The sequence below is a fragment of the Rubritalea sp. genome (genome assembly GCF_051252225.1).
Lineage (GTDB): Bacteria > Verrucomicrobiota > Verrucomicrobiia > Verrucomicrobiales > Akkermansiaceae > Rubritalea.
Window position 1 is genome coordinate 115,343 of the sequence record NZ_JBPOGE010000005.1, and the last position, 115,343, is coordinate 230,685.

General features: G+C 47.2%; 79 protein-coding genes, 2 tRNA genes and 1 pseudogene (2 of these 82 running past the window's edge). 42 read left to right on the plus strand and 40 right to left on the minus strand.

All coding sequences use genetic code 11. The annotated features are described in order from the left end of the window. Positions 1-369, plus strand: the end of a protein-coding gene (recN, locus tag ACSHX2_RS06940; protein WP_435691909.1) for a DNA repair protein RecN. Its footprint begins 1,275 nt before the window's first position; only the last 369 of its 1,644 coding nucleotides appear in the window; the start codon falls outside the window, past its left edge; the stop codon is at positions 367-369. Here the strand turns inward: recN and ACSHX2_RS06945 are convergent. The 8 genes from ACSHX2_RS06945 to ACSHX2_RS06980 form a co-directional block, all read right to left on the minus strand. Then, positions 366-932 (minus strand): hypothetical protein, encoded by a 567-nt coding sequence (locus ACSHX2_RS06945; protein WP_435691911.1) that lies wholly within the window; start codon positions 930-932, stop codon positions 366-368. The genes recN and ACSHX2_RS06945 overlap by 4 nt on opposite strands. A 60-nt stretch (positions 933-992) precedes the next feature. Then, positions 993-2,456 carry an Asp-tRNA(Asn)/Glu-tRNA(Gln) amidotransferase subunit GatB gene (gene gatB / locus ACSHX2_RS06950; protein ID WP_435691913.1) on the minus strand — a complete coding sequence of 488 codons (1,464 nt, stop codon included), beginning with the start codon at positions 2,454-2,456 and terminating at the stop codon, positions 993-995. 72 nt (positions 2,457-2,528) lie between these two features. Next, the gene (locus tag ACSHX2_RS06955) at positions 2,529-3,335 is read right to left on the minus strand and encodes a hypothetical protein (protein WP_435691915.1); all 807 of its coding nucleotides are present in this window, start codon (positions 3,333-3,335) and stop codon (positions 2,529-2,531) included. A gap of 58 nt (positions 3,336-3,393) precedes the next feature. Continuing rightward, the gene (locus tag ACSHX2_RS06960) at positions 3,394-4,296 is read right to left on the minus strand and encodes a transporter (RefSeq protein WP_435691916.1); all 903 of its coding nucleotides are present in this window, start codon (positions 4,294-4,296) and stop codon (positions 3,394-3,396) included. A gap of 73 nt (positions 4,297-4,369) precedes the next feature. Beyond that, positions 4,370-5,458: a chorismate synthase gene (aroC, locus tag ACSHX2_RS06965; protein WP_435691918.1), complete on the minus strand. Its 1,089-nt coding sequence runs from the start codon at positions 5,456-5,458 to the stop codon at positions 4,370-4,372. A gap of 79 nt (positions 5,459-5,537) precedes the next feature. After that, entirely contained in the window at positions 5,538-7,364 is a 1,827-nt protein-coding gene (locus ACSHX2_RS06970) for a serine/threonine-protein kinase (protein WP_435691920.1), read from the minus strand. A 5-nt stretch (positions 7,365-7,369) separates the two neighbouring features. Then, positions 7,370-7,957, minus strand: a complete 588-nt coding sequence (locus ACSHX2_RS06975; protein WP_435691922.1) for a sigma-70 family RNA polymerase sigma factor — start codon at positions 7,955-7,957, stop codon at positions 7,370-7,372. 104 nt (positions 7,958-8,061) lie between these two features. Beyond that, entirely contained in the window at positions 8,062-8,868 is an 807-nt protein-coding gene (locus ACSHX2_RS06980; protein ID WP_435691924.1) for a 3-keto-disaccharide hydrolase, read from the minus strand. Positions 8,869-9,207: 339 nt separating this feature from the next. On the opposite strand from ACSHX2_RS06980, the gene ACSHX2_RS06985 reads away from it, so the two are divergent. Further along, positions 9,208-11,211, plus strand: coding sequence for a glycosyltransferase (locus tag ACSHX2_RS06985; protein WP_435691925.1), 2,004 nt, complete (start codon positions 9,208-9,210; stop codon positions 11,209-11,211). Between the two features lie 61 nt (positions 11,212-11,272). Further along, a complete protein-coding gene (fabG, locus tag ACSHX2_RS06990; protein ID WP_435691926.1) occupies positions 11,273-12,019 on the plus strand; it encodes a 3-oxoacyl-[acyl-carrier-protein] reductase in 747 nt (248 codons plus the stop codon). 58 nt (positions 12,020-12,077) lie between these two features. Here fabG and ACSHX2_RS06995 read toward each other — a convergent pair whose 3' ends face one another. The 5 genes from ACSHX2_RS06995 to ACSHX2_RS07015 form a co-directional block, all read right to left on the minus strand. Continuing rightward, complete coding sequence (locus tag ACSHX2_RS06995) at positions 12,078-13,883, minus strand: PhnE/PtxC family ABC transporter permease (RefSeq protein ID WP_435691928.1); 1,806 nt, start codon at positions 13,881-13,883, stop codon at positions 12,078-12,080. After that, the gene (locus tag ACSHX2_RS07000; protein ID WP_435691930.1) at positions 13,876-14,622 is read right to left on the minus strand and encodes a phosphonate ABC transporter ATP-binding protein; all 747 of its coding nucleotides are present in this window, start codon (positions 14,620-14,622) and stop codon (positions 13,876-13,878) included. Before ACSHX2_RS07000 ends, ACSHX2_RS06995 begins: the two co-directional genes overlap by 8 nt. A gap of 55 nt (positions 14,623-14,677) precedes the next feature. Beyond that, on the minus strand, positions 14,678-15,574 hold the full coding sequence (locus tag ACSHX2_RS07005; protein ID WP_435691931.1) for a putative selenate ABC transporter substrate-binding protein: 897 nt from the start codon (positions 15,572-15,574) through the stop codon (positions 14,678-14,680). A 184-nt stretch (positions 15,575-15,758) separates the two neighbouring features. Continuing rightward, positions 15,759-16,190: an exosortase system-associated protein, TIGR04073 family gene (locus ACSHX2_RS07010; RefSeq protein WP_435691932.1), complete on the minus strand. Its 432-nt coding sequence runs from the start codon at positions 16,188-16,190 to the stop codon at positions 15,759-15,761. Positions 16,191-16,281: 91 nt separating this feature from the next. After that, complete coding sequence (locus tag ACSHX2_RS07015; RefSeq protein ID WP_435691933.1) at positions 16,282-18,522, minus strand: protein kinase domain-containing protein; 2,241 nt, start codon at positions 18,520-18,522, stop codon at positions 16,282-16,284. Positions 18,523-18,688: 166 nt separating this feature from the next. Here ACSHX2_RS07015 and ACSHX2_RS07020 point away from each other — a divergent pair, with 166 nt between their 5' ends. The 10 genes from ACSHX2_RS07020 (at position 18,689) to ACSHX2_RS07065 (ending at position 30,283) form a co-directional block, all read left to right on the plus strand. Continuing rightward, positions 18,689-18,868: a CPXCG motif-containing cysteine-rich protein gene (locus ACSHX2_RS07020; RefSeq protein ID WP_435691934.1), complete on the plus strand. Its 180-nt coding sequence runs from the start codon at positions 18,689-18,691 to the stop codon at positions 18,866-18,868. Positions 18,869-18,999: 131 nt separating this feature from the next. Further along, positions 19,000-19,076 (plus strand) — tRNA-Pro (locus ACSHX2_RS07025). Positions 19,077-19,250: 174 nt separating this feature from the next. Continuing rightward, a tRNA-Pro gene (locus ACSHX2_RS07030) sits at positions 19,251-19,327 on the plus strand. 393 nt (positions 19,328-19,720) lie between these two features. Beyond that, a complete protein-coding gene (locus tag ACSHX2_RS07035) occupies positions 19,721-20,029 on the plus strand; it encodes a PEP-CTERM sorting domain-containing protein (protein WP_435691935.1) in 309 nt (102 codons plus the stop codon). Positions 20,030-20,369: 340 nt separating this feature from the next. Continuing rightward, on the plus strand, positions 20,370-22,154 hold the full coding sequence (locus ACSHX2_RS07040; RefSeq protein WP_435691936.1) for an arylsulfatase: 1,785 nt from the start codon (positions 20,370-20,372) through the stop codon (positions 22,152-22,154). Between the two features lie 735 nt (positions 22,155-22,889). After that, entirely contained in the window at positions 22,890-23,633 is a 744-nt protein-coding gene (locus ACSHX2_RS07045; RefSeq protein ID WP_435691937.1) for a PEP-CTERM sorting domain-containing protein, read from the plus strand. A gap of 634 nt (positions 23,634-24,267) precedes the next feature. Then, on the plus strand, positions 24,268-25,827 hold the full coding sequence (locus tag ACSHX2_RS07050; protein ID WP_435691939.1) for a sulfatase-like hydrolase/transferase: 1,560 nt from the start codon (positions 24,268-24,270) through the stop codon (positions 25,825-25,827). 8 nt (positions 25,828-25,835) lie between these two features. After that, positions 25,836-27,317 carry a sulfatase family protein gene (locus ACSHX2_RS07055; protein ID WP_435691941.1) on the plus strand — a complete coding sequence of 494 codons (1,482 nt, stop codon included), beginning with the start codon at positions 25,836-25,838 and terminating at the stop codon, positions 27,315-27,317. 407 nt (positions 27,318-27,724) lie between these two features. Next, a complete protein-coding gene (locus ACSHX2_RS07060) occupies positions 27,725-29,605 on the plus strand; it encodes a sulfatase (protein ID WP_435691943.1) in 1,881 nt (626 codons plus the stop codon). Positions 29,606-30,169: 564 nt separating this feature from the next. Then, positions 30,170-30,283 carry a PEP-CTERM sorting domain-containing protein gene (locus tag ACSHX2_RS07065; protein WP_435691945.1) on the plus strand — a complete coding sequence of 38 codons (114 nt, stop codon included), beginning with the start codon at positions 30,170-30,172 and terminating at the stop codon, positions 30,281-30,283. 158 nt (positions 30,284-30,441) lie between these two features. Here the strand turns inward: ACSHX2_RS07065 and ACSHX2_RS07070 are convergent, their stop codons facing one another. Together ACSHX2_RS07070 and ACSHX2_RS07075 are read right to left on the minus strand one after the other, a co-directional pair. Continuing rightward, complete coding sequence (locus tag ACSHX2_RS07070) at positions 30,442-31,107, minus strand: response regulator (protein ID WP_435691947.1); 666 nt, start codon at positions 31,105-31,107, stop codon at positions 30,442-30,444. 14 nt (positions 31,108-31,121) lie between these two features. Continuing rightward, complete coding sequence (locus tag ACSHX2_RS07075) at positions 31,122-33,095, minus strand: sensor histidine kinase (protein ID WP_435691949.1); 1,974 nt, start codon at positions 33,093-33,095, stop codon at positions 31,122-31,124. Between the two features lie 215 nt (positions 33,096-33,310). Between ACSHX2_RS07075 and ACSHX2_RS07080 the strand changes: the two genes are divergently transcribed. The 5 genes from ACSHX2_RS07080 to ACSHX2_RS07100 all read left to right on the plus strand — a co-directional run bounded on the left by ACSHX2_RS07080 (position 33,311) and on the right by ACSHX2_RS07100 (position 40,590). Then, positions 33,311-34,573, plus strand: coding sequence for a hypothetical protein (locus ACSHX2_RS07080; protein ID WP_435691951.1), 1,263 nt, complete (start codon positions 33,311-33,313; stop codon positions 34,571-34,573). Between the two features lie 40 nt (positions 34,574-34,613). Further along, on the plus strand, positions 34,614-36,473 hold the full coding sequence (locus tag ACSHX2_RS07085) for a sulfatase (protein ID WP_435691952.1): 1,860 nt from the start codon (positions 34,614-34,616) through the stop codon (positions 36,471-36,473). A 205-nt stretch (positions 36,474-36,678) separates the two neighbouring features. Next, positions 36,679-37,380 carry a PEP-CTERM sorting domain-containing protein gene (locus tag ACSHX2_RS07090; RefSeq protein WP_435691954.1) on the plus strand — a complete coding sequence of 234 codons (702 nt, stop codon included), beginning with the start codon at positions 36,679-36,681 and terminating at the stop codon, positions 37,378-37,380. A gap of 233 nt (positions 37,381-37,613) precedes the next feature. Then, positions 37,614-39,095, plus strand: a complete 1,482-nt coding sequence (locus ACSHX2_RS07095; RefSeq protein ID WP_435692082.1) for a sulfatase family protein — start codon at positions 37,614-37,616, stop codon at positions 39,093-39,095. Between the two features lie 4 nt (positions 39,096-39,099). Next, positions 39,100-40,590, plus strand: coding sequence for an arylsulfatase (locus ACSHX2_RS07100; RefSeq protein WP_435691956.1), 1,491 nt, complete (start codon positions 39,100-39,102; stop codon positions 40,588-40,590). 25 nt (positions 40,591-40,615) lie between these two features. Here ACSHX2_RS07100 and ACSHX2_RS07105 read toward each other — a convergent pair whose 3' ends face one another. Together ACSHX2_RS07105 and ACSHX2_RS07110 are read right to left on the minus strand one after the other, a co-directional pair. Further along, positions 40,616-41,275, minus strand: coding sequence for a response regulator (locus tag ACSHX2_RS07105; protein ID WP_435691958.1), 660 nt, complete (start codon positions 41,273-41,275; stop codon positions 40,616-40,618). Then, positions 41,272-43,209: a histidine kinase gene (locus ACSHX2_RS07110; RefSeq protein ID WP_435691960.1), complete on the minus strand. Its 1,938-nt coding sequence runs from the start codon at positions 43,207-43,209 to the stop codon at positions 41,272-41,274. The genes ACSHX2_RS07105 and ACSHX2_RS07110 overlap by 4 nt, the downstream gene beginning before the upstream one ends. 201 nt (positions 43,210-43,410) lie before the next feature. Between ACSHX2_RS07110 and ACSHX2_RS07115 the strand changes: the two genes are divergently transcribed. The 14 genes from ACSHX2_RS07115 to ACSHX2_RS07180 all read left to right on the plus strand — a co-directional run bounded on the left by ACSHX2_RS07115 (position 43,411) and on the right by ACSHX2_RS07180 (position 67,960). Next, a complete protein-coding gene (locus tag ACSHX2_RS07115) occupies positions 43,411-46,218 on the plus strand; it encodes a sulfatase-like hydrolase/transferase (protein ID WP_435691962.1) in 2,808 nt (935 codons plus the stop codon). A 117-nt stretch (positions 46,219-46,335) separates the two neighbouring features. Next, a complete protein-coding gene (locus ACSHX2_RS07120; protein WP_435691964.1) occupies positions 46,336-47,046 on the plus strand; it encodes a PEP-CTERM sorting domain-containing protein in 711 nt (236 codons plus the stop codon). Positions 47,047-47,701: 655 nt separating this feature from the next. Further along, positions 47,702-49,255 carry a sulfatase-like hydrolase/transferase gene (locus tag ACSHX2_RS07125; protein WP_435691966.1) on the plus strand — a complete coding sequence of 518 codons (1,554 nt, stop codon included), beginning with the start codon at positions 47,702-47,704 and terminating at the stop codon, positions 49,253-49,255. Between the two features lie 94 nt (positions 49,256-49,349). Beyond that, positions 49,350-50,933 (plus strand): sulfatase family protein, encoded by a 1,584-nt coding sequence (locus tag ACSHX2_RS07130; protein ID WP_435691968.1) that lies wholly within the window; start codon positions 49,350-49,352, stop codon positions 50,931-50,933. Between the two features lie 33 nt (positions 50,934-50,966). Next, the gene (locus tag ACSHX2_RS07135) at positions 50,967-53,888 is read left to right on the plus strand and encodes a right-handed parallel beta-helix repeat-containing protein (protein WP_435691970.1); all 2,922 of its coding nucleotides are present in this window, start codon (positions 50,967-50,969) and stop codon (positions 53,886-53,888) included. A gap of 21 nt (positions 53,889-53,909) precedes the next feature. Further along, the gene (locus ACSHX2_RS07140; protein WP_435691972.1) at positions 53,910-55,448 is read left to right on the plus strand and encodes a sulfatase-like hydrolase/transferase; all 1,539 of its coding nucleotides are present in this window, start codon (positions 53,910-53,912) and stop codon (positions 55,446-55,448) included. A 61-nt stretch (positions 55,449-55,509) separates the two neighbouring features. Further along, a complete protein-coding gene (locus tag ACSHX2_RS07145) occupies positions 55,510-56,370 on the plus strand; it encodes a hypothetical protein (protein ID WP_435691974.1) in 861 nt (286 codons plus the stop codon). Positions 56,371-56,822: 452 nt separating this feature from the next. Beyond that, a complete protein-coding gene (locus ACSHX2_RS07150) occupies positions 56,823-58,628 on the plus strand; it encodes a sialate O-acetylesterase (RefSeq protein ID WP_435691976.1) in 1,806 nt (601 codons plus the stop codon). 188 nt (positions 58,629-58,816) lie between these two features. Then, positions 58,817-60,382 (plus strand): sialate O-acetylesterase, encoded by a 1,566-nt coding sequence (locus tag ACSHX2_RS07155; RefSeq protein WP_435691978.1) that lies wholly within the window; start codon positions 58,817-58,819, stop codon positions 60,380-60,382. A 335-nt stretch (positions 60,383-60,717) separates the two neighbouring features. Next, positions 60,718-61,443 (plus strand): PEP-CTERM sorting domain-containing protein, encoded by a 726-nt coding sequence (locus ACSHX2_RS07160; protein ID WP_435691980.1) that lies wholly within the window; start codon positions 60,718-60,720, stop codon positions 61,441-61,443. Positions 61,444-61,732: 289 nt separating this feature from the next. Then, complete coding sequence (locus ACSHX2_RS07165) at positions 61,733-64,114, plus strand: right-handed parallel beta-helix repeat-containing protein (RefSeq protein ID WP_435691982.1); 2,382 nt, start codon at positions 61,733-61,735, stop codon at positions 64,112-64,114. A gap of 52 nt (positions 64,115-64,166) precedes the next feature. Continuing rightward, positions 64,167-65,138, plus strand: coding sequence for a prolyl oligopeptidase family serine peptidase (locus ACSHX2_RS07170; RefSeq protein WP_435691983.1), 972 nt, complete (start codon positions 64,167-64,169; stop codon positions 65,136-65,138). 58 nt (positions 65,139-65,196) lie between these two features. Further along, on the plus strand, positions 65,197-66,297 hold the full coding sequence (locus tag ACSHX2_RS07175) for a putative glycoside hydrolase (protein ID WP_435691985.1): 1,101 nt from the start codon (positions 65,197-65,199) through the stop codon (positions 66,295-66,297). Between the two features lie 160 nt (positions 66,298-66,457). Further along, positions 66,458-67,960, plus strand: coding sequence for a sulfatase family protein (locus ACSHX2_RS07180; protein ID WP_435691987.1), 1,503 nt, complete (start codon positions 66,458-66,460; stop codon positions 67,958-67,960). Positions 67,961-67,970: 10 nt separating this feature from the next. Here the strand turns inward: ACSHX2_RS07180 and ACSHX2_RS07185 are convergent, their stop codons facing one another. Both ACSHX2_RS07185 and ACSHX2_RS07190 read right to left on the minus strand, forming a co-directional pair. Further along, on the minus strand, positions 67,971-68,612 hold the full coding sequence (locus ACSHX2_RS07185) for a response regulator (RefSeq protein ID WP_435691989.1): 642 nt from the start codon (positions 68,610-68,612) through the stop codon (positions 67,971-67,973). Further along, positions 68,609-70,672 (minus strand): ATP-binding protein, encoded by a 2,064-nt coding sequence (locus tag ACSHX2_RS07190; RefSeq protein ID WP_435691991.1) that lies wholly within the window; start codon positions 70,670-70,672, stop codon positions 68,609-68,611. Before ACSHX2_RS07190 ends, ACSHX2_RS07185 begins: the two co-directional genes overlap by 4 nt. Positions 70,673-70,962: 290 nt before the next feature. Here ACSHX2_RS07190 and ACSHX2_RS07195 point away from each other — a divergent pair, with 290 nt between their 5' ends. The 5 genes from ACSHX2_RS07195 (at position 70,963) to ACSHX2_RS07215 (ending at position 79,713) form a co-directional block, all read left to right on the plus strand. Further along, positions 70,963-71,688, plus strand: a complete 726-nt coding sequence (locus tag ACSHX2_RS07195) for a PEP-CTERM sorting domain-containing protein (protein WP_435691993.1) — start codon at positions 70,963-70,965, stop codon at positions 71,686-71,688. Between the two features lie 234 nt (positions 71,689-71,922). Next, positions 71,923-72,732 carry an SDR family oxidoreductase gene (locus ACSHX2_RS07200; RefSeq protein ID WP_435691995.1) on the plus strand — a complete coding sequence of 270 codons (810 nt, stop codon included), beginning with the start codon at positions 71,923-71,925 and terminating at the stop codon, positions 72,730-72,732. 225 nt (positions 72,733-72,957) lie between these two features. Beyond that, on the plus strand, positions 72,958-73,899 hold the full coding sequence (locus ACSHX2_RS07205; protein ID WP_435691997.1) for an alpha/beta hydrolase: 942 nt from the start codon (positions 72,958-72,960) through the stop codon (positions 73,897-73,899). 273 nt (positions 73,900-74,172) lie between these two features. Further along, on the plus strand, positions 74,173-76,371 hold the full coding sequence (locus ACSHX2_RS07210; RefSeq protein ID WP_435691999.1) for a DUF7133 domain-containing protein: 2,199 nt from the start codon (positions 74,173-74,175) through the stop codon (positions 76,369-76,371). A 297-nt stretch (positions 76,372-76,668) separates the two neighbouring features. Next, on the plus strand, positions 76,669-79,713 hold the full coding sequence (locus ACSHX2_RS07215; RefSeq protein ID WP_435692001.1) for a LamG domain-containing protein: 3,045 nt from the start codon (positions 76,669-76,671) through the stop codon (positions 79,711-79,713). Here ACSHX2_RS07215 and ACSHX2_RS07220 read toward each other — a convergent pair. The 18 genes and pseudogenes from ACSHX2_RS07220 to ACSHX2_RS07305 all read right to left on the minus strand — a co-directional run bounded on the left by ACSHX2_RS07220 (position 79,694) and on the right by ACSHX2_RS07305 (position 104,907). Beyond that, complete coding sequence (locus ACSHX2_RS07220) at positions 79,694-81,244, minus strand: alkaline phosphatase D family protein (RefSeq protein ID WP_435692003.1); 1,551 nt, start codon at positions 81,242-81,244, stop codon at positions 79,694-79,696. The genes ACSHX2_RS07215 and ACSHX2_RS07220 overlap by 20 nt on opposite strands. 8 nt (positions 81,245-81,252) lie before the next feature. After that, positions 81,253-82,659, minus strand: coding sequence for a sulfatase family protein (locus ACSHX2_RS07225; RefSeq protein ID WP_435692005.1), 1,407 nt, complete (start codon positions 82,657-82,659; stop codon positions 81,253-81,255). Positions 82,660-82,699: 40 nt separating this feature from the next. Further along, the gene (locus ACSHX2_RS07230; protein WP_435692007.1) at positions 82,700-84,010 is read right to left on the minus strand and encodes a DUF1552 domain-containing protein; all 1,311 of its coding nucleotides are present in this window, start codon (positions 84,008-84,010) and stop codon (positions 82,700-82,702) included. 11 nt (positions 84,011-84,021) lie between these two features. After that, the gene (locus ACSHX2_RS07235; protein ID WP_435692008.1) at positions 84,022-86,529 is read right to left on the minus strand and encodes a DUF1588 domain-containing protein; all 2,508 of its coding nucleotides are present in this window, start codon (positions 86,527-86,529) and stop codon (positions 84,022-84,024) included. Between the two features lie 270 nt (positions 86,530-86,799). Then, positions 86,800-88,326: pseudogene (locus ACSHX2_RS07240) on the minus strand (arylsulfatase). Positions 88,327-88,448: 122 nt separating this feature from the next. Next, the gene (locus ACSHX2_RS07245) at positions 88,449-89,198 is read right to left on the minus strand and encodes a PEP-CTERM sorting domain-containing protein (RefSeq protein ID WP_435692010.1); all 750 of its coding nucleotides are present in this window, start codon (positions 89,196-89,198) and stop codon (positions 88,449-88,451) included. A 361-nt stretch (positions 89,199-89,559) separates the two neighbouring features. Continuing rightward, the gene (locus ACSHX2_RS07250; RefSeq protein ID WP_435692012.1) at positions 89,560-90,255 is read right to left on the minus strand and encodes a PEP-CTERM sorting domain-containing protein; all 696 of its coding nucleotides are present in this window, start codon (positions 90,253-90,255) and stop codon (positions 89,560-89,562) included. Between the two features lie 363 nt (positions 90,256-90,618). Then, a complete protein-coding gene (locus ACSHX2_RS07255) occupies positions 90,619-91,299 on the minus strand; it encodes a hypothetical protein (protein WP_435692014.1) in 681 nt (226 codons plus the stop codon). Between the two features lie 390 nt (positions 91,300-91,689). Next, complete coding sequence (locus tag ACSHX2_RS07260) at positions 91,690-93,114, minus strand: glycoside hydrolase family 28 protein (RefSeq protein ID WP_435692016.1); 1,425 nt, start codon at positions 93,112-93,114, stop codon at positions 91,690-91,692. A 24-nt stretch (positions 93,115-93,138) separates the two neighbouring features. After that, entirely contained in the window at positions 93,139-94,650 is a 1,512-nt protein-coding gene (locus ACSHX2_RS07265) for a sialate O-acetylesterase (protein ID WP_435692018.1), read from the minus strand. A gap of 129 nt (positions 94,651-94,779) precedes the next feature. After that, entirely contained in the window at positions 94,780-96,651 is a 1,872-nt protein-coding gene (locus tag ACSHX2_RS07270) for a sulfatase (protein ID WP_435692020.1), read from the minus strand. Between the two features lie 11 nt (positions 96,652-96,662). Beyond that, on the minus strand, positions 96,663-97,619 hold the full coding sequence (locus ACSHX2_RS07275; RefSeq protein ID WP_435692021.1) for a hypothetical protein: 957 nt from the start codon (positions 97,617-97,619) through the stop codon (positions 96,663-96,665). Positions 97,620-97,631: 12 nt separating this feature from the next. Beyond that, positions 97,632-98,333 (minus strand): hypothetical protein, encoded by a 702-nt coding sequence (locus tag ACSHX2_RS07280; RefSeq protein WP_435692023.1) that lies wholly within the window; start codon positions 98,331-98,333, stop codon positions 97,632-97,634. A 175-nt stretch (positions 98,334-98,508) separates the two neighbouring features. Then, on the minus strand, positions 98,509-100,356 hold the full coding sequence (locus ACSHX2_RS07285) for an alpha-L-fucosidase (protein WP_435692025.1): 1,848 nt from the start codon (positions 100,354-100,356) through the stop codon (positions 98,509-98,511). Positions 100,357-100,726: 370 nt separating this feature from the next. Further along, on the minus strand, positions 100,727-101,575 hold the full coding sequence (locus tag ACSHX2_RS07290) for a transglutaminase family protein (protein ID WP_435692027.1): 849 nt from the start codon (positions 101,573-101,575) through the stop codon (positions 100,727-100,729). Between the two features lie 12 nt (positions 101,576-101,587). Then, positions 101,588-102,592 (minus strand): alpha-E domain-containing protein, encoded by a 1,005-nt coding sequence (locus ACSHX2_RS07295; protein ID WP_435692029.1) that lies wholly within the window; start codon positions 102,590-102,592, stop codon positions 101,588-101,590. A 20-nt stretch (positions 102,593-102,612) separates the two neighbouring features. After that, on the minus strand, positions 102,613-104,049 hold the full coding sequence (locus ACSHX2_RS07300) for a circularly permuted type 2 ATP-grasp protein (protein ID WP_435692031.1): 1,437 nt from the start codon (positions 104,047-104,049) through the stop codon (positions 102,613-102,615). A 57-nt stretch (positions 104,050-104,106) separates the two neighbouring features. Continuing rightward, a complete protein-coding gene (locus ACSHX2_RS07305) occupies positions 104,107-104,907 on the minus strand; it encodes a transglutaminase domain-containing protein (protein WP_435692033.1) in 801 nt (266 codons plus the stop codon). A gap of 203 nt (positions 104,908-105,110) precedes the next feature. Here ACSHX2_RS07305 and ACSHX2_RS07310 point away from each other — a divergent pair, with 203 nt between their 5' ends. The 4 genes from ACSHX2_RS07310 to ACSHX2_RS07325 all read left to right on the plus strand — a co-directional run bounded on the left by ACSHX2_RS07310 (position 105,111) and on the right by ACSHX2_RS07325 (position 111,732). Then, positions 105,111-107,675 carry a circularly permuted type 2 ATP-grasp protein gene (locus ACSHX2_RS07310; RefSeq protein ID WP_435692035.1) on the plus strand — a complete coding sequence of 855 codons (2,565 nt, stop codon included), beginning with the start codon at positions 105,111-105,113 and terminating at the stop codon, positions 107,673-107,675. A 181-nt stretch (positions 107,676-107,856) separates the two neighbouring features. After that, complete coding sequence (locus ACSHX2_RS07315; protein WP_435692037.1) at positions 107,857-108,735, plus strand: transglutaminase family protein; 879 nt, start codon at positions 107,857-107,859, stop codon at positions 108,733-108,735. Further along, positions 108,732-109,631: a transglutaminase family protein gene (locus ACSHX2_RS07320; protein ID WP_435692039.1), complete on the plus strand. Its 900-nt coding sequence runs from the start codon at positions 108,732-108,734 to the stop codon at positions 109,629-109,631. The genes ACSHX2_RS07315 and ACSHX2_RS07320 overlap by 4 nt, the downstream gene beginning before the upstream one ends. Beyond that, positions 109,618-111,732: a transglutaminase family protein gene (locus ACSHX2_RS07325; protein WP_435692041.1), complete on the plus strand. Its 2,115-nt coding sequence runs from the start codon at positions 109,618-109,620 to the stop codon at positions 111,730-111,732. Before ACSHX2_RS07320 ends, ACSHX2_RS07325 begins: the two co-directional genes overlap by 14 nt. A gap of 23 nt (positions 111,733-111,755) precedes the next feature. Here the strand turns inward: ACSHX2_RS07325 and ACSHX2_RS07330 are convergent, their stop codons facing one another. From ACSHX2_RS07330 to ACSHX2_RS07340, 3 genes are all read right to left on the minus strand, one after another. After that, positions 111,756-112,577 carry a hypothetical protein gene (locus tag ACSHX2_RS07330; protein WP_435692043.1) on the minus strand — a complete coding sequence of 274 codons (822 nt, stop codon included), beginning with the start codon at positions 112,575-112,577 and terminating at the stop codon, positions 111,756-111,758. Positions 112,578-112,784: 207 nt separating this feature from the next. Then, a complete protein-coding gene (locus tag ACSHX2_RS07335) occupies positions 112,785-114,344 on the minus strand; it encodes a sulfatase family protein (protein WP_435692045.1) in 1,560 nt (519 codons plus the stop codon). 150 nt (positions 114,345-114,494) lie between these two features. After that, positions 114,495-115,049, minus strand: a complete 555-nt coding sequence (locus ACSHX2_RS07340) for a 5-formyltetrahydrofolate cyclo-ligase (RefSeq protein ID WP_435692047.1) — start codon at positions 115,047-115,049, stop codon at positions 114,495-114,497. Between the two features lie 153 nt (positions 115,050-115,202). On the opposite strand from ACSHX2_RS07340, the gene rpsM reads away from it, so the two are divergent. Further along, on the plus strand, positions 115,203-115,343 hold the beginning of the coding sequence (gene rpsM, locus ACSHX2_RS07345; protein ID WP_435692048.1) for a 30S ribosomal protein S13. 228 nt of this gene lie beyond the right edge of the window; 141 of the gene's 369 nt are visible here — the first part of the coding sequence; its start codon is at positions 115,203-115,205; the stop codon falls past the right edge of the window.

Below are 115,343 nucleotides of genomic sequence, written 5' to 3' on the forward strand. Positions count from 1 at the left end.
GTTGCTTCGAGCGGTGAAATTTCACGTGTGATGCTGGCTGTGAAAAGTGCCTTGGCTGAACAAGATGCGACACCGCTGATGGTGTTTGATGAGATTGACGCCAATGTTGGCGGTGAGATTGCGCGTGCAGTGGGAGAGAAAATGGCGGTGCTAGGGCAGAAACATCAAGTTGTCTCTATTACGCATTTCCCTCAAGTTGCTGCTGTGGCCGCTGAGCATTTCGTGGTGGAAAAGCTGGTTGAAGGCGGGCGCACTCGATCCACATTAGTCGCTGTGACTGGAGAACAGCGCATTGCTGAACTAGTAAGAATGTTAGGTGGCGGAGACGGCGTACAAGCGAGAGCGATGGCTGAAAGCTTACTCGTTTAGGAGTCCTTTTCAACTAGCTTAGGCTCAATAGGCGCGTGAGCTAGAGCAGAGAATGCAGAGGAGCTCTGCTGATCTTTAGAAGACTCACTGACTCGGATCGTCCAGCGGTAGAGTTCTTGGTCTTTATAACCTAGATATTCAGCTAAGTCAGAAAGCCCTTGAGAGCACTTAATGGTGATTGTGTTCGTACCGTTGTTGAATTTTCCTTGGCTAAACTGAAGGGTGTGTGGATCTCCAATCACGGTCTGATCTAAATCATTGAGATCCTTATTTTTTCCGAAAAGGGCACGAAGTGAACCTGAAGTACTGTCAGGTTCGAGGGCGATAGTGGCGTATGGGAAAACCTTCTTAGTGATGGGGTCTTCTTGCCAATGAGTTACTATGCTTTCGATACCGGCAAACTTACCGGTAGCGGGTAGATTATCAGCGTAGCTGGCTTCACTAGTAACTTCGTAGGACTTATAGAAGTAGCTAATAAAAAATGAGGCAACAGCGACTAACAGAAGCACAGCTGCCGCCATGGAGATTTTTTCAATTAGGCTGCTAGGAGTTTTTTTTGCCATAGGAGTTATGAGGATAAAGAGAAAAGGCGTGCTACGCGAGCACGCCTTTTAGGATGAATGTTAGAAGCCGAGTTTTGATCGCACGAGGTCAGTGGCCATCTTTGGGTTGGCTTTTCCTTTAGATGCTTTCATTACTTGTCCAGTGAACCAGTTTGCTGCTTTTGCATTGCCTCCTTTGACTTCAGCCACTTTTTCAGGGTTCGCGGCGATGAGTTCATCGACAATCCCTTCAATTTCGGAGTTGTCAGCAGGTTCGAATCCGAGAGCCTTGGCTACATCAGCTGGCTGTTTCTCTGGTTCATCCCAGAGTACAGTGAAGACTTCTTTCGCTTGATTGTTAGAAATGGTTCCTGCTTCGATGAGATCAACCAGTCCGCCGAGTGATTCAGGCTTGAGCGGGTTCTCTTTGATAGTGAGGAAGGTCTCATTGAGTTTTCCTAGGACGGAGTTGATAATCCAGTTGGCAATCTTTTTGCCAAACTTGGAGCCCTTAGCTGCAGCTTCGAAGTAGTCTGCTAGAACCAAGTCACTAGTAAGTACCCCAGCATCGTATTCAGAGACTCCGTAGTCTGCAACGAAACGGTCGCGCTTGTCGTGTGGAAGCTCAGGGACGAAAGGTCTCATTTTTTCAACGAGATCTACTGTGTTCACTGGAAGGAGGTCAGGCTCAGGGAAGTAGCGGTAATCATGGGAATCTTCTTTGATACGCATGACTGATGTCTGACCAGTGCTAGGATCCCAGCGGAGTGTTGCTTGGATTTGCTCAATACCCATATCAAGTTCTTCGATCTGACGGTCGATTTCGTAGTAAATGGAAGAACGTACCGCTGAGATGGAGTTGAGGTTTTTGATCTCTAGCTTGGTGCCGAGTTCGTCTGTGCCTTTTTTGCGAACGGAGATGTTTACATCACAGCGCATTTGACCTTTTTCCATGTCGGCATCGGAAATTTTACCATACTGAAGAATCTGCTGGAGTGACTTGAGGTAAGCATATGCTTCTTCTCCACAGTCGAGATCTGGCTCGGTGACGATCTCCATGAGTGGAGTGCCAGCACGGTTATAGTCGATAGTAGAAGCGTTCGCAAGATGAGTAGATTTAGCCACATCTTCTTCGAGGTGAATGCGGTTCATCTTCACTACTTTACCTGGGTTCGGAATGCTTTTCTGAATATCCTTGTGGTAAGCGAGATCGTAGAGTGGTACGCCGCCGCCGCCGCAGAGAGGGAGGTCGAACTGAGTTAGCTGAAAGTTCTTTGGCATATCCGGATAGAAGTAATTCTTACGGTCCCATTTAGAGATTTCCGGAGTTGTGCAGTTGAGGAGCATGCCCGCGAGAATAGTCTGCTCGATAGCGTGCTTGTTAAGAACTGGAAGAGCACCAGGTAGGCCAAGACAAACTGGGCATACATTGGTGTTAGGTTCGTGACCGTAACCAGCGCGGCAGGAACAGAACATTTTACTCTCCGCCGTGATTTGGCAGTGAACTTCTAGGCCGATAGTGGCGATGTAGTCTTCTCTTGGCATGACTAAATTTGAAATTTATAAGTTAGAAATTGAAATGAGGTGGGTCAGCACCTGTGCTTTGTTGGTGATGGTCTAGCGGAGCTTGAGCGCTTGTTCAATATCGATCTGAGCGATTGCATCATTCAGTTCCGGATCTTCGAGTAAGCTGGTGAACTCTGGATTGGTTAAAATAGCGGAGGTGTCACCGTTTTCAATACTTAGTCGAACTTCTTGTGATTGCAGTAGGTTCTGAATTTTTGGGTGCTGAAGGGTCTCTGCGATGATTGGATCTTGCGAGAGTTGTTTGATCTTATCTGGTGCCACCACTTGCATGATGACGAGCTTAGAAAGGTTTTGGCTCGCGCTTTTGTTGAGGTCGAAAAGTCGAGTGACTTGAATGACTATGGGAGAGTTTACTATGTCGTATTTGAGTTTGGCTAGATCGGGGAGCTCTTCGGGAGCTGCTTCTGTCGCTTGTGCTATCCAGTAGTCGATTTCGGCTCGAGTGCCTTTATCTACGAGTTTATTTAGTCCGAAAAAGCAAAGTACGAAACCCATCGCAAAGCCAGTAAGTAGCCCGGTGATTCCGGAGCCTTTCTTACGCTCCTCTTCATTAGAAAATGGATTTGAGAAAAAGTCCGTAATTGTTTTTAATAACAAAAAGGCGGCTATAGCGGCTGCTAAGGCGCAGGCATATTCCCCATACTCGGGCATCGTAGGCCAGATACCCAAGAGGGCCGGATAGCCAAACTTATAGCCAGCTCCTGCAGCTACCAATGTGCCCAGTAGGCAGAAAAATCCATAGAGCATTTTTAATGCCCCTTTGGCGAAACCAAAGGCTGCAAAGGCAATGACCACAATAAGGATCAAACCTGAGATGCCAATTTCACCAAAATTCATTAAGATGAATGAAATATTAGGCAGCGGTGGGAGTCGATGTTAAAGAGCGGGAAAGTGGCTACCAGACATAAGAAAGTCCAGCAGCTAGGGTGTTACTATCGAAGCTTTTATCGGTCTGTGTGCGGGTGCCCACGTAGGCAATTTTCGCACCAAATTGGCGGGTGAACGAATAACCTGCAGCAAGTGAGAAGGCTAGGTTCTCACCTGCATCGTCTTTGTTGTTGCCATTGATTTCACTTTGTCCACCGATACCATAGCCTATGCTTGAGCTTACCCATACACCTGGTTGGTGAGTGTAAATAACATGAGTCTGGAATGCCCAGAAAGGGTCTTGTTGGAGTTCTGAACCTTGCCAGAAATCGTCGTTGTCAGTATAAATCCAAGCCGATGCAGATGCTTCATAAGTGAATTTCTTGCATTGGTGGGTGATGCCAACTTGAGGGCGAATGGTGAAGCGATTGGAACCTATATTAATGAGCTGATCTTCTGAGTAAGCTCCTGTTGGTAGTTGGAGAATAACTGCCGCTCCGACCATGGTGTCACTTTGGTAAACAGATTTTCGGTATTCCGCGAATGCTTTACCTTTTAGTGGAGGGGCTCCATAGAGAATAGACGAAAAGCGAAGGACTGTGTCAGTCAGGCCTTGTCGATACACGGAAGCCTCTTCGCCTTTGAGGATACCGCGGTACATGCCATCTTGATAGCCTTGGCCGAGTTCGAATCGTGAGGATTTACCTAGGAAATCGAAGGTGCGGATATAGCGTATAGCCACAGTTTGAAGTTCGAGTTCTAGGTCTTCGACCTGCAAGACTGGATCAAGAAAAATGTCTGCCTTTGTATGTGCATAGCCGATACCAGTAATGTTTGTATCAACTGGAAGGTGGCTCCAGCGACGCGGGGTGAGTTCCTGAGCTAAACCCGAGCAAAGACTGAGGAAAAAGAGTAGGGCGCAAAGTTTCATTTTCTCGAGCTGTAAAATAAAACACCCTGCAGAGTTGCCAATGCAGGGTGTTGAAAGTTGTTCTATTAGTTAATTAGACATTACCAGTCTGTGCGCGCTGGCGAAGTAGGTGGTCTACTAAGGTAAGATAAGCCATGGCTTCGACCATTGGTACTGCACGAGGAAGGACACAGGCGTCATGACGGCCACGACCTTTGAGCTCAGTTTCCTTGTGGTCAGTGTCGACTGTTGGCTGCTCGGTCATGATGGTAGCAGTCGGTTTGAAGGCGACTCGGAAGATGATATTTTCACCGTTCGAGATGCCACCCTGGATACCACCAGAGTTATTAGTTTTTGTACGGACTTTGTCGCCTTCCATGTAGAAGTGGTCATTGTGTTCAGCTCCGGTGAGCTGAGTGCCCCCAAAGCCTGAGCCAACTTCAAAGCCTTTAGTAGCAGGGATAGACATCATCGCCTTCGCGAGCTCTGCTTCGAGTTTGTCGAAGACTGGAGCGCCGAGGCCTGCAGGGCAATTACGCACTACGCATTCGACGACTCCGCCGACAGAGTTTCCTTGGCCACGGACTTCCTTGATAAGATCGATCATTGGTTCGACCATTTCAAGGTCAGCAGTGCGAACTATGTTTGACTCTACATCGTCAAACTGGACGGTGTTAGGGTCAACATTAGCTTGGAGATGCTTAATAGATTTTACGTAAGCGATGACTTCGATGCCTGGGCAGATAGAGTCGATGACTTTTTTAGCAACAGCTGCAGCGGCAACGCGTCCAATGGTCTCACGCGCAGATGCACGACCACCACCATGCCACGCGCGAATACCATACTTGGCATCGTAGGTGTAATCCGCATGAGAAGGACGATACTTGTCCTTCATTTCTGTGTATGAAGAAGGACGTTGATCCTGATTACGTACAAGAATTCCGATCGGTGAACCCAGTGTTTTACCTTCGAAAACGCCAGAAAGAATTTCACACACATCACCTTCTTTACGAGGGGTCACGATGTCTGATTGGCCTGGGCGGCGACGGTCGAGTTCCTTTTGAATGTCTTCTTGGGTGATTTCAAGAAGCGGCGGGCAACCGTCTATATTGACGCCGACTCCGACGCCATGAGATTCACCCCATGTAGAAATTTTGAAAATTTGGCCAAGTGTGCTGGACATGCTGGCTTCCTATATGGGTTTGCTGAGAACTGCAAGTGTAAGAAATTTCAAAGAAGCAGAGTTCTTAAGGTTGCGAGGCTTAGCGGTAGTTCACCTTAAAATCTTTGGACATATTTGAACTATAGCTCTGGCTGCGATTATAGAATGAGTTATCGACAGTAAGCGTCCTAATGGGAAGTAGGCTGAGGAGATTGTACTCGTATTTTCGCTGTTGGTTCCAGGTAATCTCAAGAGTGGTATTCAGGTTACCATTACCACTCAGGTTGAGGTTTTGGAGTTTTGGACTATAGATGAAATTAATGGATTTTCGTTTATTGTTCTTCTTAAGGACATGAGCCAACAGTTTAGAAAATTGGTAGGGAGAGAGTGTTTGTGAGCATTGATCTAAGAAATAAATAGGGAGGTTCGCGTATCCCACACCAAGGGAATCATAAATTTCAATACAATCTGATACTCCTAATGGAGTAGGCTTGCCTGCAAATTTCAAAGCCAGCTTGTGTACGGTTTTGTGTTTTTTATTTTCAATCCCTTCTGAATATTTCGCTGCGATGTCGAATTTCTGCAGGACAAATGCTGAGAAGGAGATCCGCATTTGCGTGAGAGGTGTCGGCTTCTTTTCATGCGCTGCAAGGGCTGTTTCGAGAGCTTTCTCAAACTGGAAAGAGCGTAGGTTTAATAAGTTCCCGTCGATGAGGATATCGGCTAGCTCGTTGTTTGTTTCATTGAGTGCGAGCTGTTCTTTTCGATAGCTTTCTAGCGCGTCTTCTGCGATCGACTTTGCGTCTTCAGCCTCTTCTTTCGCTTGTTCAGATTTTAATCGCTGATGCTCCACTTCTGTTAGAGCGACTTGAGTCTTATTTTTTTCGAGAGTGATTTCAGAAATGTAGTAAGTAGTAAAAGCGGTGAGTAGAACGAGCAAGCAGCCAACTACAAGTGAAGGAGTTTTATTACGGCGAATGAATAGCTTAAGTTGAGTGGGAAAAGAGGAAGATTCAGCTTCGAGGGCATAACCACTTTGGAAGTTCTCTATTTCAGTTTTTAGCTCGGCAGCGGATTCATATCTGTTTTTAGGATCAGTATCGAGAGCCTTGCTAAGAACTGTAATTAGCCGCGCAGGAATAGATGGGTGGTCTAAGGTATTAAGCTTATTGCTCTGCGTGTTTTTAAGTAGCTCTTCTGGAGTGCTTCCGTCAACAGGGGCTGAGCCTGTGAGTAAAAAATAAAGCATGGATCCAAGGCCGTAGATATCAGCAGTTGGGTGTTTTTTGTAGTCGGCTAGGGTTTGTTCAGGAGCCATGTATCCAGGCGATCCCTTGATATAACCATGGGTAGTTTGAGCTCGGTTGAGGTCTCCCAATGAATGCTCTGAAATGCTGGAGGAAATCCCCCAGTCACAGAGTTTTATTTGTCTGTATTCCCCCACATTGACATTCTGGGGTTTGAGATCGAGATGAAGAATATCATGTGAGTGGGCATAGGCTACGGCATCACAAAGCTGGCGGAAGATATCGAGACGTTCGAAGAGGGAGTGGGTAGGACCAGTGCAGAGGTATTCTTCTAAATTTCTTCCTGATAGATATTCCATCGTGAACCATGGTTTCCCATCTTTGAGTCCGATGTCGTAAATCCTTATAATGTTAGGATGCTCTAAAGTCGCTGTCGTTTGCACTTCTCTGATGAAGTCAACGGATTGTTCTAGACTGAAGATGTTGTCCTTTATGAGTGCGAGAGCGACGGAGCGAGAGCAATGGCTATCATAAACTTTGTAGACATTTTTGACGGCTCCCTCGGCTATAAACTCCCGGTCAATATAGCGAGTTTCGCTGAGTAAATCGATAGGGGTATCAATGTCGTCATAGAAATCGATAAACTCGCGCGACAATTCGTCTGGGTCGGGATCGTGCATCGGTACTATTCTAGGTCTTGACGAAGTCGGGCAATTTCGATGACGAGGCGCTCCTTAATTCTGCTAACGACTCGGTTGACTGTATTGCGTTTGACTCCAAATCGCTCAGCTAGTTCCTCGCTAGAGGTGCCCTTGAGGGATTCTCTGAAAATTTCGATATTCTGTTCTGCAAACTTTCCTCGTAACGAATCCATCGCTTGAAGAGTAATGAATGCCTTCCACTCCTCTTGCATCAATGCTTCTAGTTCCGGTGAAAGCTCATTGTTAGTGCATCCGTCTTTGGTGAAATAGAGTTCGACTCTCTGTTCCTGTTTCAGCTTAGAAGATAAGTGGTTGTAGGCTGTATTTCGTATCACTAGCCAGAGCCATGAGCGGAATTTCCCTTTAGTCGCATTGTACTCAAAATCGGGCAGTTTTTGCCACAGCTTGAGTAAAACATCTTGTTTCAGATCGTTGAGATCGTGTCGAGGAATGCCAACTTTTACGAGCACGACAGCGATGTAGCTAGCATAGGTCTCGGTAAATGTTTCCCAAGCTTGCTCGTCATTTTGGTCTTTGAGTCGCTGAATCAGAGTATGTCTGGTGGCATCCATGTTTGATTAACTATGTTAGACTATGAATGACGTGCAAGGGAGACAAAAATAGCCCAGATTTATTACGACCTGAGCTATTCAAAATTGGGGTAAAAGTTAACTATCTACTTGGTAGTTGTTGGCTTCGTTTTTTTTGAAGGCTTTTGTTTTTTCTTCTTCTTACCTGTGCTCATATCTGGGTCACCCCATTTTGTGGAGTCTGCAGTAGCTGGAAGTTCTTTGATCTTCACATCTTTGAACTGAGCGAGAAACTTACCACCTTTGTGAGCTTGTAATGCAATAATACCGTTTGCCGGAATCTTAGCATCTGGCTCAGTGTAGTCGTGGGCTAGGATGCCATTGATCCATGTTTTGATGTTCTTGCCATCACAGATGACTTTGTAAGAATTCCATCCATCAAATTGCTTCACGCTTTCTTTGAGTAATTCTTGGTTTTCCGCTGTGACTAGTGGGCCTCTACGGTGTTCGTCCCAGATATTTCCCCAGTAGCCAAGGCCACCGTTTACAAGTTGTTTTGGGTGTGTGGGACCAGCATCGATCTGGTAACCAGTAACGTTTTTACCTTTATGGTGGCTTCGCACCTGGACTCCAGAGTTCTTGAGTAAACCCTCCGGGGCGCCACCATCGATCATTTTGATTTGGAAGGTGAGTTCAAAGTTCTCGTACTCTTTTTCTGAAACCAGCCATGTATTAAATGGCACGTTTTTTTCGAGACTACCGCCTGAGATGGAGCCGTCTTTTACTGACCACCATGGTTGATCCGCGTTAGTGAGAACCCATCCGTCGAGGCTGGAGCCATCAAATATAGGAACGGCACCTTCTGCAGGGCTCATATCTGCGAGTTCAGTTTCTCCTGCGAAGCTTAGCGCTGCGGAGCTAATGAGAGCGGTGATTGTCGTTTTAAAGTTCATTGTTGAATGTAGATTTCTGTTTAATTGAATGAATCTTACTTAGGCTATACCAAAACAATAGAAGATAGGTTACACAATGTGGGTTTTCTATATTGAGTGGTGGATGGGAATAGATGAGGGGTGTCTATCCGTTTAGATACAATTAGTACTACGCGACTAATTGATCATCAAGTTGTTTGCGTTCATCAGTTGGTTCTTGCCGGGCGTGCGGGGGCTTGTCGTTTGATGTGGCGGAGGGGTCTCATTTTCAGGTTACTAAGTGTGTCGAAATAGTTTCAGGTGAGTTCTGTGTGTGGTGAGATAAGTGATTATAAGTGAAAGAGATTTATCCTTTAGCTAATGAGAATTGAATTTGTAACCGACACTTTTCCTCCTGATGTGAACGGTGTCGCGATGACACTAGGGCGCCTCACTCAATGCCTAAAAGATCGAGGACATTACGTCCATGTGATCCATACTGGAGAACAATGTGAATCGGGGCAAACTCTCAAGCAGGCTGTGAGCTTACCTGGTTATAAAGAGGTCCGTGTTGGCTTACCTAGCCCCATCAAGTTACGCAAAAGGTGGAAGCGGAAAAGGCCTGACGCAATCTATGTGGCGACTGAAAGCCCTCTTGGTGTCTCCGCTATTAAAGCAGCACGAGAAATGAATATTCCGGTCGCGGCTGGTTTTCATACAAATTTCCACCAGTATTTTAGTAAGTATAAATTTTCTAACATGGAGAAGCCGGCGATGAGCTATCTCAAGAGTGTGCATTCCAAAGCGAACATGACTATGGCTCCTTCGCATGATGCTGTGGCTATGTTAGAGAAAGAGGGTTTTTCTAATGTGAAGTTGTTAGGTCGCGGAGTTGACGTTGGGTTATTTAGACCTGATGCGCGTTCTTTAGAGTTACGTGAAGAGTGGGGAGCTGAGGGCGATTCTCCTGTAGTAATTATAGTTGGTCGTGTAGCTGCTGAGAAGAATCTCGATTTCACAATGAGCATAGTGGAGGAGATGCGAGTGATCGAACCTAGGTTACAAGCTGTGGTAGTGGGAGATGGCCCTATGCGCGAAACGCTATCACAGAAACATAAGAATGTGCATTTTGTGGGATTAAAGCATGGAGAAGAGTTAGCTGAATGTTATGCATCTGCTGATATCTTAATTTTCCCGTCGGAGACGGAGACTTTTGGCAACGTTTTGTTAGAGGGGATGGCTAGTGGCTTGGTGACGGTGAGTTATAATTACGCAGCATCATCTCTCTATATCCAGGATGAAGAAAATGGACTCCATGCAGAGTTCGGTAATACCGAGGAATTTAGAGCCAAGGCCGTGCAGGCTCTTAGCCATTTGAACAGTCGCAGAATGGCGGAGAATGCAGTCGACTCGATCAAAGAGCAGAGTTGGGATAAAGTGACTTCTGATTTCGAGAGACACTTAGAGGAGATGATTTTGACCAAGCCAGTGACTCAGCGGCGCGTGAATAAGCGTCGTCAGCTAGAATTACGAAGTCTATTTATATCAGACATTCATCTTGGCACTTCTGATAGTAAGGCGAGAGAGGTGGTAGAAGTTCTCAAGGCAGTTAAGTGTGAGCGTATCTATTTGAATGGTGACATCATCGATGGCTGGGCTCTGAGCCGAGGTTCGAAGTGGAAAAAGTCGCATACCAAGGTACTTCGCTGTCTTCTCAAAAAAATGGAAAAAGAGGGGACTGAAGTGATTTACATACGCGGGAACCACGATGACTTTTTAGAGAAAATTCTTCCCTTTGAAATTGGTGGGATAAAAATCGTGAAAGAATGCATCCATGAGTCTGTGGGCGGTGAACGTTACCTTGTGGTTCACGGTGATGGATTTGATAGTGTTTCCACGAATCATAAGTGGATCGCGAATGTCGGTGCAGTGGGGTACGATTTCTTGCTACGAGTGAATCGTTTTTATAACTATTATCGTCGCTGGAGAGGTAAGGATTATTATTCACTGAGTAAGGCGGTGAAGGCGAAGGTGAAATCCGCTGTGAGCTTTGTAGATAGTTATGAAGAAAAACTACAGGAGCTAGCTGTGGTGCGTCGCTGTCACGGCATCATCTGTGGCCATATTCACACCCCGGCTGATAAAATGATCGGTGATAGGCATTACTTAAACAGTGGAGACTGGGTGGAGACACTAAGCTGTATTTTTGAGCATCACAGTGGTGAGTTTGAGGTCGTTCATTATGAAGATCTTCTAGGTCGTCTAGAGATAGACCCTAAAGAGAAAAGTGAGCCGGAGGAGGAGCTAGAGGAGAGTCCCTACGTGGCATTTTCTGACAGTCCTGACTTGGTGCAGGCAATGGCAAAACAGGCTGTTGTCGGGTAGTGAGCTGATAGCTAGAGCACTTATGGCTTGGCAGTCTGCTGGATCCATGTGAAAGAAAGGTATGGCACGCTTTCAAGATAAAGTAGTAGTAGTGACCGGCGCAGGCCGTGGTATTGGTAAGGCGATCGCTCGCGCGTTTGCATCGGAAGGAGCAAAAGTGGCAGTGATCAGCCGTAGCGAAGGTAGTTGCCAAGGTGCTGCTGATGCTATCAATGCTGAGTTCCCTGAATCAGCAAAGGCGTATGCAGTAGATGTTGCGAACTATGATGCTGTGCAAGCACTCGGGAAGCAGATCATTGCTGACTTTGGTAGTATCAATGTTTTGGTAAATAACGCTGGTGTGACACGTGATGGTCTTCTCATGCGCATGAAAGACTCGGACTGGGACACAGTTCTTGATACGAACCTCAAGGGGGCATTCAACACAGTGAAGGCATTTCAGCGTAATCTTATGAAAGCGCAAGATCCGCGAATCATCAACTTAGCATCAGTGATTGGTCTTATTGGTAATGCCGGACAAGCGAACTACGCCGCGTCTAAGGCCGGTTTGATTGGTTTTACTAAATCTGTAGCTAAAGAGCTCTCTGGACGTAAAGTTTGCTGTAATGCAATCGCTCCTGGTTTCATCTCTACTGACATGACTGATGAGCTTGATGAGAAATTACGTGAAGGCATTTTAGCAAACATTCCTCTCAAAGAATTCGGAAAGACTGAAGACATTGCGAATTTGACTCTTTTCCTTGCTAGTTCTGAAGCGCGCTACATCACTGGGCAAGTTGTTGCCTGTGATGGTGGAATGACAATGTAATTAGCTCCACTATAAAGTTTTTAATACTCCAACTTAGCTCGGCTAGGTTGGAGTTTTTTTATGCACCTTTTAATTTAGCTCTGAGGCTAACGGAGAGGATGTCACTTAGGAAGATGACTATAGTTCCAAGTAGAATGAAAAAGAGCATACTGTCATAGCGCAGAAATGCGGCCTCCTGAGTAATATAATAGCCGAGAGAGCTAAGGCTAAGCATGCCTAGAATGGTGGATTCGCGGACGCAGGTTTCCCATCGGTAAAAAATGAATAGAATCTGTCGGTTGTAGCTGGTTGGTATGATTCCAGAGAGATAGGACTGAATCCGGTTGCCCCCGCGTACGATGATTTGTTGGGCTGGCCGCTCATCATGGTTTTCGCTGACTTCAGCCCAAAGGCGACCGAGTATGCCAAAGTTATGCAGGGCGAGAGCGAAGATTAATGGCCATGCATGCGCTCCTAGAATTCCAATTAGGAGGAAAGCTAAGATATACTCGGGGATGGATCTCGCGATGAGAAAGATGAGCCGCATGGAGAAACCAAATAGACTCCAGAGTACTTGGCTCACTCTATTCGGACGAGATGTCCTAATATGAAACGGTGCGATATTAGAAATATTTCGGCTCGCCCATGGAACGAGGGCGTAGCCTACCAATGCAGCTAGTAAGAGCGCGGATGTAGCTATTACCAAAGTATTAGAGAGTGCTTCTTTACCTTTAGAAATCCAGAGTTCCTGATACCAGGGAATCGCATCAGACCATTGGTGGCTGATGCGTACGGGCTCTGGAATAAGCTGAGTTAGAAAAGTTTGAGTTCGATCCCATCGGCTAAGGTGTGAATGGTATTGGTCCAGGGACTCGCCGCAAAACCAGGAAATGAGGACCGCAAGCCCCAGTCCTAAGTATACATAGGGTAAAGTTTTCCAGCGTGGTTGGCTTTTTTTGAGCGAAGCTAAATCTATTTGATTGGAAAGAGGGGGAGAAACTGGAGCTCTGTGGATGCGTTTTCTTACGTAGGAGCCAAGGGTGTCAAAAAGTATGACTACAATAATAAGAAGATAAAGCTCGGTCCATACTTCATTATAATAGGTGTTCTCATAAGACTGATTGATGCTTAGTCCTATAGTTTCTATACCAATGAATCCAAGAATCGCTGAAGAGCGTATGGCGCACTCAAGACGGTACATTGTGTAGGTGATGAGATCCGGAAGGGCTTGAGGAAGGCGAGCTCCGAAAAATGCCTGAAGGCTGTTTCCTCCAGTCAGACGAACGTATTTACTGGTAGAGTCATTTTGTTCATCAATCAGTTCAGAGAATACTTTGGCTAAGGTGCCTGTGAATGGAAGAGCGAGTGCAATACAGGCGGTGATGGGGGAGTCTCCAAGGAAGGCTAGGAAAAGGAGAACCCAGATGAGCTCATGGATAGAGCGCATAAAGGTAATCAGGGCCCGGGTCGCTGTTTTTAGTGAGACTAGTAGCGCTCTAACAATGTAGATGGAGTATGAGTGAGAATGCCGACGCTTGAGTGGCCACCATGCACTGGAGCAGAAAAACCCGAGTATAAGTCCAGCTGGTACTGCCATGGACATAGCAATGAAGGCGTAGCGTAAGGTGGTAAGCATCCCTTCGATGATGCGTTGAAGGAAGGGGGTAGTGTCGGCTGGGAGACTTGGGTTTTGGTCACTAAGCGCAGGGTGTAATGCTGCTGAGAAAAATTGGCGAGCAGCAGCTACTGGGTCTGCACTTGGGGGAAGTTGGATGAAGTCCAGGCCTAAGTAATAGATGCAATAAAGCAATAGTAGTGAGAAGCTCAGCAGGCTAGCCCGTCTCCATGACCATAGGGGCTGGCGTATGGAGTTTTTACTAGGCATGGTCTAGTGAGTAGAGCTGCTTAAAGTCTAGTTCTGAGAAGTTTTTAGATTTTCCGTCAAAAAGGATTTTGCCTTCGCGCATACCGATGATGCGTGGGAAGAAACGTTTTGCATACTCGAGGTTATGGAGAGAGCAAAGGAGAGTAACCTTATTTTTTTCTGCTAGCGTGGTGAGGCAGTCTAATAATGCGTGCGCGCGAGATGGATCAACGGCTGAGACCGGTTCATCAGCAAGTATAATGGAGGCTTGTTGGTAGAGTGCTCTAGCAATGGCCACTCTTTGCTGCTGACCGCCTGAAAGTGAATCCGTACGGTGAAAAAGTTTTTCAGGAATGCCGACCTCGCTGAGTATGGTTAGAATTTTTTCTAACTCTGGTTTGGGCGTTCGGAGCTGGTGGCGGATGGTTTGCCAAGTGGTTCGGCTTCCCACTTTGCCTAAGAGTACGTTTTGATTGACCCTTATGTTAGGAACTAGAGCTAAGTCTTGAGGTATATACGCTATGGAGCAGCGAAGCTGCTGGAGTTCCATACTTGAAAGTTGAGAGGTGTCTTGGTTGTCTAATTTTAGGGCGCCATTATGTAGAAGGTATTCGCTAGCAATCACTTTGAGTAGTGAGCTTTTTCCTGATCCAGACGGCCCAATGAGGGCGACTTTTTCTCCTTCATTAATTTGGAGAGTACAGTTCCGAAGCACATTGGTGCTGCCGAAGCTGAGATTAGCATTGTCTATCTGGATCATGGGTACAAAAAAGCCAAGGGAGTATGGTGTCCCTTGGCTTTCGTTAGAAGCAATATTACTTGAAATTTACTTTTGCCATGACGGAGGCGATTCCGTCAAATGTAGCGTTATCTACAGCCACTAGCTTTTCACGATTAAGTGCAGCAAGTGCAGCTGCGTCATCACATTCGACTAGAGCTTTCTGAAGCTTTACGATGAAACCTTCACCGAATTGCTTTTCGAGCACTGGGTGAGCGGTCATGTTATAGTCTGCGTAGGTCGGTGTTTCCCAGATGACTACACACTTATCTTTATCGAGCTTTCCTTCCGCGATTCCATCTTCGTAAGTTTTGAAGTTGAGAGCACCGACTTGATAGGTGCCAGCATTGACGAGTTCAGCAGTTTTGTCGTGAGATCCTGAGAATCCGAATTCCTGTGTGAAGAACTTCTGAGGAGTTTCCCCTGAGGCTTCCATGATGAAGTGTGTCGGCATGATACAGCCAGAAGTGGAGTTCTGAGAACCATAGGTGAACTTAAGGTCTTTGATTTCAAGAGGGAAAGATTCGCTCTTAGTGAGACCTGTAGAGGAGTTTGCGATAAAGTATGACTTGAAGTTAAGATCAGCTTCGCCAGCAACGATAGCCTGAGCTCCTTCAACCTTTTGACGGGCTTGGACACCTGTGACTCCACCGAACCATGCTAGTTGAATGTCTCCACCAGCAAACTTTTGCACAGATGCGCCGTAGTTAGGTGAGGCAACGAATTCGACAGTAATACCTAACTCCTTGGAGAGGTAGTCGGCAACTGGCTTGAAGCGAGCATCTTGTGCTGTGGTGTCTTCATCTGGAATCGCTGAGAAACGCAGAACTGCATTAGGTGTGGCTTCAGTAGTTTCTTCTGCTGGTTTGTTGCATGAGCTAAGAACTGTCAGTGCGGCGCCGCCGAGAAGGGCACCTATCATGATGGATTTCATGTGTATAATTGGATATGTTAGGTTAGGCCGTGATGTGACGACATGTTCGATGTTAGTCTGACTTTTTTGATACTAGAGTCTAGAAAAAATGAGAAACTGAAGCTTACAGATTATTCCCATTTAATAATAAAAAAACGCTCAGCTTGTGGCTGAGCGTTTTTGATAAAGATGTTGTATCGAACTCTTAGTAGCCTTGGCTACGTGAGTGATTGAAATATGATTCGAAACCTAGTTCTGGTGGGAACTCGGAGAGGCCTCCGCTCACGTTCATTTCGATGCGGTTATCTTGACCACATTTCATGTACGGTTGCTTGAATGTTCCGTGGAATGTTGGGCAGCGGAAAGTAAAGAGCTCGTAAAAGCCGTAGCCGATACGGGTAAATGCGCGGCTTGTTCCATCAACTACACCGTAGGAATAACCTGCATTAGCTCCATATTGATTAGATTTACGAACAATTTGCTCTGGGATTTCAACTACACCGTATAGGATGTTAGAAATTGCACGGCCTAGCTTGCGGCCAGATGTGTAGCTAGAGCCTGGAGGTGCCTGAAAATCTGCGTGAGCGCAGGTCACGGACAGGAGAACAGCTGTTGCGGAAAGTAGGATTTTTCTCATGTTGTTATTATAGTGGACTTAGAATTAGTGGGATGACAATCGTAAAAGTTAGAAAAGAACAGATAAGTTAACAAAAGTGAGTAACTGTAGGTTACTCCTTTAGCTTCTTGATACCTCGTGTAGAAAGATCTCTGATGCGCTTAGAGTGGCTTGGATCAAGATAGCTATTGAGGATGAGGAGTGACCAGTCTTGGTTGGCTTGGACTGCTTCAGTAATAATTTTACTCTTCTGCGCGTCAGTGCTCGCATATCCGGATAGAGTTATCCAATAGCTTTCAACTTCATTAGGATCATGCAAACGGTCAGCGCTGATGAGGTCGGTTGCGGATTTGAAGATGCGGTCTTTAACACTGCCGTTATCTTCTTCTTCATAAGCGTCAATGAGAACGTTGAATGGTACATCATTTGGCCAGTCGGCAAAAGCTGTAGCAGCTGCAATCCTTTCTTGTGATTGAGAGCTCTTGAGGTTGTTAGTAAGTTTTTTTAGAGCCTTGTCGCTTCCTGTAGTGCCTAGCAGACGGGTCATTGTGAGCTTGTAATTACTGTCAAGGCTCGCGTCGAAAGCCCCGATGAGCTGGTCAGCAAGGGTGTTCTTACGGCGGCTGTTCGAAATAATATTTTTGAGCGCACGTTCTGCAGCTTGGTTCACTGATGAGTCAGTAGTTTCCGAGAGTAGGCTGATAAATGAACCAAAATTATCTTCACTTGCATTTTTGCTGGCGGCTTCGAGGGCGTACCTAGTCGCTGGGTCGTCAGGGTTATCGAGTGCAAACTGTAGTAGTCCTTTGACTGCTTCTTCGTTACCACGCTTACCTATGCAAATAACGAGGTTTTGTTTATCTTGGCCTTGAAGTGTGTTTTCTTTGAGGAGGTCAAGTAGGATTGCGTCTGGTGAGTAGCTACCTTTAGCTTTTGCTAGATAAAGGCGTTTGAAAATAGCTGTGCGGTTTTTGACATCGTTGTCTGATAGAGAATCAATCAAGAGAGTGAATTCCTGCTCAGTTGTAGGCAAATCCTTAGCTGTTAGGTCGGTTACTTGGCCAACTAGGTCGTTAAACTGCTCTGCTTCTTTACCTGAGGAATTTTGGAAAATAAGTATACCAACTAAAATGACTGCCGCGCCAGCGAGGCTGCCGATGATAATCTTTTTCTGAGAGCTACTCATGCCCTCTACTGTGGGCGCGGAAACTGCTTCTGGAGTAGTTTGATCTCCCGCTTCGGTAGCTGGTGTAGTTGAGGCAGGGCCGGTGTTTATGTTCGCATTTGGTGTTACCTGGGGTCTTGTGGGTTGAACTGCTGTACCGCCAGTCACTGCCGAAGCTGGGCGCACAGGCTGCGCAGAGGTAAGTGTTTTACGACCACCTGGAGGAGAGATGCTTTGTGGGCCAGTTTGAGCATTTACAGATCCATGCGTGCCAGCTGGTTGATTGGCTTGAGGGGATGTAGCTGGGATGATGAGCTGAGGACCTGTGCGGAGAGATGCAGTGGCTCCACCTTGGGTCGCGGCAGCTTCATCAGCTAAATACTTCTCAAGTGCAACACGTGCAGATTCTGGGCGATCGTTCATATCGCGAGCAATGTGCCACATTACCCAATCGCAAACCCACTGAGGGAGGTCGGGACGCAGTTCATTGAGAGGCTGCACAGAGTTTTGTAGGTGGCTCGCCATTACCTGTGGAGCACTGTCACCGTTAAAGGGATAGGTGCCGGCTAGCGAGTAGTAGTACATGGCACCGAGCGAGTACATATCCGTACGTCGGTCGAGCGGGGTGCGCTCAAACTGCTCGGGAGCCATGAAGAAGATTGATCCGAACACAGCATCGCCATGATCTATCGTCTGCAGCGACGGCTTGGCTGAGAATTTTGCGAGACCAAAGTCTACGAGTTTTACTTGGAAGCGACCAGACGGGAGCCAGCAGACCATCACGTTTGATGGTTTAAGGTCACGGTGGACGAGATCTAGATCTTGCGCCGCGATCATTGCTTCCTGAGATTGGATAGCGACTTCTCGGAAATCATCATAGGTGAGGGTGCCGCGCTCGACCATTTCATCGAGTGTTTTACCATTAATGAGCTCCATAACAACGTATGGGCCTTCTTTATCCATGCCTGCATCATACACCGTACAGATGTGTGGGTGCTGGACAGAGGAAAGCGCGGTAGCTTCCTTGAGAAGATTGCGAGTCGCTAAGTCTGAGTCTTCATAGCCTTCATCGGCTAGAACCCTCTTGATAGCAACTTCGCGGCGAAGTTGGGTGTCGTAAGCTCGATAAACGGCTCCGACACCGCCTTGACCAATTTTCCCTCTTATTTCGTAACGTTCGTCAGACATGATTGTGTGCAGATCACATGCATACTTTAGTATTTATTAATGCAAGGCAATTCAGAAATCATGCATATTAATAAAATCTTAGATGTTAGAATTAATTGATGATTAGGCTGATGTTGTTTGAGCTGATTCTACTTGTTGGAAGTGGGTGTGTTTGAGAGTTTGGGAAATGGAGTTGAGCGAGATTCAGTGCCCAAGTTGTTTCGAGTATTTTGATATTAGCTTATCTGGGCCTACGCAAGGTGGTGAGAAAGTAGAATTAGATTACGATTGTGAAGTTTGTTGTCGTCCGATGTTAGTGATTGTGGATGAATATGGTGCAAGGGCACAGTCGTTAGACGATCTCTGAAGGGTGAAAATAAAACACATTTTTTGTAAAAGATAGCTTGTAATTCGGAGGTGGTTGATGCAGTTTCCCGCCGCACCACGAAAGCTACCAAGATTTCCGCAGCATGCTGTGAGGTGTTTCACTCTATATATCGGGGAGTAGCTCAGCTTGGTAGAGCGCTGCGTTTGGGACGCAGATGTCGCAGGTTCGAATCCTGTCTCCCCGACCATTTAAATGAACTCACTGTTAGCAATAGCAGTGAGTTTTTTTATGGTTAATCGCTTTGATGATAATTCTCTAAAAGAGGGCTTGCAATCTAATGGGACTTTGTGCAGTTTGCCGCCGCACCACGAAAGCTACCAAGATTTCCGCAGCATGCTGTGAGGTGTTTCACTCTATATATCGGGGAGTAGCTCAGCTTGGTAGAGCGCTGCGTTTGGGACGCAGATGTCGCAGGTTCGAATCCTGTCTCCCCGACCATCATCTAATACAGCTCCAGCGGAAACGTTGGGGCTGTATTGTTATGGGGAGGTGATGAGCATGCAGTTCGATTAGCTGGGGCGCCGCTACAGATATCTCAGGTGATTCGAATGTTTCCAACACAGGCACACTCGTCGTCGCGGCTAATTTCAATAGGACTAGTGTAACTAATACTGTGAACGGTGCTACTTTTACAGAAGGGAGTAGGGCTGGTATCAATGATTCTAGTGCTTATGGTACTGCGTTCGATTACACCTTTGATAATAGTGCTCCGACTGCATATAATGTCGCAGGAGGTACTTTTTTAACTCTCAGAGCTGCCTACCAATCACTTTTGATTAGTGGTGCATATGTCACACACTTGGAGCCAATAATATTACACTTGGTGATTTGGTGGGAGGCCAACAATACCGAGTTCAGGTGTGGGTGAATGACCCTCGTAATGGTAGTGGCGCTAACACTATACAGATTGAGGCAGGACCTATCCTTGAGTATCAAGTGGGTGGTACTACAGGAAATGCGGGTCAGTTTGTCACTGGCACTTTCACCGCTGATGCAACGACTCAGGTGGTTACACTTGATTCAGGCACAGATGGTTGGCAGGTTAATGCCCTTCAGGTGCGTTCAGTACCAGAGCCATCCTCTTCAGTGATGTTGCTTGGAGGTCTAGGTCTATTGACTATGCTCCGCCGTCGTAGCTAGTTGATCGGCTGATTTAACAGCTTTCGTAAGCTCATCATCATTGATCATTATCAGCTTTACTGCTGAAGGGTCATGATCGGTGAGCTTTTTAATTTTTATGGTAGGGCTTTTTACTACATCAGGCTGAATGAGTATTTCTTCCTTTTAATGCCTCAACGTCACCAGCGTTGCTTACTTTCCCTTAACTGATTACCCAAGGTGTGGTCTGCGACTTTCCCATTGGGCTAGGAGAGTAGATCCTTTCAGGATCTTTTTATTACCGAGGCTTTATTGATAGTACGTGGCACCCACTAAATGGTGGATAGGCAGCCATCCTGTTTTTTGCCTATGCTATGGAATAATGAGAGATCGTATTTTGAGCATAAAGGCTACTAGCTTCTTAACGGTAGCTACCTCTGTACTGGTTTTCAGTACAGGTTTTAATTCTGTGACTAAGGCGGAAGCAGTTCGGCCTAATGTCATTTTGGTGATGACTGATGACCAAGGCTATGGGGACTTGGGGTGTCACGGAAACCCTATCTTGAAAACTCCAGAGCTGGATAAGATGTACTCTGAATCGGTACGCTTCACCGATTTTCACGTGAGTCCCTTCTGTACACCTACTCGTGCAGCATTGATGACAGGAAATCATCCAGCAGTCACTGGGGCGTATCGGACCAGTTCTGGACGTACCTTGATGCATCCGGATGAGAAAACTCTCGCTCACCTATTTGCCGACGCTGGTTATACCACTGGCATGGTTGGGAAGTGGCATTTGGGAGATAATGCGCCGCACCGTCCACAGGATCGCGGATTTCAAGATGTTGTGTGGCATCGTGCTGGTGGCGTGGGCCAAGCTCCTGACTATTGGGGGAATGATTATTTTGACGATACCTATGAACGCAATGGTGCGTTCGAGAAGTTTGAAGGTTACTGTACTGATGTTTGGTTCCGTGAGGGGATTCGTTTTGTAGAGGAGAATAAGGATAAGCCCTTTTTTCTATACTTGGCTCTGAATGCTCCACACGGTCCATACTTTGTGCCGAAAGAATGGGCGAAGCCGTACATGGGTAATAAGGAAGTCTCTAATGCGAACTTCTACGGGATGATTGCCAATATTGATTACAATTTTGGAATTCTTCGTGAGCGTCTCAAAGAGTTAGATTTGGATGAGAATACGATCCTCATTTTCATGACTGACAATGGCACCGCTGGTGGGGCTAAATTTAAGGGCTTAGATTCCGAGCCTATTGTTGGTTATAACGCTGGCATGCGCGGAAAGAAGTCTTCTGTCTACGATGGAGGACACCGCGTTCCCTTCTTTATCTATTGGCCCAAAGGTGGGTTGATGGGCGGAAAAGAGATCGACACGCTTACTGCGCATATTGATGTCCTTCCAACCTTAGCTGATCTGTGTGAAATTCCTGTGGCTGAAGAATATGATGAAGATGGTGTCTCGCTGAAGCCCTTGTTAGATGGGGCTACTGAAGAGTTTGAGCGTAAGCATCACGTGCTGCAATACCACGGTGGAGCGGGTGGTACGGCTATGCCTCCGGGGCCTTTAGCTTTCTCCGTTGTGTTGACTGATAAGTGGAGACTAGTGAACTCTGGCGGTCAGTACCTTTTTGATGTAGAAGCAGATCCAGCTCAGAGCAAGGATGTCGCAGCTGAGCATCCCGAGGAAGTGGAGCGTTTACGAGCGCTTTATGACCCATTCTGGGAGCGTGTATCGCCACGGATGACTCCGGTTCGCATTGATTTAGGGAATCCTGCCGAGCCTAAAACTGTATTAAGTTCACAGGATTGGTACATGGCAAAGGGGAATCCTCCATGGAATTTTGGTTCCATCAAGAAACTACCTAAAGTTACTGGTCCATGGATGGTGGAGGTGAAGACCGCTGGTCGTTACAAAATCACTCTACGCCAGTGGCCAGCTGAAGCGAACAAGCCAGTAAAGGCGGTTCGCGCTAAACTTGAGATAGCTGGAAAAACTATGGAGAGTGCAGTCAATCCAGGGACCACAGGAGTAGAGTTTGAGATAGACCTTCCCGCCGGCCCATCTGAGCTGTTGACCTACCTTTACACTGAAAATGGTAAGGCTGGTGGTGCTTACTTCACTGACGTGGAGCTCATTTCTAAGAAATAGTTTTTCACCACAAATCTCTCGAATTACACGAATGTTTTTTTGGAAGGGATGCCTGCGGCGCTAGACAGAATTCCAGAATGGTGCAGAATTTTGCTTAGGGTGATGTGTGAGATCGAGTCACCAAATTTTGCTGGGTAGACCTTCGACCGTTTGAATGGTCTGGGTGCTTCTTTAGGGGCGGAGTATCTAATCTCTGAAGGTCGTAAGTCAGAGATTGCATCGCGTGGTCGCGATGAGGAACATAATTACGAGCTTCTCCTCCGCTACTCTGGACTAGAAAACTTAACGTATTTGAGGGTTATTCGTAGTTTCCTATAGCTTGAAGAAGTCATTTTATACGTGTTTTGTGATCTATTGCGCATTAAATGCACTGCGATAAATTTAGGGGGGTGTCAAAAAATGAAGAGCTAAATTACTTTTTAGTCACATTTTTTTTAATTGATTTTAGTTCTTGAGGTAAGGGGAAACCTTTTTGTTTTGGTGAGTGGAGGTGATTATCAAGTTTGTTCAAATGGTTTGGCGTGCGTGTTGAATTCTGTTTTTTTGCTCAAAAATTCTGCTCTAAGAGCTCTCTGCGCGAAAAGTCATAGAGGCGGAATTATCTTTTAACCAACGAGTTGAGGACTATTTTCGCAAGTGGTACGTGCAGGTCTTAGCTGTACAGCTAGAGGTTCATTGCCGGATCCCCTTCCTAAATTCTGGCAGAAAAGCACAATAACAAACAACAACCCTATTATGATAAAAACCAATATAAAATCAGTCAGTGCAGCATGCTGCCTTTTGGCTCTCAGCGCAGGAGCGAATGCCGCCACCATCACCTGGGGAGCAGCAGTCGATATTTCCGCAACTGTTAATACTAGTGACCTAATTTCTGGTACCACCACCACGATTACTGATCACGATCGCTTTAATGCCCCTAGTGGGGGGACCGCTTATCAAGGGGTTGCCAGTGGTAGTGATCTTACTGGAGTGACCTTTAATGATGGTGTGGTTGGAACTCCTGGTGGTGGAGCTACCTTTACTTCCACTAATCTAGCTGCAGCTTTGGATGGTTTTGATTCTGGGAGTAATGGAAATAACACCGGACCGGTTTATGCGGACAACACACTTACGTATGACGGTCTGATCGCAGGTACAACCTACCAGATCCAACTATTTTTCTCTGATCAGCGTGCAAGTTCTGCTGGTAGAGAGTATTTTTGGAGTGACACGGCTGTAACTACACTTGCAGACCTTACTGATGTAAATGCTAATTATGCCACTCTAAATTCTTCAGGTCAGTATGTCATTGGTACTTTTGTTGCCGACGGCACTGGGCAGCAGCAAGTTTTTGGTATTGGATCGAGTGATGGAGGAACTTCTTTGAATCTCGGTGGTGATTTAAGTCTTAGTGCTATCACAGCGGTACCAGAGCCCTCTTCTTCAGCGATGTTGCTTGGTGGTCTTGGTCTATTGACTATGCTTCGTCGCCGCAGCTAATTGACTTGCTGATAGATCAGCTTTCGTAGGCTCATCATCATTGACCTTTGGCAGTGTTAAGACTGGCTGAGAGTCATGATAGATGGGCCTTTTTGTTTTTTAGGGTAGTGGCTTGTTCTCGCATTTTTGACTTGCACGAATGCAGGTGGTTGAGTGCGGAGTACTTTGTTGTGGGCGGGAGTGTCTAAGCGCTGGAGGTCGAAAGTTAAAGATTGCAACGCGTGGTCGCGATGGGTGGTGAGATGCCTGCGGCGCTAGACTGAATTACAGAATGGTGCAGAATTTTTGCTTGGTGTGGTGTGGGAGATCGAGTCACCAGACTTTGCTAGGTAGCCCATGGACTTTAAGACCTTCGACGGTTTGAATGGTCTGAGAGAGCTTTATTGAGGACGGTTTGGCTAAGGTCTGAAGGTCTAAAGTCAGAGGTAGCAACGTGTTGTTGTGATGGGGAGTGGAGGATAATGGGAACTTGCTGTGGAAGGTTTCTCCGTGGATTCAGGACTATTGATTAGCCATTTAGATCTTCTTAGGGAGCAGAGTCAGTTGAGGGGTCTGTAAGTTTTTCATGAAAAATGAGTAAGAACGATTTTGATAGTGCGTACTTGAAGTGGTAGCTAGAATCAAAGAACCTGTGATGAAGAAAAACGTATCCTCAACTAGTCCCTTCATGGGTATTTCTATGCTGTATGGAGTCAGCACCTGTTTGTTGCTATCCTTCAATATGGTGGTGAATGCAGAAGTCGCACAAAATGCTTCACAACCGAATGTGATTTTCTTGTTTTCGGATGACCAACGTTACGATTCATTGCGTATGAGTGGTGATCCGATTACTGAGACGCCAAATATCGACGGACTCGCAGCTGAGGGAGTCTTTTTTGACCAAGCGTTTGTGACCAGCCCGATTTGTGGCCCTAGCCGAGCAAACATCTTTACGGGCCAATGGGAGCGTAAGAATCGTATTGGATTCAGCTCTGTTTCAAAGAATGTGATTTCTGAAGAGGTGTTTGCGAACAGCTTTTTGATGCAGCTCAAGCAGGCTGGATACTCGACTGCATTTCTTGGAAAGCACCATACGACGATTGTTGATCGGAGTAATACTCCACTTAAGGAGAATATCGATTTTTGTTACTATGGGAAAGGGCACCTTGGGTTCTACCCAGCCAAGAAGCATAAAGCTTTTTCTAACCTAAAGACAAAGTCGCAAACCGAAGCACTTTTCGAAGCGACCCAAGCGTATCTAACGCAAGGTGATGAGTTCGATTATTTCTATGAGAATGCAGATGCCGGCTTTAAACTGTCATTGAACAAACGTGACTCGAAGAAGCCATTTTGCGCGTGGATTAATTTCAATTTGCCTCACCAATCGAGTCTCGGTGGGATGGGTACAAACCAAGAAGATCCAGAGTTTTATTCGACACTTTACTCAGATAAGAAGGATCAGATTATTATTCCGAACGACACTCCCTTATTCCCTGATGAGGTTTTGAGTGTCGCGAAAATGCCTGGTTACTATCGCTTGAAAGGGAAGGCCCTGCGCGACACTAAGCTGAAGACTGCTCGCGCGGTCTATGGTATTGACCAATACGTCAAAAACCTTCGAGAGCTCTTGGTCGAGCTGGGAGAAGATAAAAACACGATCATCATTTTCTGTTCAGATAATGGATTGATCTACGGTGAGCATGGTATCAGTGGAAAGAGCATGCTCTACGAAGAGGCGGTTCACGTTCCCTTGATCGTCTATTCGCCATTCTTGGATGCGGAAAAAGCGGGTAAACGGCTCGATTCGCTGGTGGTCGGGCAGGATATTCCTGCTACTATTCTAGATATGTGTGGAGTGACTGTGCCTCAGAGCTTTCAGGGAGGAAGCATGGTTCCGCTGTTACAGGGGGATGATGCAGATTGGCGTCAGGAGGTGTTTCTCGAAAACCTTTTTACTGACCAAGAGTACCCACGAGCGGAGTCAGTTCGCGGTGAGAAATTTAAATACATCCGCTACTTTAGCCGTGAGAATGACCGTAATCAATACTTGGCCGATGCATCGATTGAGGGGGAGAAGCCTATCTACGAAGAACTATTTGATTTGAGCAAAGACCCTAAGGAGCAAATAAACTTAGCTTCTAACCCGGAGTATGCTTCGGTGCTCAATGCCCACCGCTTACGCTGCCAAGAGCTTGTTGTTGAACTCGCAAAATAAGAAAACCTATGAAACCACGTTTACCATTATTGACACTCCCTTTGATTCTCAGCGTGCTGAGTGTAACCACCTCATTACAGGCCGCGGATAAACCGAATATTGTCTATATTTTAACCGATGATCAAGGATACGGCGATGTGTCGTTGCTTAACCCTGAGCGAGGGAAGATTCCCACGCCATCGATTGATCGCATCGGCAAAGAAGGCATGGTATTCACTGACGCTCACTCAGGCTCTGCAGTCTGTACTCCCACGCGTTATGGAGTTCTAACTGGTCGCTATAGTTGGCGCACGAAATTACAGAGTGGAGTGGTGCAAGGTTTCGCGCCGTGTCTGATTGCTGAGGACCGCCCAACAGTGGCTAGCTTTCTCAGAGAAAATGGATACGACACTGCCATTGTTGGGAAGTGGCATTTGAATTTTCAATACACTGATCCCAAGTCTGGTAAGGTGCTCAAGCGTGCCAAAGGCAAAAAAATGGCACCGGTAGGAAGTAAGATTCCAGATGGTCCGGTGAACCGTGGTTTTGATTATTACCATGGCTTCCATCATGCTGGCGATATGGAGGGAGTGATCGAAAACGATACAGTAATTGCGCATGATCCAGTGATTAACATGCTTCCGCGTGTCACGGACAAAGCTGTTAGTTATATCGATGAACGCGCTAAAGAGAAAAATGCCAAGCCCTTTTTCCTCTACGTGCCCTATGGCTCACCACATACCCCAATCGTACCCACCGAGGAATGGCAGGAGAAGAGCGGCATCTCTCCTTATGCGGATTTTGTGATGCAGACTGATGCCGGCGTGGGTGAGATTCTTAATGCGCTCGACCGTAATGGTCTCACAGAAAACACCCTAGTGGTATTCACTGCGGATAATGGCTGTTCCAAGGCGGCTAAATTTAGTCAATTAGAGAGCAAGGGGCACTATGCGAGTGCGCACCTGCGTGGATCGAAAGCTGACTTGTGGGAAGGGGGCCATCGCGTGCCATTTCTCGTGCGTTGGCCAGCTAAGATCAAGGCCGGTACAACATCGGGCCAATTGATCTGCCATACTGACTTGTTTGCTAGCTGTGCCGAACTACTGGGGGCAGAGCTCCCTGCAAATGCGGCGGAAGACAGTGTGAGTATCGTGCCGGCTTTGTCAGGTGAGCCGATTCAATCAAGCCGTAAGGGCGTGATTCACCACTCGATTAGTGGGCACTTTGCTTACCGTCAAGGAAAGTGGAAGTTATTGTTAGCGCGTGGCTCGGGTGGATGGACTGCTCCTAAAGAAGCAGAAGCGAAGAAGGCCGGAGTTCCGATCGCTCAGCTCTATGATTTAGAAAAAGATCCGGGGGAGACTACGAATCTTTATGAGAGCCATCCAGAGGTGGCAGCTCGTCTCCTTGCTCAGTTAGAGGCTGATGTTTCTAATGGTCGCAGTACGGATGGTGCTGCAGCCAAAAATGATGTGAAGGATATCAAACTTTGGAAAAGTGGGAAGATGTGATAATAGCTGTCCCCTTTAGCTGAAGTGCTCTTTATTGTGCTATTGTATGAGGTTTCATATAATAGCATTATTTTTATCCGCGGATTCAAACTGGAAGTGCGCGGATCTAGTTAGTTGTTAAAGAAGTTGGAGTTAGGTGATATAATGACTCATCTAACAGAAATCAACCATGAGAAATGTTCCAGCAATGCAGCGCTAGGGGCATTAACTCATTCGGCTATAAGAGAGGACTCTTGTGGCTTAGATCCCCCAGAAAAATGGGGGGTGTCTGGACTGCTTTATGGTATAGTTTTAGTGAGATTCCAGCTATTTCACATCATTCGGAATTGGATATCACTAGATTGGTGTCTAGTTGCAAGCTCTGGGCGAAATCGCACGAATTATTTAAACCAAGTCTTCACTATATCATGATAAAGATCAAAAGATTCACAGTTTCTGTTATCAGCTTACTTTGTGCACCTCTATGGGCTGCTGAAGGCAGACCGGAACAACCCAATGTTTTACTCTTACTAACGGACGACCTCGGATGGCAAGATGTGAAGGTGTATGACATCGATGAGCCATCGCCGTACGACACACCAAACATTGATGCGCTGGCAAAGAAAGGTGTGATGTTCTGGCAAGGCTACTCGCCGGCTCCGACTTGCGCTCCATCGCGCTGTGCGATCATGAGTGGTAACCACCCCGCGCGAGCACAGAAGACACACGTGGTAGGAGGGCATCCTCCAGTGCCGATCAATAAGCATTTTCGTGTGATGGATCCTTGGTACAGCGGGCGGATGCCAGAGGATACATTGACCCTCGCTAAAGCGCTCAAGCAAAATGGCTATGCGACTGGGCATTCTGGTAAATGGCATATCGCGATTGATCATCACGCCTATCCCCAGCCCACAGATGTGGGTTTCGACTACTCAGACGCGACCCGTGGGGCACGTAATGGGATGAAAGATCGTCTGGCTGATTTCGCGACCGAATCTGAAAACGACCCATTTCGTTTGGATGAAAATGGATTTCCATTTCACCCGACTAATGAAAACGCGATTAACTTTATCCGAGAAAATAAGGCGAAGCCATTCTTCCTGTATTATGCGACTTGGCTTGTACATGCCCCTATACAGACTCGATCCAAGGCATTGCTTGATAAGTATGTAGAGCGGATGGGAGTCGACCGCAAGGATGTCCTGACTCGTGATGAAAGTGGACAATTAAATCCTTACTACGGTGCTATGGTCGAGGAACTTGACTACTATGTTGGGAAGGTTTTTAACTACTTGGAGACAACTGAAGATCCTCGCTGGCCTGGGCATATGCTTAGTGAAAATACCTACATTCTTTTTACTTCTGACAATGGGGGGATGGAAGGTGGGCCAAAGGAACGTTATACAGATAACAATCCCTTGGATCGCGGTAAGATATCTGCTCGCGAAGGTGGTACGCGTGTGCCATTGATCATTGTTGGGCCAGAAATTGAAGCAGGAGTTCAGACTGATGTCTTGGCCAACGGACTTGATTTTTATCCTACGATTCTTTCAATGGTAGGCGCTGAAAATCCTAAAGGTAAAAACCTTGATGGTTTGGATCTATTGCCGCTGCTTAGGCTAGATCCGACAGATCCTTCGCTGGTTAAAGAGGCCGACGGGAACCCTCGCAATACCATGATGTGGCACTTCCCCCATGGGCATGCGATGGAGAGTACGATTCGAATCGGTGATTATAAGCTCATCCGCAAATACGATTACGTAAATAACCAGGCAAATGAGCCGCTTGAGCTCTACCGTCTCTATGATTCAAGCACAGGCACACATGTCCGTGGTGACATTGAAGAAGCGCGTAACCTTGCGAAGTCCATGCCGGAAAAAGCTCTGCAAATGAATCAAGAACTTACGACCATGTTAGAGGAAATGGGTGCGAGCTACCCTTCTTATAACCCTAACTATCCGGGTGAATTACCACACAAGGAGAGTGTGTCATCAGTGGTAAGTTGTGAGCAAAAGGGGGAAACTGTGAGTCTGAAGTTTAAGAATAACGGAGCAGTACTTTCCCACGCTAATTTGATTTACTCGCTCAATGGAGGTGAGAGGTATGAAGAATGGTTTCGCCTCCCTAATCTTGCCATCTCGGGTGATACAGTAACAGCTGAACTACCTGCGGGAACCACGCATTACTTTATCAACTTGGTCGACGAAAATAACTTCTTGGTAAGTTATCCCGAATTGACAGCTGAGATGAAGCACAGCAAAAAAAATCCATTTTCGAAGAGTGCTCTAAACGTTAAGGCTAAGAGGTAGAGGTTTAGTATCTGCTGGTCCCCTTGTGTTGGCTGACTCATTCGGCTTAGGGGTGTAAACTGGCGTGGACGTTTTGCCGAGGCCTAGTGTCTAAGGTCTGAAAGGTCGGAAGTCAGAGATAGCATCGCGTGGTCGCGATGTAGGCTTTGGGAAAAGTCATCCGATTTACTTGATGAGGCTGGTTCAGCCGCAACGCTTTCAGCGTTGTTTGCATAATCTGGTTCTTACCCCCAAGGTGTAGCCTACGGCTCTAACGTTGGGCTGGTGGAGCGAACCTCTTCGAGGTTTTCAACAGCTAGGCTAGCTACGATATTGTCATGTTTCATGACCAAGGTTATTTTGCTGCGCCGATACCAGCTCGGCCAGGCCGAGGATCAGACAAGCCTGCGGTGAAGCGCTTCGCGCAAACCGCAGGTCTATTGGTTTTAAAAGCTTACTGGCTGAAGGCCTGCCTCAGTTTGATACAAAGGCGGTAGCTTTGGGAATAGGATGTGAGAGAGCTTTGTTGGGGGCAGAGGAGCACATTGCTTTAATTTTTTTTTCAATAATGACGGTCCCGCTGCAGTGCAGCCAACGTTTAGCTTAGACAATCTGACTGTAGCTGCAGTTCCAGAGCCAAGCTCCTTTACGATGCTTGGTCTCGGAGCTCTTGGCCTCATTAGCCGTCGTCGCCGCTAGATCACGGATAAATCGTTTTTCAAAGAAAGCCAGGGGATGACAATCATCTTCTGGCTTTCTTACGTTAAGGTCTAGGTCTTAGGAGGAGTGATCTCCTTATGTATTATGAATGTCTATTAGGGAGACAAATAAGGCTAAATTAGAAGCTCGCGTGGAGGCTATTCTTTAGCGCGGAAAATGCCAGTTTTGTAGGCTTTCGAGACAGCTGCTGGAGCGTTGGGAACTTCGAGCTTGTTGTAGATATTACGTATATACTCGGTGACTGTGTAGATGCTGATTTCCAGCTCTGAGGCGATTTGCTTTTGCGCCTCTCCTTCTGCGATGAGGGTGAGGATCTCTAGTTCACGTTTTGAGAGCTCTGTACCACCAGATTTGTTGAGTGGCTGTTGGTGTAAAGTTTCTAGAATGAACTTAGAGACACTCGAGTCGAGTGTGGCTCCGCCTTCGTTGACGCAGTGGATTCCGTCGATGAGCTGGGTGATTGTGGTAGATTTTAGTAGATACCCTGATGCGCCTAGTTTGGTGGCGCGTAAAATGTCAGCTTCTTGGTCCGATTGGGTAAGGATGATGATTTTTGTTTGAGGAGATTGCTCGAGAAACAAGGGAATGGCGTCGAGACCTGACATTCCAGGGAGATGTAGATCTAGCAATAGGATGTCGTAGATATTCTCCTTTGGATTATTTTTCAGGCTTCGGAGGGCAAATTCTACAGCTCCAAATTCACCAGCGAGCTCCATGCCTGGTGTGTTTTCTAAAGCACAGCTAATACCTTTTCGGTAGGCTAGATTGTCCTCTACCAGCATAATGTTGATCGTTTTATCCATTAGTTTTTTTAGGGTTATGTGCGTAAATTGAGAGTGATTTGTGTTCCCCCTGATTTAAGGTTTTCAACGGATAGCGTCCCTTTGAGTAAACGGGCGCGGCGCTTGAGGGAGCTTGGTACGGCTTTAATGCCTTTGCCGTTATCATAGACAGTTAAAGAGATCGTATTTTTTTCTACTACCATGCATGTTTCGGCAAGTGTGGCATCTGCGTGGCGGATGATATTGGCGATACATTCTTTATAAAATAGCAGTACACCAATGCGTCTGCGGGGAGGGAGGTTCTGTAACAATTCCCCATTTTTAAATGAGATCTGATGCATCAAATCTGCGCTTAATTGCTCAGCGACCTTAGTCATGTCGCTCACTAGGTCTGCATAGTGGTTGTCAGCCTCGAGCATGTTTGCGCAATAGCGCGCTGTTTTCCCTGTGTGTTCGGTGAGTGTGCGAATCTCAGTAACATATTTTACCAATTGATCCCACTGGCCAGGATTATCAGTCTTGTCTACTTCATGCTTCGCTAAGTCTCCGAATAGTCCAATAGCATGGAGGTTGGCTCCAAGTTCATCGTGTAAGTTCGCAGCGATGCGTTTACGCGTTTGAAAGACTGCACGCTGGCGAATGACACGATCTATGAGGATGATAATGACTGTGCCGGCTGCGAGCAAGGCTGCGAGCCACTTCATGCGTTTAAGGTTTTCTTTCTGTCGTTCGTAGTGTGTTTGGAGTGTGGCAGCTACGAGTGGGCGTTCGATTTCGAGTTCCTGGCGTCGAGCGAGTTGGTTTAGCCAGAGCCGAATCGGTAGGATTTCTCCATAGAAGTTTTTCCCGTCGGTGAGAGCTTCAATTTTTCTAAATAGCTGTTTGTTATGGAGAGTGTTGTCAATCTGGACAGTCTCTTTCAGAGCTACATTTACACCTTCGGATATGAGCTCGATCTCAGCAAATCCGAATCGGCTTTTAGCCACGGGGTCGATAGCTGAGATTTGAATGTAGCGGCATGGGGTTTCAGGGATGTTCCACATCATGATAGGGCCTGAGTCTTGGATGTTTTCCTTTTTAAAATCGAGTAAAGTAATTGCGTCAGATTGGTCTGGAAGGTTAGCACCAGTAATTAGTAAATGCTGTGGAATGCCTAAGTCTCCAGGTTGGGCTTGTGGAATCGTATCGCTTTGGTCCAGGGAGTGTAGGTGGATACTAGAAAGAGGGGTGGGCTTCCCTAGATCGATCAGAAATGTGGGGAGAGAAAACGGTTTGCTGAGAAAACCTAGACTTTGTTCACCATGCGCAGTGTCCATTAAGTAAGGGGTGTGACCATCGACGAGATAGCGTTGGTCCCAAGCTATTCCTTCGATCTTATGGTTGGATGATTTTTTAATAGGACGTCTCAGAGCGACATTTTTGTCTCCGCTAAAAATCATGAGTTCTGAAAGCTGTAAGAGGTACTTTCCGTCGAAGGCTCGTTTTGATAACTCACTCGCTTCCAGTCTCACCCAAGAGGCTGTAATGCCTTTAAGATCGATAATAAGGGGGGCGATTCCGACGGGTCTACCCGTTATCGTCTTGTATTCCGCTACAACGTCTCCTGTACGGTTCTTGTCTGTACCTGCAATAATCTGGAACGCTACGGGGAAGGCGTCAGCTTGGAAGCCATCATTGGTGTCTCTGCGGATGGCGGGGATGAGTACAATTTCATCAAGTTGAGTTTCCTTTTCGAGTTCGATTTCCACCCATTCGGAGGTGTGTGGGCTTTCATGGAAATTGGAACGGTAGCCGATCGACCCTATGCCACTGCGTAAACTATGGTGGGCGAGTTGTTCGAGTTCATTATCTATATCGACCAAGCGTTGCTCAAGTTCAGGAAGGCTGAGCTCTTGGGTAGGAGATTGAGCCTCTGACGATGGAACTGACAGTAGTCCTATAAGGAAAAAGAGAATAGTAGGGAACTGTCGCATGAGTGATTTTATACCAATTGTTTGAGGATTGTCCATTATGCTACTCTTTAAGAACTTTATTTTCGACCCCCATAAAACTAGGGGTTCACGTGTTCTGAAGTTTACTCGATAGTACTGACCTTATTTGCCGCAGGTAGCAGAGGAGTGGAGCACACCAGACTCAGCGTAGCAAAACGATGCCTAAACCGATTTTTGGAAGAGGGCGGCTAAAATGAAAAAGTAGGAGTCATTTCCTAAGCCAATCAAAACATATGAAAAAGAGACTAATAAACCTTCTTACAGCGTCAATTATGACAACGATCTCTGTTTTTGCTGAGAGTTCCAGTGATGTCAGTCTTACCTCAGGGCAAAAGATTATCCTCACAGGTAAGGTGATGGACAGTGACGACAATTGGCTCAATGGGGTGAGTGTGACGATGAAGTTGGGTGGGGTTGATGCGCGTACGGACCCTAATGGAGATTTTTCTGCTGAATTTCTGTGGGATGACAAGACCAAAGAGAATCAGCGCGGAATCATCGGTGCTCTACGGTTCAAGAAAGAGGGGCATATCGATGAAATTGTCCGAATCCTGTCCATGGAATTTTTCGCCAATCCAAAGCCACTCGTAGTGAAGCTGAAGCCAAAGCCGATAGAAGAAGGAATCGTCGGGTTTACCGTGCCGATGAGCACGACCAATGCGGTGGGTAAAACGTCGAATGGTGATGCCGAATTCCACGTTTATATTCCAGAGTCTGTAGATAAGGTCAGGGCTGCATTTTATCTCACGCGTCATGGCATGGGGAATATCACTCATCCCATTTTACAGAAATTCGCGCAAGACGAGCAAGTGGCTCTCGTGAGTATGTATGGAGACCCCGTTCAACGTGGACTGAAGGATGTGAGCCTGACTGATGCACATGTCAAAAAGCTCGCGGAGCTTTCCGGTCATCCTGAATTAGTGGATGCGCCAATACTTACCTTCGGCCATTCTAACGGCACGGGATTTGCTGCCTGCTGGCCCGCTCAGCGACCAGAGCAATCTATTGGATGGATCTCGTTTCACCCAGGGTTCAACGAATACCTTAAGTTCCCGAATACCGAACACATTCCGTCCATGGTGATGCTTGGTACGGTTGATAAATATTTTCTCAATGGACGCCAGGACGAGACAGTCAAAGAAATGCGTCAAACTCGGAATGCCGCCATGAATACGATGATGGAGGCGGGTGTCGGCCACGGGCCAGTGGATAACGATATCGTCTGGGAGTTTGTTGTCGAGTTTTGTAAGGCGGCCATGCGAGCACGTCTTGGCCAGAATGGTGAACTCCTGCCAATCAAGATTGAGGACGGCTGGTTGGGCGCTACTTACGATGTCGAAGCCGGTGGTCGGCAGCTATTGGAGATAGCGCCCTGCGCCGATTTTAAGGGAGAGAGATCGACCGCAAATTGGTTGATGGACGAGGAATTTGCCAAAGCTTGGCAGGCCTACGGGCGCACCGACCACCTTAAGAAGCATAAAGGTGCTGGGCAGTAAATTTGAATATCTAACAAATCATTATACAAAACATATGAAAATGAAACACATACTCTCCACCGTCGCGCTGACTTTGACAGTGTCGACTTCTTCCGTTCAGGCGGGTGAATCATTAGTTCCGAAACCAAACATCATCATTTTTTATGTGGATGATCTAGGTTGGCAGGATGTTCAGTTGAACGACCATGGAACGCCTTGTGCTTTTGAGACTCCTAACATCGTGAAGCTAGCCGAGGCAGGGATGAACTTTAGCCAGGCGTATTCACCGGCGCCATCGTGTGCTCCTTCACGGGCTGGGATTATCACTGGCCAGCACCCGGCTCAAATTAAGATGACGCATGTGCACCTTGGCCGACTAGAAGAGGGGAAGAAAGAGGACCTCTACGCGCCAGCCTATCTTGGTGAGCATCTTTCACTAGATCTCTTGACGCTTGCGGATGCAATGAACCAGAACGATTATCGCACAGGGCACATCGGAAAGTGGCACGTTGGGTTTACAGCAGAGAGTTATGGTTTTGATGTGGTGAACCAAACACGTGGAATCCAGCGCGGCTGGGATGATCGCACCAAAGGTTTTGCTACTGCAGACGATGCAAAATTTCCCTTAAGCAAAGAGAAGTATCCACCTTTCAGTGAAAAGAAGCCGGAAGGGATTTCCTACCCATACGATGAATTGACGGATGCAGCTCTTCAATTCATGGAGGAGAGTAAAGAGGAACCATTTTTCCTGAATATGTGTCACTGGATGGTTCACTGGCCTGTGGTTACCCGTAATGGTGAATTGCTAGAATATTACTGCGACAAGATGGGGCAGCCCTTTCCACCGAAGCCTGGTGCGATGAGTTTACCTGGTCAACAGAACCCGTATTTCGCTGCGATGGTGACCTCGGTAGACTGGAGCCTCGGACGGGTAGTAGATTTTTTAAGTAAGACAGATGATCCGCGTAACCCTGGGAAGAAGCTTTCCGAAACAACGTATATTTTCTTTAGCTCAGACAACGGTGGAGCCGAAGCTAAAGGTAAGGAGATCATGTCGGATAATTTCCCACTTAAAGGCAGTAAAACAAAAGCCGATGAAGGCGGTATTCGCGTTCCCATGGTTGTTACTGGCCCTGGTGTTCCCAAAGCCAGCCAATTTGATGGGCTAGTGAATCAGCTCGATTATTTCCCAACGATTCTCAACCTCACCGATTCTACGATTGCTTCAAAGAATATGAAAAAGTTGAGTGGATTAGATATTTCGCCAGTGCTTGCCGATGCAAGTCAGAAAGTTACCGATGCGAATGGTAAAGAGCGCAGCAATCTTTTCTGGTATTTTCCACACGGTTCTGAGGATCACTTCAAGTCCGCCATCCGTGAAGGTGATTATAAGCTCTACAATAACTACCAGAAGGAGAGCTATAGTCTGTACCGACTCTATAAAAATGGCGAACTCGAAGATCTCGAAGAAGTGAACGATCTAGCCGACAATCCCGAATATGCATCTGTCTTAGAGCGTCTGAAAGAGAACTTGGATACGCTCATGCTTGAGCATGATGCCGATGGACCTTATCTGAACCCAAACTATTCAGACAAGACCGATCCTTCAGCGAAAATCAAATCTGCAGAGTTTAAACAATCTAATCGTAAGGCTAAGTTGACCCTAGATCCATCTGGACCGAAGCTCAGCAAGGCTTACGTGATCTACCAGGAAGATCCATCAAGTGCTAAAAAGCATAAGTATAAGAAGATTGAGTCTGGTTCTCTTCGTGCGGATATAGGGATGCCTATACCGGTAAAAGTGAGCTCTGATGGATACACTGCGATTGCATCAATCCCAGCAGGCATTACTGCATTCTGCTTCATGTTCGTAGATGAAAACAACTACAGAACGTTTAGTGAGGTGGTTGAGGCTAAATAGAGCTGTACGAGAAAGTGGTGCAAGTATCAAAGCTGAGACTGCGAGAGTTGCTCCACACTTTGAGTACCCCCCAAAAAATAGGGGGTACATGTTTTTTTTAATTTGGCGATACTATCCATGCTATTCCACACCCATTTGGATGAGGTTCAGTGCTTCTAAAACAAGCGTTGATGGAAAGCGTTCATTCAAACAAAAGTTAAGACATATGAAAACAACAACAAAAACCCTTCTCACTGCATCAGCTTTGTTAGTACTCGCTAGCACTCAAGCGAATGCGGCGCTCATTAGCATTGATAATTTAGCTCCGGACGCAGCGATGAACTCCGGTTTTACGATCGGTTCGAGTACAGTGGGTAACATTGTTACTTTATCGTTTACTCAAACGGGAGACCTCGATGGTGGTTCTAGCGACGATACTTTAAGTTTTGACCTATTGTACACAGCCTACACAGGTTCAACTTTCGACGGAACTGACGTGACTCTAGGCGCTGCAAGTACTCCTAATATGAGCAATATAAATTGGCACAGCAATTTGTTCCCGGAAGGTAGCACGCTTGGGCTCGAGGTGACAAACATCTCCTACACTGACGGAGAAGGTGATGAGGCTGTGGTATTTAACGGTTTCACATCGATTATTCCTACACACTATTCAAATGCCATTGTTGGGGATGTTGACTACTATGTCGGCTTAGTAGGAGCAACAACGGTCACAGGTGACCCAACCTTCAATGCTGCGCTTACATCAAATGGTACTGACAATTCAATTTACTTTACTGCATCAGACGGCCCGGTGCGTCTAAGAAACCTAGATTTCCAGTTTGAAACGGTAGCAGTCCCTGAGCCAAGCAGTGTTGCGCTTCTTGGATTAGGTTTCGGTGCCTTGGCTTTCCGCCGCCGCCGTGCATAATCTCTTCAAGAGCTTAGAAACTTTTCATTCTTTCCCCGATTGGTTTTTTTGCCAGTCGGGGATTTTTTTTACTTGGAGAACTTAGAGTTGTTCGTCTGGAGAGGTTGTTGGTATAGGTGATCACCTGAAAGCTGAGCGTGTTAGAGCTCGTATTTGCTGAAAGCTTTTTTACTCTTATTTCCTCAATTATGAAAACGTCACTTTCAGTTATAGCCTCTTTACTGTTCACACCTATGATTGGGCTGGCAGAAGCAGCGAAGCCCAATGTACTCATTCTCTATGCCGATGACATGGGCTATGGAGATTTGGGTGCGCAGAACCCAAAGTCTAAAATCTCGACTCCGCATCTGGACAAGCTAGCGGGCGAGGGGATGCGCTTCACTGATGGTCATTCTTCGTCGGGTATCTGCACACCGAGCCGCTACGCCTTGCTGACTGGGCGCTACCATTGGCGTGACTTTCACACGATCGTGAAAGCGCTAGGCGAGAGCGTGTTCACGCCTGAGCAACTCACGCTTCCTGAGATGTTACAGGAGAGTGGTTACCACACCTCCGCGATTGGAAAATGGCATTTGGGTTGGGATTGGGAGGCATTGCGCAAGCCTGATGCAGGTCCTAAAAAGGTGCAGACGAAATCTGGAAATTTGGTGGTTCAGTCTTCTAAATACGATTGGAGTAAGTCTATTCCAGATGGTCCAACCGCGCACGGGTTTGACGAGTATTTCGGTGACAATGTGATCAACTTCCCGCCTTACGTATGGATTAAGGATGATAAGGTTACTCAAGTTCCAGATACTCAGATGTCGACGAAAGTGTGGAAGCCCTTAAATGAAGGAGTTTGGGAGTGCCGTGACGGACCGATGATCACAGGCTGGGATCCTTACGATGTCTTGCCAGAAATGACGCGACAGGCAGTGAGCTTCATTGAATCGCGCAAAGAGGAGAAGGAGCCATTTTTCCTCTATTTTTCCTTCCCTTCACCGCACGCACCTATCGTTCCATCTGAGGAGTTTGAAGGTAGTTCCGGAGCTGGTCCATATGGTGACTTTGTGGTGCAGACTGATTGGAGCTGTGGGCAACTTCTCGACGCTCTTGATCGCGCAGGTATAGCTGATGATACGATCGTCATCTTCACTGCTGATAATGGCCCTGAGCACTATGCCTATCCACGTGCGCTTAAGTATGACCACTGGTCTTCTGAGCCATTTAGAGGCGCGAAGCGTGATTTGTACGAAGGTGGCCATCACGTGCCATTTATCGTAAAATGGCCTGGTGTGATCGAGGCAGGAACAGTTTCTGATGCACTGATCTCTCAAATCGATTTGATGGCAACGCTTGGTGCTGTGGCCGGCAGTTCTATTCCTACAGGGGAAGCGGCTGACTCTTTTAACATGCTTCCAGTCTGGAAAGGTGAGAAAGAAAGTGTGCGTCCAGCTCTAGTGCATAATACTAATCCTAAAGCGTATGCGATCCGACAAGGTGACTGGGTGCTCATCGATGCGAAATCTGGCGACCACAATGTGAAGAATCGCTCAAAAGCATTTGAGAAGAAGCGGGGCTATACACCCGATGATAAATTACCTGTTGAGCTTTATAATCTCAAAGAAGATCCAGCTCAGCATAAGAACTTGGCCAAAGAGCATCCTGAAAAAGTTCAGGCACTGAAGGCCCAGTTGAAAGAAATTCAAAACCAGTCAGCAAGCCACAACCAATAAATTCATGAAAGTATCCCAATTTATTTTAGACTCCAGTGCCGCCTTGCTCACATTGAGTAGCGCGTTGCTGAGTCTAACTACACTGGCCGAGGCAGCTCCCGTTAGCAGTCTCGAAGGTTCACGACCGAATATCGTGCTGATCATGCCAGACGATATCAGCTTTGGCTCGATTGGTGCCTATGGGAACCCGAAAGCTGAGAGTCCGAATATCGACAAGTTGTATGACAAGGCCGTGCGTTTTGATAACTTCCATGTCTCGCCGACTTGTTCGCCGACGCGTGCGGCGATGCTGACTGGCCGCCAGGAGTGTTATAGTGGAGTCACGCACACTATTTTTCTTCGTGATCAAATGAATCCAGAGCTACGCACCATGCCTGAAATGCTTCAGGACAGCGGCTATGCGACGGGGATCTTTGGAAAATGGCACCTCGGCGATTCCGCTGAGCTGCGTCCCGACAAGCGGGGGTTTGACGAAGTCTACATTCACGGTGCTGGTGGGATTGGTCAAAATTACACCCATAGTGCCGACTTCCCGAATAACGATTACAACAACCCCGTGCTCTATCACAACGGCAAGGCGATTGAGACTAAGGGCTACTGTACCGATCTCTTTTTTGATCAAGCAATCGACTGGATGGGCGAGCAGGCGAAAGCGAAGAAACCGTTCTTTGCTTTCGTGGCGTTGAATGTGGCGCATCGTCCGCATATTCCACCGATTCTCCCGGATGGTAGCAAGGGGAGCATGATGGGGAATCTCGATGACAATGTCGGCAAAATGATGGCTTATCTAGATGAGAGCGGATTGAGCGAAAATACCTTATTGATCTACATGACCGATAATGGCGCGGCATCTGGTTCCATGAAATTAAAGGGGCGTAAGACATTCGCGACCGAAGGTGGGATTCGTGTGCCGTGTCTGATGTATTGGAAAGGCAAGCTCGAGGGCGGCATTTCAAACAATAATCTAGCTGGCCACATCGATTACTATGCCACTTTTTCTGAATTAGCAGGGTCTGACGATGCCGTACCTGGCGGTAAAATCTGGGACGGTCGGAGCTTGCTACCATTGTTCGAAAATCCAACCGGAGCTGATTGGGCGCAACGCTACTGGATCGCACATCGCACACGTTGGGATGATGCTTCTAAAGCGCAATATTCTCATGCATCGATCCAAGACACGAAGTTCAAATTATTCATCCCGAAAGCGGGTGAGTTCGTGCTGTACGACCTTTCAAATGATCGCAGCGAGACCAAGGATCTCGCAAGTCAGTACCCTGAAAAGGTCGAACAGCTCAAAGAGATTTACGACACTTGGTGGACAGATGTTCAGCCCTACATGATCAATGACCATTTAGAAAACGTGCCTGAAGAGCATAAGCCCTATCACGAACTGTATCGCGATGCTTTTGGAGAAGAGCGTTACCAAGAAGCCATGCGTCTGATGACTTGGGAGGGCGGCAAGCCATACGGTGACAGGAAAGCGAAGAAAAAGTAGCTCTGTGAGAGTGAGGGTTACTCACTCAGATCCAGCCCTTACGCAGAGCTGAGGCGACTGCGGCAGCTACGTTTTGGACTTGGAGCTTTTCGTAGATACGGCGCATGCGTTTGTCGACTCCGTGAGAGGTTATCTTCAATTGGTCAGCAATTTCTTTTTTTACAAAGCCATCACTGAGTAGTTGCAGGACTTCGAGCTCACGTATTGTGAGCTCAATTTCGTCATCTTCTTTCGCTTCACCGGGTTGGATCCTGCGGATGAGTTTTAAGGCAATGTGCGCAAGCTTGGGGTCTATACTCGCGCCACCGTTGTGCACTTCTTGGATGCTGTCGAGAATTTCGCTACGCGTGGAGGTTTTGAGCAGATAGCCGGCGGCTCCGCGCGTGATGGCCTGGAGCACATGTGATTCGCGGTCGGACTGGGTAAGGATGATGATGTGGCTGTTAGGCGAAAGTTCGCGCAGGCGCTGGATGGCGTCGAGACCGTGGATACCGGGCATTTCTAGATCGAGTAGAATAACACCAGGTTGGATTGTACCTTCAATTAACAAGCTAAACGCTTGGTCGCTGGAGGCAGCTGCTGCGATACAGTCGAAGCCTTGTTGTTTATTGAGAGAGTTTGTGATGGCTTGGCGGTAGACAGCATTGTCTTCGATCACCATGACTTGGAGAGGTTCAGAACTCATAGTTTTTTCTTTAAAGTGATAAGGGTGCCACCAGCGGATGGTGTTGAAAATTCGAGGTGGGCCTTTAGTTTTTGAGCCCGCATAGTGAGGTGTGCTGGCTGCTGAGGTGTTGAGCTAAGCCCCTGACCGTTGTCTTGAATCTTCAGGGTAAGTAGTTTTGCCGTGAGTTGAAGGTGGATCGTCACTTCTGTGGCTTCGGCGTGTTTGATAATGTTGTTAAGTGACTCTTTAAAGAAGAGCAGGAGATGCCATTTGTCTTTTGGCGCGAGCTTGCTGATGTATTTATAGCCATCGACATCGAAGCTGTACTGATGCGCTGCGAGTAACATTTCAGCAGTGGCGCGCATTTCTCTGAGTAGCTCACCCGTGACATTACGAGATTCAAGAAAGCGTACCAGCGAGCGGGCGTTGGTAGCACTGATTCGTGAAATCTCAGCGATACTGCTGAGCTGTGGAAGGTGCTCTTTTGGCATATTACCTTCTTGAGCTAGTTCGTCGGAGAGTAGAGCAATACCGCTGAAGTTTCCTCCAATTTCGTCGTGAAGGTCTGCAGCGAGATTTTCTCGTAGTTGATAAATGTGCCGTTGGCGCATCAGTCTCTGCCATAAATACACAAAGAGTGTAATCAACAGAGTCATGCCAATGCCCCATTTTAATGCTTGGACAATTTTGGTTTGCCGTGAATACCGGTTTTGTAACTCAGCCTGAAGGTCAAGCAAATGGTATTCTAAACGGTTACGCTCTGCGAGTCCTTCAAGCCAGGATCTTACTGTTATGATCGTTCCATTTGCAGAGATGCCATCGACCAACATTGAAGGTGGAAGTTTTTCCATATCGACTGGGTGAGTAAATGTAATATTGGCAGCTTGCGAAACGCTGACTCCATTTGAAATGACTTCGATTTCAGCAAATGCGAATATGGAGCCCCTTTTACGAGGGTGAGGCGGCAGGCTCTTCGCTGTGATACGCACAAAACGTCCAAGTGTGCTGTTTGCTGCAAAGCAAGCGAGCCGGTGACCTGGAGATGGGTAGTCGGTGTTAGCTGTGTCAAATATCACCTTTGACGAAGTAAAGGCTGCATCGCTTGATATCTCGATTATAAATTGCTTCGGGAATCCCATAGCAGCTCTATGAAAAACTGAGAAGTTTCGGTCCATTTGTATGGGGTATAGTCGAACTTCATCTATCAGTATATCTTGGCCAAGGTCTAGTGTGATGGATGGAGAGGTCCTCTTTCGCGGTGGCACAAATATTCTGCTACCGTTGAGTATGTTATCAGTATCCACACTCGGCTCAGTATAGGGCATGTAACCGTCTGTGAGGTAATTTTTATGCCAAATAGGACGATGCTGTGTCCATTGTGGAGCACTGACAGGTTTGCCCAATGCTAGGTTTTGATTGTTATCGAAAACGAGTAGCTCACTCATGGCGAAGATGTACTCAGGCTGGTCGAAGACTTGGTTGAGTTCCAAGGGGATGATGCGAATTCGGCGAGCAGATGCTCCCGGGCAATCAATAAACAAAGGCGTCTTATCTGGATATGGAATTAGGGGGGATGAGGTAGAGTCAAATAGTAATTCTCCCACGTTGTCATCAGGCGATGCGTAGGTCCAAATTTGAAATTTATTTGGGAAAGCGTGGTTAGTGGACTCTTGGTTCTCATCGATTAATACAGCGGGGACCAGTACGATGCTATCGAAAATCTTACGCTCAAGTAAGTCAACTTCAACCCAAGTAGTCTCAGGTTTGTTGTTTTTCCGGTAAAGCCGAACACCAAGAGTTCCTCCAGATTCACGGATCAAACGGAGGGGTAGTTGGTTGAGCTTTTCCTCTGTGCTTGCGATCTTTTTTTCGAGCTCGCTCAAGGATAGCTGGGAAATGGGGGCGGCATTGACTTGCTTCGCTAATAAGTTTTCGGCGAGTAGGGATAGCATAATCATGAGTGCTATTCTGAGAACTGCTCTGCCTTGGCTAACCATCTTGATAACAAAAGCATGGATTGCCATCCTTAAGCAACTAAACAAGCGATGAAGGGCGCGATCGCGTACCTAGTCGAATGGTAGAACTGAGTTAATATTCGCATGGTTTAATGCGGGTCTACCTTCAGTTCATCGTTAAATTTTTATTCTAAGCCTATGAAAAACATGTTTCTTAAAAACTCTCTAATTGCCATTCCTTTCACCTTTTTTGGAATGGCTGTTATCTCTGTAGCTGGGACAATGGGATATGATTTTGAAACAGATTCTTCTATTACCGGGGCTGCAGGAGATATCGTTTACTCGGCGCCGGATACCAACACGCTAGGCAGCAGTGTGGGTCCGTTTGAAATGACGGATAATGAGAATGCTGACCACTATGGACGGATTGTGAGTTCAATCAATGGCACAGCGCTGGGCAGCACAAAGGCGGCAGTTACCAGCCGCGGTACTGCACCAGGCGGGAATGCAATGAGTTTCACTTTAGATATTCCAGAAGGAAGTCTTGCTGACCTCAGTGCGATAAGTTTCGACTATGGTTTTTACAGTTCACTTTCTAGCTCGGCTACTAACGAATGGGTGCTGAGCGTGGAGATCGATGAGATCATCACTGAAGTGGAACGTGGTGGCTTTACTCATGATGGTGGGACAGATTATCAAGAACCGGTATCAGCTGCAGCGGATGTGGATATATCGAGCTTTACTGGGCTTACGAATACCTCTGTTACCTTTCACTTGCAGCTGAACTCGAGCGCAACTCATAATTTCACCTCGCGTGCGCACACCATCGACAATATTCAGGTGACTGCTGAAGTTACTGCAGACCCAGGTTTTCCGATCATTGGATCTTTTTCTGTAGATGATCGAGCAGTGCCTCCCAATACGACCGTGGCGCTCTCATGGGACATAGATAGAGCTGATTCGGTAGTGCTGAGCTCTATAGGTACAGTTGCTACAACAGGTTCAGCGAATGTGCTGCCGACGGAGACTACGACTTATGTTCTCACCGCGACGAATGAGTTGGGTTCGGTGCAGTCTGAACTGGAGGTTACCATGCTGCCGGATAAACCGAATGTTTTGGTGATGCTAGTGGATGATTGGGGGGTGACTGATTTGTCGGTGCCATTTGCCTATGATACCTATGACGATAGTGGAACGCCGCTTATCACCAATTTAAATATTCTCCATAAAACGCCCCATCTGGAAGCCTTAGCGGCGAATGGAATGAAGTTTACTCAGAATTATGCGACTCCAAAATGTAGTCCATCGCGAGCGACTATCTTGACTGGTTTCCATCCAACGTACCACGGGATTACGACACACCTCAATCTTGCCGGGACGATCAGTGATGGGCCTAATAATTGGCGTTACGAGGGGCTGGATGAGACGGATGTTGCGCTTCCTCATATGCTTGCATCCGAAGGCTACCGCTCGATCCATTGTGGTAAATGGCATTTGGGTGGAGCGGGTGATTTCGCACAGTACCCCACAGCAATGGGCTTTGATGTGAATATCGCGGGGTCACAATCTGGTCAGCCAGCGCGCTATGTGGCAACAAATTCAGGATTTACCACAAATGCTCGGCCGATGCCAAATATGGCGCATTATGCAGGTACTGGGATGTACCTGACTAAAGCGCTAACTATAGAATTAAACCAAGCGATGAGTGATGCTGTCGATGCGAGTCTGCCATTCTTTGGCTACATGTCTTATTACGGCGTGCACCGACCTTATACGAGAAATCCGGATGCAGTGGGTGATTACAGCAATGCACATAGTACGAATCATGAAATCTTCGCGACCATGATTGAAGCGATCGATGTTTCACTAGGAGATGTGGTGGAGCAGCTTGAGGAGCTAGGTATCGCCGAGGAGACTCTGATTATTCATTTAGGTGATAATGGGAGTGAGTCGCCAGTGCACGGAAACCAAGCGTCCATCCCTCTGGGGATTTTTAGTGACTTTCCTATGCGAGGTCAGAAAAACGATGGTTATCAAGGCGGGAGTCGCGTGCCACTCATCATCTCTTGGGCGAAACCTGATTCGGATCATCCCTTTCAATTAGACTTGCCGATTGTGGCTGATGGTGTGGAGCACGACATCGTTGGAATCGTCGATGTTGCTCCAACGGTTTTGTCGATCACTGGCGCAGCATCTCAAGATTTACACGGCTACGACCTTAGTCCCTACCTACGTGGTGAAGCGGGTACACATCGGCCGCAGAAGTACCACCTGCACTATCCCAATGCTAATTTTCCAACAGGCAATCTCACATGGTATCGCGAAGGCGATTGGAAACTGATGTATAACTATGGCGCAAATTCCTTCTTGCTCTACGACCTAGTGAACGACCCAACCGAGTCGGTTGATGTGGCAGCGGATGAGCCTGATCGAGTAGTTCAGATGGCGAGAGCAATGGCGCAAGAACTTGAAAGCAAATGGGGGCCACTCGGGGAGATATGGCCAATTATTTCTGGATCGGGCTCACCTAGGCCCGGAGTAGATGACCCGTTTTACCTTTCTTATGAAGATGATGATCGTGACACCGTTGATACGGATGGTGACGGTCTCGCTGATGCGGGCGAAGACATTGACAGTGATGGTTTAGTCAGTGTCGGCGAAACTGATGCCGGTGACTGGGATACCGATGATGATAGGACCGATGATTATACGGAGATTCGCCTTAACTTAGACCCTTTAGATTCAGCTTCACGTTTCTCTGTGAAGACGGATGGGGTCAATGAGGGGGGGCTCACGCTCGAGTGGCCGTCAGCACCTGGCTTGTTCTTTAATATTCTGGCGAGTGATGATCTCTCTAGTCCAGTGGAGGACTGGGTGGTTCTGATGCCGAATGTTGAAGCTGATCCATCTGAGAGTGAGACAAGGCAGATGGTACCAATTGATTCCGATAGGGAATTCTACACTATCCAGCTCTTACCTGAAGGATCACAGTCAGAAGAGCCTTAATCAAGAGGAGGTACGCGTTTGCGTACCTAGACGGGGCTGATTCATTCTGATTCATTCTGATTTATTATGCATGGTCTTATACCAATTTATTTTAACCACGAAACACACATAAAACATATGAATAAAATCCCTCTACTCTTAACCTGCGCACTTGCTTCTGTAGTGAGTACCCAGGCAGCAACAATCGCTTATACTTTCGAAACTCCAGGAAACATTACCGATGCAGGAAGCATTGCTGAATCATACTCTGGACCGGATAGTAATGATTTTGGTGCTGGAATCACAGTTAGTGCTTTTACTATGACGGATCGTGATGCTACGGAGTATTCGCGCTTCACAAATATTGGAAGCGGCAGTGTCGCTGCGGCGCTTGGGCATGGTGCGAACCCTTTGTATGCCTCTTTTACGGTGACCATTGATGACACTGTGACAGTGGATTTCACTAATATAAGCTTCGATACATCGATTCGTTGGAATGCTAATAATTTGATTAATATTAACGAGCAATTCACTACGTCTGTAGCTGGCGGCACTGCTGGCAATGTGACTGACTCGGATTGGTCAAAAAACGTAACTGCTAACTTTCTTGAAAACCCTGCCAATAATCAGTCCATTGGGCTGACTGGGTTGACTGGGTTGACCGACACCACCGTCACGTTCACGTGGGAGTTTGAGAGTAGCCGTAACAATACGTTTGCGAATGTTGCAAGTGGTCTGGACAACATCAACTTGACTGGTGTCAGCACAGCTGCTGTTCCAGAACCTTCCTCATCAGCACTTCTTCTCGGTGGACTTGGCTTCTTGCTTATGAAGCGCCGCCGCGCATAGAGAGTAAGTTTTTTTCATATTAATTGCCGCCACAGTATTTTTAATGCTGTGGCGGTTTTTTTTGGGTGGAGACGGTTGGGTACCTATTTTGACTTCATAAATGGGGCAGAGAGAGAATCTATTTAGGGCGTGATTGCGTACCTATACGGTCTGTTCATTTTATGATGGTATGTAGTCAGAACTTCCCAATCAAGAAGTGTACTATCAAGCCTAAGCTCCCAGTAGTGTAGTATGAGGTAGGAGCTTCGTTCGCTGTCAGCTTTGTATTGGAAATAGCCCATAAAATCCGATGACTAAAAAAGTGCTTTTATTGAATATTTCTCTTCAGAGAGTGCGAAACACTTAGCGACAGATAGGTGTTTAAAATGTGCTTCAGCTAATTTTTGGGTTCTGACTCTGCTACTTGAGCAGTTTGTTATTTCTGTTGATTACCATCTTTCTGTAGAGGGAAGCGATGGTAACTAAGGAGTAGAGTTAGAGCCTTTTCGTTTTATTCTCAGGCGGTGCTGACCATAGCCGCTGGGTGCCAATTCTGCAGAACTAAGATTACTAATCTATTAAAAGGGTTTAAATTCATAGGTTAATCAGGGTGGTATCCACTAAACGGGGGGTGTGCAGCGATGGAGGTCAAAGTAATGTCATCAAATAACTAGGTATGAACTTAAACCCATTTACAAAAGCTGTCTCAACAGTCTTGATCCTATTTACTATCGGAGTTGTTGGTCTTTGTAGTTCAGCTCAGGCTGTGACTTCTCCGTCAAAATCCAAGCAGCTTGGGGCTGAGAAGGGGAAAGCAAACATTCTCTTTCTCTTTGCGGACGATCAAATGTGGGAGAGCCTTGGCTGCCTAGAAGGTAGTGAGGTGAAAACACCGAACTTAGATCGCCTACGCGAGCAAGGCGCATTGTTTTCGCACGCGTATAACATGGGGTCGTATACACCTGCTGTCTGTGTGGCGAGCCGCACTATGCTTAATACTGGAGCATTCGTCTGGAATGCTGCTGAGCTTTCTCCGAAAGGAAATAACTCGAAGGATCCGAATGCTCCGAAGGATCAGGCGAAATACACAGTCGATAGTCGTTCGTCTGACGGCTATTGGTCGCAGTGGATGAAGCAAGCGGGTTATGAAACCTACTTTGCTGGTAAGTGGCATGTGTCAGGGTCTAAAGCTGAGAAACTTTTTGACCATACTCTCCATGTTCGCGGTGGAATGCCGGGAGGAGCCAAGAAACAATATAAGCGGGATTTTATTCCAGGAGAGCCAGACGGCTGGTCCTACGATGAATCCGAAGGCGGTTTCTGGCTGGGAGGCAAGCACTGGAGTGAAGTTCTGGCAGACGATGGTGAGATTTTTCTTAAGCAAGCCGCGATGAGCGATAAGCCATTTTTTATGTATCTAGCTTTTAATGCTCCGCACGACCCAAGGCAGGCACCTAAGGAATATCTGGATATGTATGATGTCGACGCATTGAAGGTTCCGGTCAATTTTTTGCCAGAGTATCCTTATAACGAGGCTGCTGGTGCTGGGCGTGGACTACGCGATGAAAGAACCGCTCCCTTTCCACGCACTGAGCATTCCATCAAGGTGACGCGTCAGGAATACTATGCGCTGATCACGCACATGGATGCGCAGATTGGTCGTATTCTAGATGCTTTAGAAGCTTCTGGAAAAGCGGATAATACTTACATCTTTTTCACTGCGGATCACGGTCTGGCAGTGGGTGACCATGGGTTCTTAGGTAAGCAGAATATGTATGATAGCAGTATGCGGGTACCATTCCTGATGGCTGGTCCTAGCGTTCCGGCTGACAGCACTGTGGATGCTCCTATTTATCTTCAAGATGCTATGGCTACTTCACTTGCGATTGCTGGTCTTAAAAAGCCGAAGCAAGTCGAGTTTCAGAATCTTCTTCCCCTTGCCGAAGGTAAAATAAAGCAGAGTGGTTATGATGCTATTTACGGCGCTTATTTCGGTGCGCAGCGCATGTATCGGAATGATAAATATAAGATGATCATCTATCCAACGATCCAGGTGGTTCGCCTCTACGATATTGTGAATGACCCATACGAAACGAAAGATCTGGCCGAGGGTAAGAATCGACCTGTTGAATTGATGAATACTCTCTTTAGCGAGTACCAAATACTACAGGATGAAATGGGAGATCCCGTGGATGTTTCTGAGGCTTATGAAATATTTATGAGTAAATAGTGTTTTAATATTCACGAGCTATCACCAAGCTGACTTCTATCAGTTCATACATCGGGATACGATTCCCTTCAAAAAACTTAAATTAAGCATGAAAATGAAATCTCTTACGCAATCCAAATCAATAGTGAGCGCCTGCGTTGCTCTCTTGGTCATAGGCTCACAGGCAATGGCTCAGGAAAAGATGCCTAATATTATCTATATCCTCGCAGACGATATGGGATACGGCGATGTGCAGATCCTTAATCCCGAGCGAGGCAAGATAGCCACTCCGCACATGGATCAAGTCGCGAAGGATGGCATGATCTTTACTGACGCCCACACTACCTCATCTGTCTGCACTCCGACACGCTATGGTATCATCACTGGTCGCTATAATTGGCGCACATGGAAGCAAGAGCACGTGCTCGATGGTTATGATTTACCACTGATTCCTACGACTCGTATGACTGTGCCGAGCTTCCTCAGTGACAATGGTTATAACACAGCGATGATTGGTAAGTGGCACTTGGGTCTAGAGATTTCTACGATTGACGGGAAACCGGCGAAGCCTGCAGCAGGTATTAAACAGAAGATGGGGAAGGGTGCTTTTCCTCCCGCTGAACTTTCTAATATCGATTGGAAGGGGACGATTCAAGGCGGACCGGTAGATCTCGGATTTGATTCTTGGTTCGGCATCACCGCGTCGTTGGACTTTCCTCCTTACGTTTGGATTCGTGACCGTAATTGGGTCGGAGAAGGCACATACGTTAAAGCTTTTAGGCGCCCAGGGCCGGCTACCGAGGAATTTGAGGCAATTGATGTGCTAGACGAACTAGTAGCGGAAACCGTCCAATACATTTCCGGGTATAAGAGTGACAAGCCATTCTTTATCTACATGCCATTGCCATCGCCGCATACACCTATTGTTCCCTCCAAAAAGTGGCAGGGAAAAAGTGGTATCGGTCGTTATGGTGATTTCATGATGCAGACTGACGATATCGTCGGGCAGGTGGTCAGGGCGCTAGAAGAGAAAGGAATTTCCGAGAACACGATGCTGATCGTGACCAGTGATAATGGTTGCTCTAAAGCAGCCAATTTTAAGCAATTGGAAGACCATGGGCATTTCGCTAGTGCGCAATACAGAGGCTCCAAGGCTGATCTTTGGGAGGGCGGTCATCGCGTTCCCTTCCTCGTAAAATGGCCTAAGGTTATCAAGGCGGGCAGCGTATCCGATGTGCTCACTTGCCAGACTGATATGCTCGCGACCTGTGCTGAAATGCTTGGTAAGGAACTACCTGTGAATGCTGGCGAAGATAGTGAAAGCATCTTGCCGATCTTCACTGGAAAGCCGACCGAATTTTCACGCAAAGGAATCATCAATCACAGTGTGAGTGGGCATTTTGCATACCGTCAGGGAAAATGGAAACTCTTGTTAGCCAAAGGATCTGCTGGCTGGACTGCTCCGACAGAAAAGGCCCTGGCGAAAGTTGACGACGCGCCTGAAGCTCAGCTCTACGATTTGGAGGCGGATCCTGGTGAGCAGAATAATCTCTATCTTAAAAACCCAGAAGTTGTTGAGCAACTGATGGCACTGCTTAAGGAAGACATCGGCAACGGTCGCAGCACCTCAGGCCCTAAACAAGAGAATGACATTCCTGCCGATCAGATCAAGTTGTGGAAAGGCAACGTAGCTAAGTAATTCTAGATTTTCGCGACACCTCACGTTTTTTTTATGAAAAATCATTCATCGATACTCTCTTGCCTGCTGTTTGGGGCTTGTCTGACTTCCTCACATGCTGTGGATCTCTATGTCAGCCCAATCGGCTCGGACTCTAATAGCGGCCTTTCGGGGCAACCATTGGCATCACTCGCTGGAGCCAAACTGAAAGCACGTGCATTTTCGGGCAAAGAAGCCGTCACAGTACATGTTGCTGATGGAGTCTACTACCTACCCGAAACGCTCGTCTTCACACCTAAGGATTCGGGGACGGGAGAATACCCAGTGGTTTACAAGTCCAACAATGAGGGCGGCGCAGTTCTTAGCGGCGGCTCCGAGCTTAAACTGTCTTGGCAGCCATACGAGAATGGGATTTATAAAGCACAAACGCCTGCTGGTCTGGTAATCGACCAAGTCTTTATCGATGGCCGCAAGCAGAGGATGGCGCGCTATCCGAACTACGACCCAGCGAAGAAGGCCGAACCTTATCAGGGATATGCCGCGGATGCGTTTTCCAAAGAGCGTGCGGCTCTCTGGTCTGACCCGACTGGTGGCTATATCCACTCGATGCATCGCTCGCGTTGGGGTGGTTACCATTATCTTATTACCGGAAAGGACACTTCAGGTGAGGTGACTTTTGAAGGTGGTTGGCAGAATAACCGCAAGAGCACCATGCATAAGGACTATCGCATGGTGGAGAACATTTTCGAGGAACTGGACGCTGAACATGAGTGGTATCATAATGCCAAGACTCATACCCTTTATTACAAGCCAGAGGCTGGAATTGATATTAACTCGGCAAAAGTCGAGGTAGTGCGCTTACGTAACGTTATTGAATTTCAAGGTTCAGAGTCGAAGCCAGTGAAGCACATCACACTTCAGGGATTTGTGGTGCGTCATACAGCCCGTACGTTTATGGATGTCAAAGAGCCACTCTTACGCTCGGATTGGGCCATTTATAGAGGTGGCGCCTTTTTACTTACTGGTACCGAAGGTATTCAAATCCTAGATACAGAATTCGACCAAGTCGGAGGCAATGCAGTTTTCGTAAGCAATTACAATCGTAATGTCCTCGTCAAAGGCTGCCACATTCATGACACGGGAGCCAGTGGCGTCTGCTTCGTTGGTGATCCGGGTGCCGTCCGTGATCCGCTATTCGAATATGGCGAGCGGAATGATCTTTCTGAAATTGACCGCACAGTGGGACCTAAGACAAATAACTATCCAGCTGACTCCGCCGTGGAAGACTGCCTGATTCACGGCATTGGACGCGTGGAGCGCCAGCCTGCTGGCGTGCAGATTTCTATGGCGCAGGGGATTACCGTGCGTGATTGCTCGATCTACGATACGGCACGTGCTGGTATCAATGTCAGTGAAGGCACCTGGGGTGGTCACTTGATCGAGCGCTGTGATGTGTTTGATACAGTTTTAGAAACGCATGACCATGGTTCGTTTAACTCTTGGGGACGCGATCGCTTCTGGCGCTCTGACCAGGAGACTACACAAGCAGCGGTCGATAAGGAGCCTAGTCTTCCATTTCTAGATGCCATGAAAACAACCACCATTCGTGATAGCCGCTGGCGATGTGATCATGGTTGGGATATCGACCTCGATGACGGTTCGACGAATTACGACATCTACAACAACCTGATGCTCAATAATGGTTTGAAACTGCGTGAGGGTTTCCGTCGCCATGCATGGAATAACATCACAGTGAACAACGGGCTTCATCCGCACGTTTGGTATCAGGGCAGTAAAGATCAGGTGTATTCTAACATTTTTATGGCACCACACCGTCCTGCTCGTATGACTACGCCTTATGTGGATGGAACAAGGGTGGATGAAAACTTTTACGATACTGATGAAGTAGGGGTGATGCGCGTTTCCAGTAAAACTGGCTGGGATAAGAATTCCCTATTTGGTGATCCGATGTTTATCGATCCTGCTAAGGGAGATTTCCGCGTACAAGACGGTTCGCCTGCTTTCGAAGTTGGCTTTAAGAATTTTCCGATGGATCAGTTCGGGGTGAAAAAGCCCTCGCTCAAAGCGATTGCACGGACACCTGTGATTCCAGTACTAAAGGCGGTTGTGGGCGGCTCTCCGCTGAGGAAAGGCAAGAAGAGTCAGGCTGCTCCGCAGACGGCAACCTGGATGGGGGCCTCGATCAGCGAACTGTCTGGTGTCGAGTTTTCCGCTTATGGAGTTAGTCAGGATGAGGGCGGTGTTGCTTTGATCGAAATTCCTAAGAACTCAGCCGCTGCGAAAACTGAGCTGAAAGAGGGCGATCTGGTACAAGCTGTGAATGGCAAAGCTGTGAAAAATAGCGCTCAATTTTTCAAGGTGCTATCTTCGATTCAGAACAAATCGCTTAAGTTAAAAGTGGTGCGTGATCAGCAGGTAATCGAGCTGGAGGTCGTGCGCTCAAGCATTATCGAAGTCGAAACGTCTTCGATCCCAGATGGGTTTTCAACATTACCAGTGCCCAGCGCGTCGAAGCTCGTCGTTGTTTCTAATAAGAAAAATGGCAACGAGTCACTGGCTACGCTAACTGACGGTAAACTTGTAGGGAATTTTGGACCAGTTTTTGGCAATGGTATACAAAACGGAGCCTACAAGATGGACCTGGGTAAAGTGCTGCCTGTGAGCTCGGTCACGAGTTGGTCATATAACATGGGTAAGACTCGTGGCGCGCAAAAGCTGACTGTGTATGGTAGTAACTCAGAAACTGATCCAGGCTGGAACCTCAATGCCTACACGCCGATTGGTACTATCGATACAGGAGCAACCAAGGAGAACTATCTCGCCGCATCTGTGCAGGCCCTCGATGGCAAAAACTTAGGTGAATTCCGCTGGATCGTCTGGGCAGTTTCTCCAGTCAGTTCCGCTGGGGATGGGGAAAATACTGCATTTCAAGAACTCGCAGTCGAAACTCAATAGTAGGATACAAAAATTAAAATTATGAGAACTATTAGAATAGCATCACTCTTTCTGTCTGTTTTGTTTGGCTCTTTTGCTCAAGCGGAGCAGTCACTTGAGCATACGGCAGACAAGCCTAATATCGTCTTTTTGATGACAGATGACCAGCGCTGGGACAATTTTGGTTGTTACGGTAGACCTGAGTTCAGAACTGAGAATATTGACCGTCTTGCTGACGAAGGTGTCATTTTTGATAATGCTTACTACGCTGTAGCGATTTGTCTACCGAGTCGTGTGACCATGATGTCTGGGCGATATCTATCGAATCACAAAGTCGGGTTCTCGCATCCGTATAACTACACGTTCTCCAAATCAGATTTTAACAAGACCTATCCTGCGATGCTCAAAGAGGCGGGGTACCGGACTGGTTTTATTGGGAAGTTTGGATTTCCAGTGACAGATGAAGCCTATGAGCGAAAGGGGAATGTAACCGGTTATAACCTGCAAAAAGAACTCTCACCCTACTTTGATTTCTTTGCTGGAACGGGAGTGCACTTCCGTGGTGCATTCGCCTCATGGCCTAAAGATAAAAAGATGGAAGCAATCTACAGCCCTAAACGTTCACCTAAGGAGCGTACTCTAAAAACTGGTGATGCGATGCTGCACTTTCTTGAGACTCAGCCAAAAGATAAGCCATTCTGCCTCTCGGTTAGTTTCTTTGCGGTTAAGAATGACAAAGAGAACGATGTGTATCCTCCCGATTTAGCTGAGTTCAGCGATTATGATTTTAGTGTTCCTGAAAACTGGGTGGAAGGTCGAAATACAAAACTACCTAAGGTGCTGGATAATTGGCGCGGGGTTCCTATGCACAAGCAAAGAACATCAACGCCAGCGCTTTATCAAAAATTAGTCCGACGTTTTGCCGCACAAGGATACAGTGTCGACCAGCAAGTCGGCCGACTGGTCCAAAAGCTTGAAAAAATGGGTGTGCTCGATAACACAGTGATCATCTACACCAGTGATAACGGGCGTTTCCATGGATCTCACGGCCTCTATGATAAGGCGATTCTCTATGATGAGTCTGTGAAAGCTCCGTTCATCGTATTTGACGGTCGCGTGGCGAAAAAAGATCGAGGTCGCCGTGAGTCTGCGCTGATGTCTTCAGTCGATGTCGCGCCGACCATCGTCTCGTATGCTGGATTGGACATTCCAGATAGCATGCAGGGGCTTGATCTCGTTCCAGTGATTGAGCAAACTCAAGATCTTGAACAATGGCGCGATGCGGTTTATATCGAAAGCCTTTTCATCGGGAGTCTTCACTCGAAAAGCGTGCCAGCTAATATTGCCGAAATAAACGCACGCATCATCGCAGATAATAAATCGTATCGCTCACGAGGCGTCAGGACAGAGCGCTATAAATATTTTAGCTACAACGAGCACTCTCCTGTCATTGAAGAACTCTATGATATGGAGGCGGATCCACACGAGCAGAATAACCTTATTTCTAATCCAGAATATGCCACTGTCCTAGCTGATTTGAGAAAACGGACAGCTGATTTTATCGCAGCTGAACCCAAATAGTATTGAGAGTTGGTCAATCGATGGGGGGGGCTTTTTTCAGAAAATACAGATTCAGCACCTTATGATAAAACGACTCATTGCCCTTTGGTTTATTGCGGTATTGTTACCGCTTAGCGTTCACGCGTCAGTGGGAGGGAACACCTTTCCTGGAGAGAAAACTGGCTTCCACGGATTTGACCGTTATAAATTTGAGACTCAGGGTGTGCCGGTATCGGTGATCTGTCCGAAGAATGCTGCTCAGGGAAAGCCTTGGCTCTGGCGCAGCCTTTTCTGGGATGCTATTCCGCAGTTCCATCAGACCGATCTGAAACTGGTCGAGCAGGGATTCCACGTGGTGCTGGTGCATGGTGATGTCTCAGGCCATCCGAGCGGTAACAAGAATATCGATGCCGCGTATGAATTACTGACAAACGAGTACGGTTTTTCGAAAAAGTGTTCTATGGCATCGATGAGCCAGGGAACGCTACAGCTCTTCCGTTGGGCTTCGGAAAATCCGCAGAAGGTGGAGAGCATCTATGTGGATAACGGAGTTTGCAATGTCATGAGTTGGCCAGCTGGTAAACTTGTTCCTGGTAATGATTCGACTGGCAATGGCAATGCGAAATCGTGGGCACTTTTTAAGAAAACTTACGGTTACACTAGTGATGACGAAGCTTTAAAGACCAAAGATAGCCCGATTGAGATGCTGGATCCATTGGCTAAGGCTAGTGTTCCGATTCTGATAGTTTGTGGAAGTAAGGACGCAGCAGTTCCTTACGAAGAGAACGATGCGATTATGGAAAAGCGCTATAGGGCGCTCGGTGGTGATATCACTGTGATCATAGAGGACAAAGGGCACACGCATGGAATGAAAGATCCGACCCCGGTGCTGGAGTTTATTCGGAAACATTCAGGGGTTGCTGACGGATTGGACTCAAAGTAGTTCAAATTCGCGACCAGCGCTGCCTCTAAGATGGTAAAAGTATGCTCTTCTCTTTTTAGTTTTTGCTCTAATCAATGTCGTTTCGGGTAATCTTGGTCAGTATGAATCTGGGTTTAAGGATGCTTACATGATTTAAATGAGTTTTTGGTTGTCTCTGAAAGGGAATAACTTGAATACAATTGAGTGGTGACTGAAGGCTTTATCAGAAGGAATATATGGGGATGGGTCGGTTACACTTGGATTGGTTGATGGTTTGAAACAGCTTCGGGATGTATTGCGCTCTAAATAATTCTAGATCAAAGGTGATCGAACATAGTAATTATAGCTTTATGATAAATCCAATACTCAAGTTCAGCTCTCGTGTTGCTACGTGGGGCTTAGGCTTACAAAGATTTTTCAGATCGCAAAAAGTAGGGCGCACCTCGCCTGCGATCAGAAATATCGAGAGGAGCATGATGAAACATAAAATCTTGGGGACGATTACTTTGACGACCCTGCTTGCTGGAGTCGCTATGGCGGCCCCGATCTCCATCATCAACCATAGTTTTGAAGATGATGCAGGTGTCGATGGGGAGCTCGGTTCAGGTGTGGTGACGGGGTGGACGGAGTCCGGTCGCACCATCGGCTGGCTCAATGTGAGTAATGAATTCTATACGAGCCCTGATGTCATCGACACAAATAGTAGTGGCGGGACGCTTGGCGACATGGATGGAAAACAGGTGTTGTTTATTTTCAGCAACTCGGTTCGATCTGTCACGCAGACCTTAAGCAACAGTATCGTGGTGGGGAAGCAATACAAGCTGACTGTCGCCGTGGGCGATCGCGACACTGGCTCGAGTCAGGGGTTTGCAGGCTATGATCTTCGCTTGTTAGCTGGTGGAGTTGAGGTGGCGACGGAAAGTAGCACAGTATCTCCAGCCAATGGAACTTTCACTGACGTCGAGTTGGTATACACTGCGCAGGAGGGCGATAGTGGTATATTACAAATTTACATTGGGACGGTTGACGCCAGTTCAAGTAATGCTCTTGAAGTGGATAACGTTCGCCTCACCGAGGCAGATCCCACTGGCACTGGTTCGATTGAACTCAGTTCGCTCATCAATCGACAAATCGTGCAGCGGGACTGGACCGATCAGGCTTCGCTTCCGCTTTCGGGTTCTCTTTTAGGAGATGGAACAGAGATTCAAGCCCGTGTTGTTGCAATCAACGGCAATGGAACGGATACCGACTGGGTGACCATCGACGCGTCTCCCGCCGAGACAGATTATTCCGGGACGCTTGATGTTGAGGCCGGCTGGTATCAATTGGAACTCCGCTTGCTCGATGGCAGCAATGTCCTCGACGAGGTCGGGGTGGACCACATTGGAGTTGGTGATATTTATATTGTCTGCGGTCAGTCCAATTCCGCGAATTTCGGGGAGGGACGACCATCAGCCGCCGATGATAGGGTGTCGTACTTCGGACTCCCTTCAGGCAGCTGGCAGCACGCCGAGGATGCCCCTGAGAACCCGTCCGCATTTCCAGGGAGAAATGGTTCCCCTTGGCCGGCGCTGGGCGATCTTTTGGCCGCAAGCGAAGATGTGCCAATCGGGTTTGTTTCGCTTGGAGACGGAAGTTCCTCTGTTGAAAGCTGGATGCCAGACAGCGATGATAACTATCCTAATCTGCAAACAGCAGTGCAGTCCTTTGGCGTAAACGGATTCAAGGCCGTCCTTTGGCACCAAGGTGAGCACGATGCTGATCCTAGTGTGGACACCTCGACAGCGGTCTATGCAGCTCGTCTTGAGGCCGTGATTGATGCTTCTCGGGTAGATGCGGGTTGGGATGTGCCGTGGGGGGTAGCAGAGGTTTCATACCCATATGATGACCTGGATGTTCCTGCTGCGCAGCGTCAGGTGGCAGCTGATGATTCTTTAGTTTTTGCAGGTGCCACTACAGATACCTTGGGTATTGAATACCGTGACGGTGCGCATTTTACCGCCGACGGTCTTGTGGCGCACGCGAACCTTTGGTTTGATGCTATTAACGACGTATTTCCTGACTTGGAGATTAGTGGGTTGTCCTTATCGGGTGATGTTGGGACACTATCGTTTTTGGCTCCTTTGGGAGGTCACTACCAAGTTGAAAAGTCTATTAACTTGCTTAGCTCCGATTGGGTCGAGGTTGCCGATATAGAAGTATTGTCCGAAACTCCTTATGAGGTGGAGGTCTCTACAACGGAGGACTCTTCATTCTTTCGCGTTATACGAGTCCAGTGAAGATGTTAGAATTACATTTACCATTTCTATTTGCTGTTCTCAATCGCTTAAACTAGGTGGGAGTTTCAGCTGTCAATCATCCGATGAATGTATGAGGATGCTTCAGATGTCCCCAAATCTGTGGCGTTCTTGAAGTAACTTTGGGATCTGCTCTGCTTAAAATAATTTATTAAATCATAAGTTCATCAATGCACCTAAAACCGAAGTTCTACTCAATATCCATAATAACTCTGCTGATGGCCTCGTTGGTGGTCGCTGATGTGAAATTGCCAGCGATTATCAATAGCCAAATGGTGCTGCAACATGGAACCAAAGCCCCAATATGGGGCTGGGCTGATACTGGAGAAAAAGTGAGCGTTTCTTTCGCCGGACAGACGAAGAGCGCAACTGCAGCGTCCGATGGTAAGTGGATGGTGACTCTGGATCCGCTTAAGGTCTCAGCTCAGCCGCAGGTGATGACTATCAAGGGCAAGAACACGCTCACGCTCGATGATGTCCTAGTGGGCGAAGTGTGGATTGCCTCCGGCCAGTCTAACATGGAGTTCAGTATTGGTGCGATTGTTCCAGAGGAGCAGGCGCTGATTTCAGCTCAAATCGACAACAAGTTGCTACGAATGTTCTGTGTGGCGCCGAAGATTCAGAGCTCACTGGCATTGTCAGATACAGCTGGATATTGGAGCGTTGGATCCTATTTTATCAATCAGATGGAAGCGGGGAAGATTCGGACCTATGACAGCCACTCAGCAGCAGGATACTTTTTTGGACTGAAGCTGCAGCAAGCACTGCAGATGCCTGTTGGGGTGATCGATACCTCTTGGGGGAGTACCTCGATTGAAGTTTGGATCGCAGATGAAGGCTATGAGATGGAAGGCATTGACTATCGTAAAGTAAAGGCCGACCAGGAAGCTGAAGCTATCACAGTCCGTGATCAACTTGCACAAGATATTGTTCAGTGGCGCGCTGCGGCTCAGACATCTGTCGAGAAGAACCGAATGGTTTCAGCTAACATGAAAGTTCCAAAGTCTTCTGTGACGAACGCCATCTATAATGGAATGGTGGCACCACTGGTACCTTTCGCTGTGAAAGGTGTGATCTGGTATCAAGGGGAAGGCAATGTGACGAGCACAGACTATTTTCAAAAGTTGAAAGCTTTAACAGGTGGTTGGTCTAAAGTTTTCAATGTTCCTGACATGCCATTCTACTTAGTTCAGATGGCTCCCTATAACTATGGGCACAAAAACCCTAAACAAATAGGTCCCCAAGCGATCTATGATTCTGTGGTGTCAGCTCAATATAAAGCAGCAAAAGAGATTGAAGGATGCGATGTCATTAACATTTCAGACACGGTTTCTGGCGATGTGAAGAATGTGCATCCTACCCATAAGAAGACGGTTGGAGATCGTCTCGCTGCCCTAGCTCTAAAACATGACTACGGGAAAGATATGGTCTGTACCGGGCCACGTTTTCAGAACGCAACTCTAGCTGGTAATAAGGTGGAGGTCTCTTTTGATCACATTGATCAAGGGCTTGAAACATCTGATGGTGAGGCGCCTAACTGGTTTGAGCTTGCCGGGGCTGATGGAGTGTTTGTCGTGGCTCAAGCAAAAATCGACGGCGATCAGATAATTGTCTCAAGCCCAGATGTGAAAGCCCCTCAGTTCATCCGCATGGCCTGGAACAACATCGCAGAACAAAACCTGCGCGACAAAAATGGCTGGCCTGCATTTTCTTTTAATGAAGCTGTTAGCCAGTGATGAAAACTAGTGAGCCATATAATAGCACTACATGGATTTAATCGTCTTACCTAGGTTAGATCGGACTGTTGCTTAAGTTTTCTCAGATATGTTAGGCACGAAAATCCTAACCAATGCTGGCGAAATCAGTGAATAAATTTCACAGGAAATCTACTTCAGAGTTGTGGTGATGACTATGGTCGGTGTTGTGAATAATGTCATAAGTGTCGTTTTTTGTAATGATGTGTGACGTGGTGGAGTGTTGACCGATTTTTTCTAAAAAGGTTAATCTGATGCATGAGATTCTTCATTTCTCATAAACCTAAAACTAAGGATAACTATACACACAGAGACCTATGAAATATACTAGACACCCCCTAATTTGTGCAAGTGCTATTGCCACTTGCCTATTAACCTTTCCCGCGGCACATGCTGCGACGATCTCTTGGGATCCATCCGGCACTGACATTAGTGGTGATAGCAATGTTTCCACAAATGGAGGTGCTGTATGGGCCTACAGTCTAGGTAATTCTGGAGCTTCTGATGAAGTAAATGGTGTGACTTTTACTGGTCTAAACACAAGTAATACGGATTTGACCTTCACTGGTCTTACTTCTGCTAATGCTACGGCGTTTGGGAATGGTACTGGTGGAAGTGCTTTTAGCAGTCTTTCTGCGAACTATCAGGACATCCTTGAGAGTGGTGCTTTTACTGGCGGAAATAACGCAGTGGTTTCCCTTACTTTGAATGGGCTAAGCTTAAATCAGCAGTATGAAGTTCAATTCTGGATCAATGATGCCAGAAGTCGTTCTGATATGGATACTATACCTAGGCAAGCAACTATCGAGGGAACGTCTATTGTGGTGGATTACAATACTGCGGGTGCAAGTACGAATGCTGGCTTAGGACAGTTCATTACTGGCACCTTTACGGCGGATGCAGAGACGCAGACATTTACTTATACTTCAAATGCCCGTCAGCTCAATGCCATTCAGTTGCGTGCTGTTCCTGAACCTAGTTCTCTTGCCTTGCTTGGGCTCGGCGGTTTTGGACTTCTTGCTCGACGCCGCCGTAATGGTTAGTAGGCGTTGTTAGTTTTTTTGTTAGGATAGTGCGAGGAATTCGCACTATCCTTTTTTATGTCAAAGAATGATTCTATTCTGAGCATCTCTTGTAAGTGGGGAAATGCGCAAAGATGTTTGCGCAATATGTAAATGCATAATGATAGATCACTTCCAAGAAGGAGAGTACTATCAATGTCTGATAGAAATAGGATTCATCAAGGGCTCATTGAATCTAAAGCTATGCATGAATGGCCAAAAAATGGCCAATCTACAGCTAGATACCATTACCTGAAACTTTTTAAATGACATGAAGATACACTCACCAACTTTCCGTTCTCTTATGTTTGGCGTATGCCTGACTTCCGCACACGCTGTGGATCTCTATGTGATTCCAAACGGCTCTGACACTAATAGCGGGCTGAAGGGCCAGCCTTTAGCGTCACTTGCTGGGGCGAAGCAAAAAGCGCGTGCGTTTGTGGGGAAAGAATCGGTCACGGTCCATGTGGCTGATGGAACCTATCATCTTCCTGAGACACTTGTTTTCACAGCTGAAGACTCTGGGACAAAAAAGCATCCAGTTGTTTACAAATCCTTTAATGAAGGAGGCGCGGTGCTCAGTGGTGGTTCAGAGCTCAAACTGTCTTGGCAGCCTTACGAGAACGGTATTTATAGAGCGCAGACTCCCGCAGGTTTAGAGATCGACCAGGTCTTTATCGATGGTCGCAAGCAACGGATGGCGCGCTATCCGAACTACGATGCGGCGAAAAAGGCTGAACCTTATCAGGGGTATGCGGCGGATGCTTTTTCCAAAGAGCGGGCTGCGGGTTGGGCTGATCCGACTGGCGGCTATATCCACGCGATGCACGTTAAGCAATGGGGCGGTTATCACTACCTCATTACTGGTAAGGATACGAAAGGCGGAGTGAGCTATGAGGGCGGCTGGCAAAACAACCGGAAGATGGGGATGCATAAAGATTACCGGATGGTGGAAAACATCTTTGAAGAACTGGATGCGGAGCACGAGTGGTATCACAATGCCAAAACGAACACTTTGTATTACAAGCCCGCGGCTGGAGCTGACATCAAATCGGCCAAGGTCGAAGTCGTACGCTTACGTCATTTAGTCGAGTTTGAAGGATCAGAAGAACAGCCTGTAAAAAACATCACATTGCAAGGATTTGTGGTGCGCCATGCGGCTCGTACATTCATGGATGTGAAGGAGCAGCTCTTGCGCTCGGACTGGGCGATCTATCGTGGAGGTGCGTTCTTTCTAACAGGCACCGAGAATATCCAAATCCTGGATACGGAGTTTGACCAAGTCGGCGGTAACGCGATTTTTGCAAGCAACTACAACCGCAATGTCCTTGTCAAAGGTTGCCATATTCACGATGCGGGAGCCAGTGGCGTCTGCTTCGTCGGCGACCCTAATGCAGTGCGTGATCCATTGTTCGAATATGGCGAGAGGAATGATCTATCGAAGATTGACCGCACGGTCGGTCCTAAGACCAATAACTACCCCGCAGACTCTGCGGTAGAAGACTGTTTGATCCATGGTATTGGCCGCGTGGAGCGCCAACCAGCCGGTGTGCAGATTTCTATGGCGCAGGGGATTACTGTGCGCGATTGCTCTATCTACGACACGGCTCGTGCCGGCATTAATATCAGTGAAGGCACTTGGGGCGGTCATTTGATCGAGCGCTGTGATGTGTTTGATACAGTTCTCGAGACCCATGATCATGGGTCTTTCAACTCGTGGGGACGTGATCGCTACTGGCGCTCTGATCAGAAGTCTTCTCAACTCGCAGTGGATAAAGACCCAAAGCTTCCATTCTTAGACGCGATGAAGACGACGACGATTCGTGACAGCCGCTGGCGTTGTGATCACGGTTGGGACATCGATCTCGATGACGGTTCGACGAACTATGATATCTACAATAATTTGATGTTGGCGCGTGGTTTGAAATTGCGTGAAGGCTTCCGTCGCCATGCATGGAATAACATTACCGTGAACAACGGATTGTCCCCACACGTTTGGTATGACGGAAGTAATGACCAAGTGTATGCCAATATCTTTATGTCAGCGCATCGCCCTGTTCGTGTGAATAAAACAAAGGAGGGTACGCGTGTGGATAGTAATTTTTTCGCAGCAGACGAATCAGCGGTGATGAAAGTCTCGCAAGCTTTGGGTTGGGATGAAAACTCCATCTTTGGTGATCCGATGTTCGTTGATCCTGCCAATGGTGACTTCCGTGTGAAGGATGGCTCTCCCGCCTTCGAAGTGGGCTTTAAGAATTTTCCAATGGATCAGTTCGGGGTCAAAAAGCCAACGCTTAAAGCGATCGCGCGGACGCCTGTTATTCCTGATGTCAAGATGGCAAAAAGTGTTTCAACTATAGCTGCGTCGAAGAATATGAAATGGTTGGGTGCTACATTGACTGAACTATCGGGCGAGGCATTTTCAGCTTACGGTGTGAGTGAAGAAGACGGAGGCGTCGCTCTTTCAGGAGTGAAGTCGAACTCAGCAGCAGCCAAAGCTGGCTTTGAAGAAGGTGATTTAATTCAAGGTGTCGATGGTCGAAAAGTTGTGAAGTTGAAAGATTTCAACCGCTTGATTGCTAGAGCTAAAGGCTCAGTCACCTGTAGAGTAGTTCGGAATCAGCAAGTGATCGAAGTGAAGGCTTCGCTATAACTGGTAGATCAATACAGATAAGCCTTCGACTGTTAGAACTAAAAAATACCTGATGAAAATTTATAAACCAGCACTTGCTAGTCTCGTCGCACTTTCGGCCGTGATGAACGTCCACGCTCTTGAACCCCTAATAGGTGAAGAGGCTAGAAATGCTAAAAAGGGCATGGCGAGTCCGGGGAAGAAAATGATGAATGTCACTTTCAAACAAACTCCTCAAGGCCCAGTACAATTCGATTTTTATTTCCCAGATCAAGACAGCAGTAAAGACAAGCCAGTGGTCATTTTCACACATGGCGGTGGATGGGCTGCTGGGGATAAGAGTAAGGCTGGTTCTGGCTCATTTAAGACGGTGCATCAGGCGTTATTAAAGAAGGGTTTCTGTGTGCTGTCCGTGGGATACCGAAAAGTTGCAAAAGGGGGAGATACAGCGATGCGTGATTGTGTGATCGATGCCAAGGATGCGCTTCGTTACATTTCAGCTTACAAGAAAGAATTAGGAATTGATCCTAACAGGATTTACACCTTTGGCGATTCGGCTGGCGGCCAATTGGCACAAGTGGTTTTGCTTTCACCACAGGACAGTTTACCGGGTGACCCTGAACTTTCGGAATATTCTTATAAAACCGTCGCAGGTGTTTCTTGGTATGGGCCTTGTGATTTCCAAGACCCTCAGTTGTTTAACCACGATGACCGGGAGAAGTTTAAAGATAGATTTGGCGGAAGAATTATGTCCGGTGGCGCAAAAGCTGAGGATAAAGATAAACTCTATCGCGAGATGAGTTCAGTGAGCTATCTGACTAAGGATAGCCCTGCGCTGCTGATGTTTCAGGGCGATAAAGATACGACTATTCCAGTGAAGCAGGCGTACCGCATGCAGGAGGCACTTAAAACTATCAAGGCGCCAGTGGAGATCGTCATTGTGAAGAACTCTGGGCATAATTTTAAACCTGTGGAGGGGACGGTGACGCCATCGAGAGATAAAATTATTGAGCAAACTATCCAATTCTTTGCGGATCACCAATAAATTGAAAGTAGGTTGGAGCGAGTAGATATCTTTCCCCTCATTGTAAAAAACAAGCGATATGAAATCAGAGAATCAAGGGCCGCAGGGTTTCGGACGAGCGAAAGGAATGAGGGGATTGCTCTCAACCTTTTCGGTCGCTGTATTAAGCGTATTCATATGCGCCAACTCGGCAGTTCAGGCTGAGCCTGGTTATGCTGGAGAATGGAACAAGACGCGGCTTTACGGTCATTCCTATAGCGGCGGTAACTTTACGGATGAGCAATACGAATGGATAAAGAATCACTTCGAATATTTCACGGTTGAGAAGCCGCACATGCGCTCGCTTTATCCGGATCCATCTCATGAGAAAACCAGTGCTCTAACAGCAACACGTCTCATTAAGCAGAATCCAAGGTGCAAGCCACTGATGATCTATAGCATTAGTGCTGCCTACTGTAAGTGGTTTGAAGCTGAGAATAAGGCGCTCAAGGAGCATCCGGAATATTTCAAAATGAATGACAAAGGCGTTCCGACGCATTTGAACCTTCCGCTCAAGGCTGAGAATGATTGGTACGTGAAGACGGTAAACAGCATCTGTGAAAAGAGCGATCTGCAGGGAATCTTTATTGATGGCTGGCGCACGGCTGTTCGCAAGCACAAGCCTAACGTTTCCTATATCACCTCGAAGATGACAGGGTTTCGATTGATCAATGGATTTATTCTGAATCAGAAGCGCAACGGCATGTATGACGGGCTTGAGATGCTTGATAATGTGGATGGCGTATTCATCGATAGCTGGTTCCGCCACACCTGCGACAGTGTGACTGCTGGTGAAACGATGATCGATACCTGCCTTCAGGTACCTAACGACAAAATGTTTGTCTGTTTTTCAGCCCATGACGGCTGGAGCAAAACCCACGAATTCAGCCATGCGGCTTATCTTATCGTGGCACATGAGAAAGCGTACTTTCGCTGGGTTGATGAAGGAGATCATCTATGGAATTCTTCATCGTTGATGACTTGGCATGATGACTTCGGTAAAAAAATCGGTAAGCCATTAGGCAAGGCCGTGAAGAAAGGACACACTTATCATCGTGAGTTTGAGTTCTGCACAGTCGATCTTGATTTAGAAAATAAGACCTCATCTATTGTCTGGAAATCTGCTGTAGATTCGGATTAATCTAGGAATTTCGCCGACAAACCAAGGCGCTGTTGATAGAATACGATGCCAAAAAAGGTATGGTATCACTGCTGCGCGAGAATGGTCGAATTGGTGAAACACCCATAGAATAACTTCGCGCTACGGATCAATAATTTATAAAGAACAAGCCAGACCAATAATGAAATTTTCACTTATACCTATTGTGGTTTTATATGCTCTGGCAACAGTGGCTCAAGCTCAACAGAGAACTGAACAACCCAATGTGGTCATACTCTATGCAGATGACATGGGAGTGGGTGATGTCTCCTACGGAGATCCTGCGGCTAAGATTCAAACACCGAATATTGACCGTCTGGCAAGTCAGGGGATGACTTTTACTGATGGGCATAGCTCGTCTGGGATTTGCACGCCGAGCCGTTATTCCTTGCTCACGGGGCAGCACCATTGGCGGCGCTTTCACGGAATTGTGAATGCGTTTGAACCATCGGTTTTTAAGCCCGGTGAATTTACCATTGCTCGGATGTTCCAGGAGCAGGGCTATGCGACTGGAGCTTTTGGTAAATGGCACCTGGGCTGGGATTGGGATGCCATTCGTAAGCCTGGGGTGAAGGCAAAGGATCCAAAGGCTGAATCCTACGATTGGTCCAAGCCGTTTCCTGGAGGTCCAATCGACCAAGGATTTGATTACTACTTTGGCGATGGTACCATCAATTTCCCTCCGTATTGCTGGATTGAAAATGACCGCTTTCTGACGATCCCGACGAAGCCAGTGATCAAATCCAAGCCACTCGCTGGTGGTGGAGGATTTAGAAAAGGACCGATGGCTGAGGGCTGGAACCCTTATGAAATTTTACCGACAGTCACAGACAAGACAGTGAAGTGGATTGGAGAGCAGAGCGCAGAGAAGCCCTTTTTTGCTTATCTCGCATTTAACTCACCGCATTACCCGATTGTTCCTAACAAAGAATTCCACGGTAAATCGAAGGCGGGCTACTATGGTGACTTCGTAGTCGAGACCGATGCAATGGTCGGCAAGGTGTTAGATGCTCTGGAGAAGAAGGGCTTGGCAGAAAATACCATCGTTATTTTTACTGCTGATAATGGGACCGAGAACCATGCTTTTGAACGACTCGAGAAATTTGATCAATGGAGTTCAGGTGACTTTCGAGGGTTGAAGCATGACCTTTATGAAGGTGGCCACAGGGTGCCGTTTATTGTGAGTTGGCCTAGTCAGATCAAAGCGGGTTCTCGCTCGGATGAAGTGGTGAGTCAGGTGGATTTTGCTGCGACCTTTGCCGAGATCACTGGATACGATCTTAGCAATGAGAATGCGATCGACAGTTATAACATTCTGCCAGTATTGAAAGGTGAAGGCTACTCTAGTCCGCTGCGCGCTGCGACGGTGCAGAATACGAATAAGGGTAAATATGCGCTACGCCAAGGAGACTGGGTGTTTATAAATACTCAGACAGGAGCCATGAGGCCGGAACCTAAGGCATACCTTGAGCATTTTGGTTTGCAGACGTTTGCCAAAGACTCTCCAGGATTGTTGTTTAATCTTAAAGACGATCCACGACAGACGAAAAATCTGTATAATGAGCAGCCTGAGAGAGTATCTGCGATGAACGCTTTACTACAGAGCTATACTGATGGTGAACGCTGTGCACCGGTGAGGAATTAGCTCTATGCTTTTATCTCTGTCCTTTGCCGTATTTAAGGATGATTTCAGTGCGTGAATGGATCTGTAGCTTGCCGTAGATTTTTCTGATATGGCTGCGCACTGTGTCGAGGCTGACATTTAATGCATCTGCGATTTCTTTATAGAGCATGCCCTTGATAAGGTGGTCGAGAACATCCTGTTCACGTGGGGTGAGGCTTTCCTCAGGCTCGGGTTGGGTAGGCCGCTGGTGGAAGAAGCTCACAACCTGTCGGGCAATGTGCGGAGACATCGGCGATCCGCCGTTCTTGGCGTCTTGGATTGCTTGGGCAATCTCTTTGGGCGGAGTACGTTTTAATAGGTAGCCACAGGCGCCTGCTTTGAGGGCATCAAAGATGAGGTCGTCTTCTTCGTACATGGTGAGTACAATGCACAAGACTGATGGGCACAATTGCTTGAGTTGGGTGATGCACTCGATGCCATTCTCTCCAGGTAAATTGATGTCTACGAGCGCGACAGCGGGTGGGTCCTTAGGGATTTCTTTCAGTGCTTCTTCAGTGCTGCCATAGGTAGCTCGAAAATCGACTGCAACTCCAGGTAAGTTAAAGAATTTTTCTAAGGCCTGAGCGTAGGGGATACTGTCTTCGATTAAGACGATAGGTGTAGGTGTGCTCATGAGAGGGTTAATTTCATTTCAACTGTTGTGCCACCAGTTTCATTTGTTGACCAGTAACAAGTTCCGTTAACGGACTTGAGGCGTTGGTCCATATTTCTGAGGCCATCTTGACCGGGTATAGATGATTGGTGGGTGAAGCCACGGCCATTGTCGGCTACGGAGATGATGAATTGCTTATCTTCATAGCGCAGGCTGACCATCACCTCAGTAGCTTCAGCGTGCTTAATAATGTTCTGTAAGGATTCTTTGAAGGCTAGGGCTACTTCATGCCTGGTGCCAGCTCTCAGCGGGATATTTGGCCATGTGTTTGGACTATCAACCCTGTAGGTGACTCCCAAGGGAGCAAGATAACTGTCGATATATTGAATCAGGTAGGTCGCCAGAGCTGGGAGTTTGTCATTACGTGGGTTGACCGTCCAGACCGCTTCGTCGAGCGCATTGATCGCATCGCGCGTGAAGCCAGATAAAGATGTTAGATCTTTGTGGGCTGCCGGCGGTAGCTCATGTTCCATGGAGAAAACATCGTGCAGGACGGTGAGTTGAGCTAGGCGAGCTCCGACATCGTCATGCATGTTTCTGGCAATGCGTGAGCGCTCATCGGAAAGAGCAGTTTGTGCCTTCAGTCGCTTGATCTTTAGTTGTCCAAAATAATAGGAAGAAGCAATACCAAGGAGCAGGGTCATGCATCCCAATAGCCAGAGGAATGCGGGTGTCTGGGTGAATCTAGCTTTCACCGAAAAGGGCAGGGTCATGATGGAGCTGTCCCAAGTGCCGTCACTATGCGCGGCCTGTAGTTCTAGTTCAAATGCACCGGCTGGCGGGCAGGGGATTTCGAGTTCTAAGGAGTTAGCGTGTTGCCAATCTCTGTCGCTGCCTCTGAGTCTCCATCGATAGAGAGTATCGAATGGTCTGCCTATCTGAGGTATGTCTAGATGAAAGCTAATACGTTGGACATCTGGAGGAATGCTCAGAGGGTCTTCTGTTTCTAGTTTCTGCTCATCTACCATTACTGAGACAAGGTGTGGAGTGCGTGTTTCATAGACCTCCAGCTCGGCGAGCATGGGAGCTTGTGTCGATTCATTCTCGCTTGAGATTCTGATATAGCGTCCGCGAAATTTTCCTTCACCGTCTTTAGCCCGTAATATGTCAACAGCTCCCATTGGCGGGAATGAACCGTCTGGACGATTGAATATCTGCCAGCTTGGAGGTGCTCCCGATTGAGGGTTTTCCTCGTAAATTTTTATCCACATTTTACCGAAACGTTTTAGCCCGTGGATATCTCCACGCTGGCGTAAACCTAGATGATCGATTTGTCTCTGTTTCCCTAAATCGATCTCAAAATAAAAATCTTCGGTAGGAGTTCCTTTGTTGGGGTGGGCTAAGGTGGATGGCCAGCCATCAGTAAGAGCCCCAGGTAGCATTGCTTTCTCCAACTTTCGGTACGTACTGTAAAGAGGATGGGTGGCAGTCACTGGGCAGCCGAGAGCTACATTCGTGGAGGTCGAGATGACTTCAGCGCGGAATTCTGTCAGCACGAAATTGCCATCTTGCGCCCAGGCCATGATAGGAACGTTAGGTAATTCTATCGTTTTATCAAAGTGGGGTATTGAGCGGAGTACTGGAAATGTGTTGATCCGAAAACCAGTGACCGACACTCCAGGAAAGCGTGTACTGATACGATAGATTTCATCTGGAATAAGGCCAGTTATCGTGTAGGATACCTCTTCAGCCATGAGCCGATCGCCTTCATGTTTTGTGAGTTTGGATGTAGCGGCACTGAAATTCAGCAGAGGTAGAGGTTCCCATGAACCGTCTTGGCTAGGTGTCTCGTCAGTCGTATAACTCAAACTAAAAGATGCGAATGAGGCGTGGGGGCGACCTGACATGAAGTGTAGCGATAGTTCGATAAAGTCTGCCTGAATGGGGTTTTCAGCCGTGAATATAATCCATTGCGGTGATTTAAAATTACCACCAACGCTCCAGCCGGTGGAAGAATCACTCTGACCATTTATCGTGTCCTTTAAGCGAGATGGCTTCCCAGAATGGAATGAGGCTTCCACTTTGGAAAAGAGGACTGGAGTTCGAGCCCTAGCCAGAGGGGAAGAGTAATACAGCGCTACCAGAATCAAGCATAGCACAGTGAGGTGTTTTCTGAATAGTCGCATTGGGGTTCAAGGAAGGTAGCGCTTTTTTCATCGTGCCGTCAATCAATGCTCGATGAGCTCAGTATCACATCTTCATGCGATAGCGGGACGTCTGAATTTAAGGTATTAAATTTTTCCACTGATACCTCCTGACTTTTTCTTGGAGTGTCAAGAATCACTATAAAACAAATCCCTAACATAAAAATATGAAGACACTATACACAACTTTATCTGCCGGACTATTCCTTACGGGTATCGCGCAGGCCGCATTAACTCTTGACTCCATTACTAACAACTCCGGTATCGATGATTCTACGGGAGTAGATTTCTCCGGACAATCTGTCACGAGTTCGATCGACAACTGGGGGCGTAATGACGTATTCACAAATGCCGATTTGACCAGCACGACAATTACCCTTTCTGGCAATCAGGCGTTTCTTGGGACTACCATTACCAATACTGATTTTACCGGAGCGACTTTCAATATTACAACGTGGTTATCCGGCTCACTTCAACGCTTTAATACGTTCCGAAATGCAACTGGCAGTGGAGCGTCCTTTGTCGATACGGCATGGAATATCACGCTGTCATCGGCGGATGCGTTCAACAATTCCGAGTTTTTCGATGGGACTGGCACTTTTTCGAATATGGACTTTTCAGGAGCCGCGTTCAGCTTTGACATCACTAGCTCAGATGCAGCAACTCAGACAGCAGCTGTCGGTGTGATCGTTGCCAACCTTGGTGATACCGGCGCTTCTTATGATACTGCCTTCTTGACTAACAATTTCGCAGCATTTGGATATGGTGATGAGGCAGCGCTTGGCTCAGCTTTGACAAGTGCTGGTTGGCAGGCTGCGGCAGTTCCTGAGCCATCTTCTGTTGCGCTACTTGGCCTTGGCGGTCTTAGCCTCATGCTTCGCCGTCGTCGCTAGTACTGGACTTAGAATCATTATTTGATTTAAATCTAATCAGCGGATACCTCGATAATGAGGTGTCCGCTTTTTTTATGGGTGAGCCTACTCGTAGTTAGGGAGAATGAGTTAATTACTGAATGACTTAGCTATTATTTTACGCAAGTATCGACTTTGAAGATAGGATCGCTAAAAACGCACGTAAGTGTTAGCTACCAATATATTCCTTGTTAGAAACACAACGCCAAAAAATAGATGAAGATCAAACCATTACTTATCGCATTCTTAACAACTTCGCTTTTCAGTATAGCTGCAGAAGAAGTAGCTGTAGAGGTAGTTTTAACTCCTGAGTCAGCTCCGAAACAAACAGTGCTCGTCACAGGAGCGAATCGTGGTCTTGGCCTAGAACTCAGTAAGCAATTTGCTGCAGATGGCTATCATGTCATTGGGACAGCACGCTCTCCTGAAAAGGCTACAGAGTTGCAAGAGGTTGCAGATGAAGTGCTGGCACTCGATGTGACATCTGATGAAAGCATCAAGGGGCTGTCTGCTGCGCTCAAGGGGCAAACCGTTGATATTCTCGTGCATAATGCGGGCTATTTCGGTCCGACACAGGGTTTGGGTAGTGGTAGGGAGAAATCTGCGTCTCTCAAGACACTTACGAGGGGCGAAGTACTTGATTGCTTCGCCGTCAACGCAGCTGGACCAATCTTTGTAACACAAGGTCTCCTGCCTAACCTTAATGCCTCCAAGCAGGCCAAGGTAATTATCATCTCAAGTCGTTCAGGAATCATGAATCAGAGCAGAAGCGCTGGTGCCTACGGCTATCGCATGAGCAAGACCGCAGCTAATCGTGCGATGAGTATCATGTCGGTAGATAAAGCTCTCGGTAATGCCATCGTTGTTTCTGTAGCTCCTGGCCATAACCAAACAGACATGGGGGGGAATCGAGCCAAGCTCACACCTGAAGTGAGCATGAAACATGTTAAAGGGTTAATTGAAGGTCTTACAAAAGAGCAAGATGGACGCTTTTGGTATTACAATGGTGAGGAACTCCCTTGGTAAATACTTAGATGTACAGAGTGACTCTCATCCTCTTCTAGCTAAATACAGGCCAGAGGAATGATGATTGAAGTGTCTTTTTTCGAACATTACGCCTCCACTGTAGACGCACTGTTTAGATGTCGACAGGTCTGAAAGAACTACAGAATCCGGGAAGTAGAGAATAATCCTATTCACTTACGGTCTGGCTTTCGCCTATAGTGCACTTCAATTCAGTTTCAACTTCCCATGAAAAAATTACTACTTTTTGTACTCACTCTATTTTTAACATGCTCAGTCTATGGACAAAAGAGCAGCAAAGAGGCTAGAGAAAAGTACAGTTGGACTCTGGGCTACAAACCTGACGAAACGATCGAGTTTTATTCGCCGAAGCCTGACCTCGATCTGAAGCTTCATGTATTCTTGCCAGATGGCCACAAGGCGAGTGATAAGCGCTCGTGTGTAGTTTTTTTCTTTGGAGGAGGATGGTCCAGTGGGGGGCCTGAGCAATTTTATGGGATTAGTAAGTATTTCGCCTCCCGAGGGATGGTGGCTATTTCTGCTCAATACCGCACAAAAAAACAGCAGGCTAGCCCGAAAGAATGTGTAGAGGACGGCCGCGAGGCTATCCGCTACGTGCGTGAGCATGCTGCTGAGCTAGGAGTGGATCCTAATCGCATAGCCGCTGGTGGTGGATCTGCTGGTGGTCATGTGGCTGCAGCCGTTGCTATGTGTCCCACTATTGACGCTAATCCCGAGAGTTCTGTTTCCAGCCTACCTAATGCTCTCATCCTTTTTAATCCAGTATATCACAATGGCCCTGAAGGATACGGACATGATAAGGTGAAAGATTACTGGCAGGAAATATCCCCTTATCATAATATTCGAGCAGGTCTTCCTCCTACAATTGTGTTCTTTGGTTCTGATGACCATTGTATCAAAGTTCCTTTGATCAATGACTTTCAAACTGCCATGGAAGAATCTGGGAATCAGTCTGCTACGCATATTTATGAGAATGAAAAGCATGGCTTCTTTCACATTTCCAAAGGTGGGAGAGCTATGTTTGAAGATGTGCTTACTAAGGTCGATGCTTTCCTAGTTCAGCAAAATTACCTAACTGGAGAGTGTGACGTTAAGGAATGGACTGCAGCTGCGATTAAGAAGTTTCAAGCGAGAAGACCTACCAAGTAATGGCAAGATTGGCTAAATTACTGTTCATCTTCCCGTTCCTTTGGTGTGAGCTTATGAAGTATTAGTGATTAATTGCGTGGGTTTAGGTGATGTATTACGTGTCTTATGTTGAGACGTGATATAAGGGCTTTTCTCTTCTCGTAGAGAGAATATTAATCTTTAATCTCTCAGATTGGCTAATGCGTCACTCTGAATTTCATATAAAACTGAGAGTGAACAGCTCAATGTTTCAAGACCACAAGATCAACCCACGCAAGAACAGACCTACTTCCTATGATTAAGACCCTACTCGTTTCATGTTTAGCCATTAGTTCCGTTTCGGCCAAAAAGATCTCAGGAACTGACTGGGAAAAGACTAGTTCAGCTGAGTTAGAAAAGCTGGCAAAACCTCTGAGCCCTGAGGAGGCAATCGAGGCAATTGAAGTACCTAAGGGCTATAAGCTCGAGTTAGTCACATCTGAACCCACTATTACCGAGCCCGTCGATTGTGTCTGGGATGCCAATGGGGACATGTATGTTATTGAGATGACAACGTACATGCAAGATGCTGACGCGACTGGGCAATACGATAAGACCAGTAGGGTGATGAAGTTGGTGGATACCGACGGAGATGGTAAGATTGATAAGTCCACGGTGTTTGCCGACGGCTTGTTACTACCGCGTATGATCTTGCCGCTCGATGATAGGATTCTTATCTGTGAAACCGATACTCTAGATATTTACGCCTATCGTGACACCAATGGGGACGGAAAAGCTGATGAGAAGAAAATCTGGTTTGAGGGAGGAGCTCGTAAAGGCAACTTAGAACACCAAGCGAGTGGCTTGATCTGGAATCTGGATAATTGGATTTACCTTACCAAAGGAGACGAGCGTTTTAGAATAGTAGATGGTGAAGTAGTCGTCGACAAAAGAGGTAATATCACGACTCAATGGGGCTTAGATCACGATGATGATGGAAATATCTCCTCTGGATATTCTGGAGCAGAAAAAAGTTTTCAGTATTTTCAGAATCCTATCGTGTATACAAAGAGTCAATTTCCCAATGAGCTTGAGAAAAACTTTAATAGCGTGTGGCCGATTGATAATATCCCAGACACCCAAGGTGCCCGCCGTCGTTTGCGTGAGGACAATACACTTAATCACATGACAGGGGCTTGTGGTCATGGGGTTTACCGAGGTGAACTGATGCCAGATTTTTATGGGAACTATGTTTTAGCTGAACCAGTAGGGCGCTTGGTGCGCATGGCAAAAGTCGATACCTCACAAGGTTTCCGCCAAATGCAAAACGCCTATCCTGAGTCCGAGTTCATTCGCTCGGCAGATGCTAACTTCAGGCCAGTGAATATCAAAACTGGACCAGATGGAGCACTTTACATCGTCGATATGTACCGAGGCATTATCCAAGAAGGTCACTGGACTCAGAAAGGCTCCTACTTACGCGATGTGATCGATAAGTATGGCATGGGCGATACGGTGAAGAATGGACGTATTTACCGTATGGTTCCTGAGAACTATAACAAAAAATTCACTCCGCCTAGGATGTTAGAAAAGAAATCATCTGAGCTCATTCCTTATCTAGGGAGTACGAATGGTTGGATGCGAAGCACGGCGAGAAAAGTCATCATCTTACGCAACGAAAAGAGCATTGTTCCTCAGTTGAAAGCAGCTCTTGATAAGTCGAATGACACACAGGAGAAGATCGAGATTTTATGGACACTAGAAGGCTTGCAAGCGCTGGACCCTGAGTTTGTTTTCCCATTGATTCGCTCAAAAGATTCTAGATTCGCAACGCATGCTCTGCGTGTTTCAGATCCATGGCTACAGGAAGGCAATAGTGAACTTCTCGACTGGTATGAGAAAATTTATAGTCACTCGACTTCGCCGGAGCTATTGACACAAGCAGTATTGAGCATGAAGACATTTGGTCCGAAAGATGTCGCTGAGCCGTACCTCGTGAAGTTTAACGAAAAGCATAAGAAGACTCAAGTTGTCGAACACCATCTAAAGCAGTGGTCACGTGAGCAGAAGGCTAAGCAGGATGCCATGGATCGAGCTAACGCTCTCAAGGGTAAAGGCCCTCTCTTTGAAAAAATCATGACAGCAGGGGAAAAGCATTACGCTTCGCTTTGTTTTGCTTGTCACGGAGCTGAAGGTGAGGGCGCACCGATGGCTGGTACTGATACGACCTTGGCACCAGCATTGGCTGACTCACCTCGTGTACTTGGGGATAAAGACACTTTGATTAAAATTGTACTGCACGGCCTCACTGGACCAATCGATGGGAAAACCTACCCAGGAGCGATGGAGTCCTTAGCCGCTCAAGATGACCAATACCTCGCGGAAGTTCTCTCATACATCCGTAACTCATGGGGTAATAAGGCGGATATTATTAGTAGTAAAGAAGTGGGTAAAACACGCAGAGCTAACCGCAAGCGTAAGACGCCATGGACAATGGAAGAACTGACTAAATAAAAATTCGTCTATTCTTAGTGACTGTAGATCATACGGGCAGAGCATTTCGTTATGAAATGACTCTGCTCTTTTGCTGATAATCATTTTCAATATTGATGATGATTTATTGAAAGAGGGGCTGCCGTGATGGAGTAGATAGTGATCGGTAAGAGGCCGCCGCTACAGGACGGGCTGATACCCATGATCCTTTGGATTAATGAAGGCTATCCTTCTACCTTCGCGTACTCATTTTACCGTAAAACCATAATGAAATAGCTCAGAAGCATTGTAATTCTGAAAAATCCTCAAACCGACATCATGCGTAAAACCACCCAGTCTTTAATTCTAGCCCTCTCTTTAGCTCAGCAGGCTACTCTTTTCGCAGCTTCTGAAAATTCGCCCAATAGCAAAACTACGGCAGATGAGGTGAAGGCTAATTCACGTAGCTACGGCTATGCGACCTGGGTGAATGGCTTTCGTAAAAATGCTGATGATAAGTCGCCAGACCTTCTTAGTTTTGAAACCGGATACTATGATCTAGTACTTAACCTTGGAGATCTAACAAAGACCGAGTTTAGTAGGCACGAAGGCAGTGACTATGCGACAAGTATCCATTCGGATGGTAGTGAGAAGCGATTGGCTCCGGCAGAGCTCTTGATACAGGTCGCTAGAGAAGGGAGGATCTACACGGCAAGCCATTGCCTTACGGGGTCAATGGGGAATACCAAGCGTCTCGAGGATACGCTGATGTGGGAGTCCGGTCGCTATTTTCAGCATTTTGATCTTCAGCATCTAGTGCTCGAAGACAGCGAAGGGAATAGTCTGTATTGTGACGCGAAACTTGAAGTCGCCTCATGGCCGAGCTCTCTTACTCTGACAGCGGAAATTACCCCTGAGCTACCATTTCTTGACGGTCCCACAATCGGGGTTAGCGGGAGAGGTCTCACCGTTGTAGAAAAACCTCAGCAGCTTGAGGGCTCTGGTGTTGCTGATTTTTCAAATTTCACACTCGAGACCTGGGTGAATGTACCCCGGATCCCAACGAAACCGAATGATGGTTGGATTCTGAGTAAAAATGGGAGCCAAGACACTGACGGACACATCGGCTTTCACATGCGTGGTAATCGGATTGACGCCGTGATGAACATTGGAGGAGGTCACCTAAATCGTCATCGTATTAGCGAGGCTGGTCATAAGCGTTTTGATTTCGATGGATGGCATCAACTCGTTATCACTTATGATGGTGAGACCATGCACTACTATGTCGATGGCTATCTCCAGAGCAACAAGAAGATCAAAAATGTACGTAAGGCTGGAAGTGAGCCAATTACATTGTGTAAACTAAAAGGTTCTAAGACTAAGACTGTATACGGAGCGTTCGATCAAATCCGTGTATGGGACAGAGTCCTGACAGAGCAAGAAATCAGAGACCAAAGTAAGCAGCCGGAAAAGGTGGCTAACAGAAGCGGTCTCCAATTTGAGAAAACATTTGATACTGCGAATGATCCACAATTGGTTTCCAGTCCTTGGCGTGATGTCACTTCACGTATTCAGTTTATCACTAAAGATGAGAAGTTTGAGGCTCGCTCTGAGAGTACCAAAGAATGGAAAATGGGAGAGACCCACAGTGCTACTTTGAGTTGTGATTTCTCGAAGGGTGTAGTAACTAATAAGTCGCTGACCATAGATGTGCATACTGGTGATGGACAGACGATCAATGCCGCCTTCAATCCAGAGTGGAACTGCCATCTTGCTGAGGTGAAAAAGCTGAAACGTAGTTGGAAGTCTGGTTACACAGATATCCGTGACTATGATGAATTCACTCTAGAGATCGAAAATAAGAATAAGAGCGCGAGTGAAGTTCCTTTTGTGCTCTACCTACGTAATGTGGCGAACATCACGGGTCTTGTCCCTCTTCTTTGTTACGAAGACGGCACGCCTACTGGTATCCCAGTTCAGTTGAGTAAGAACTGGCATGAACCGAATCTCGGCTCCTACATGCGTGCCTGTGCGATGTTGCCTGCAACGCCTGGTAAACAGAGCTATAAGTTACGTATCGCTTACGGGTTTTATGGCAGCTTGCCTTCGGCATCACACGCTCAACTGTCATTGATCGGTTATGGTGGCAACAGCCGCTGGGATCAGTTGGCGATCGGCTGCTGGGGTGAAACCATTTGTTTCGATGTCGACCGTAGTTTAGTTGATGTGGCAGTCACTGACGTGCGCATGTTAATGGCGCGGCAGGGTGCTGAAGGAAAGAAATGGAGCTGGACTGAAGCTGGCTGGGGAGGCGACTGGCTGCGTGTGGATGATGCTAAGGGGAATAGACACCACCCGAATGAATTGAAGACAGCCTATCTCGCTCATGGACCATGTCTAACCGATGCGCGTTATGCGGGTCATTACGGAACTCAAAAGGAAATTGGCTTCAAGGCAAAGGTGCAAACCCTGCGCACCGACGACTACGCCCGAACTTTCCAGAAGTTCCATTATACCTTTGATAAGGAAAGCACAGCGAAGGAGTCTTGGTTATTCAAAATGGGGCGTACTTACCACTATGCCACGCCAAAGTTGGCCTACGGAAATAACGCGGGGTTGATTAAAGACATGGAAGTTCCTACGAGTTTGAAGAAAGGAGACTCGCTCGTTGAGAAAATAAAATTAGAAGGTTCTGCTCCTTGGTGGGTAAGTTTTCCTGGAGCAAAACCTGCGAACGAAACAGGTAAGGGCAATGGCTATCGAGCACTAGTGATTCGGAGTTATCGCGCATCCTTTGGTGGAAAGGTTTACACTCAACCTAGCATTACCTCTCCTGTGTATCAGGTGAACGAAGATGGCAGCATCAGTCTCGACCTATTACTCACAGCTCCTGCTGGTGTCGAAAAGTTCCTGCCCGGTGACACTCTCGATATGGATCTCGAATGGGTGACTCTGCACCGTGAGGCCGATGACTATTACGGGCCGAACGGAATGTACCGTAAGCATCTCGAAGGAAATCCAAATTCTTGGAAAACCATCTACCGCGAAGCTGTCGGCAATGATCTGGAAATCGAGGTTAAAGGCGGAAAATTACTCAGAAATTACCCGATAGAGATTGAAACTGATTCCACTGAAGTCAGTGTCCAGATCAAGGGTGGTGTTGGCTACGTGCCGATTCGTTTCGACGGGCTCGCCTCAGCAACTGGATACACTCTGTACCAAGTAGTTGAAGGGGAATCGGTCAAACTCGACCAAGCAGTCCATGGTAATGATTTTTGGCAGACTGACTACGACGCGGCGAGCAAGAGCTATAGTCGAGTGTACAATTTACCACTCGACGGCTTAGAAAGCTCAGAGTGGGTGCTCAAGAAAGACGCTCAGTAGTGTTGCACTGAGCGCTGCTAATACTAGAAGGCTGTGGGCGCTGAAGAAGCGCCAACTTTGCTAAAGTGAGTGTTTCTAACTCCTTGCCCTGCTCATCAAGCAAACGAAATACGACCTGTAGTTCTTCCTTGGGTTTACTGAATGTGAGCTCTCCGAATGCCCATGTATTTCCTGGGTAGCCGAAAATCTGATCTTTCTTGTTCTTACCAATAGCATTTGGTCCGGGAACACCACCGAGTGTGCCGACTTCAAGTTCATGGATTTTTTTGCCATTCGGGCGTGGAATCGCAAAGCCTCGCGCACCGTGTCGGTCACCAGAAAGAAGGAGGACGAGCGAATCTTGCTTTTGGTCAATCATCTTGAAAATCTCTTCTCTGCCTTCTGTATCCCAAGTTCCCCAACTGTCTTTTCCGTTAGAAATATAGTCGCTCCACATAGTGCCGCTGCTGATGATAATGCACTCGGCGTCAGAGCTCTGAACCTGCTGCTTCAGCCAGGTCATTTGTGATTCTCCCAAGAAGCAGTTGAGCTTCCCTCGTTGGTCGTTTTCACGGCAGGAACGGGTGTCTAGCGCGATGTAGTGGATTGGACCCACGCGAGTTTGGAAATAGATTCCTTCACGTTCGGTGTCCCTCTCTGGGTTGTTCCAATGGTTTTTCCACGCATTGCGCAGGCCGATGACATCGATGGGCTTTTTGTTCTTGGTGAATTTACCTGATGTGTCATTCCCCCAATAATCGTGATCGTCCCAAGTGGCAGAGACGGGAACGTTAGCTGAAAATTCCTTCCATGTGGGTGAAAGGTTGCGCAGTAGGTAGTCGGTTTCGATGAGTTTGAAGTCGTCTTTCCTGCCGTCTACAGCGGAATCGCCAATGAGGAACATCATTCTATTGCCGCGCTCGCGCACCTGTTGCATCAGAGCTGGTTGGTAGAGTCCAATTTTATGGAAGTCTCCACCGAAGGCTATACGGAAAGGTTTGTCTGAGAACTCAACAGGGGCTGTGACGAAGCTCCCTTTTCCTAGTTCGTTCTGCTTTGAGTCGATGACAGAATAGGTGTAGCTCGTGTCCGGTGTGAGGTCAGTACAGTTGACGGAGTGGATGCTATCGGATTGTTTTGAGCTGAAATGGATAGGGGAGTCACTCGATTTTGGAGTTACTACCACTTTGACCGTGTCAGGTTCTGGTAGCTGGAGCCAAATCGCTATGCTAGTGGATGTGAGGTTGCCAAGTAATGGACCGCCGATGCTGTGGCGGTTAAACTTACGGCATACCTTTGCCATCTCTTGTTCAGGCATGGCTCCAGTTAGAGCTGCTCGACCGGCTGTATAAAACTCCTGAACTTCCTTTGGTTGGGTGCCGAACTGGTTCATGATACGTAGATCGATTTCCAGCGTTCCCTTGTGTGCGTCACCTAGTGAAACAAAGATGGAGTCAGATGGTTTTCCAGCCTGAGCTGTGAGCATTCCGCCAATACTAAAGGCTGCCAAATGAAGGAATTCTCTGCGCGGAAGGTCGCTGTTACTATGCATTTAGTTATTTACTCGTTTCTGAGTTCAGAAAAGACATTGCCCGTTGGTTTTTCTGGAAGCGTAGCAATCCATACAGAGAGCTTCTTCTGAAGCTTTTCGACGGTAGCTGCGTCTTCTTTGACGAGGTTGTTTTTCTCAAGTGGATCAGCGACAATATCGTAGAGCTCGATATAGGATTGGTCTTTATTGGTCAGAAGTTTCCATTGCTCAGAGACGACGACGTAGCTCGCCCAATGTTCAGATTTTGTGGGGTCACTAAATCCATTGGTTGATTTCCAGAAGAGGTCTTTGCTGCGTGTGGTAGAAGGTTTTCCATAGAGAGCTTCTACTTGAGAAATGCCGTCAGGCTTGTAGTTCTTGCCCATCTCAGCACCAGCGACACTACAAAGGGTTGGGAGCAGGTCGACAGCTGAGAATAGAGTGTCATTATCCACCACGTTGGCTGGGACCTTGTTTGGCCAACGTACGAGGAATGGCACGTTGATGCCACCTTCATAGAGTGAGGCCTTATACCCTTTACGTCCACCCGTGAGGCCTTTTGCTGCACCAGTATCAAACCCTGCACCTGTAGCTGAGTCATACATTAAGCCTGGTTCTTTGGGAGACTTTGATCGCGCTGGACCATTGTCAGATGTGAAAACGACGAGCGTGTTTTCAGCTAGCCCGAGATCGTCCAGAGCATCGAGTACCTGACCGATACGTTCATCGGCATAGGCGAGTGTGGCTGCGTAGATGCTATCACCGTCATCTTTTAGTTCTGGGAACATCTGGCGGTATTTTGGAATCACGTGGAAGGGCGTGTGTGGTTCATGAATCCAGAGGTTGATGAAAAACGGGCTGTTAGAAGCCTTGGCTTTTTCCATGAACGCAATGGTTCTGCGGGCATCGTGGTCGTATGGCATTTGTTCGCCTGAGCAATTGAATGCACCATATTCGTCATAGCCGTACTCCGATGGTGACGGGGAATCTGGAATCATGTTGTTAGCGAGGTGCCATTTGCCAAAATGAGCAGTTTTATAACCTGCAGTCTGAAGCATTCTCGGCAGCATGGGAGCCGCTGTATCTACCCAGTCAGGCATTCCTCTTTGTTCATTGTTAGGAACCCAAGCGAAATGGCCGTCGACATTATGTCTAGCAGGGAAGTGGCCTGTCATGACTGCAGTGCGACTTGGTGAGCAAACGCCACTCGCTACGGTAAAGCGGGTGAAGTCAGTTCCTTCTTCCGCTAGACGGTCGATGTTTGGTGTTTTCACATAAGGGTGGCCATGACAACTGAGATCTTCCCAGCCCCAGTCATCGGCAAAGATGAAAAGGATGTTAGGCTTGGATTCTGCTGCTTGGCTCCCTTGAACAAAGGCTAAGAGAGTAACAGAACTTAAAGCCAATATTGCAGTTAGAGTTTTTTTGAGACGCATGAGTTTACGTTGAGGTATGTTGTGTAGGTGATGTGTTTCATTAACTAACAAGCTCAGGGATGATGCCTGTACTATGGCTAAATTGATTTATATTTACATTGGCTTGCTGCATGAGAGTAAGCCAGTAATTCGCCAGTGGAGTGTCTTGCTTCGGAAGCTTAATATGGCTTCCGTGTTTGATGTTTTGGCCACCACCACCAGTGAGCAAGGCTGGGACATTTTTAAGTTCGTGACCTGAACGTAGATTACTACCGTAACTCACGATACAGTTATCATAGAGTCTACTTCCATCGACATCTTGAGCGGATTTTAGACGGTCAATAAAGTGGGCAAAGAGCTCCATGCATTTCCTGTCTCGCTCTTCTGACGCTTTGCGTCGTTCAGCGGAGAAACCATAATGGCTCAAAGAGTGGGCTTTAAGGGCAAATTCCATACCGGTAAGTACTGAGCACACAGGCTGGCGGTAGCTCATAACACGCGTGGAATCTGTCTGCATGGAGATGATCATCATGTCATACATAAGCTTAATCTCTTCTTCGCCTAATAGGTCCACTCCAGGAACTTCGTATGGGGCTTCAGGCTTTGGAATACTTGCCCATTTCGCTTGGCGCTCTAAATCGAGTTCAATTTGGCGCAAGCTATCAAAGTATTCACCGAGCTTCTCTTGGTCGTTTTTGCTGAGCTTTCGCTTCATGCTCGATCCATCAATGTTCACAATGTCCAAGACGCTTTGTTTATTCGCGAGTAGGTGTTCTAACTCTTCTCTTGATTCTTGGTTGTTCGCGAAGATTTTATGATAGAGCTCGATAGGGGTGTTGAGTCCAGGAATCGGTTTTCCAGCGGCATCCCATGAAAGTGAGAGACCATTGCCATGCCCTGAATTCTGCAGTCCGTCTGGTTCTTTTGCTGAGAGAACGAGTGATGAAAATCGAGTTTGGGTACCGAGCTGTTGGGCTGCTAACTGGTCACAGGAAATGGAGTTGTAGAAGCGCTTGCCAGGGGTGCCTTGGACGTTGGCGCCTGTAAGGTAGGACGTACTTCCTCCGTGTGGATTGGTCGCCCCAAGATTACTCATATTAGAGACCATCGTGAAGTCGTTAGAATGGCGTGCGAGTGGCTCAAGTCCTTGGGTTAGGCCAATGTCTGAAAATCGCCCAGCTTCGGTGGGGAAGAAGGTTTGTTTGGTAAAGCCGAATCCTCCACCAAGGAAAATCATGCGTTTTGGGGCCACGGACTGGGTTAATGTCTTTGCGGATGCAAAGCTCTCCAGAAACGGCAGACCAAGGATGAATCCGCTGGCACTTCGAATAAACGAGCGACGAGTTACTGAATTAGTGTAATATGGGTTCATAATATGGGTCTTTATTTTGATCTGAAGAGAGGGCTTGAGATGATTCGATAGATCATAGCTTGCAGTCTAAAATCATCTTCCAAGCAATCAACGGTGAGTTTCTGAATGGCAGTATCATCTGAGAATTCGATATCTCTGCCGATTCCATAAGAAGTCATCGATTCGATGAATTCTCTTGCGAGTCTATGTTTCTGGGTTCCTAGTAATTTTTTAAGTTCATCGATACCGTCAAAAGTGATTCCACTCACCAGTGTTCCGCCCGATTCGATGTCCTGTTCACTCTTACCAACCTTTTCACGAGTTCTAAATCGGCCTATGGCATCGTAGTTTTCCATACCGAATCCGATGGGGTCAATGCGGTTATGACAAGAAGCACACTGGGTTTGGCTTTGGTGTAATTTGACCATCTCGCGGTTGGATAGCGGTTTCTTTACCGTTGATCCTAGTTCAGGGACATTCGGCGGAGGCGGAGGTGGTGGGTCGTTTAAGATTTTATCTAAAACTAAGGTTCCACGGATTACTGGAGATGACCTTTCACCGTTAGAGCCCATTGTTAGGAATGCTGTTTGTGTGAGAAATCCACCACGCTTTGAGTTCTTTTGTAGGCGTACTTTTTGGAAGTCATCTGACTTTACTCCAGGTATTCCATAGTATTGGCCGAGATGCCGATTGATTACGGCAAAATTGGAATGGATAATGTTCTCGATAGGTAAGTTCTCCTTCACCAGCACTTTGAAGAATTCGTAAACCTCTTGGGTCGCAGATGCTTGAACTCCATTGTTGTATTGGAAGAAATTCTGAGAATCTACGGAGATTGCGTGGAAGCGATCAATTTCCGCCCATTGACCAATAAAGCCTCGGAAAAAGTTATCAGCTTTGCGGTCGGCGAGCATACGAACCACCTGCTCCTTCAGCACTACGCTATGGAGGGTCCCTGATTCAGCGAGCTTATAGAGTTCTTCATCAGGTGGACTACTCCAGAGGAAGTAGGCAAGGCGTATGACGAATTCTTTGGCTGTGATCGAATTGTTCGTAGGTGCTTCTTGAATATAGAGAAAGTTTGGAGACGTGAGCACGACTCCTAGAGTCTTACTCATGGCCTCTTCGTATCGATCACCCTCACTCATTTTTTGCTCAAAGTAATCGACCAATTTATTGATGTATGAAGTCTCGGGCTCTATGTGACGAAATGCTTGGTAGGCAAATTCTTTAATTAATTCTCTGGCCTTTTTGGGGCCAGAGAGGTCCTTGCCTTCTTTCGCAATGAGCTCACCAAAGAAATTGGTTTTCGACGGGTAAAATGGACCTTCGACCTCGATTTTATCGATATAGATTGAGGCGAAGTCCGTCTTGTCACCTATCTTTTTTTGATAGGACTTGAACTTAGCGCTATAGCCTAAATATGGGGAGCATTCGTAAATGTGAACTGCATTTCTATGGTCGTCAGAAAAGAGTGTGGGAGTGGTAAGAAAGGGAAGAATGGAAGGGTTCGCTTCAGTCCCTGTTACTTTCATTACTTTGTGTTCAGAATGGCTACGTGTTCTAGCATACAAAAACTTCCTTTCCTCTGGGACACCAGCGACTGCTCCAGCGTGAATTTTTAAGCGGTAGGCTGCACGAGGGTCTATTCTATCCATGTGGACGACTGCTTCATCCGTCTCACGCAGGCCATTGAAGAGATACAAGCCATTATTACGGCCGTTGAGTCTGTCTAAGTATTGCTCTACCGGACCATTACGCCCTTCATAGCGTTGGACAAAAAGGCGCTTTTCCACTTCATCTTTAAAGCCAGCTTCTTTCCAAGTTTTTCCTTCAGCTAAGAGCTGCTTTTGCTTTCTTGCCTTCGCAAGATTACTCTCCATCCTTTTGATCCAACTTTTCCCAGGATGGTGGGTAGTGCTGCGTGGCTCTTGGTAAGGTTTAGCCGACCATTTGAGTCCTTCTTTAGCGACTTTTGTTCCGAGCTCGTAGTAGCGTCCAAAATTGATTGAACTGAAATATTGTGCACTGCCCGCGGTATCGAAACTCTCAGATTCTGAGTCTTCAGGAAGTGCGTCTTCTGAAATATGAATTCCGAAGAGGTCGCGAATAGAATTCACATACTCACGTCGGTTAAGGTGTCTCATGGTGATATCTCCACCACTTGCAGTAAGGCGCTTTCTTGCGGTTGTGAGGGTCTTAGTAAGCGTGTTGAGTACCTCGAGCAGTTCTTCTTTCTCTGGTTGAGGCTTTTCCTCTGGAGGCATCTCGTTGGCATTCAGGACATCGAGAATATCCTGCCAGTGCTGAGCTTTGTCGTTGGTCGATATTGACCAACTAATGTCGTCAAAGCGGAGTTGGCCTTTTTGTTTTTCAGGGCCGTGGCAGTTGATGCAGTGCTTCTCGAGAAAGGGTTGGATGTGCTTTGTTGGCACAATCGTTGCCTGGGTAGTTTCAGCATGAGAAATACCAATACTCATTATCGTCATTACAATGAAGGTAAATGACTGATAGAGTGTTTGTTGGAACTTGGAGATCATTGGTGCAGTTATCTATAAATCATTAGGCTATCGGGGGTAATATGTTTTTTATGCTTGTAGGCCTAGTCTTAAAGCTAAGTTATTATACGGTGAATAGGTGAGATACCTATTGTAATAATACGACAAATGGACTTCTAAAATATGACAGTGTGAGTGTGGCCGCCATAGATTGGTTGGTCCATTTACTGGTCGGCACATCGGGCGAGAAAATCACTATGAGACCGAGTATGATCTATAACTGAGGGAGTTAGGATAGGTAGAGCGAGCTTACTATGGATTATTTTTTAATTGCATCCATTGGTCCCATTTCCTCTCCATCGCTTTTAATTTTTCAGGGTTCTGAGTGGTGAGATTGTTGAGTTCGGTCGGGTCGTCAGCGAGGTTGTATAGTTCCCATGAAGTTTGTTCGCTCTTTGACATCTCGCTGACTAATTTCCAATCTCCTACGCGCACTGCTTTTGTCCCTCTATGCTCCCAAGCTAAGTAGGGGTGCTGTATTTGTTCGTTACCTCTGAGTGTTGGTAAGAAGGAAATACCATTTGGATGCTTGAGCTTTATATCACGAATTTCAGTGGGGTATTCCGCACCGGTGATCTCCATAAATGTGGGGACAAAGTCGATGAGGTGACAGACATGATTAGAGAAGCTGCCCGCTTGGGTTACTCCAGGCCAGCTGAGGATCATCGGTGCACGTGTGCCTCCTTCGTGGCTTGAAGACTTGAATAGTCTGAACGGGGTGTTTGAGGCGTTAGCCCAGCCTTTTCCAACTGATCGATAGCCTTCAACTGGGCCTGCAGGGATCCCGGGATCGGTATTTGGCGGCTCTGCGCAAGCTCCGTTATCTGATATAAAAATGATGATCGTATTCTCGTATTGGCCGGATTCTTTTAGTTTAGCGATCACTTTGCCTATACCTTGGTCCATTCGGTCAATTATGGCAGCGTAGACAGCCATGAGATGCGCTTCTGTTTCTTGGTCCTTTTTAGAGAGGCTAGACCATTATTTCACCTTACTATCGCGGGGTGAGAGCGTGAATTTCTCATCGATAACTCCCATTTCTAGCATCCGATCGAAGCGAGACTCTCTGAGCTTATCCCAGCCGCCTGTATAAGTGTCCTCATACTTTGCGATATCTTCAGGCCAAGCATGGAGTGGATAGTGTGGTGCGGTGTATGCTAGATAGAGAACGAATGGGTTCTTTTCATTCTTATATTCTTCGATGCGCTCTACCGCGTAATCGGTGAAGGCGTCGGTCGTGTAAAAGTTTTTATCTTCAGGGGGGTAGCCACCTTCAATCAGCTGGTCCTCGATTCCCCAGAGACGCGCTTTGTCTCCCATCGTCATTTTTCTTCCTGGCTTGCCTTCACCGTGACGCGCTTCGAGACCTGGGTTCCAGAAATTACAACAGCCGTCAACGAGTCCAAAGTAGCGATCAAATCCGAAATCAGTAGGCATTGGGCCTTGATGCCATTTACCAGTCATCAGTGTGCGATAACCGATTGGTTTGAGTATTTCGGCAAAGCTAGCACCGTTTTCTTGGCGACCTAGATGTGAGAATTGGCCGGTTAATAATGCGGCGCGAGAGGGACCGCATTTGGCATCTGTGTATAAGTTGCGAAAGCGCATGCCCTCTGCTGCTAGCTGATCGATATTCGGTGTGGCGATCTCCCCCCCGAAACAACCAATATCTGAATAACCCATGTCATCCGCCATAATGATGAGGATGTTAGGTTTCTCGGTGCAGTGAGAAAAAGTGCTGATAGCTATGAGGAGAAGGGAGGTGAGGGTGTATTTCATGGATGATTTGTAATCTAATAATACAGTGGACTCTTGTATTTGCTTTCAGTGGATAAGAAAAAGCCTCGAAGGAACGAATCCCAACGAGGCATGCTTAAAACAGATGTTATAAAGGAAATAGATTAGCGACGACGGCGCAGGATGAGCGCGATGCCACCAAGGCCGAGGAGAGCCGTGGAGGATGGTTCTGGGACGGATGCAGTAGACACGAGGTCAAAACCGTTGATACCAATCCAAGTTCCAGAATTTTGTGTGTAAGTGATGTCGAGATTACCCGATCCATCACTTGTCACGTCAAAGCTGTAAGCATTGGTAGTTTCTGGAGTGAAGCCTCCCACACCACCGGCCTCATCGAAAGCGAACGGCGATGTTGCTGTCTCGGATGCTGTTGGTGTCTGATCTACTATGAAAGTTCCTGACTGATCGTGGGTATCAAAATGATAAGAGGTGAAGACATATGTTGTATTCGCAGCGAGACCAGTGAGGCTTAGTTGTAATCTGTCGCCACCATTAATACCACCACTTGTGGTTCTGATGTCAGTACCCACCCAGGTATTCCAGAACTCGCCGTAGCCAGCAGTATCAGTACGAGAAAATGATTGCTTGGTGGCATCAGTAGTTGCATCGAGCCAGCTAAAAGACACTCCGACATCGTAGGTGCCGCCTAAGCCAGCAAATGAGGTGCCATTGTATGTTTGGGTTGCACCAGAAGTAGCGCTTTCATGGGGGGTGCCGTAGGCTTGATAGTTTACGTCAGCACCATTAGGACCAATGCCTGCGGTAGGTGATGTGCTACCGGCATTGATGTAGAGTGCAGCTTGGCTGATGCCAGCGGTTGCGAGAAGAGAGGTTAAAATTACGGAGGTTTTCATAATCATATTGTTGGGTTTTTGTGTGTTTTAAATGAGTTATATAATCCTTAGAATTAAGGATCGTTTTGCGATTTGCTGCAATAGTGGATCGCGACAAGATATTTTTTAAAATACGACACAATATCTAGGGTGTGGACCTCATTGGTAGTTTAGTGAGGTGCTGGATCTATACAAAACGACTAGCCGGACTTGGGATGCCTTGCTTTTGGTTGATCTTTTTTGGGTGTTTGGACCTGTCACAATTGAGGTGAGTTATTTACGGCTGATGTGGAAACTTTTAAAATCGGCTGGAAAGAAAAAGCCCCGCCGGAACGAATTCCGACGAGGCACACATATGAAAAAAAGTAGGTCCTAGTGTGTACTAGCGACGGCGGCGCAGGATGAGCGCGATGCCACCGAGGCCGAGGAGGGCTGTGGAAGATGGTTCTGGGACGGCGGCGACAAGAGTATAGGTATATGTTTCATCTAGGCTTGCGTCGTTTACTAGATTGACAGGGGCAATGTTAACACCTGTTAAGTCTGATGCTAAACCGAAGTTAGTTGTAAGATAAATGCCTTCATTTCCTCCTCCAGCAAAGTCTCCATACGCTTCGTAATCAATGGTGAGAGTGACTTCGCCTGTGGCGTCATTTTCTTCAATTTGGATGTACTGAAGATTCAAGAATTCATCTCCAACATTAAAAGAAGTAGCATTGATGAATACTGTTCCTGCGACAATTGAACCTTGATTGTCAACCGATGTAGTTCCTGTCGTGAATGTGTAATCTTGGTCAAGCGCAGAAAAGCCATCTCCTGTAGTAAATATAAATCCATTACCGCTAGCAGCAGTTGTAGCACGTCCCAGGTTTATGGTGTAATCTCCGTCTGTTGATTGCGTGGCTGAGCTGCCTCCAGTGATGTTTTGGCCTGTTCCATCATAGAGTGTATCGAAAAGGATCGGATTGATAGCCCCTGATGCATCGGTAGGAGTTGCTGAGAAATCTTGGTAGTATGTTATCGCTGCTTGACTGAGTGCTGAACTGGCGAGAAGGGCGGTTAGAATTGCGGAGGATTTCATAATCATATTGTTGGTATTTTTTGTGTTGTGTGACTTCACCTAGAAAAGGTTATGTTTATAAGTAGCTATTTTCTGATTTGTTACAATAGCTTGAGGCGACAAGGTTATTAATGAAATGCGACACATGTACTTCATGACTGCATTTTTAATGATTTCTATAAAACGAGGCGAGATATGCGGTAATCAATGCCTTGATTGAGGAAAATGAATGGTAGATGAGGTGGCCTTCTGACGCGTCACAAATGGATAGCTTTTATCTGCGGAAGACTGGGGTGGGGTATGAAAGTCGCCATAACGAAAAAGCCCCGTCGAAACGAATCCCGACGAGGCCTCCACATATGAAAAGGTGTATAATGTTCTGTGCTAGCGGCGGAGAATGAGCGTGTTGTCGCCAAAACTAATCAGGGCTGAGGATAGTGACTCAACAGCGCTCACTACTCTACCCTCCAGAGAAATGTTATCGAGTTTATGGATGCGCGAAGAGAGTTTTGTGGAACTATCTTTGAGGTAAATACGGAATTCCACGACATCGCCATTGGTGAGGCCTTTGAACTCTGTGCTAGAGAGTTTTAGTGTCTTGCTCGTTGGATTAGAACCGTTCGAAGAAGCATTCGCAGTGCCTCCTATACTATCATCGGATCCCATGTAGCCAGATAGGTTAGAATAGATTGCGGATTCGAAATTTAATGGCTTAATGCGGCCGTAATCATACTTAAAGGTAGTGAGTGTGAGTGTTTCACCTGCTGCGAGATTTTGGATAGTAAATTGAAACTGCTGCCACTGTGCACCCTTGTTAGACGGGTTTACATTTGTTGCACTGATACCCGCTGGAACTACGTCTTGATTAGCGTGCACTGTAGACACCCCTCTCGAAATAGTATTAGCCTCAGCGGATTTACTCAGATTCCAAGTGGTTGCGGAGCTATACTTGGACGTGTCGCTTGAGGCTGCTGAATCACCATCAAAAGTGAAATGCGCGAGGACTTCTGCCTGAGTGAGTGCCGCGCTGGCAAGGAATGTTGGTATGAGTACGGAGGGTTTCATTATGGTGCTATCTGTGTTTTTTCATTAAACCAGAACATGTTGTATGTACGTAACCTTATTCTTTGATTTATAGCAATGAAGACAGACGACAAGGTGATTAGTAAAAGGCGACAGCTGTAGTGAAAGTAAGAAGTGAGAAGATACGGAATGGTGATGCCTGCGGCGCTAGACAGAATTACACAACGGGACAGAAATTTGCTTGGGTTGTTTGACTAGATATTTTGCTGCTTTTTTACAAAGTCACCAGACTTTGTGGAGGTGACTTTGGTTTTTTTTGACTTTCGACAGTGTGGGTGGCCAGGAAGTGTCTTCTATGAGGCCGAGTGTCGAAGGTCTGAAATGGCCAAGGTCGGAGTATGTATCGCGTGGTAGCGATAGGGGGGAGGGCTTTTATTTGTTGAGGAAGTTTTCGACATCGTCGAGGACGATCATCTCGCGGGCGTCTTCGTTACGTTTGGTCAATTGAACGTTCTTAAAGGTGATGTTTTTGGCGTGGCGAATGTAGGCTCCCCAGGATGGGAGGACGCCAAAGAAGAATTGCTCTGGGTAGCGTGCGATGTCTTCTGGAACGACATTGTTAGAGTCTTCTGCGGTGCCGTGGCCGGGGTAGGAAATGGAAATATTTTCTAGAACGATATCTTCAACGTAATGGCCCGGGATGCCGGTGATCATGATGGGGCCAGCTTTGGCTTTTTCTTTTTCGGTGATGCCTTTTGTTAGGTCGACTTTGAGTTTTTTATAATGAGCGCTCGCTGCTTTTTGGCGGTCTTCGATGACGACTTCAGCATCAATGTTAGAAATGCGGATATTTTTGAGAACACTTACTGGGCGTTTCTCGGCATTATGGTTTCTCTGGTAGTATCTTCCTCTATCTCCCAGTCGGATAAAGATGGGGCAGCCGACTTCTACCATTTTTAGGCGTGAAATACTGATGTTCTCCAAGCGTCCACCGTCGACGCATTGGAGCTTAATCGCCCCCATGGGACTATCGTGGATATAGCAATTGCTGATAGCAATGTTGATAAAACCTCCGTGGGAAGAGGTGCCGAATTTAATCGCAGCAGTGTTACTGCTAATCACACAACCACGTACGACTATGTTGCTACAGGCGTTGAGCGAGCTTTTAAGACAAAGCGCATCGTCTCCGGCCTCAATATCACAGTTTTCAATGAGAACGTCTTCACAGCCATCGAGGTCGAGCCCATCATTGTTATAGTGATTGTTCCTGAAGCGTATTGTGACTGCGCTAAAATGCACATCCTTGCAATCAATGAGGTGGATTCCCCAGAATGCAGGGTTCTTGTAAGTTAAACCAGAGAAGGCGACTTGCTGACAATTCTCAAAACGCAGGAGCCGCGGGCGGTCATCTCGACCACTAGGTCCTGCTCGTTTCTTAAAAAACTCTGGGCGGCCACGAGCATCAATTACGCCTAGGCCTTCAAGTCGGATGTTGGTGGCGTCTTCCGCATAGAAAAGGGTTTCTGACTGCCCCTCGCGTGCGCGTCGCAGATCTTTGGTCGGGTAATCTTTCATATCCGTGCTGCCTAACAACTCAGCTCCGTAGTCTAAGGAGAGAGTCACATTGCTTTTGAGCTGGGTAGTGCCAATGACGTACTCTCCCTCTGGGATTCTAACAATACCGCCGCCAGCTGCGCTACATGTATCGATAGCAGCCTGCAGGGCTTTGGTATTGAGGGTTTCTCCGTCGGCAATCGCTCCAAAACCGTTTAGATTAAAAACTTTTGCTTCAACAGGAGAGGCACAGAGGGGCAATGCATGCATGAGGAAAAATAGAGCTATAACGATGGTTTTCATTTTAAGTGAAGGGACTTTGGGAGATTAATTAAGATCGAGACCAAGTGTGTCGATCCACGATTTTGCATCGGTGTGCCAGTCGACACCTTTCATGCTGTGGCCACCTTTTTCGTAGAGAAGGAGCTTAACTGGAAAACCAGCTTTTTCTAATGCAGCTGCGTAGGCGATCCCACCTTTGACGAAGTGGTGGTCGTCTTTTGAATAGAGCAAGAGCGTGGGAGCCACTTTGTTGTTCAAGAGGAATTCTTTAGCGATTGTAGAGCCTTTATTTTTACTAGCTAAATAGGCAGCGGAACGCAAGAAGACGAATTGTGGTTCGCAGCTTTGGGAGTCGGCCTCGTCAATGGAGGCATAGGCAGATTCGGTATAGTTCTGGCTGAGGCGTGCTGAGAGGTGGCCGCCGGCGGAGGTGCCTACTAGACCGAGCTGCTTAGGATCGATGTTCCATTTCTTTGCATTGTGACGCACCAAGCGCATTGCACGCTGGATGTCTCTGAAGGCGGCTTCTCGGTCGTTTGGAACGGTGTATTTGAGGGTGAATACGGTGAAGCCTAGGCTATTGAACCACTCAATGTAGCCTTGTACGGGGGAGACCTGTTTGTAGGAGCCTCCAGGGCAGTAGATGACGGCCGGTGTGGGAGTTTTACTCTCGACTTGTGAAACGACAAGATGAGGGTCTTTGACGTTGCGGTAGGTGGTTTTCCCTTCGCCTCTGTCTTCCGATTTTTCCTTTAGATAGTTCGCTTCTCCACCGATTTGATCAATCGGCCAGAGACGAATCACTGGCTGCTCGTTGACTGGGAAACCGTCGTTTTCAATCAGTTGGATTGCTTCGTTAGCGAGGCGTTTGCCAAATTCTTTGTAGCCTTCGACTGAATAGTGCAGGTCGTTTTTGTACATTTTACCTTTCTTGCAGAGCCCATCGTTTAGATCGTCGGTGTTGACCCAGGCTCCACTTGGGCTGGATTCAGCGACTTGCACCTGAGCGTCGCGGACCATGGTCCAGTGTGGACCGACTTTATTATCAAGATCATAATCACTGAGCCGGCCGATGACGAAATTGAGATCCTCTTTGTTGAGATCCTTTTTTAGCTGGTCGATGATGCCTTGGAGGCTTTTGGCGTAGACTTCGCCATGGCTTTCTTTCGCGTCGCGTTCTCCTTGCATCCAGAAGAAAGTGACAGTGTCGTAGTCTAGGCCCTTAGTGGAAGATTTTACAGACTTCATGAGACGCTGATAGAGATCGCCAATGAGCAAAGGCTTTTGGTTCACGACTTCTCTTCCTACTTCTGGTTTCCACTCTTTATACCATCGGCGGATGGGTTGGCCACCTTGGGCGTCGAGGACAACAGTCACATTATCTTTGCCAAATGCGGCTTCGACAGCGGGTGTGAACGAAATTTTAGGATCGAGCCCCGCCATGTTCGATTGTCCCGAGAGAATGAAGAGGTGCTTGGCTGGTTCAGCTGCATGGAGAATGAGTACTGAACTGATCAGCATACAGCAAATGATGGTGAGTTGTTTGATAGTGTTCATGATTAGCTGTGAGAAGCTGATGAGGTGGAAGCTTCGCCGCTGTATGATTATCTTTAGTAAGAATTGCTTACAAACGACAAGTATTTACGAAATGCGACAATCTATTTTCGATAATTTTCAGGTAGAAGTTTATTTTGCTGAGAGAGCTTTTACTGAGTATTTCTCTTTCATTGAGGTGATCGTGTCGACCATCTCGGGGTAGCTCACTAAAAAGTTATTTTCATCAATGAGGTTGAGAACGTAGTGGGTGGTTCCTTCCGGGAGATTTGCTGTGACAGTGTTGTTCGGGGACATCATAGCTGTAGCAGGGAACCATTCTTCGTATCGGTGCCCTCCATTGAGCGTGTAGAGGAGCTGAGCACGCAGAACCTTAGCCCCATTCTCTTGGTAGGTGAATGCTACGGTGTCGCCATTTTGCTGATGAGAGAGTACATCTGGAACCTTAGCTTTACCTGGCAGCGGGTGACGTGTAGCGGGATTGTTGTAGGGGTAGCGGGCTTTCATCTCAGTCAGTCTTTTGCTGAGATCTTGGTTCATCGCTTGTGCCTTTTCAGGCATAGAGTCCGCTAGATTTTTTGATTCTTCAATGTCGCTACGCTGCTGCTTTCCGTCCTTGCTTTGGTAGAGTTGGAAGAGCTCTAGATCGGGAGTGCCACTAGGGTCATAATTTCTGACTAATTTGTAATCTCCAACACGGATCGTACTTTCCAAGGCAATGCTGTTAGGGAAGTGCCAGAGCATGGTGTCTCTCGCATTTCCATCGTCTTCTTTCACCAATGCTGGGTCGGTCGGATCTTGCTTGAGTAGCGTAGAAAGGTCGCAGCCGTCTAAGTTTTTTCCTGCGGGGAGCTTGGTGCCGGTCCACGAAAGGATGGTTGGATAAAAGTCGAGGCCATTGACCATTACGTCTGACTGCCTGTCAGCTGGGATGCTAGGGCCAGTAATGATCAAGGGAACGCGCGTTCCACCTTCCATGGCAGATATTTTACCGCGGTCTAAGGGGTAATTATCAGTGATAGTTTCGCCGGGATGTTGCTCCATACCACCGTTGTCTGAGGTGAAAATGAGGTAGGTGTTTTCGCTGAGTTTGTGGCCCGGCCACCTAGGATCGTCGGTCTGTTCTAGGTAGTTGACTAATCGGCCTACGTAATAGTCGAGTTCTTCTACCATCGCGCAGTAGTAGGGGTTTGTCTGGCCTTCGGCTTCCCAACCATTCGGGTTTGTGGGGAATGCAACACCGAGCTTTTCACAGTATTTTTTGAGCAAGCGTTCATTGCGTGTTTGGATAGGAGTGTGGACTAGCCAAGTGGCGTAATAGAGGAAGAAGGGCTTGTCCTTGTTCTCGCGGACGAAGGTGAGTGCGTCTTGGTTGTTCTGGTCATAGACGAAACCATTTTCGTCGAGTTTGAAAGGGTCGCTCTCTTTGTCGGTCGCAAATCCGGTGAGGCGATTCGGCTTCATTTTCTTAGTGACCCCTAGGCTATGGCGCGTCCAGTCGAAGCCTTGGTCTTCTGGTTGCGGAAAGGCATTATGGTTGATTGCCATGTGCCATTTGCCGCAGTGACCAGTGGTATAGCCATTTTTCTGGAGCACTTTTGCCAGTGTGACTTCATTTTCCGGCATGCGGCCGCTGTACCAAGGAGAGATCATGCGGTGGTTGGTTTTATGGTAAGGCGTGGGTGGAGCTCCTCCAACTACGTGAGTTTTCTGAGCACGTGCTGGGTGATTTCCACTCATGATTGCACAACGACTTGGTGCGCAGGTGGGAGCTGGTGAATAGCCCTGCCAGAACATGATGCCCTTCTTTGCTAGGGCATCAATGTTAGGCGTTTCCATCGGTGATGGAGCATCGATGTCATAGCATTTCACATCTTGCCAGCCGAGGTCATCGGTCAATAGTAGGATCACGTTTGGATCTGCAGGGCGATCTGCAGCTAGGACTGAGTGACTGCTCGATGTTAGTAGAGCGAGACAGAGTGACGAGATGAGAGAGCTATTCATGCGTGTTAGATTTAATGCTTCTCAGCTGTTTGATTGATTACGAACTTATCCCAGAAATCTTGGACAGTGGTGAGCTCCGCTGATTCATCGGCGAGACCTAAGATCCACATGCCTTCTACTGTGTCAGAAAAGTCGACGCCACCTTTGGAGATTGGCCCCTTGTAGTTGGTGGTGGCGGCAAGCTCTTGTGCCTTTTTCCATAAGCTTCTGGTATGGGCATTCGGGTTGGAGTCGCTCACGGCTTCGATGATGAAATCACTAGACTCATCTTTGTAGTTAGGTGTTTCATCGCCACGATCTCTTCCTTTTCCGTAGGGAGAGTTACCGTCATCGAGCTGGACGTAATGGGTGTTTTCTTTGACGAAGTCGAGATCAGCAGGAGTGGTCATTTTCTCATTCCAGATACTGTGCTGAACGATGATGACGTTGGTTTTGGTATTTGTAACGCCGTCGGCGATTAGCATAGCAATCCAATCCGCAGTGAGGTCGGATTGGCCGGCTTCCATTACCCAGACCTTGCCACCAGAAGTGAGGATGGGCTTGGCTTTGTCTTTTATGACTTCAGCAGCGAAATTTAAGTTGTCGGTGCGTTCTTTGGAGTCTGTCGGTCCGTGTGCGTCGACCCATTTTGCTATTTTCAGTGCATCGTCTGAGTCAGTGGATTTTGCTTGTTTACCAAAGGCGAGATCGAAGAGTGGATTGGAATTTACATAAGTCCATTTGCTAGATTGACGATTGTTCCATTGATTTCCCCAGGCTCCAGCAGCACAGAAATAGTTGATGTCTTCAAAGTTTGGGTGGGACAAAATACTGCCGAGTGCGGCTTGTGAGTGGACATCATCGTTGTCCGGTAGGTTGTCGAACTGAGCGATGAAGAGATCAGTCTTCTTGTTAAATTTCTCTTGGCCATTTGCCATGTTGGCAATGGTGAGGAGGATGGGGATTCCTAAATTGAGTAGGTGTTTCATTTGCTGATGTGGCTAGTTGTTAGTGTCGTTGACTAAAGAGTCGACCTTCTTGCTTGGGACATCAGCGTGGCGGAACGCGAGGCAATCGACTCTGAAAGATTGTGAGCGGCCAGACATGATGAGCTTGTATGTTTCACCGGCTTTAAAATCATAGACGGCGATGCGTTTGTTGTTGTGACCACCGGGGTCAAATCGGTTACCTGAAACCCAGACGAATTCGTTATCAGCTCCGCCGAAAAATTTTGTGTCGGATTTGAGCAATTCAAGCGGTGCTTGGGCGCGGTGTTTGTCGGCGGCTTTGGGACCAGCTTCGAAATCACCCTCAACTCGAAAATAACAATCGTTCGCTACGTCGTCGCGTTCTTTTCCTTTGAGTGTCACTTTCTCCTTTGCGCAACGGAGGTGGAGGAAATAGAGACCTGATTTTTTTATCTTAAATGTGTACTTCAGTGGGGAGTTAGGAGAGCCACTCGCTGGTGAGTTACCAGTGAATTCAAGATAACCTTCCCCTGAGAATGAGTTTTTAAGTTTGCTGTCGTGTAGCTGCCATTTGCCGAGTCGAGAGTCAGTATCTTCGAGCTCGATAAAGACAATGCCGTTAGATTCTTCTACGGCTTCTTTAGCGGTGAGACTATGAGCTGAAATCGCGAATAGACTGAGTGCAAAGAGTTGCCATGTTCGCGCAGATAATGTTGTTAAGTTTTTTTGTTTCATAGGTGTAGGAAGAAGATACGAACATAAATGAAGAGATGTTTCGAGGAAATGGCTCAGACTATTTATAGGGGGGCTACAGTAAAAGAAAACAGCCAGACGATTGTGAAAATCGACTGGCTGAAAGTGTTGGTGATCGCTTGTTAGAGGCTCTTAGCTAATCTAACTGCGCTCTCTGTTAGCGATAGGGTTGAAGGGTGATTCCTTTGATGCCAATGCCTTTGCCCTTCAGTATCCGTGGGGTGACTTGGATTTGGTTGAGGCCCGCTTTTGGGATGTCGAGGACACCTAGGTTCACCTTGAAATTACGTTGGCGCGCTGGGCCTGGTTGGAACGATTTTGTAGAATCAGCACCTGACTCGAAGGTGATGAAGGTGATGCTCTCGTCGCCGCATGAGAGAATCCATTCGGAGTTTGCTGCATCATTTTCGCAGGAATACTCTACGGTCACAGAGTACTGAGCTGGTTCTAGGACATTGATGTCCCAAGTCACTTTAGAATCTTTAGATTCCCAGCCTTGGATGAAGTGGTCGTGTTTCCACTCACCGAATTTTTCCATCCAACGATAGCCTTTTTCACTACAGGCATCCGTTGTTGCCATTTCGGCTAAGAGAGTGACTGGAGTGAGCCCGTCGACTTGTGTTGCCTGGTTTGTAACTTTAGCAGGGGAGTCGAGAGTGAGTTTCACCACAGGAATGATTGATAAGTCACGCCCGACTTGGGAGCCAAGGTGAACCTCTAGAATGGAACCGTCTTCGGTGACTTCGACTTCAGAGCCGTCATCGAGTATAATAGCAGACTTGATGTTAGCGCCTAGGTTAGGGAGGCGGAGAGCTCCTTTTGCTGGCCAGTCAAAGACGTGTAGGTAGAGGTCGTTGCCATTGGTGGTGATGTCACCCCAGCTGAAACCTTGGTCAAATGGGGATGCCGTTGTTCCGTAGATTGCTTCACTGTGTGCTTTGACCCAATCTCCAGAAGCTTCTAGCGAGACTACTGCTTGTTCAGGAATGGTGCCGTCTCCTTTAGGTCCGACATTGAGCATGTAAGAACCACCACGTGCGGCTACGCGGACAAGGCGTTCGCAGATAGTTTTCGGTGATTTCCAGTTTTGGTCATACCATGCGTAGGACCAAGAATTGTTGGTTGTGTCGACAGTCTCCCATGCTCCAACATTAGGACGGACTGGGGGTACATACATGTCACCTAGTGAAACGTAGTCTCCATAACCACCGCCGATACGGCTATTTATAAGGCAATCAGGTTGCAGCTTCGTGACGAGCTCAACGAGTTGCTGGCTATACTCCTTCGGCATGTCGCCAGGGGTGTCAAACCAGACCATCGCAATGTCTCCGTAATTGGTAAGGAGTTCAGTGACCTGCGGTATAACCTTCTTCTCAAAGTAGATGTTAAAGTCAGCTGGCTTGTAGCCTTTTGGGCGCTTCCCTTTGTATTCACCTCCATAGGGTTCGGTCCAGTCCTGGTTTTGTGAGTAATAGAAGCCGAGACGAATGCCTTCCGCTGCGCAGGCGTCGGCGAGTTGTTTCATTAAATCGCGCTTGTAGGGCGTGGCCTTAGTGACGGTGAAATCGCTCGCATCAGAATCAAATAAGGCGAAGCCATCATGGTGCTTAGCAGTGATGACGATAGTTTTCATGCCAGCCGCTTTGGCTAGTTTTACTAGCTGAGTGGCGTCGAACTTTTCTGGATTAAACTGGCTAGCGAAGCCCTTATATTCTTCGACAGGGATATTCGCCATATGCATGATCCATTCGCCGATACCGTAGTAGGTTTTGTCCTTCCACACTCCGCCCATCTCGGAGTAGAGACCCCAGTGGATAAACATGGCGTATTTGTCGTCTTTAAACCATTTGAGAGCTGGGTGTTTAGCTTCGATATTGAGGCTCTCTTTTTCGCCCCACATTTTATCCATGCTTTTTTCTTCTTCAGCAGCAGAAAGGAAAGGAGATGTGTGGAGTAAAGCTAAGGCCGCAGCACAGGCCTTGATGGTGAAGTTTTTTTTAATCATTGTAAGTTTCGCGTCGTGGCAGTCTGTTTTACAGTTCTACACCATTCTGTCCAGAATTGGCTTGCACGTATTCTAGCTCTTACGTTCAAGATCACGCAATGTTTTCATACGCGTTAAATCTGCCAATGGAGTTGAAGAACCCCGACACTTTGATTCTTGGGGACTTCTAAGCACTTTGACTGGGCAATTTTGTGAGGGGGGCTCACTTGTATTGTGCTGTATAGCTAGTTGCGCCAAATTCCTTAACCAAGGTAGAATCAACAGAAAATACGTTGAAGCTTCGGTCAGTTTGATCGATCTCGTGGTAGATACATGTTTCTACAAAGAATCTCAGTTAGAGTGGCTTAAATTCCGACAGATTAAGCGTCATCTAAACGCGATCGACTTCGACGCTGACTAGTAGGCCACTACGCTCACCGCCATAGTAACTACCAATGATTGGCGCTACGGCGTGGTAATCCTGTCCGGTAGCCACTTTGATGTAGGTTTCATCGACTACTTTGTTATTTGTGGGGTCGAGTCCTATCCAACCTGCATGTGGAATGTAAACTTCGATCCAGGCATGGGAGACGGATGCGCCACGTAACACGCGATCATGCGTGGCATCAAAAAAATAACCACTCACGTATCGCGTAGGGATGTGAATGGATCGGCAAAGGGCTGTCATAGCGTGGGCAAAGTCCTGGCAGACCCCAGTTTGCTTCTCTACAACTTCATTAGCATGAGTGTTGACCGTGGTGGAATCTGGGTCGTAGCTATAGTTCTCAAAAATGAATTCCATGATCGAGCAGCTCGTTTGGAAGACATCAACTGAGTCGTCTTGGATGTCGAGAGCACATTTCCAAGTCCCAGGGGTGATTTCAACCAATGAGCTACTCTGTAAATAATGGTGACAGTTTTCTAGTAATGCACATTGGGGGAGCTCTTTATGCTGGGAGCCATAAGGGAGGGCATTAATATCGAGTGTGGGACGGGTCTCAATGGTAGAGAAGCAGTCGATAGTGAGACGCTGGTGCGGGCGAGGGATCTCAAAGTGATGGACGCGATTGCCATTGAGATCGACATAGCTTCTGAGACGAGTCGCAGGCAGGACACTGATATAACTACTGAGACACTTCTGACTTCCTGTACTAGGAGGAGTAAGACGTAGCTCGTTAGAGTTATTAGTGATTGGTTTTGAATAGATATATTCAGTCCTGTGATGAACTTTAAATAGCATCGTACGGACGGATTATTGCTGTTGCTGCTGCTGCTGCTGCTGCTGCCATTGTGGGCTGCTGTATTTAGGCAGGCTGTTGATTTCTTGTGGTAGCAAAATGTAGGTTTCGAACACCTGACGACCAATGCGATTGAACTGCAGCTGCAATTCATCGATGTAATCGTGGTAGCCTACGCTGAGAACATTTTGGATGCTGGAGAAGTTGAGCTGCGCGAGGGCGCTGCCAGCAAGTCGTTCGGCCTCATTGGTGAAACTACCGCTGAAGCTGCCAGATATCGCGTGGAGCTGAGTGTCTACTTGACGGAGACAGAAGCGGACGGAGCGAGGGAAGGAAGGGGAGAACAGAAGGAAGTCTATCACATTGTCTAAAGTGATTTCCCCACGATTTTCCGCTCGAAAAGCTGAGAGAGCTGAGCAGGAGCGCAGAGCTGAAGCCAGTTTTCCTGTGTCAGGATTCTTCTGAAAGGTGAGCATGTCGAGTACGCGAGTGGTCTTGTCAGCGCGTTCGAGATAGCGACCAACTTCCATGAAGTACCAACCTTCATCATGTAAGACTGTTGCATGAATGAGTCCAGCTAAGAGCATGCAGGCTTTAATCGTTTTCCGGTAAAATGCCTCTGGCCGGTTGAGCCAGAGTGTCTCCGCTTCTTCAGACTGCAAGAAGAGGTGGAAGCTATTTAGCTCCAACCACATTTCCTCAGAAATCTGGTCTCGCACCATCCGTGCATTCTCTCGGGCTTGAGCGATACATTGGCGGATAGAATCATCCGTACTAGTGGAAAAGGTGATAAACCAACTAACGTCTATGTCAGCGTCAGAGGCTTCTATAGCCGCTTCGTATTTCTCCTGTGAACAAGTAGCATGTAGCAGTGGGCTCCATGATGGTTCAGTATCTTTGATACTAGTGATAGTATCAAGCTCGTCGTAGCGATTTACATCGACTAGGCGGGTTAAGTTTTCAGCACGTTCTAAATAACGGCTGAGCCAGTAAAGGCTGTTAGCGACTCGTGAAAGCATTGGGTCAGATTAGAAAGTTGTTATTTGTAGAGGACCCAGGTGTCTTTACTGCCACCACCTTGGGAGGAGTTGACGATAAGAGAGTCTTTAGTAAGGGCGACGCGGGTGAGCCCACCAGGGATGATTTCGATTTTATCGCCGTAGAGGATGAATGGGCGGAGGTCGATATGGCGACCTTCGATAGCATCACCTGGACAGATAGTCGGGTGGCGTGAGAGTGAGACGACTGGCTGTGCGATGTAGTTTCGCGGATTGTCTTTAATTTTAGCCGAAAACTCTGCGCGCTCTTTAGCTGTTGAAGTAGGCCCCATGAGCATACCGTAGCCACCAGATTCATTGGCGGCTTTAACAACGAGTGATTCGAGGTTCTCCAAGATGAATTTACGGTCATCATCACGCCATGCGAGGTAAGTCGGGACGCTTTCGAGGATAGGGTCTTGATCAAGGTAATATTTGATCATGTCCGGCACATAGGCGTAGGTGACTTTATCGTCAGCGACACCAGTTCCCACGGCATTGGCTAAAGCGACATTTCCGTTGAGATAGGCTTCCATAAGGCCAGGTACACCGAGCATGGAGTCTTTACGGAAGACGCGTGGATCGAGGAAGTCATCGTCGAGTCGGCGGTAAATGACATCAACTTGGACTAGCCCTTTCGTAGTACGCATGAAGACGTAGTTGTTGAGGACAATTAGGTCGCGCCCTTCAACAATCTCAATGCCCATTTTCAGGGCGAGAAAAGAATGCTCAAAGTAGGCGCTGTTATAGACCCCTGGAGTAAGAAGTACACAGACTGGCTTGTGGCCTTCACGCGGGGAGAGGTGCTCAAGCGTCTTGAGGAGGATATCTGGGTAATTGTCGACTGGACGGACCCCCGATTCGCGGTAGACAGAAGGAAAGGCGCGCTTCATAGCCTCGCGGTTTTCTAGCAGATAGGATACTCCTGATGGGCAGCGGCCATTGTCCTCTAGAACGAGGTATTTCCCCTTATCGTCGCGGATAAGATCTGTGCCACAAATCTGTAGGTAGATATCTTTCGGTACATCGACTCCACACATTTCTGGGCGGTAGTGTGCGGCTTCTTTGACTACAGATTCAGGGATGATGCCGTCCTTGACGATTTGTGCATCGTGGTAAATGTCATGTAAAAAGAGATTCAGAGCGAGAATACGCTGTGTGAGACCTTGCTCGACCATTTGCCATTCCGAATTAGGTATGATGCGTGGAATGAGGTCAAAGGGAAAGATGCGTTCTGTACCTTTGTCGTCACCATAAACGGTGAAAGTGACACCCTGCTCGAGAAAGCCGTCATTGACTAGAAGTTGTTTCTCATTGAGCTCTTGCGGGCTCAGGTTAGAGAAGCGATTGCGTAGCGCGGAATAGTGGTCGAAATGATCGAGCTGCTCATTCCTGAACATTTCGTCAAAAAACGCTCCTTTTTGGTATTCTGTGAACATTTAGATTAGTTAAGCATTTGCTGTGCCAATTGTTTAGATAGCTAACAATTAGCACTCTCACATGCTTGGTGGGGTTGATTTACGTGTGACAGAAACTGCCATACTGATGAGGTTTACCGGTGGTCCAAATTGAGTATAGATAGCGACATCTGCGGCGTCTCGACCGTAGGCAATGGCAATTCGGCCGCCACTGTTGTCTTCTTGGGTGGGGTCGAAGGTATACCAACGGCCTCCTACGTAGGCTTCAAACCAAGCATGTAGGTCCATGGGTTCGAGTGATTCGAGGTAGCCGACAACCATGCGTGCGGGGATAGAGAGTGCGCGACAACAGGCGATACCGATGTGAGCCATGTCGCGGCAAACTAAATGGGAGCGTTGATTCGCTTCGCAGGCACTGATAATGTCATTGCCTAAGCCTGGGCCGTAGGCTTTCGCAGTGCGGATGTAGTCGACGATGGCTGTACACTGGTCGTAGCCGTGAGCGGCTTCGTTAGTGACCTGATAGGCGAGGTTCATAAAGCGATCAGATTCGCAATAACGGCTCGGAAGTAGGAATGGCAGGGTATCGTTAGGAAGCTTTTGGACTTCTGTAAAAGGTGCGCCGGGTGCCGTGTCACAGCCGTCAGGGACCTCTGCATCGACAGCAGTCTGAATGGTGAGAGGGCCTGCTGGTACAACGACTCGCTGGCAGAGATTGCCAAAAGGGTCGGTGAATTCCATCATGGGCACGTTAGGCGTGAGGAGGTATTGCTCCCGGCTGATCCACTGTTGCCATCCGCTACGTGGGCGAAGCATCAGCAGAAATGGGGTTTCCTCAGGGATTTGGAATTCAAGGGTGCTAGTTGCGTAAAGCCACATTGTTGGGAGTGTCTTTCAAGATGAGTTAAAACTGATTGATCTACCTATAGAAAACTCGATGGTTAGGGCAAGAGCAAGCATGCTTTTAAATAAGTAAAAGATAGTTCAGTATCGGGGGGGTGTTTGACTAAATGTGGATGATTTGTCGTTTCTTTTAAAAATTGTTTTGAATGCGGGCCCAAGACAGGCATTGATCTGCACCTATGTCGACACCATCCAACGATGCGTCTGTAAACCATTTCTTGGGATGTCCAGGAGGTGCAGGTGACGCTGTGTTCAATGAGGATGGTTCTGCGCGTCCACATTACGCGCCTGTAGTAGATGTATTTCAGGGCTTTTCGCGTAAGCAATTGAATCAACGTCAAAAACGGTTGAATCACGAAGTTGATGAACTGAGTTTACAGTTTTCAGATGCATCGCAATTGAAAAAGTCGGCGAACCCTTGGAGATTAGATCTTTTCCCGGTTGTGATTCCGGCAGATGAGTGGAAGCGGATTTCGGCTGGAGTCGTGCAGCGAGCATTGGCGTTTAATGCCTATGTGGCAGATATGTACGGATCGCAGAATGTATTACGCCAGCGAGTGATTCCGCACGAGCTTGCATTGCGAGACCCGGCTTTGTTACGTCAGTTAAATGGGATTGAAGCGCCGAATGGTGAGTACTCTCAGTTTGGCGCCTTCGATTTAGTTGATGTGGGTGGTGGGAATTGGCAGGTGAGCGAGAACCATATGGGGACGCCGTTTGGGATTTCTCATGTACTGCAGAATCGCCGGGTTCTTTCAGGGGTGTTCCCCGAGCTTTACGAGCAAGTGGACGCAGCTCCGGTGGCTGGCTTTAGTACCTATTTATTAGAGATGTTGAGGGCTCAGTCCTCGCGCAAGAACCCTCATGTGCTTCTGTTGACTAGTGCAAATGCTGGGCAGGCGTATTTCGAAGAAGCGTTTATCGCACGTCACATGGGGATCTCGGTTGCTCAGCCCAAGGATTTGTTAGTACGTGAAAGCCGGGTGTTCTTAAAGACGATTCGCGGTCTTGAGCCCGTAGATGTGATTTACCGCCGGATTGAGAGTTCGGCACTTGATCCTATCGCTATGCCGAACCGCTGGGCGCGTGGAGTTCCAGGGTTGATCAATGTAGTACGTAAGGGGAATGTAGCTGTGGTGAATGCTCCAGGGGTTGGCATTGCTGACAACCGCGCCTTATTACGTTATTCGGACCGACTGATTAAACATTACCTTCAGGAACAGCCCATTTTGGAAACGGTTGAGACTTATCATATGGATGATTTGGATCAGCGCTCGCATGTGTGGGAGAATCCGGAGGAGATGGTTATTAAGCCCGTGCAGGATCATGATATGCTGTGGCAGCAATTCGGGGGTAAGCGCCCATCTGGTACGGCTGCTTCAATGATGCAGTTTGCGCGCAAGCATCCAGAGTATTTTGTCGGGCAAAAGTTTCAGAAGTCTGCGGAGGTGGCGTCTTTTAAAAAAGGCCAGTTCACTAGCCGTGGCATGCAGCTACGAGCCTATTATATTCTGGGACCAGAGCCCATTGTCTTACCTGGTGGAATGGCGCGTCAGACTCCTGTAGTGCATCGGACACGACGTTTGTCGATAGTTTCAAGCGGCTTGAAAGATGTTTTGTTAGCTGATGATCTAGTGGAGAAGTCAGCCCCCAAACGAAGACCTGTGGAGGCTGGCGCGCGTTTCTCTATCAGTAGTCGTGTCGCAGAATCTCTCTACTGGGTGGGCCGTTATATTGAACGTGCTGAAAATACAGCGCGACAGTTTAATATTTTAGAAAAATTGCGCTGGGACCAATTAGCGCATACGGAACAGCGTACCTATTGGCCATTACTGCAGGCGGTAGCAGCGGCTACTGGACAGCAAGAGATTGCGAAACTTAAGAAGCCACCACGCGACACTTTAGACCTGTCGCGTAGTTTGTTGCTAGATTCGAGCGAGGGGGCGTCAGTGACTTCCTGTTTGGGTTCCGCTCGTAATGGTTTAGAAAATGTTAGAGAGTCGATTAGTCCTGAGGTGTTAGAGGTGATCGAGGAAATGATGGTTTACCTGAGACAAGAGTCTAAAAAAACGGTAACCCGTGCGCGCTTGAGCCAGATAAGTGAGCGCATCGTGAGTGAGGTGGCACGTTTTAACGGCACAGCTGAACGAACACTCTCGCACGATGATGCATGGCACTTTCTGCGCATTGGACGTTTTTATGAACGCGCAACGGGCACGATGGCTGTGTTAGAAGTAGCGTTACCCCCAATTATAAAAACATATCGTGAGCAAGATTCGGAGAGTGCAGAGTTAACAGCCTTGTTGAGATTATTAGGGTCTTTGGATGCCTACCGCCGCGAGTATCGCTCTCGAGCGTATGTGGATCGGGTATCTCGATTAATTGTATTAGGTGAAAATAATCCGAGCTCAGTCATGTTCTGTTTGCGCCATCTTCATTATGCGATCGGGACACTTTCTGTCAGTGGTGAACTAGAGTTAGGGGTTAGGTTGCAGGAGTCTCTTGATCAGTTGATTCTAACCCTTAAGGGTTTTTCTATCACTAAGGTTGAGAGGTCTCATGCTGATTTCTTAGATGTTGAGGAAAGTGGTGTGGAGCCGCTTGAAATTGATGCTGGTGAAGTAGCTACGGAGCTGGAGGATTTGACTGTGCTGGTGGAGGAGTTTCACAAGCAGATTGATGATGTGTTCTTCAATCACCAAAATGTTTTCGCGCAAGATCCTGAGCTCTTTGACTTAGAATAGAGGTAGTGGCTCATAAGCGTCACATGTTTTCACTGAAATAAAAGAGACATTGGCGTGAGAGTTGCTAGTTGTTGTTTATACCAACAATAAATCCAACAGAATAGCGGTCATAGATTTCTAATTTTTGTCAGCCATTACTTTGTTGGTGATGGCGATTATGGGTTTTCAGCTTTAAAAGGATATGCGCTTCCGCGTCTCACATACCACCGAATACATATACACTCAGCCGGCGTCGGAATCGTTTGCTGAATTACGTGTGTGGCCGCAGTCGAACAAATCTCAAAAGGTGCTAGATCGCCGATTAATCACCAACCCAGAGACAGTGATCGATAGTTACATTGACTACTTTGGTAACATGGTGGAGTTTTTTTCGATTCCGCACCGGCACACTAAATTGACAGTGACATCGGTGGCAGAAGTGGAGACCTTCGTGGTAAAGCCGGCAGAAGAGGTTCTGGAGGTTACCATTGGCGAAGCTCGTCAAATATATAACAGTTCGCTCTATCAACATTACGAGTTCTTGAAGCCTTGTGGTCTGGTGCCATTGAATCAGCATTTTTCAATTCGGAAGAAGTTTTTTCAGCAAGCGGAGGAAATCGGTAGCGCGTTACTCGCTTTGAACAGCTGGATTTATCAAAAGTTCGAGTATAAATCTGGAGTGACGGATGTGAGTACGCCGATTTCGACCATTGTGAAAGATCGCCGTGGTGTTTGTCAGGACTTTGCGCATTTGATGTTAGCTATTTTACGCAGTAATGGAATACCAGCACGTTATGTGAGTGGGTACATCGAGGCTTACGACCCAACTTTAGGTGATCCAGAGATGATAGGCGCTGCAGCGAGTCATGCATGGGTGGAGGTGTGTTTACCCGGCGGAACTTGGTGGGGGCTGGACCCGACAAATAATCAGGTTGCTGGTGAGCGGCACGTGGTGGTCGCTGTTGGCCGAGATTACAATGATGTGGCGCCCATGCGCGGTACTTATATGGGAGCAAATGACCAAAAGCTCAATGTGATGGTCTCGCTAAAGCGTAACCCCTTAGCTGAGGAAAAAGAATGAAAGTAAAAATTAAACACCGGACGATCTACCATTATGCTGGGAGGGTGAATTTCGGTGAGCATGTGCTACTACTTCGCCCTCTAGATAATCACCGCCGACACGTGGACAAATATGAAGTCCAGACCGTTCCTGAGTCGACTCAACGCTGGGTGCGTGATGCCTATGGAAATGTAGAACTCGTGTGTAATTTCGGGTTGACTGAGTCGGAGGTGTTAGAGTTTGTCACGCACATCGAAGTGAGCTTACTGGACGATAACCCTTTTGATTTCATCCTTGAGCCGTATGCGACAGGCTATCCATTTTCATACCGCGAGCCAGATGCGAGAGCTTTGTTGGCTTATATGGGAGGAAGTGGTCCGACACGAGGATCATTGCGAGTGCTCGACTGGTTGCGTTCGGAGGTCAATGTTCCAACGACACACATTAATGTTGTTCAGTTTTTGTCGGATCTTAATGGAGCTGTCCGACGCGACATTAGTTACGTTCGAAGAGATGAAGAAGGAATTCAGACACCTGATACTACTCTGGAACTCAGAACAGGGTCTTGCCGTGATATGGCGGTATTGTTTATCTCTGCAGTGCGCAAGCTAGGGTTTGCGGCGCGTTTTGTTAGCGGGTATTTATATGATCCCGAGGTAGGTGAGGGTGATGAACATGTATTTAATCGAGCTGTCGGCTCGATGCATGCGTGGGCGGAGGTTTACCTACCTGGCGCTGGCTGGAAGGGCTTTGACCCGACAAATGGAATTTTAGCGAATGCGTATTTTATACCATCGGCAGTATCGCATGAGCCTTCGGCTGTTGACCCTATTAAAGGGAAGTATTTTGCAAAACAATCAATCAGCTCGACCATGGAGGTAGAGCTAGAAATGGAGGAAATGAATGAACCCCGATAAGCGAGAAGCGATAGAAAAGTGTGCCAGAAGTGTTGAAGAATATCTAGACTCTAAAGATATAGCTTTAACTATGGGTGGAGAGCCTACCTTCATCGTAGCTCAGCCCGAGACTCCTGAATGGAATGTGGCTGCGATGGGGCCTGAAAAATTAGGCTATGCGCGTCGGATGACGGCCCAGCTAATTTCTAAAGTCTATCCGGGAGCGCTGGCGATGCAGGTATTTGGTAAGTGGTATCCGGGAGAACCTTTACCTCGCTGGAATTTCATGACGTTACATTCCTCACTTGAGCCGTTGTGGCCTGAGACCGAGCGTTTGTTATTCGATGATGTAGAGGGACAGAATGGGACTAAACATGGCAAAGCATTGATGCAGTCTTTGGCGAAAAAGTTAGGTTTGAAGAAATCTATTCTTCCTGCGGTGGAGGTTGATGGAAAGAAGGCTGGCTGGGTATTACCCGTGGATTGTAGCGATGGTCAGTGGAGTGCTGTTGAATGGCCGTATTCGAAGGATAATGCAATTGAACTTTTTGGTGGTGACAGCCCTGTGGGTTTACGCTTGCCGCTTGATGACTTACCTGAGGGTTGCAGTCGTAGCGCCTTGACTGTTGAGGTGCGCGAGGGAGGTATTGAGATTTTTATTCCACCGTTAGAGTGGGGGAGTTTTAGCCATTTCATAGGCTTGTTGAGCGATGCTGTGGTTGAGCTAGATTTACGTGATATCGTAATTTGTGGCTATGGCCCAAGTGAAACGCAAGGTGCGTTGACGACACTCGGCTTAGCGGCTGATCCAGGAGTGTTAGAGGTGAATTTACCACCGACTGCAACATGGGTAGAATATGATAGAGTGCTAAAACAATGTGCTCAGGCGGCAGCTCAGGTGAAGCTGCAATTGACTAAATTTCAATTGAACGGAGTGGTGTATGGAACCGGTGGCGGTTCGCATTTAGCCTTTGGCGGCCCAGATGAAACACGCAATCCCTTTTTGGTAGAACCTAAACGGATCGCTTCTCTGCTACGCTATTGGCAGCACCACCCAGCATTGTCGTATTTTTTCACTGGCCAGCATGTGGGTCCCGGAAGTCAGGCTCCTAGAGTGGATGAAGGCCCTAAGCATGGCTTATACGAACTCGAGGTAGCCTGTGAGGGCTTAGAGAACATGCAAGGTTTAATCGATGGGCCATTGATCGATCAGTTCTTTAAAAACTTACTGACAGATTCATCTGGCAACACGCACCGAGCTGAGCTTTGTTTTGATAAATTTCACAATATCGCTGCGCCAAATGGCTGTTTGGGAATTGTAGAGTTCCGTGCATTTGAAACCTATGGAGATGTCGATACTATGTCTGTGGTGGCTTTATTTGTGCGCACGATTTTAGCGCGCTTATTCAAGGCTCCTTACAAACGCAAGTTGAAACGTTTTGGCCCTCAGTTACACGATCGTTATTTCTTGCCCGCATTTCTGTGGGAGGATATCCAAGCGATTTGTGAGGATTTGCAGAAACACGGTTTTGATTTTGACTCTGAGTGGTTGCGACCCGTATTTGAGTTTCGCTGCCCAACAGTAGGTTCTTTGGTGGTTCCTGGTGGGGCCGTAGATGTACGACAAGCCTTTGAGTCTTGGCCTCTAATGGCTGAGGAAGCCCAAGGGAGCTCGACCGTACGCGTGGTGGATAACTCTAGTGATCGCTTACAGTTGACTCTTTCTGATTCTAAATTGCTGACTGAGAACATGTTGCTAGTGAATGGAGTAGAAGTGCCTTTCAAAGAAGTTGATGGACGTATGATTTGTGGCCTGCGCTACAAGAGCGCTAGCGCTTACCCAGCCCTGCACCCACATGTGCCGATTCAGTCACCATTGTGGATGGAGTGGGTTGACCGCAAGTCAGGTAAAACGACGCACTCTGCTCGCTACCACTATTGGAATCCAAAGTCATTGGTTTATGAGGGTCGACCAAAGACGGTCAAGGCTGCGACTAAGCGACGTGAAGAACGCTGGCAATCAGCTGAGGATCTTATTGGCAATCAGCCAGAGGTGACTAAAGCGAAGCTGGCTCCTGAGTTTCAGTACACGCTGGATCTAAGAAGGCAGTTGAGGGTGTAGCAGAATGTTTGCGTTCAAGGGGGTCACTTATTTTTCTTCAAAATGAGTGATGCTCCTCCGAAGTGAATGAGGGCGGAGGCTGTTGATTTCTGTTTCGGCGTAGGCTCTGAGAGATTTGTCGCGCAGACATCGGCGGCAGTTTCTCCCAGTACAAAGTTATCAATTGTTTGGTTGCCAGCAGCTCCTATTCGTAATGTGTTTATCCCTCGAAGAGTTAGACCATTTGTAGTGTAGCTTGGGATGTCATTAATATCGACTTGCCCTGTCGGAGTAGTGGCAACCCATAAGTCTGCTGAACTATTTCCTGGAGTGGAGAGAGTTAACCTAACAACAGCCTTTGCAGCGGCTTGGGTCGAATTAGGTATTTCACCTCCAGCTCCAGTGTCTTTTACACTAGGACCTTTGAGCACCCAGTCTGCACTGTCTTTGCCATTAGATCCGATGAGGAGTCTCTCAGTAGTTCCTGAAAAAAGCTGAATGCCACTCCAGCTGCCACTATCTCTGGTTAAATCAAAAGAGAGCCATAGCTCGTTAGACCCGGCAAATTTTTCAGTAACAGTCTCTGCAAATCCGCGGAATGTAACTCTAGCTCTAATACCCTTTTTAACGACGACCCCGTTTTTGACGATGTACCCAGTTGTAGATAGATTATCGTTGGCTTTAGATTTGTCACCCCAAGCTCCAGAGAACCCGCTCCCTCCATTGTTTTTGGGGTTACTGAGTTCGCCATTCGCGTAGTTAAAATTATCAACGGCGATGACTTCAGCATGGGATGTGCCTCGCAGTGTCGTGAACGATCCAACTATGACCATAGAGATCCAATAGATACTTTGAGGGTGTTTCATGTGTTAGTGGTTTTTGTTATAAAAAAAACGTGAGTCACGATAGTTATCATGACCCACGCTAATATATGAAGAAGATTATTTGATTAGTTTAGACTCGCTTGTGGCGGAGGCATGATGCCTGTGAGCCCAAAATCTATCATGGCAGGGCTGCTGCGTTTATCCTGCTTAGCTAAAGCATTCACAGTCTGAATGATCTATTGTTGATTATTATTTTTTCTCGCTTTTCCAGAGGACAATGTTTTCAACATCATTCTTAGATTTTTTGTCTTTTACGGAGGCTCCTGTATTCACGTCATCAGTGAGCTGAGTGAGTAATTGTTCAGCAAGCTCAGGCTGGGATTTGTAGAGGTTGTTCTGCTCACCAGGATCGGCGGAGAGGTCATAAAGTTGGGCTTTTGGTGCCCCTTGCTTTTTAGCATTGGCTTCGGTAGGTGTAGTCCAGCCGCCGGAACCATAGGCTAGGATTAGCTTGTTCTGGCCTTGGCGGTATGAGAAGTGCCCGCCTATGCTGTGATGGATGATGCCGGCGCGGGAGAATTTGGTTTTTTTACCCTTGAAGACAGGAAGGATGCTTTCGCTGTCTTCACCCGCATTTGCTGGAAGTTCTTTGCTAACAAGCTCGGCACAGGTTGCGAGGAGATCTGATTGGCAAGTAAGCACGTCTGAGGTGCTATCGGCTGGAATGACTTTTGGCCATTTTACAAGGAATGGTACGCGATGACCACCTTCCCAAATGTCAGATTTTGATCCACGATACTGTGCACTGGCGAAGTGTCCTTGTTTTTCTAGACTCTTGAAGTTTGCTCGCTTCGAAGTTCCGTTGTCACTGGTGACAATGAGTATGGTATTTTCTGAAATGCCCTTGTCGTCGAGAGCTTTGACTACTTGACCGACGAAGTCGTCAGTCTGCATGACGAAGTCGCCATAGTCACCGAGGCCACTTTTTCCTTTCCATTTATTTGTTGGAACGATGGGGGTGTGAGGCGATGGGAGTGGCATGTAGATGAAAAATGGATTCTCGCTCTTGTATTCACTGATGAATTTTACTGATTCATCGGCAAGCTTACCTAGGACATCTACAGCTTCGAAGTCAGCACTGGCTGGTCCGTCTCTGTGGAAGGCCTTGGCGTGAGTTCCTTCACCGACCCAGTTACGGTTGCGGATCCAGACGTAGGGAGGGAAATCGAGTGAGGCTGAAATGCCATACCAAGAGTCAAAGCCGAGGTCGACGGGGCCACCTTTAATTTCGCCTTTCCAGTCGATGTTTGAAAGCTCAGCTGGAGCGAAGGATCCATTGCCTTTTTTTTGCTTCAATCCACTCTTAGCGTTCGCTTTTTTCCCATCAGTGGTAGTGATCCCAAGACCTAGGTGCCACTTGCCGATCATGGCTGTAGTATAGCCATTTTCTCTTAAAAAGCTCGGGACCGTCATGCGGTCAGTTGGAATTAAAGGCTCACCATATCCATTGAGCACACTGCGCTGAAGTTTGCTGCGCCAATTATAGCGGCCTGTTATAATGCTGTAGCGTGTTGGCGTGCAAACGGAAGAGCTGGTGTGCGCGTCGGTAAATGTCATCCCTTCGGCAGCGACACGATCCATGTTAGGTGTGGGAATCTTACCGCGTTCTGGATTTAAGCACTGGACATCACCGTAGCCTAAATCGTCTGCGAGGATGTAGATGATGTTTGGTGCCTGCTGAGCTTCAGCGAAGGCAAGAGAGGGGGCTAAGGCGCAAGTGGCCAGAATGAGTTTTCTAAAGTGATGCATAGGTGTTTTCATATTTGTCTCAGTATCGAAGTGCCATCAGCCAATGCGGTAGAGTAGAGGTCTTCGAGACAGGATATTTACTGGACGAGTGTAGAGCTCCTTACAGATCATCCCATGTTTTTTATTGAGGTAGGCTATAATGGTCGAACGCTAGATCTGAATGATTTCATCCACTTGGATGTCGTGTGCTTCAGTGGGGATAGAGTCGAGGATTTGGCAGCTAAAGCAAATGCCGATCAGCTTACTCTGAACTGCGCGATGTGCGAGAAGTCTATCGTAGTAACCACCTCCTTTGCCCAGGCGTTTGCCTTCGAGAGTGAAGGCGTATGCTGGGACGAGAAATAGATCGATCTTACTCGGTTCCACTTTTTGATGGAGAGATGGATCAGGCTCTAGGATGCCATAACGACCAGGGCGGAGAGAGTGGATGTCTTCGACGATATAAAATTCCATTACCCCATTTATGTGTGAAAGAGGGTAGACGAGCTGAATGGAAGAGGCGTGTAATTTACTTAAATCTGGTTCAGTTGGTAGCGATGCAAATGTCGCGACTAAATTGATTTGTGGATTATGTTTAACGTATTGTGCAATACATTCGCAAAGGGTGTCTGATTGTTTTTTCTTCTCAGAATCACAGAGATTTTTGAGTGTCAGACGCATTTTTTGCCTTAAGACGTTTTTTTGCTGTTTCAGTTCAGAATCCATAGGGTGGTGTGTAAATTAAGAAAAAGGCAGGTAATTAGTCATTTCCCGCTTGCCAGATACGTCATCTCTGGTAAATGAGCCGTCCCGCTTTGCGCACCAACGCGCATAAATATTCTGCGGAGCAACAATACTAACACTAAATTACCGATTACCATGGCAAGAATTTTCGGAACCGAAATTCCAAATGAGAAGCGCATTGAAGCTTCTCTTCCATATATCTACGGTGTCGGCCGTACCACTGCTAAGAAGATTCTTGAGCAGGCTGGTGTCGACGCCGATATCCGCACAGGTCAA

What these genes read in the sequence shown, in the direction of transcription:
- ACSHX2_RS06945 (WP_435691911.1), bottom strand. Translation starts at nt 932, where the DNA reads ATGGCAAAAAAAACTCCTAGCAGCCTAATTGAAAAAATCTCCATGGCG.
- gatB (WP_435691913.1), bottom strand. Translation starts at nt 2,456, where the DNA reads ATGCCAAGAGAAGACTACATCGCCACTATCGGCCTAGAAGTTCACTGC.
- ACSHX2_RS06955 (WP_435691915.1), bottom strand. Translation starts at nt 3,335, where the DNA reads ATGAATTTTGGTGAAATTGGCATCTCAGGTTTGATCCTTATTGTGGTC.
- ACSHX2_RS06960 (WP_435691916.1), bottom strand. Translation starts at nt 4,296, where the DNA reads ATGAAACTTTGCGCCCTACTCTTTTTCCTCAGTCTTTGCTCGGGTTTA.
- aroC (WP_435691918.1), bottom strand. Translation starts at nt 5,458, where the DNA reads ATGTCCAGCACACTTGGCCAAATTTTCAAAATTTCTACATGGGGTGAA.
- ACSHX2_RS06970 (WP_435691920.1), bottom strand. Translation starts at nt 7,364, where the DNA reads ATGCACGATCCCGACCCAGACGAATTGTCGCGCGAGTTTATCGATTTC.
- ACSHX2_RS06975 (WP_435691922.1), bottom strand. Translation starts at nt 7,957, where the DNA reads ATGGATGCCACCAGACATACTCTGATTCAGCGACTCAAAGACCAAAAT.
- ACSHX2_RS06980 (WP_435691924.1), bottom strand. Translation starts at nt 8,868, where the DNA reads ATGAACTTTAAAACGACAATCACCGCTCTCATTAGCTCCGCAGCGCTA.
- ACSHX2_RS06985 (WP_435691925.1), top strand. Translation starts at nt 9,208, where the DNA reads ATGAGAATTGAATTTGTAACCGACACTTTTCCTCCTGATGTGAACGGT.
- fabG (WP_435691926.1), top strand. Translation starts at nt 11,273, where the DNA reads ATGGCACGCTTTCAAGATAAAGTAGTAGTAGTGACCGGCGCAGGCCGT.
- ACSHX2_RS06995 (WP_435691928.1), bottom strand. Translation starts at nt 13,883, where the DNA reads ATGCCTAGTAAAAACTCCATACGCCAGCCCCTATGGTCATGGAGACGG.
- ACSHX2_RS07000 (WP_435691930.1), bottom strand. Translation starts at nt 14,622, where the DNA reads ATGATCCAGATAGACAATGCTAATCTCAGCTTCGGCAGCACCAATGTG.
- ACSHX2_RS07005 (WP_435691931.1), bottom strand. Translation starts at nt 15,574, where the DNA reads ATGAAATCCATCATGATAGGTGCCCTTCTCGGCGGCGCCGCACTGACA.
- ACSHX2_RS07010 (WP_435691932.1), bottom strand. Translation starts at nt 16,190, where the DNA reads ATGAGAAAAATCCTACTTTCCGCAACAGCTGTTCTCCTGTCCGTGACC.
- ACSHX2_RS07015 (WP_435691933.1), bottom strand. Translation starts at nt 18,522, where the DNA reads ATGTCTGACGAACGTTACGAAATAAGAGGGAAAATTGGTCAAGGCGGT.
- ACSHX2_RS07020 (WP_435691934.1), top strand. Translation starts at nt 18,689, where the DNA reads ATGGAGTTGAGCGAGATTCAGTGCCCAAGTTGTTTCGAGTATTTTGAT.
- ACSHX2_RS07040 (WP_435691936.1), top strand. Translation starts at nt 20,370, where the DNA reads ATGAGAGATCGTATTTTGAGCATAAAGGCTACTAGCTTCTTAACGGTA.
- ACSHX2_RS07045 (WP_435691937.1), top strand. Translation starts at nt 22,890, where the DNA reads ATGATAAAAACCAATATAAAATCAGTCAGTGCAGCATGCTGCCTTTTG.
- ACSHX2_RS07050 (WP_435691939.1), top strand. Translation starts at nt 24,268, where the DNA reads ATGAAGAAAAACGTATCCTCAACTAGTCCCTTCATGGGTATTTCTATG.
- ACSHX2_RS07055 (WP_435691941.1), top strand. Translation starts at nt 25,836, where the DNA reads ATGAAACCACGTTTACCATTATTGACACTCCCTTTGATTCTCAGCGTG.
- ACSHX2_RS07060 (WP_435691943.1), top strand. Translation starts at nt 27,725, where the DNA reads ATGATAAAGATCAAAAGATTCACAGTTTCTGTTATCAGCTTACTTTGT.
- ACSHX2_RS07070 (WP_435691947.1), bottom strand. Translation starts at nt 31,107, where the DNA reads ATGGATAAAACGATCAACATTATGCTGGTAGAGGACAATCTAGCCTAC.
- ACSHX2_RS07075 (WP_435691949.1), bottom strand. Translation starts at nt 33,095, where the DNA reads ATGGACAATCCTCAAACAATTGGTATAAAATCACTCATGCGACAGTTC.
- ACSHX2_RS07080 (WP_435691951.1), top strand. Translation starts at nt 33,311, where the DNA reads ATGAAAAAGAGACTAATAAACCTTCTTACAGCGTCAATTATGACAACG.
- ACSHX2_RS07085 (WP_435691952.1), top strand. Translation starts at nt 34,614, where the DNA reads ATGAAACACATACTCTCCACCGTCGCGCTGACTTTGACAGTGTCGACT.
- ACSHX2_RS07090 (WP_435691954.1), top strand. Translation starts at nt 36,679, where the DNA reads ATGAAAACAACAACAAAAACCCTTCTCACTGCATCAGCTTTGTTAGTA.
- ACSHX2_RS07095 (WP_435692082.1), top strand. Translation starts at nt 37,614, where the DNA reads ATGATTGGGCTGGCAGAAGCAGCGAAGCCCAATGTACTCATTCTCTAT.
- ACSHX2_RS07100 (WP_435691956.1), top strand. Translation starts at nt 39,100, where the DNA reads ATGAAAGTATCCCAATTTATTTTAGACTCCAGTGCCGCCTTGCTCACA.
- ACSHX2_RS07105 (WP_435691958.1), bottom strand. Translation starts at nt 41,275, where the DNA reads ATGAGTTCTGAACCTCTCCAAGTCATGGTGATCGAAGACAATGCTGTC.
- ACSHX2_RS07110 (WP_435691960.1), bottom strand. Translation starts at nt 43,209, where the DNA reads ATGCTATCCCTACTCGCCGAAAACTTATTAGCGAAGCAAGTCAATGCC.
- ACSHX2_RS07115 (WP_435691962.1), top strand. Translation starts at nt 43,411, where the DNA reads ATGAAAAACATGTTTCTTAAAAACTCTCTAATTGCCATTCCTTTCACC.
- ACSHX2_RS07120 (WP_435691964.1), top strand. Translation starts at nt 46,336, where the DNA reads ATGAATAAAATCCCTCTACTCTTAACCTGCGCACTTGCTTCTGTAGTG.
- ACSHX2_RS07125 (WP_435691966.1), top strand. Translation starts at nt 47,702, where the DNA reads ATGAACTTAAACCCATTTACAAAAGCTGTCTCAACAGTCTTGATCCTA.
- ACSHX2_RS07130 (WP_435691968.1), top strand. Translation starts at nt 49,350, where the DNA reads ATGAAATCTCTTACGCAATCCAAATCAATAGTGAGCGCCTGCGTTGCT.
- ACSHX2_RS07135 (WP_435691970.1), top strand. Translation starts at nt 50,967, where the DNA reads ATGAAAAATCATTCATCGATACTCTCTTGCCTGCTGTTTGGGGCTTGT.
- ACSHX2_RS07140 (WP_435691972.1), top strand. Translation starts at nt 53,910, where the DNA reads ATGAGAACTATTAGAATAGCATCACTCTTTCTGTCTGTTTTGTTTGGC.
- ACSHX2_RS07145 (WP_435691974.1), top strand. Translation starts at nt 55,510, where the DNA reads ATGATAAAACGACTCATTGCCCTTTGGTTTATTGCGGTATTGTTACCG.
- ACSHX2_RS07150 (WP_435691976.1), top strand. Translation starts at nt 56,823, where the DNA reads ATGATGAAACATAAAATCTTGGGGACGATTACTTTGACGACCCTGCTT.
- ACSHX2_RS07155 (WP_435691978.1), top strand. Translation starts at nt 58,817, where the DNA reads ATGCACCTAAAACCGAAGTTCTACTCAATATCCATAATAACTCTGCTG.
- ACSHX2_RS07160 (WP_435691980.1), top strand. Translation starts at nt 60,718, where the DNA reads ATGAAATATACTAGACACCCCCTAATTTGTGCAAGTGCTATTGCCACT.
- ACSHX2_RS07165 (WP_435691982.1), top strand. Translation starts at nt 61,733, where the DNA reads ATGAAGATACACTCACCAACTTTCCGTTCTCTTATGTTTGGCGTATGC.
- ACSHX2_RS07170 (WP_435691983.1), top strand. Translation starts at nt 64,167, where the DNA reads ATGAAAATTTATAAACCAGCACTTGCTAGTCTCGTCGCACTTTCGGCC.
- ACSHX2_RS07175 (WP_435691985.1), top strand. Translation starts at nt 65,197, where the DNA reads ATGAAATCAGAGAATCAAGGGCCGCAGGGTTTCGGACGAGCGAAAGGA.
- ACSHX2_RS07180 (WP_435691987.1), top strand. Translation starts at nt 66,458, where the DNA reads ATGAAATTTTCACTTATACCTATTGTGGTTTTATATGCTCTGGCAACA.
- ACSHX2_RS07185 (WP_435691989.1), bottom strand. Translation starts at nt 68,612, where the DNA reads ATGAGCACACCTACACCTATCGTCTTAATCGAAGACAGTATCCCCTAC.
- ACSHX2_RS07195 (WP_435691993.1), top strand. Translation starts at nt 70,963, where the DNA reads ATGAAGACACTATACACAACTTTATCTGCCGGACTATTCCTTACGGGT.
- ACSHX2_RS07200 (WP_435691995.1), top strand. Translation starts at nt 71,923, where the DNA reads ATGAAGATCAAACCATTACTTATCGCATTCTTAACAACTTCGCTTTTC.
- ACSHX2_RS07205 (WP_435691997.1), top strand. Translation starts at nt 72,958, where the DNA reads ATGAAAAAATTACTACTTTTTGTACTCACTCTATTTTTAACATGCTCA.
- ACSHX2_RS07210 (WP_435691999.1), top strand. Translation starts at nt 74,173, where the DNA reads ATGATTAAGACCCTACTCGTTTCATGTTTAGCCATTAGTTCCGTTTCG.
- ACSHX2_RS07215 (WP_435692001.1), top strand. Translation starts at nt 76,669, where the DNA reads ATGCGTAAAACCACCCAGTCTTTAATTCTAGCCCTCTCTTTAGCTCAG.
- ACSHX2_RS07220 (WP_435692003.1), bottom strand. Translation starts at nt 81,244, where the DNA reads ATGCATAGTAACAGCGACCTTCCGCGCAGAGAATTCCTTCATTTGGCA.
- ACSHX2_RS07225 (WP_435692005.1), bottom strand. Translation starts at nt 82,659, where the DNA reads ATGCGTCTCAAAAAAACTCTAACTGCAATATTGGCTTTAAGTTCTGTT.
- ACSHX2_RS07230 (WP_435692007.1), bottom strand. Translation starts at nt 84,010, where the DNA reads ATGAACCCATATTACACTAATTCAGTAACTCGTCGCTCGTTTATTCGA.
- ACSHX2_RS07235 (WP_435692008.1), bottom strand. Translation starts at nt 86,529, where the DNA reads ATGATCTCCAAGTTCCAACAAACACTCTATCAGTCATTTACCTTCATT.
- ACSHX2_RS07245 (WP_435692010.1), bottom strand. Translation starts at nt 89,198, where the DNA reads ATGAAAACCTCCGTAATTTTAACCTCTCTTCTCGCAACCGCTGGCATC.
- ACSHX2_RS07250 (WP_435692012.1), bottom strand. Translation starts at nt 90,255, where the DNA reads ATGAAATCCTCCGCAATTCTAACCGCCCTTCTCGCCAGTTCAGCACTC.
- ACSHX2_RS07255 (WP_435692014.1), bottom strand. Translation starts at nt 91,299, where the DNA reads ATGAAACCCTCCGTACTCATACCAACATTCCTTGCCAGCGCGGCACTC.
- ACSHX2_RS07260 (WP_435692016.1), bottom strand. Translation starts at nt 93,114, where the DNA reads ATGAAAACCATCGTTATAGCTCTATTTTTCCTCATGCATGCATTGCCC.
- ACSHX2_RS07265 (WP_435692018.1), bottom strand. Translation starts at nt 94,650, where the DNA reads ATGAACACTATCAAACAACTCACCATCATTTGCTGTATGCTGATCAGT.
- ACSHX2_RS07270 (WP_435692020.1), bottom strand. Translation starts at nt 96,651, where the DNA reads ATGAATAGCTCTCTCATCTCGTCACTCTGTCTCGCTCTACTAACATCG.
- ACSHX2_RS07275 (WP_435692021.1), bottom strand. Translation starts at nt 97,619, where the DNA reads ATGAAACACCTACTCAATTTAGGAATCCCCATCCTCCTCACCATTGCC.
- ACSHX2_RS07280 (WP_435692023.1), bottom strand. Translation starts at nt 98,333, where the DNA reads ATGAAACAAAAAAACTTAACAACATTATCTGCGCGAACATGGCAACTC.
- ACSHX2_RS07285 (WP_435692025.1), bottom strand. Translation starts at nt 100,356, where the DNA reads ATGATTAAAAAAAACTTCACCATCAAGGCCTGTGCTGCGGCCTTAGCT.
- ACSHX2_RS07290 (WP_435692027.1), bottom strand. Translation starts at nt 101,575, where the DNA reads ATGCTATTTAAAGTTCATCACAGGACTGAATATATCTATTCAAAACCA.
- ACSHX2_RS07295 (WP_435692029.1), bottom strand. Translation starts at nt 102,592, where the DNA reads ATGCTTTCACGAGTCGCTAACAGCCTTTACTGGCTCAGCCGTTATTTA.
- ACSHX2_RS07300 (WP_435692031.1), bottom strand. Translation starts at nt 104,049, where the DNA reads ATGTTCACAGAATACCAAAAAGGAGCGTTTTTTGACGAAATGTTCAGG.
- ACSHX2_RS07305 (WP_435692033.1), bottom strand. Translation starts at nt 104,907, where the DNA reads ATGTGGCTTTACGCAACTAGCACCCTTGAATTCCAAATCCCTGAGGAA.
- ACSHX2_RS07310 (WP_435692035.1), top strand. Translation starts at nt 105,111, where the DNA reads ATGTCGACACCATCCAACGATGCGTCTGTAAACCATTTCTTGGGATGT.
- ACSHX2_RS07315 (WP_435692037.1), top strand. Translation starts at nt 107,857, where the DNA reads ATGCGCTTCCGCGTCTCACATACCACCGAATACATATACACTCAGCCG.
- ACSHX2_RS07320 (WP_435692039.1), top strand. Translation starts at nt 108,732, where the DNA reads ATGAAAGTAAAAATTAAACACCGGACGATCTACCATTATGCTGGGAGG.
- ACSHX2_RS07325 (WP_435692041.1), top strand. Translation starts at nt 109,618, where the DNA reads ATGAACCCCGATAAGCGAGAAGCGATAGAAAAGTGTGCCAGAAGTGTT.
- ACSHX2_RS07330 (WP_435692043.1), bottom strand. Translation starts at nt 112,577, where the DNA reads ATGAAACACCCTCAAAGTATCTATTGGATCTCTATGGTCATAGTTGGA.
- ACSHX2_RS07335 (WP_435692045.1), bottom strand. Translation starts at nt 114,344, where the DNA reads ATGCATCACTTTAGAAAACTCATTCTGGCCACTTGCGCCTTAGCCCCC.
- ACSHX2_RS07340 (WP_435692047.1), bottom strand. Translation starts at nt 115,049, where the DNA reads ATGGATTCTGAACTGAAACAGCAAAAAAACGTCTTAAGGCAAAAAATG.